The sequence below is a fragment of the Mucilaginibacter sp. OK098 genome (assembly GCF_900142915.1).
Classification (GTDB): domain Bacteria; phylum Bacteroidota; class Bacteroidia; order Sphingobacteriales; family Sphingobacteriaceae; genus Mucilaginibacter.
Genome location: NZ_FRCM01000002.1, coordinates 1 through 115343 on the forward strand (window position 1 = coordinate 1; position 115343 = coordinate 115343).

Consider the following 115343-nt stretch of genomic DNA (forward strand, 5'->3'; position numbering starts at 1 on the left):
TGAACTATGAACCATCAACCATGAACTCCCCCTATTGCTTCTCCCACATGCCACTTTCCGGCTATGAACTATGAACCATCAACCATGAACTCCCCTACTGCTGTTGCTGGATCTCCATATACCGCTGGTAGCTATTCTTTTGCGCTGAAGTAACATGGGTTACCGCGGGGTTTTCGCTGACATGCCTGTCGGCATTGTTTAAAACATTTTCATCATCAACAGATACGGCAACTTCAAGCGTATGGTTTGACGAGCCTTTGTAAACGCCCTTAACCGGCGAACAATCCGTAAAGTTACGGCCAACAGCCAGGCGCACATGCGTTTCATTAGCAATGCAGTTATTGGTAGGGTCAATCCCCAGCCAGCCAAAATCGGGAATATAGGCTTCGGCCCAGGCGTGGGTTGCACCTTCTCCGCGCATATTGTTACGGCTGGTGCAAATGTAACCGCTAACATACCGGGCGGGGATGTTTACCATGCGCAGCATCTCCATCAGGATGTGGGCAAAATCCTGGCAAACACCGGCTTTTAGCTTCCAGATCTCATCCAGGCGGGTCTCAACAGTGGTAACCCCTTTTATGTAAGTAAAATTATCATACACATACTGGCAAAAGCGCTGGGCAACATGGTAGGGGGTATCGTCCTTTAAGCGTTCTTCGTCAACAATTACTTTAAGCTCACCTATGCCTTCAAAATATTCCTGCTTCAAAAAATCAATATAAGGCACCACAAATTGTAATCGTTTTAGATCTTGCCACTGCTGTGCGGGAAAAATATCGCTCACCGGCAAAGCGCGGTGTTTGGTACTTACCCATATTTTTGAGTTGATGGTAAGCACGGTATGCGGTTCGGAGTAGGTAAAGCTGCCCACTTCGTTACCGTAATAATCAGTATGCGTATCAACCTGCGGATTCCCGGTTATGGTAAGCTCCTGCTTTATCACATCCTGGAACTCATCTTTTATAGGGAACAGGATGATCTGGTTGGCGCTATCCCGCGCCGGCCCCTCGTATATGTACCGGGTTATATGTTGAATTTCAAATTCTGGCATGAGGTTTTAATTAGTGAATTACTGAATGAGTGATTTAGTGAGTTGTGAATTTTGATCTGCCAATTCACTCATCTTTAATCTAAATATTTTAACTTTCTTCTTCCGGACTTTCGGACTTTCCCGACTTTCGGACTCCAACTCTACGAGTTGGCAAAATAATGTTCATTCAAAGCGTTCCCTATTCCGTAAAGGTCCTTCCTTATCTGGGTTAGGTACTGGTGCAGGCCATCCTGCTCAATACTTTTAACCGAGCTGTATTTTATCTTGCTTTGCAACCGGCCGATCTGGAAGGAAAGCTCCCTGAAATCGTCCATATTGCTATTGTTCTTCAGCCTGTCGAAATACCGCTGGATGTTATTTACCGAGTAGATAACCGAGCGGGGGAAATCGTTATTAAGCACCACCTGCTCCAGGATATTGCCCGCTTCAAAACCCTCGCGGTAGGTTTTTAAATAAAGCTCGTATCCGCCTATTGATTGCAGCAGGTGTTTCCAATAGCTGGTATCGGTAAGCAGGTCGGGGTTATCGCTAACTGAGCCAAACTTAATATCCAAAATATCCACGCTCTGGATCGCTCTTTCCAGGTACTTGCCAATGTTCATAAAACTGCGGCCCTCGCCGCGTTCCATGGTAATCTCGGCTGTGCCATAATAAAGCATTACCTGTTTTATCAGCACATCAAGCACTCCAATAGGGTCTTCGCGCTGCAATGACTTCTCTATTTTCGGATCTTTTACCGTATGATAATACTCGTTAAGGCATTGCCACAGATCTTTCGGGATATGTTCCTGCACCCCCCTTGCGTTCTCGCGCGAAATGGTGATGATATTAATAATAGAGTTCGGGTTTTCCTTCCCCGTAACCATATATTTTAATACGGCGCGACTGTTATTATCCAGCCGCTCGGTCTCCTCCTCGCCTGATCCGGCGAAGATCCTGATCACCGGCGCCCACGTAAACTCCTGGATGGTATCCTGGCTCGATGCATAATTGATCTTGAGCATCCGCAGCATCCCATCGCTGCGCTCAATATACCTGCTTAACCAATAAAAACTTGCTGCTACCCTGCTTAACATATTTTGTGTATTTCGGAATTCGGATGTTCGATTTCGGATTTATTTTTGATTTTGGATTTGGCTTGATTTCGAAATTCGGATATCTGATTTTTGTTTTTGGTTAATTTTGGTTCCTTTATTATCATTCGATGTTCAATCATTTTTTCTACACTATCTAATTCTAAAATTCCGAAATCGAAATTCCGAAATCCGAAATTCCTCACGCCAGCACCCACGTATCCTTGCTCCCGCCGCCCTGCGAGCTGTTCACCACCAGCGAGCCTTCTTTTAGGGCCACCCGCGTCAATCCGCCCGGCACTATCTCAATGCCATCCGGGCCATACAGCGCATATGGCCTCAGGTCTATCCGCCGGGGTTGTAATTCACCCTGCATATAACATGGTGCTGACGACAGGCTGATTGTTGGCTGCCCAATAAAGTTCCTTGGATCTTTCATTACCTCCAGCTTATACTCCTCAATTTCCTGTTCGCTTGCCGCATGGCCCATCAGCATGCCATAACCGCCGCTGCCATTCGTTTTTTTAATCACCATTTTATTGATGTTCTCAAATACATGGGCGCGTTCATCAGGGTTACCTAATTGGTGCGTTGGTACGTTTTTAAGGATCGGCTCCTCATTTAAATAATATCGGATCATATCCGGCACATAAACATACACCGCTTTATCATCAGCCACACCGGTGCCTATTGCATTCACTATGGCAACATTTCCCTTACGGTAAGCCCCCATGATCCCGGCAACACCCAGCATGCTTGAGGGATTAAACACCAGCGGATCGAGGTATTCATCATCCACCCGGCGATAGATCACATCCACCTGTTGCAGGCCCGTAGTAGTTTTCATAAACACCTTATGGTTGTTCACCACCAGATCGCGCCCTTCTACCAGCTCAACCCCCATCAGGCGGGCCAGTGTAGTGTGCTCAAAATAAGCCGAGTTATAGATCCCCGGACTCAACAATACGATAGTAGGATTCGGGATCTGCCTTGGCGAAAGCGCCAGCAGGTTTTTGTACAATATGGTTGGATACTCCGTAACGCTCCGCACCCCGCATTGCGGCAGCAGATCAGGGAATAACCGTTTGGTGATCTCACGATTCTCCAGCATATAGCTCACGCCGCTTGGCGTACGCAGGTTATCTTCCAGCACATAAAAAGTGCCGTCATAATCTCTTATAATATCAATCCCGCTGATGTGTACATAAATATCATACGGCACCTGCAGCTGGTACATCTCCCGTAAAAAATGCGGACAGGAGTAAATAATATCAATCGGCACAATGCCGTCTTTAATAATGAACTGGTTGTGATAAACATCTTTCAGGAACAGGTTAAGCGCGGTAAGCCGCTGCTTAATGCCCCGCTCAACCAGCGCCCATTCATCCGCAGTAATAATGCGGGGGATAATATCAAACGGGAAGATCTTCTCAATCCCCTCACCGCTGTTGTACACCGTAAAGGTAATGCCCTGGCTCATGAACAGCCTTTTGGCCAGCTCTTCCTTTTTGTTCAGGTCATCCGCAGACTCGCCCGAAATATATTCGATCACCTTGCGGTAATGATCGCGCACATTGGCGTCGGCGCCATACATTTCGTCCCAAACTCCGCTAATCGGACTGTATTTATCAAAATAACCAGATTCCTGCATATCTAAAAACACTAAAAACTATAATATAACAACAAGTTATTTTAAAAACCGTAATTTATGAAGTGTTTTTGTATAAAAACGAATTATTTAGCAATTATTTTAAGATATTTTTAATATAAATTGATTTTTTATCTAAAAATGGCAATTTATTAAAGAGGTAAAAGGCGAAAAATTAAGGGTAAAAGGTATAATGTATCATTTTAACCAGTCCAAATATCCCCCAACCGTCATGCCGAATTTATTTCGGCACCCCACAGGACATTTCCGCATGAATGGTGTACACTTAGCATGTGAGGTGCTGATCCGATCAGTTGGCGGACAGCATGACGTACTTTTTCATCACTAGTCCCGCAAAATTTTAAATCCCCATGCAACCATTCCCCTCACCCCATCGTCTTGCTCATATAAAAACCATAAAAACATGATCTACACACTTTCACAATTAAAACGCATAACAATTTTTGCAGCGCTCATAATCACAGCAGCATTCAGCGCACAGGCGCAAAAAGACACAAAAGTTATCGGCAACAAACCCCGGTCGGGTTCGGCAAACAGCAGCTACGATTTAGCTAAGGGGAACCAGGTAGGTATTAAAATGAATGCCGGCAGCAAGCCCGTTCAATTGTTAAAGTTCAACTTTGATGTGGAAAACGTAAGTAACGACACCCTGCAATTCAAGGTAAACGTTTACGAGTTTAACAATGTGGCGCCGGGTAAAAACCTGGCAACTAAAGAGATTTATGGCGCAGTCCCCAAAGGCAAAAACCGTGTAACCGTAGACCTTGAACCCTACAACATCATTGCAAAAAAAGACATCCTCGTAGCCATAGAATGGCTAAAATCCTACCACGGCGACAATCACTTCGCCATAGGCCTTTTCAACGGCGGCACCTACCACTACGACAACGGCGAATGGAAAAAAACATCCGTTGCCGGCGTTGATTTTAACGTACTGGTAAGGAAGCTGAAATCATAAGCATTTAGGTTTCCAACTACCATAAGGATTTTCTCAGTGATCAGCTTATAGATAGTCAACTTTACAATAAACCCATCTATTAATGGCTAATATCTAAATATTAGCCATTTTTTATTTGAGATTCATAATTGCGACCGAGCTATTATTCTAATAATATTATTATATTAGCTATAATTAATTATCACCTAAACCCCACTAAACATGGAAAATAAAGACTTTATGCTCCGCTGGTATAACGAACTGTGGAATCAGGGCGATGAAAGCATTATGGACCAAATGCTGCACCCACAAGTAAAAGTATATGGCCTTAGTCCTGAACCAACGGTTGGCATTGATGCATTTAAGCAATTTTATAAAAATTTCAGAAATGAGCTTACAGACATTCATATTACTATTGATAAAAATATTGCCGAGAGCGACTATGTAGTTTCACTATGCACAGCTACAGCCAAACACAAGCAAAGTGGCAAGCGGGTAAGCTTCACAGGAACATCCATTGCTCAATTAGAAAATGGCAAGATCATATGTGGCTGGAATCATTTCGACTTTTTAACACTTAACCTGCAAATAGGTAAAATAACACCGGAGCAATTAAATTAGCCGCCGTTGTTGGTGTTGTCACCAACAACCCGCGATGTTTGTGATATGAACATAGTCCGCCAATGCATACACGCCACAGCCTCATCCTCTTGTTGGTGACAACACCAACAAGGGCACGAATGAAATCGCGTTTAGGGCAGTTCCTTTTACTCACCAAAAATTGTAGCTTAGTATCTTAAAATAAGTTTACGCTTATAAACAAGTGTAAATATCCGGAGGGTTTAAAAGAGCATGATCCGGGATTAATTATTGCAGATAAATAGAAATGCACAAGTTTAAAATTTTCTTAAAATCAGGTCTCCTGGCAATAACGCTGTTGATTTCTATCGAAACCTATGCGCAACAGCCAAAATTAAGAGTATTAGTACTTACCGATATTGAAGCTGACCCTGATGATTCGCAATCGATGATCCGGTTTCTTACTTACTGTAATCAGTGGGATGTTGAGGGCCTGGTGGCGGTTACCTCTATCCATCAAAAAACAAGAGTTGCGCCCGAAACCATCCATGATATATTAAATGCTTATAAAAAGGTTCAGCCTAATTTGCTGAAACACGAAAAAGGCTACCCAGCCTATGAATATTTAAACTCAAAGGTAAAAAAGGGCCTTCCTGTTTACGGCATGGAGGGCGTTGGTAAAGGATTTGACTCGGAAGGCTCTGAATGGATAATTAAAGTATTAGAAAGACCCGACCCGAGGCCGCTATGGATCTGTGACTGGGGCGGAGCAAATTGTTTAGCACAGGCCCTTTGGAAAATCAGGCAGACTAAAACGGCTACCCAAACACAAGCCCTGGTTAAAAAGATCAGGGTTTATACTATTTCTGACCAGGATGATTCAGGCCCATGGATCCGGAAAAGCTTTCCCGACCTGTTTTTTGTTTGTAGTCCGGGTTATACTTACGGACAAGCTACCTGGCTGGGTATGTCATTCGGAATGCCGGGGTCGAACAAAGAAGTAGTAAGCAACGAATGGCTGGGAAAAAATATACAGCAAGGCCATGGCCCGCTGGGGGCGGCCTACCCGGATGTGGCTTACGGCATGGAGGGTGATTCGCCATCATTTTTATTCTTGATAACTAATGGATTAAATGATCCGGAACATCCAAACTATGGCGGCTGGGGAGGACGATATGAATTTTACACACCTGAATTGTCGCATGTGCCTGATCCTTTTGCGCGGCCAAACTGGCCGGTTACCCAACAGGAAACCCGCCCGCTTTGGACAAATGCCGAAGATTCTGTTTACGTTGCAGCAGATAAAAAAGGCTATAAAAATATCCAGGCCACGATCTGGCGCTGGCGGGAGGAATTTCAGAATGATTTTGCAGCACGGATTACATGGACAACCAAAAGTTACAAAGCCTGCAATCACCCACCTGTACCCGTTCTGGCTATTCCCGATCATTTTACGGTAAAATCTGGTCAGCAATTTCATTTAAGCGCAAAAGGTACTTACGACCCTGATGGCGACTCCATGAGTTACCGCTGGCTGCAATATCCTGAAGCAGGAACATATAAAGGCCTGGTAAGCTTTTCACCATATTCCAGTAACCTGTACGACCTGCCGGTTACAGCGCCTGTTGTTACTTCAGCGCAAACCATCCATTTTATTTTGAAAGTTACAGACAAAGGCACTCCTGCCTTAACCAGGTATAAACGGGTTATAGTAACAGTTGAGCCTTGATCCGGGTATTTTAATAAAGCCAACAAGGGACGAACTGTTGTTGTGTGTTTGTTATTTTGCCCGCCGTTGTTGGTGTTGTCACCACCAACAAGGGTGCGAATGATTAACATTAAATTAACATACAAATAACCATGTGTTAATATCATAGTGTTACTTTTACATACTTCTCTAATATCGTTTAACCAGTTCATTAATTGTAACTCTTTAAAACTATTAACCATGGAAACTAACGTAAAAATTGAAACCAAAAACAGGGAAATCTCCCAGATCAAAGCAAATTCAGAAGATGAGTATTGGTCAAAGAAATACGATGTTTCTACCGAGCAGCTTAAAGAAACAGGAGGCATTATCGGCATCTCTGAAAAAATCTTAAAGCTTACCACAAAAAACAAAAGCTTTAGCTTTTAAGGCATTTCGAAGCTTTTACCAGGTAACTACTATTGCAAATTTCGACCTGCACGTTTATATTTAAACGGGTAAGCTTTTGCTTTGCTTTTTTTACTGTCTTGTCATTGCGAGCGATAGCGTGGCAACCGCGAACTTTACAGGGCGAATAGTAAGGTGTAGAACTTGTATTGCGGTTGTGTACAGCATGCGGTTGCCACGCTTCGCTCGCAATGACATAGTTTATATTAATTTTCTTAAAGCTTTGTTAGCAGAAAAGATTTCTCAAATCATACTTACTAAGCCAACAACAAAACCATAAAAGCTGCTTTGTAAGCGAACAAGTTCCCGCGTTCATCCTTCGAGGATGACACCTTTCTCATCCGCACATCCGCACATCCTCCCCCCTCATCTCAAAAAAATATTTGCATTTTCCAAAACTATTGGTAAGTTTGTACTAACGGTAAGCTAATACTTACCAAATAGTATATATCAAAACAAGAAAAGAATGGGTCACGCAATCAGCAATTCCGAAAAAGCATTTAACGCACTGGGCGACCCAACCCGCAGGGCCATCTTCGAAAAACTGCGGACAAGTCCGCTGGCTGTGGTTGACATAGCCGAGGGCCTCCCCGTAAGCCGCCCTGCAGTTTCACAACACTTAAAAGTTTTACGCGATGCCAAACTGATCAGCATCAACCAGCAGGGCACAAAAAATATTTACCAGGTGGATAGGGACGGCATTTTAGCCATGCGCAATTACCTGGATAAGTTTTGGGATGAGGCATTGGGCGCATTCAAATTATTAGCAGAACAAGAAGAAAAAAATCATGAATAGCTTAAAAATCGACACCATCAAAAAGGAGCTCCTGGTAGAAGCTTCCCAGGCGACCGCCTTTAAAGTATTTAGCGAACAAATGGACCTGTGGTGGCCGCGTACCCACCACATTGGCAAATCACCCATGACCGAACAGGTGCTGGAGCCTGGCCCCAACGGCCGCTGGTTCTCGCGCCATGAGGACGGCAGCGAAGCCAACATCGGCCATGTTTTGCAATGGGATCCAAACGGCCTGCTGGTTTTAGCCTGGAAGATCAACGGCGATTTCCAGTATGATCCGGAGCTGTTAACCGAAGTAGAGGTACAGTTTATCCCGCAGGGCCCAAAAACAACAACCGTAAAATTTGAGCACAAAAACCTGAACCGACTTACCGGCCCTAAAGTTGTTGAAAGTATGGACAAAGGCTGGAGCGATATTTTGGAACTGTACAAAAACATTACTATCCGGGAAGAACTTGTAATTAATTGAAAAATGAAACCAAAACTATTATTGCGCATTGCGGCGGTGCTGATGTTCCTGCATACTATCGGCCATAGCTTTGGCGCGTTCAGCTCAAAAAAAGCACCCAATGCAGCTGTGGCCGCTGTAATTAAGGGAATGGAAACAACTCATTTCGATTTTATGGGCAGGTCAGTAACCCTGGCTTCCTTTGACGATGGCTTCGCCTTTATCATGATCCTGACGCTGCTGTTTATCAGTATCCTGCTATGGCTGCTCTCCGCCGAAACCGGGAATAGCCTGTCGAGCAGATTGGTGCCGCTAGTGGCCGTACTCCTGCTCTCAATGGGTATTCTTGAATATATTTACTTTTTCCCATTTGCGGCAGCGTTTTCTTTAATAGCAGGTTTATGCACCCTCATAAGCTTGTTTACCAAAGATGCTAACGGCAAGCCTGTATTAAACACTTAAAAACCAATCAGCAAAATGGATCAGCAAAATTACCACAGCACTATCACGGTTAATACCAGCATAGCTGCAGCTTTTGAAAGTGTACAAAAACGTGTTAATGAATGGTGGACACCCGATTTAGAAGGCGATTCAGAAAGACCAGGCGATGAATTTACCGTACGCTTTGGCGATACAGCCGTATTGTTCAAAATACTAGAATTAGACGTTAATAAAAAAATAGTTTGGCAGGTAATAAAAAGTTACCTGCCATGGCTGCAACACAAAGACGAATGGACAGGCACTTCGTTGGTATGGGAGTTTAAGCCCGATGGCAATTCAGCCCGGATTAGTTTAACGCATATTGGTTTGGTGCCCGAAATTGAATGTTATGACAACTGTGTAAAAGGGTGGAATTTCTTTTTTACACAAAGCCTATACAAATTGCTTACCGAAAATAAAGGAATGCCGAATCTCGTCAAAAGCGAACGGTAAGCCAGTGGGCAGTTTTGCGTTGACAATGGGTAGTAAAAAAGTTCTTTTTCTTTCCCAGTCAGCAGATAAGCTTCGGCAAAAATCCGAAAAAACTGATGGCCCAAAGCGTCGGCAAGGGGCATAGGAAATTTTTGCATATAAGGTCTGCACGAGACGGGGTAGCCAGGCAAAAAGATTCTAGCCCGTGGTTTTTTGGGATTTGTGCGTGAAAGGCCCAGTGCGCAAAGGAGCATTTCTGCTGACTTGATTTTTGGTTACTTTGTATCAAGACAAAGTAACTAGGCCTCCGCGGCCATGAGCGGGAAGATGCTCAAGTTCTAAAACAAAAGCCCATACGAAGCAACCCGAGTTAGCTGTTACCTCCGCAGAAGAAAAACCTACCTCACCGTAAACACCAACCCATCCTTAAACCCTGAAAAATCCGCATTCAGCTCCCGCGATACCAGCTGTAGCGAATCATGAACGCGCCGCACCTCCAGATAATGAAACATAGGCTTATAACCGGCCGAAAGATCGGGAGTTACGGCGTTTGCATACAAAGGCTGATGCAACCCGCCCCCGCCGCCAATAACCAAAAAATCCTTTCCCTGCATATTGAAACGTTCGAAATTATGTGAGTGTCCCGAAACAAAAAGCACACATTTTTTTGAGTTGATAAAAGCCGGCAAAAAGTTTTGCCGTACCTCCATTGAAGGTTTTACAATTTTGCTGTTTGTATAAGGCGAATGATGACAGCCAACGATGATGAACTTAATAGCCGCATCGGCATCCAGCTTTTTTATGGCGCTGCTATACCAATTATCCTGCGCCAGGATCTCGGCGGTCGTCATTTTACTAAAATTCGAGTTCAGCAAAACCACCGCAACGGAATCAATTATTTCGGTATAACCTGCCGGGTTATACATAGGGAACCGTGTTTTAAAATTCCTGGTTCCCTTACGGGCATTAAACATCACCTCATGGTTACCCAGCGTAGCATACACGGGAATGGAATCATGCGTGCATTGTTTGATATAAGCGTCAATATGGGTCCACTTTTTAGCTTTATAACCTAATGAAACCACATCACCCAAGATAAACAAACCCGAAGGGCGGACAGCATCCACATCCTTAAAGATCATTTCGGTAGCCTTTAGGTTGTGGTTTGATTTAAGGAGCAATTTCTCCACCCACATAGGTTCCTGCGTATCACTGGCAAAAGCAATAACAGGCTTCCTCACCTGCGCAAATGCAGAAGCCATAAAAAAGCTAAATACCAAAACACCTATAAACCTGTGCATGATTTAAAGAACGTAAATTTAAGGAAAGTTGTATAATTGGCTATTAGTCAGTGGTCATTAGGCATTGGTGGATTGCATTTAAGCTTCTTAATTTTTTCTTTCCCCGTCAGCAGATAAGCTTCGGCAAAAATTCGAAAAACTGATGGCCTAAAGCGGTGGCAAGGGGCATAGGAAATTTTTGCATACAAGGTCTGCATCATACAGGGTTATCCGGCAAAAAGATTCCAGCCTGTGGTTTTTTCGGATTTGTGCGTGAAAGGCCTCGTGCGCAAAGAAGCATTTCTGCTGACTTGATTTTTTGGTTACTCTTTTATCAAGAAAAAAGTAACAGCCCCCGCGGCAATTGAGCGGGAGGGTCATTAAGTTCTAAAATAAAACATCATTCGAAGCAACCGCGTTAATAAAATATCGCAGTTCTCCCTGCTCACTCACAACTACCGACTTTCCTTCCCCCCAACAATTTATCAAAAAGTACAAAAAAAACATCAGCTTGTACTCATAAACAGGGGACTATTTATAATAGTTTTACATCTACAAGCTCAGCTTGTCCAAATTATAAGCAGTATACCATGATCCAAAAAATCCAGTCAGTCTTTTTTGTTCTTTTACTTTTTCAGCAATTGAGCTTTTCCCAACCAAAAAGAAACGACGGCATAAAACATGATCCCGCTGCCAAAACCATTACCATCACAGTTCCCGGTAAAAAGCTCTCTATAATGATTGACTATTCATCCGGCTGCGTAATAAAACAATTAAACATAAAAGGCAATAACACGCTATCTCCCTCAGGCGTTTATACCGGGATTGAAACCCCAAACGGAACGTTTACTTCAAATGGTCATCATAACAAAATAAAAATAACAGAAACACCCAACGGCATAACATTAACCGGCATAAGTTATGGTGATGCCGCGCTCACTGCAACAGAAACATGGGATTTTAAACTGATCGCCAATAAAATCCTTTGGGACATCACCCGACAATACAGTAATACGGCCCAATTGGAAGACCAAGCCTTCCCAAAATGGAACTTTGCCGATCTTTCTGTTTGGAAAGGCGGCATTATTGATAACGGCGGGATGGTTTGGTGTAAATACCTGAAACAGGTAAATGATACTTACGGCGTACACACCGGCGGGGTAACCTTCTGGAACGCAAAATCAGGAGATGCATTACAGATAACTGCAAAACCCGGCACCGGAAATGTGATTGCCGCCAAATATTCGCACAGCGCTAAAAACGAGTTTACCTGTACCCAGCTGGTAACCAATACCCCTTTGCAGCAACGTTACAATTTAAGCCGCTTTGTGTCGCAAAAAGCGGATGTATTTGCTCCCTTTGAAGTCAAAAAAGGAAAGGTAAGTGCACATTTTGAATTGCAGTATGAAGACTATTTCACAAAATATTCAAGAGGCACACTTACCGGAATTGATGCGGATGCCGTGCGTGAGCTGATGAACACCACCGGGAGATATGGCGTGGTAGATAATAATATTATAGGCGCAAACGGCTGGCTCACCAACTGGAAATGCATGCACGAACCCTTTTTTGCACAAATAGGCATGGCGGTAGATGATAAAAACTATACTCGCAACCTCTCCGCCACCCTAAACCAGGAGCGCGACCAGGCGATGCTTCCCGACGGGCGGGTTTTATCCCGCTGGCACAACGAGCCCGGCGATGAGATCCCCGGCACCTATAATGCCAAAACAGGATATTATGAGGCCCAGTGGGGTTATACAGTTGATTCGCAAACGGGTTATCTGATCAACACCAGCGAACAATTTGATCTTAACGGAGATGTGACATGGCTGAAATCGCACCAGCAAAGTTGCGAAAAAGCGCTCGAATGGCTGCTCAAACGCGACTCCAACAACAACGGCATATTTGAAATGATAAACAACAATGTTGCAGAAAAAAAAGCCAGCGACTGGCTGGATATTGTTTACGCCGGTTATGAAAATGCATTTGTAAATGCGCAACTATACGAGGCACTAAACCTGTGGGCAAACTGCGAAAAGGTGTTGGGCAATCAACAAAAATCGGACTATTATACAGCGGTGTCTCTGCGACTCAAAATAGCCATGAATAAGCCGGTTGAAGAAGGTGGTTTCTGGTCGGCAGCCAAAAAGCAGTATGTATATTGGCGGGATAAAGACGGTTCTGTTCATGGTGACAACCTGGTTACCCCGGTAAATTTCGCCGTTATTGCCTTCGGCATCTGTGACGATCCGCAGCGCATCGCCCTTATCCTCGACCAGGTAGAACAGCGAACAACCGCCGAAAAACTATTTCACTGGCCGCTGTGTTTTGATTCTTTTAAAAGAGAAGAGGTACAGGGCGGAAACTGGCCATTCCCCAAATATGAAAATGGCGATATCTTCCCTACCTGGGGCTATCTTGGCATCAGGGCTTATGCTAAATATAATAAGGGCATTGCCCTCAAATATGTCAACAACATTTTGGAACAGTACAAAAAAGATGGTCTGTCCTCCCAGCGGTACAGCAGGATTACCCAATTAGGTATGGGCGATGATATCTTAGCCGGCATCTGCACCACAATTACGGGTCTATACAGGGACATTTACGGCATCCGCCCGATATGGAACCGGATGGGCCTTGAACCAAACATGAGCAAAACGCTTAACGGCACACAATTTTCATACACCCTCCGCGATACCGCGTATCAATTAAAACTAAGTGTAAACAATTATGCAATGCGCACCAATACTTTTTCAGTTAAAAGCAATGAAAGTTTTGGGGCATCCCGTTCAGGAAATAAACTAACCTACTACCACCATAACCGCGATAGCGCCCTGCTGCAGGTAGCTGCCTCGTCTAATCATCCAATTGACCTGCAAATTAATTCATGGCATACAAAAGAGATCTCCTTTACCATCATTCAACCAAATAACTACGAATTTACCATCACCGGGCTGCAACCGGATATAGGCTACCAGGTACAGGTAAATAATATCGTTCAGCACTTAAAGACAAAAGCCAATGGCATCCTCACCCTAAAGAAAGTTTGCAAGGCATCCACCAAATTCGTTATTAAAGAAGGTATGTAACAGAAATCTTTTTCTTTCCCCGTCAGCAGATAAGCTTCGGCAAAAATCCAGCAAAACTGATGGCCTAAAGCGCCGGCAAGGGGCATAGGAAATTTTTGCATACAGGGTCAGCATCAGAAAGGGTAGCCCGGCAAAAATATTCCAGCCCGTGGTTTTGCTGGATTTGTGCGTGAAAGGCCCCGTGCGCAAAGAAGCATTTCTGCTGACTTGATTTTTGGTTACTTTGTATCAAGACAAAGTAACAGCCTCCGCGGCAATTGAGCGGGAGGATGTTTAAGTTCTAAAACTAAAGATCATTCGAAGCAACCCGCGTTAGATCTCCGCCCCCCATCCGCACATCTGCATATTCGCACATCCGCACATCATCTCCACCTCCACAAAATCGCCAATAAAAATATTGACAAACAATAAATTTAATATATTTATAATAACAAACCATTAGCAAAAAACCACCATGGAAGTAAACGAAATAATGGCTGAGCTTAAAGCCAACGGCAGCGATAGCATTAAAAAGATCTTGCTGAAACATGGCGTTAAAGAGCCGTTTTTCGGGGTGAAGGTAGAGTATTTAAAAACGATCCAAAAAAAGGTAAAGACAAATTACCAGCTGGCTAAAGACCTGTATGCAACCGGCAATGCCGATGCCATGTACCTGGCAGGCTTGATAGCTGATGATGAAAAAATGACGAAGGATGAACTGCAAACCTGGGTAAAGCAAGCAGTCTCAAATAACATAGCCGAGTATACAGTCCCCTGGGTTACCACTGGTAGCCATTACGGATTTGAGCTGGCAAACGAATGGATAAATAACAAGGATGAACGTATTGCCGCGTCCGGCTGGTCTACGCTTTCCAACCTGGTCTCGTTAAAGCCTGATGATGAGCTGGACCTAAAAGCTTTAAAGGGTTTACTTACCAGGGTTGAACAAACCATCCATTCGTCACAAAATCGCGTACGTTCCGCCATGAATATTTTTGTGATCTCGCTGGGCACATACGTAGCTGCATTAACTGACGATGCCATTGCAGCCGCAAATAAAATAGGAGATGTTACGGTAGATAAAAATGGTACAGCCTGCAAAGTACCAAAGGCTGTTGAGTATATCCAAAAAGCACTGGGCAAGGGAAAGCCTGTTGCCAAAAAGAAAACTGTGAAGTGTTAAGATAATTACCTCTTTCTTGCCTTGCTCATCATTTGAAGATGAGTAAATTGTTAGTACGTTCACGCCAATACAATAAATTCCCGGCGCATTTTCCTCATCCGCACATCCGCAAATCATCCGCACATCCAAAATTCGCACATCCGCACATCTGCAAAAATTATTATCTTGCCAAATTACAAACAACAACATGCTTGATCTTTGCTGCATAGGCCACATTACATCCGACAAAGTAGTAACTACCAAAACCACCATGCATATGGCCGGTGGTACGGCTTTTTATTTTTCGTACGCGGTTAGTAAGCTCGATGTTAATTACCTGCTGGTTACCGCCCTTGCCCCAGCCGAAATGCAGTATGTGGCCGACCTGCGCGATAAAGGCGTTGAAGTAAAAGTACAGCCCAGCGCCCATACTGTTTACTTCGAAAACATCTACGCGGAAGACCAGGACCAGCGCACCCAAAACGTTTTGGAAAAAGCCGATCCGTTCGAAATAGAACCGCTGCAAACCGTAGACGCAAAAATATTCCACCTGGGCCCGTTGCTGGCCGATGATATCAGCACTCCGCTTATAAAAAACCTGGCTACCAAAGGCCGGGTAAGTCTTGATGTGCAGGGCTATTTACGCAAGGTAGTGAACAAAAAAGTACACGCTGTCGACTGGCCCGGCAAAAAAGAGGCCCTTCAATATGTGCACACTGTAAAAGCCGATGTTGCAGAACTGCAGGCTCTTACCGGCCTTAAAGATACCGCACAGGGCGCCAAACTACTGGCCGACTGGGGTGTGAAAGAAGTAGTGATCACCAATGGCAGCGGCGGATCTGTAATTTACAGCGAGGGTAAATCTTATACCATCCCGGCCTGGCGCCCGCGCACGGTAGTTGATGCAACCGGCTGCGGTGATACCTATATGGCGGGCTATTTATACCGCCGGGTAAAGGGTGATTCCATTCAGCACTCCGGTGAATTTGCGGCCGCTATGGCCAGTCTTAAAATGGAGCGTCCCGGGCCATTCACCGGTACAGAGGAAGATGTGATACAATTTTTGAAAACCCATCAATAATATGGAAACCGCGGGGCAAACAATATTTAACACCTACCTCAACCGGCAGGATGACCTGTTTAAACCCGGTCTTATTGCGTTGCGCCAGCTTATCCTCTCCATAATCCCCAATGCCGAAGAAACCTTCAGCTACCAGGTGCACTGCTTTAAACATATCTATATGCTTGTTGGAATAGGCGTAACCAAAGATTTTTGCAGCCTGTATACCATGAGTCCGCCCCTTGTAAAAATCATGAAGGATGAATTAAAAGGTTACAAAGCATCAGGCGCCACCGTCCATTTTAAACCCGGAGAGCCTTTACCTGTCGCTTTAATTACCAAAATAGTTTTGGCACGCATCCAGGAAAATGAGCTTTTAACCTTAAGCCTCGGAAAGAAGAAAGAAGAAATAAGCACTATACAATAGGCAATCAAGGTCATTAAATTAAAGAGAATTGCAGCTCCCCTCTTTATGCGAAGCAAAGAGAGGGGCGGCGAGCGAAGCAATGCCGGGTGAGTCCACGCCGCCATGCATTCACGTCAATGCATTTGCGTTAATATCGCGAGCAGAATTTACCCACCCGGTCGACTGCGCTAGCCAGCGGATGGACCGCCCTCCCTTCACTGCGCGGAAGGAGGGCAAAAAAGCTTAGCCAATCAAATTGTTATTAAACAAGCCACCGAAAATATCTTTTGTTTATATCTGCCAATAAACCTTACCTTGTAATAACCTGTTATAGTAATACCCGATTATTATGAAAAGAAAAACTTTTATCCAGTTAAGCGCTACTTTAATGGCAACACCTCTTATATCCCCACTTAATTCATTGGCATACCAGCAAAGGCTAAAAAACTGGGCTGGTAACTTAACCTTCAGTACCGATAATGTTTTTTACCCAAAAACTGTTGAGGAAGTACAAACCCTTGTAAAACAGCATGGCAGGATAAAAACCCTGGGTACCCGCCATTGCTTTAACCGCATAGCCGATAGCAAAGACAACTTAATTTCTACAAAAGAAATGAACAAAGTAGTAGCTATTAGCGCCGATAAAAAAACAGTTACCGTTGAAGGAGGAATAAAATACGGCGAGCTTGCACCTTACCTGCACCAAAAGGGCTACGCACTGCATAACCTGGCCTCGTTGCCGCACATTTCAGTAGCAGGATCTATAACAACCGCTACTCATGGCTCCGGTGTTAAAAACGGAAACCTTGCCAGCGCGGTTACCGGTTTAGAAATTGTAATTGCAGATGGCAACGTTGTTCACTTATCTAAAGATTCCGATCCCGAAAAATTGAATGCCGCCGTGGTTGGCTTGGGTGCATTAGGCGTAATAACCAAAGTAACTCTTCAAATCCAGCCCACTTATATGGTAAGGCAAAATGTTTTTATTGGCCTGCCGATCGACCAATTGAAGCATAATTTTGAAAAAATAGTTTCAGCAGGTTACAGCGTAAGCTTATTTACCGACTGGCAAACCGACCATATTAACGAAGTTTGGATAAAAAGCCGCATAGGTATTGATAGTGATAAAGTACTGCCTGAATTTTACGGTGCTAAAGCTGCAACCAAAAATCTGCACCCCATAATTGCCCTTTCTGCCGAAAACTGTACCGAACAAATGGGCGTGCCCGGGCCATGGTATGAAAGGTTGCCGCATTTTAAAATGGGGTTCACGCCTAGCAGTGGTAAAGAGCTGCAATCGGAATATTTTGTACCTATGCACAATGCTGTTGAAGCAATCCAGGCTATCTCAAAACTAGGTAAAGCTATAGGCCCTCATCTATTTATAACCGAAATAAGGACCATAGCTGCCGATAATTTATGGATGAGCCCATGCCATAACCAAACATCAGTCACCATTCACTTTACCTGGAAGCAGGAAACTGAAGCAGTATTAAAACTATTACCTCAAATTGAAAAGGTACTAGCGCCATTCACCCCCAGGCCGCATTGGGGTAAAGTGTTCACCCTTGATCCCAAAGTATTAGGATCGCGCTACGAAAAGCTGCACGATTTTAAAAACCTGGTAACCGAATATGATCCCCATGGAAAATTCAGGAATGATTTTTTGGGAAGAAACATCTATCAAAAGGCGTAAGTAATCGCAATCGCTAATTGCAGGGGATGCTAATAATAAACCTGCTAAAAAGGCCGGGTTCCGATTTTACTTCAATATGTCCGTTCATTTGCGTTACGGCATCTTTAACCAGGTAAAGCCCCAAGCCCGAACTATGTTTATTATTACCTACCATATAAAACTTGTCGAAAATGCGTTCCTGGTCTCTTTGCCTGATCCCTAAACCATTGTCCTCCACCTCAATTACTGCGGTTACTTCCTGCTGGTATGTTTTTACTTTCACCCATTGCTCCTCTTTTTTTGAATCACTGTACTTTATAGCGTTTGATACCAGGTTATTTAATATTACCTGGAGTTTCAATGCATCGCTATTAATCTCATCAAGTTCAATTTCCTTATAAAAGTCTACTTCTTTTCCACTATTTCTGTAATGATTCTGCGCTATTACATCATCAATAATAGAAGTTAAATGACATTCTTTTTTAATAAGGCCCGCGTGTTTGCTCTGAATAAATAACATCATTTCATTAATAAAGTGATCTTGTTTTTCAAGGCTCTCCTTCATTATTAATATATATGCTTTAATTTGCACAGGGTCAGTTTCTTCATCTATCAGTTCTATCAATCCAATAAGCGCAACCAATGGCGATCGCAGGTCATGCGTAACATTAAACACAAATTTGTCCAGCCCGGCATTAATTACCTGCAGATTATCATTCTGATCAATTACTTTCTTTTGGGTATTGGCCAGTTTACCTATCATGATCCCTGCATATGATAGTGAACTGATTAAAATAACCAGGGTGATTAAAACATTGGCTATAAAAATATATAACTTAATTTTACGGCAAATTACGCCAAGCGTATCTGAAAATGCCTCTTCCTTAATGGTAAGTTCGGCCGAAATATCATTAATTGACTGGATAAGTAATTTCCTCCCAGCCGTTGACATTTTACCTTTAATTATTTCAGCGTGCGATTGCAAACCAATTTGATGCAGTTTATTTACCATTACATCACCTTCAGCCCATATCCCAATCACATTTTTAAACATGGGTAAACGCTGAAAGTTACTAAAAAGCCATATGATGTCATCAATATCGTCAGGGTGATTTTTCCCTTGCAAAAAGCCTTTTTTTGCCAACTGGTAATCACTATTTGATGACAATGCGATCCTGGCTATATGATCACCAACAGGGATACTGATATCCCGCTCAAAAGCAGCGAAATCACTTTCATTTTCCTGGGAAATATAATTGATCAAATGAGCCGATGCATCTTTTTGGCCTTTTGAATATTGCGACTCGCCATTGATGTAAGCTCTTGCAGCAGACAATATCCTGATAGAATAAAAATTCATTACAATCATCACTGCTGATGCCATTACCACTATCAACAATAAAACAAAAGAAGTTTTTTTGAATAACAGTTTGAGTAAGGATGCAGGTGATCTGGGTTTATCTTTCAAAACAATAAAAATTAACTATTATCAATAGCTTAATATGTATTAAAGATATATTTCTTTATAAAATACTGCTCCCCAAATCATTAAATCCAGTTATAAATCAGCGACTTTCAGTGGTAAAAAAGCTAATTAAAGTAAATGATTTATAATACCTGTTTAACAAAAGGTTAGTTATCCTTTTTATAATGATACGTAGAAAGCGACGCATTGGTTTCATTTTAAGCAAATAATTTGAAATTATTAGTTAATTATTTGTCAAAACAACAATAATAAAATTTTATGCGTACCACGGCCATTTCCTTATCGCCGGAATGTCGTTAAAGCGCATTGCTTTGAGGCAGGTCATCTGGTATGCAAACGGGCGATCTTATTTTATAGATTACAAAATAAATATGGCATAGCATCCCCGAAGAGGGTATTCTTTCAAAAATACACGGCTATAACACCAATAAAGGCTAACTGATAATTTTACTTAGCCAATACCGCAACAACTTCCGGTCCAGGTTTCTGTGTGTAAACAACCGTACCGTTAAAAGTTACCGAACTAAGATAGGTAGTTGAGCAGCAGCCACCTGTTGTTGTACGTTTAAACAGCAAAATATCCTGCGGCTTATCAGCAATGTTCATCGTCACCGTATCAACCTGGTGTACCGCGTTAATACGAGCATTAAAATCCTTATTTGAAGTATCAATATATAAATAGGCGGTATCAATATGGCCGTTTAAAATATGGTGAACTTTTAGCTGACTGGTTGCATACTGTGCTGCGCTGCCAAAAAACAGGTCTTTGCCAGTCGCTTTATCCACTACCATGAAAGTTATATTTGGCGGCATCTGCAAAGCTAAAGGGCAGGGAGTGCACTTGCTGGTACTGTGTGAGTTGCAGCTTGCTATAAATATTAAGCAGGTTCCTACAAATATTAAAACTGTGATGATGCAGGCAAGTATATGGTTTATCGATTTCAAGATCTTATAAATTTAGGGTTGCTTAATAGATTACGGATTAAATAGCAGTAATGTAACAGGGAATATAAAATACCGAAAAAGGCACCCACACTAACAATGCCCGTCACCTGTCTTAATTCGTGAAATTCGTTTTAATTCGTAAAAATTTGTGTCTTTTCAATTCGTGAAATTCGCCTCAACTCCTGAAAATTCGTGCCATTCAATAAAAAAGGCCTTGAAATTTCTCTCAAAGCCTTTACAGATTAAACATTGTTATATTTTATTCGCCTGATGCATGCTCGTGCGTAGCTTCCTCGCGGAACAGCTTGGCGCTGAAGTAATCGTTATTCATGCGACTGATGTTGGTCATCTTTATTTCCTTAGGGCATTCAGCTTCGCATGCGCCGGTATTGGTACAGTTACCAAAGCCTTCTTCGTCCATTTGGGCAACCATAGCCTGTACGCGGCTGTAACGCTCTGTTTGCCCCTGCGGCAGCAGCCCAAGCTGGGTTACCTTAGCCGATACAAACAACATGGCTGATGCATTTTTACATGCAGCAACGCAAGCGCCACACCCAATGCAGGTGGCTGAGTTAAATGCCTCGTCGGCAATTACTTTAGGGATCGGAATGGCATTGGCGTCAATAGTAACCCCTGTATTTACCGAAACAAAACCACCGGCCTGCTGGATCCTGTCGAATGCCGAGCGGTCAACCGCCAAATCTTTAACAACCGGGAAAGCAGCAGCGCGCCATGGCTCAATCACAATGATCTCGCCATCATGAAAGGTACGCATATGCAGCTGGCAGGTAGTGATCGCATTTTTAGGCCCATGTGGATGGCCGTTGATATATAGCGAGCACATTCCGCAGATCCCTTCGCGGCAATCATGGTCAAAATGGATCGGCTCGTCACCTTTAAGGATCAGACTTTCATTAACCACATCCAGCATTTCAAGGAATGACATATCAGGCGAAATTCCTTCCGCTTTATAGGTCACAAAAGCGCCTTTTGTATCAGCATTTTTTTGTCGCCAAACCTTGAGTGTAAGGTTCATATTATTATGTTCCATTTTGAAATATTTGAATTCCTAAAATTTATTGTATTGTTATAATTATTTGATTTTTTAAGAGATAACCTCTTACTTTTCTCCATAATGCTCACAATACGTATTTGTATTTTCTACACTAAACCCCTCTTCTAAATCTATATCGTTTTTGCTTTTATTTCCCCAGGCAAATACTTTTTCAAAAAAGGGTAGCCATTTACTACTTTTTATTTGTTGGTAAAAATACACTTCGTGTTCTTTTTCCTTTAAACTCATTTCGAACAAAACTTCGTCATGCGCTGCTATGTTCAATGCGTTAAAAAGTCTTTTCATCCTAATGTATTCGCAAACATTGCCGCTTTCTAAGTTTCCTGCAAAATAGAATGGCATAAACCAACCAATTACATAACAGCTTGCGCTAATTGCTTTGCCGATAAAATAATTTTTTATCTCGTACCATTTTGAAACAGGCACTTGATACTGGTTCATTAATTTTAATACCTCGCTCCGATGATTCCATTCATCTATCTCAATTTGTTTGATAGCTTTCTTTTCCTCCACATTTTTTACCGACCCTGCGTGACCTTGGTAAGCGAAAGCAGCAGCTTTTTCGGCTGAATATGCTTGCTTTAATAAGTTTGTCAGCACAGTATCGTTAAGCAACATGTTTGTTTTTATAAAAAAGCATCTTACTTATAGCTTCTCTGCGTTAGGTGAACAAACTCGAAATCAAGCGTTTCTTTATTCATTACTTCCGGCTGATTATCCCCTTTATATTCCCATGCAGCAACATAAGCAAAATGCTCATCATCACGCAAAGCTTCACCTTCCGGAGTTTGTGATTCCAAACGGAAGTGACCACCACATGATTCTCTGCGTGCAAGAGCATCATCAACCATCAGTTCGCCAAGTTCAAGAAAATCAGCAACGCGGCCTGCTTTTTCCAATGCCGGGTTAACTTCTTCGTTCTCACCTACAACTTTAGCATTTTTCCAAAAATCCGCTCTTAAAGCCTGGATCAATCCTTTTGCTTTGGTTAAACCCTCTTCAGTACGCGCCATGCCACAATATTCCCACATAATGTGGCCAAGATCGCGGTGATATTCATTAACCGTTTTTGTACCTTTTAAAGCAAGCAGTTTATTAATGCGGGCAATAACATCCTGTTTGGTTTGTTCAAAAGCCGGGTGTTTGGTATCAACTGGTTTCGGGCCGATAGTAGCAAGGTAATCACCAAGTGTGTAAGGGATCACAAAATAACCATCAGCAAGTCCCTGCATTAATGCAGATGCCCCCAGGCGGTTTGCACCGTGATCGCTAAAGTTACACTCGCCCAAAGCATATAATCCCGGTACGTTGGTGCTTAAGTTATAATCAACCCAAAGGCCGCCCATGGTATAGTGCACAGCAGGGTATATGCGCATGGGTTGTTTGTAAGGGTCCTCGTCGGTAATTTGATAATACATATCAAACAGGTTACCATATTTGGCAGCCACCGCATCCTTACCCAGGCGATGGATCGCATCGGCAAAGTCAAGGAACACGGCAAAGCCTGAGCCACCTACCCCACGGCCGTCATCTACCATTTCCTTAGCGTTACGTGATGCCACGTCGCGCGGAACAAGGTTCCCGAATGACGGATATTTTCTTTCGAGGAAGTAATCGCGGTCGTCCTCTTTTACCTGGTCGGCGGTTAATTCTTTTTTCCTTAGTTTTTCAGCTACTTCAACAGTTTTGGGCGCCCAAACCCGTCCGTCATTACGTAATGATTCCGACATCAGCGTTAACTTACTCTGATGATCGCCTGAAACAGGGATACATGTAGGGTGAATTTGAGTATAGCATGGGTTTGCGAAGAAAGCACCACGCTTATGTGCACGCCATGCAGCAGTAACGTTTGAGCCTATGGCATTGGTTGAAAGATAAAACACGTTACCATAACCGCCTGTAGCCAGCAATACAGCGTGGCCGCTGTGGGTTTCAACAGCGCCGGTTATCAGGTTCCGGGTAACAATGCCTTTGGCATGCCCGTCAATAGTAACCACATCCAGCATTTCGGTGCGGGTATACATTTTCACCTTACCCAAATGGATCTGGCGGTTAAGGGCCGAGTAAGCTCCTAATAAAAGCTGCTGTCCGGTTTGTCCCCTCGCATAAAATGTACGCGATACCTGCGAACCACCGAATGAGCGGTTATCCAGCAAGCCTCCGTATTCGCGGGCAAAAGGAACACCCTGTGCCACGCATTGGTCAATAATATTTACTGATACTTCGGCAAGGCGGTAAACGTTTCCCTCGCGGGCACGGTAATCTCCTCCTTTAATGGTATCATAAAACAGGCGGTAAACACTATCGCCATCGTTCTGATAATTCTTTGCAGCATTTATCCCACCTTGCGCAGCAATAGAGTGCGCACGGCGCGGACTATCCTGGAAACAAAATGCTTTCACATTATAGCCAAGCTCCGCCAATGATGCCGCTGCTGCGCCACCTGCCAAACCCGTACCTACAACTATTACATCGTATTTACGCTTATTGGCCGGGTTAACCAGCTTTAAGTTAAATTTATGCTTGCTCCATTTTTCGGCTAATGGACCCTCAGGAATTTTAGCATCTAAACCCATGTTTCTTTGTATTTATTTTGAGTGATTGAGTCAACTTAATCAACTCATTCTAACTTAATCTAACCTAATCAACTACTTCCCCAAACTCTGTATATAATATACCACCGGCATTGCCGCAAAGCCTATCGGGATAATTACAGCAAACAGCCATGTACCTATAAAGTAAACTACCGGTGTATACTTGCGATGCACCCATCCCAGTGTACGGAATGCGCTTTGAAAGCCGTGAACCAGGTGAAACGATACCGCAAACATGGCTATCACATAAAATATTACGTAAAGTAAATTGCTGAAGCTATTGGCTACACGCGCATGCAGGTCTTTCACCCTTACTATCTCTATATTATTTTCTGTTGATACTGATTTTTCAAAATTGGGAGATACAGGCACATAATCAACCGATGTTGTTTTATCTGTCGCCAGGTCTGTACGGTATTCTTTATAAGCTACTTTATGGCTGTATTTATAGGCAAACCAAAAATCGCTCATGTGGATCACAATAAACAACAGCAAAATTGAGCCTAGTAACCCCATGTTTTTTGACGACCATGTAGCAGGCGCTTTATTTGTTGACGCGTATGATACCGGCCTTGCCTTACGGTTTTTTATAGTTAAAACCAATGCATAAACCGCATGTACCACAATAGATAGATACAGCAGGTAAGCAATTACCTCGATAGGCGGAAAATGCGTAAGGAAATTGGCGTACATGTTAAAGCCGTAACCATCATCGTCTCTGAACAATAACAGGTTACCGCCCAGGTGTACAATTAAAAAGGTACACAGAAACAAGCCCGTTAAAGCCATTATCAGCTTCTTTCCCAACGATGAGTTAAAGGTTTGTTTAAATTCGCTCATTATATTATCAGATTTATTTGGCAAAAGTATTTATTAAATGCCAAAAGATATAAATGGAAACAGCTTATTAAGTATGAATTAACTATTTAGAAACAATCTAAAATACAATGCTGCTGTTTTATTTTTGCATATAATTTTCCTTCTCATATATTAGCACCCTGAAGCAAGAGTCAGGATTATAAGAGTCAGGAATCAGGATAAAAAATGAACCTGGCAAATAATTTTCTCTACTATTTAATTTTCTTGACTCTTGATTTCTTGACTCTTGATTCTAACTTTATACTTATCTCATGAAATTCCCATATATTATTATACTTGGTTTATTAATAACCGGTTGTACTAAGCAAGCGCACATTGAGTTTACCGGAACCGCAACTGGCATTAAGCATGGTGTTTTTATTGTTAAAACCCTTGGTGACAACGCCATTTTCGGCGAGAATATAAAGGATGGAAAATTCTCAATAGCAAAAAAGATCCTGAACCATCCCGGTTATTATAAAATGAACATAACGGATGCCGACAATCCCGATGAGCATAACCCCTATGAAGTTTACCTGGAGGACGGAACATATGCGATTGAAGCTGAGGCCGGAAAATTATATAAATACCCAAAAATCACTTCGCCATCAAAAATACAGGAGCAGCTCTCGGCATTTTACAGCCTTGCCGATAATATGAGCGTTGAAGCGATGAAACAGGTTAAACAGATAAGTAAGGAGCTTAAAGATAAATATGCTGGTTTATCGCCTGATGCGTATAATAATTTATTGGGTAAACTGCAGCAAAACGAGGCCAAGATCCGCGATGTTGATGCCATTGCGTTTAAACAGTTCCTGAAGCAATACCCGCAAAGCGAGATCAGCATACATATCCTTTCAAAATTAAACTATGAAGGCGATCCGGTTAATTATTACATAATTTTTAAAACGCTTCCCCTTGCAGCACAAAACAGTGAAGAGGGACAGGAGATCGGTAACAAATTAAGCCGCCTTATAAATTTGGTTACCGGCAAAAAAGCTCCGGCCATAGCTGGCAATACTCCCGATGGCAAACCATTTGATGCAAAAAGCATCAATAAAAAGCTGATTGTAATTGATTTTTGGCGGGCAGGCAATGAATTAAGCAGAAAAAACCACGACCAGGTAAAGTCGCTTTTGGCGCAGAGTGAAGTATTGAAAAATGTAGCATTTATAAGTGTTTCGCTTGATTCAAAAGCTGATTGGTGGACCACCGCATTAAAAGATGATCAATTAACCTGGACACAGGTATCTGACCTTAAAGGCGATGACTCGCCAAATGCTGCCAATTGGAACATAACAGAAATACCCACCTATTATTTGTTGGATGGGCAATGGAATATTGTTGTACCAAATATTGGGATCAAGAATATTGATTTTGAGGTATCAGAATATTTGAAAAAGCATTAATCAATAGCCAGTACTTTATCTTTTGCTATCGCGAAGATCCTATCACTTTTATTACTGCGGATGGCTACCCTGCCTGTAAATTGACCGAACGAGGGCAATACAACCTGTCTTGAACCGAAAGCAAAACAAGGCAATGTTATGGTTTGCCGGCCCCTGCCTGTTAACCTTACTCCCGGATGGATATGTCCGCAAAAAACATAGCTATCAGCCTGCTTTAAATCGTTTTCTGTTAAGGGACAATGCAGCATTAAAAACGGACCGATCAGCAACTCATCATGCAGCCGGATGTTTAGCCGGGTGTAGTAACTATCGTCAATAATATCATGATTCCCTCTCACCAGTATGATCTCCAGCTTAGGGAACTGGCTGCGCCAAAGGATAAACCAATCCCAGTCGGCATTTATATCACTATGAAAAAAATCACCCAGGAAAATTATCTTTTCGGGTTGATGTTCAAATACCAGGTCTGACAATACGGCGAGTTCATTCTGTTCCATATCGCGAGGCACGGCAATCCCCGCCTTGCGGAAATGCCCCACCTTACCCAAATGCACATCGGCCGCAATCAAAGCCTTTTCCTGCTGCCAGTAAATAGCTTTTTGCGGTAATAATAAAAGATCCTGGTTTAATAAATTGAAAGCGATTGCGCCATTAGTAAGCATGGGTAAAAGTAATAAAGCTATCTAAGACTTACGAAGTTTTGAAAACTTCGTAAGTCTGTTGGATTATTTGCACATCTTCACATATCTTATTAAAGGCTACCTTATTTCCAACTCTTAACAAGTTCTCTATAATCCAAAATAGTTCTAGTATCCTTACTTTATATACAACAACCTGGTACAGGGTCCCTCATAAAAGCTCATGCGTGAGGCTGGTGGAAACAGGTGTTCCTATAAATGGACTATTATGCCCGGGAAAATCGTTCAAACTCTTATAGCTTATCGCGGGATTTGTATTGCCCTCTTCAATTGCCCAAACCGCCATTGCGTATAAAACAGGTTTCATAGCCAAACCTGATGCGCTTAAACTGTAGGTAACATGCGGGGGGATTACCGGCCTGGCGTTTCTTATCACCAGGTCATCTGCTTCCAGTTGCTTTAGCTGTTGGGTTAATACTTTTTCGGTAATGGTTGGGATTGCTCTTCTTAACTCATTATACCTTTTGCTGCCCGACAATAAATGAAACAAAATAATGGGTTTCCAATACCCACCTATCTTTTCCATAACGTAGGTTACAGGGCACTCCTTAAAAGCGGTTTGCTTATTTTCCTGGATGGTTGAACTTTCTTTCACTTTCGTCATGGCCACATACTACAGGGTAAGTACTTGTACAAAAGTAGGCACAAAAATACCTTTGTGATCAATAAATTTTGAAAATAAACTATGAAAATTACACTCACAGGATCATTAGGCAACATCAGCAAGCCTTTGGCCAAAAAATTAATTAATAACGGGCACCTGGTAACTATTATCAGCAGTAATTCCGATAAAGCTCCGCAAATTGAAGCATTGGGCGCCAAAGCAGCGATAGGCTCAATTACCGACCGCTCATTTTTAACGGAAGCATTCGCCGGGGCCGACCTTGTTTACACTATGGTGCCTCCAAATTTTGGTGCAAACAACCTTTATCAATATATTACAGGCACCGGCCAAAATTATGCAGAAGCAATAAAGCTCTCCGGCGTAACCCGTGTAGTCAACTTAAGCAGCATGGGTGCACACCTTGAATCTGCTCCAACACCCATTGCCGCCGCGGCAGAAGTTGAAAGAACGCTTAACAAGCTGGATAACGTAGCCATAAAACACCTGCGCTGCCCGTTCTTTTTTGTAAACTATTACGGCCTGATAAGCATGATTAAAAACATGGGCATTTTGGGCTCCAATTACCCCGGCGATACCCGGATGCTATTGGTACATCCACAGGATATTGCCGCAGCTGCTGCAGAAGAAATAAGCAATGGTTTTACCGGGAAAAGCATCCGCTATGTAGTAAGCGATCAAAGCACTCCCCAACAGGTTGCCACTGTTTTAGGAACGGCAATTGGCCAGCCAGGTTTAAAATGGGTAGAATTTACGGATGAGCAGGCTTTACAGGGGATCATACAATCTGGTGTGCCCGCAGAAATTGCCAAAAGCTTTGTAGAAACTGGAACTTTTCTGCGCAGCGGACAATTATGGGAAGATTTTGACGCCCAAAGAACGCCGGTAACAGGCATCACAAAACTGGAATACTTTGCAAAAGAGTTTGCTGATAAGTATAAAAATGGTTGATCTTTCTTTGTTCTCGCAGGGCCCTTTCATAATGGGCTCTGCATTATACTTATGATTAGGATAACAGAAGTTTATTTTTCAGCACTCCTTGTCAGAATAACATTTCGAATTCACATCCCACAAACAAACCATCCCCCCAATGACTAATGACACAATGACCAATGACTAATTAACAACCTGTTTTTTATATTGATTAGGGCTAATCCCTACTTCCTTTTTAAACAACCTTGAAAAATAAGGCAGGTTATCAAACCCCAAAGCATAAGCCGTTTCGGCAATATTATTATCTGAGCCTTTAAGCAGGTTCTTTGCTTCCGACATCAGAAATATATGGATCAGCTCAATAGCCGTTTTACCGGTTTCCTGTTTTAACAGATCACTCAAATACCGGGTTGATAAATTAAGCTGGTCGGCCATCATTTTTACTGATGGCAAGCCTTTTTGCGCCAGCAGGCCATTTCCAAAGTACAAATTTAGCGCATCGTTAAACTTTGAAACCAGTTTTCCTGATAGATCTGTACGGTTAATGAACTGCCTTTTATAAAAACGTTGTGAATATTTAAGGATAGAATCAATATGGCCTAACATTATCTCGCGACTGTATTCGTCCTGGTTATTGTTGTATTCTGTTTCAATTTTGCGATATAATTCCCATACTATCTCCTCTTCCCTCGGCGACAAATGCAACGCTTCGCTCGACTCATATTCAAAAAAACCGTATTTTTTGATATCATTGTGCAGCACATGCCCGTTTAAAAAATCCTCGTGAATGAAGATCAAAAAGCCATTTTCTTCAAACTCCAGGTTCTTCAGCTGGATAACCTGCCTCGGCTTCACAAATGACATCGACCCTGAATCATGATCGTATTTAGTTCGCCCATACAAAAACATACCCGACTTTAATTTCTTAAAGCCAATTGCATAAAAGTCACCCGTAAATTCTGTTTCGCCTATCGAGCAGGTTTTATTACATAAAAACAGGCTAAGCATTGGGTTTTCGGGTGGCGGAAATCCGTTTGCACGGTGTAGCTCGGTTAAGCTTTTAAAATGCTTCATGTTAATTTTTTATGATAGAAATACGTATCAAAAATACGTTAAGGATAATTATGCGGAGTAATCTCTCTGTAATACTTTAGGGCCTCCATTGTTAGAGGTGAAGGCCCGGCACTTTTCCTTTTTTTACCTCTTTACGCGCAGCGAAGAGAGGTCGACGGGCGTAGCCTCGTCGGGTGAGTAACCTCTGCGCAATGCGTTTACGCTAATGCATTTGCGTGAATATCGCACACAGATTTACCCGCCCGGTCGACGCTGAACCTATCCCCCCTTCCGTTAAACTGGAAGGAGGGCTAAAAATATGTTAACAAAGACACCTGGAGAATGTGCCAGGCGGCTAAAATACACACAAGCATTATTTACTTCCCATGTGCAGCAGTAGCCACATCGCTCCATTCAGCCCATTCAGATAAACGGCCGGCATAAACTTGCTGTACCCATGGCAAAGCCACTTTACCAAGAAACAATCGCAACGGCGGGTTTTCACTATCAACCAGTTTCAAAACAGCATCAGATGTTGCCTCCGGAACGCCAAAACTATCCTCGGTTAGCCCAGCCTGGAAAGCTGCCCTGATCGGATCATAGATCTCCATTGGTTTTGAATTGATTGCCGAAGCGCCTGCCCAATCTGTCGAAAATCCGTTTGGCTCAATCAATGAAACATTAATGCCAAAGCCTTTAACCTCACTTGCCAAAGTTTCACTTAAGCCTTCAACCGCAAATTTGCTGGCGTTATATAGCCCTAAAATTGGCAATGTTACCAGTCCCAAAACACTTGATACCTGGATAATGTGTCCGCGTCCTTGTTCTCTCATTATTGGCAATACAGCCTGGGTTACCCATAATAAGCCAAACACATTGGTTTCTATCTGGTCACGGGCTTCCTGTTCGCTGGTTTCTTCAATAGTACCGAACAAGCCATAACCTGCATTATTTATCAGCACATCAATAACACCAAAATGCTGGTTTGCTTTATTAACCGCAGTAAAAACCTGCTCGCGGTTGTTTACATCCAGTTGTAATGGAAGGATTGCATCTCCGTAAGTTGCAACCAAATCATTAAGAGTGTCGGTGTTGCGGGCAGTAGCTACTACCTTGTCACCACGTTTTAAAAATGCTTCAGCCCAGATCTTTCCAAATCCGCGGGAAGCGCCTGTTATAAAAATTGTCTTTGCCATTGTTTTAATTGTTAAAATTTATAAAGCAAAGCTATGTGCGCTGACGCAGACGGATTTATACAAAAGTAGGGAAGAATGATACATTTGGGTGGAAGGATATATAATGTTGGGCGTATTGCATACGCCCTTACGGAGATCTGGATAAACTACAAAATGCCGGTTATTACCGTCAAATACCATTTCGGTAGGGGCGTATCGCATACGCCCTTTTGCGCATGCCCTTTTGCACATATACTATTAGGTATACACCCTGGCAAATTCGCAATAAATGGTGTTATAGGGCGTATGCGATACGCCCCTACAATACAACAACCGGGGCAGCACCAAACAAAAAACCCGGCACAAGGCCGGGCTTAAAATTTAATCTTTTTATGGGTTTACTTATCGTACTTCAAAAGGCAATACCAATCTCGATCCGTCAGGATAATACCCGGAGAATACGAGGGTGCTGGTGTTTACGTTTGAAAGCACCCTGTCAATATCTGCAACACTGTTTACAGGTTGTTTATTTACAGATGTTATTACCGACCCTACAGGAATCTCGGCGCTATCAAATACGCCGCCGTCTCTAACCTGGGTTACCACAATACCTGAATGGGTACGAAATTTAGCCTTTTCGGCAGCAGTAAGCGACTTAAAGCTTGCTCCTAGCTTATTGTACAGCTCCTCGGTCGATTTTGATACCGCTACCTTTGGTGCTGGCGCGTCTGCCTTAAGTGTAACGGTAAAGTTTTTCTCATCGTTACCACGCAACGCGGTTACATTGATCTTATTGCCGGGACGTAACCTGCCTACGCGTTCCTGCAGATCAGACGATTCATAAACAGTGTTACCTTCAACTTTGGTAATAATATCGCCTTCTTTTAAACCGGCCTGCTCTGCGCCGCCACCCGGCACCACACCGCTAACATATAAGCCGTAGGTTCTGTCAATCTTTAATTCTTTAGCAGCGTCCTGATCAAGCTCTTTGAAGCTAATCCCTACGTATCCGCGTTTAACTGCGCCAAATTTCTCAATATCGTCCAGCACCTTTTTTGCAAGGTTAATAGGAATAGCAAAACCATATCCTTCATACGATCCGGTGTGTGAAGCGATAGCCGAGTTGATCCCGATCAGCTCGCCATTGGTATTTACCAAAGCACCACCGCTGTTACCCGGGTTTATAGCGGCATCAGTTTGAATAAATGATTCAATTGCCTTGTTTAATTTTGGCTGACGGCTTTGATACTGTGTACGGCCAAATGGATTCTCATCCTGGTTATCCTCACTGCCTATAATGCCTATGCCACGGCCTTTTGCGCTAACAATCCCTGCGGTAACTGTAGAGGTTAACTTAAACGGATTACCAACTGCCAATACCCACTCGCCTACTTTAACGGCGTCTGAGTTACCTAATTTCACAATTGGCAAATCGTGCCCATCAATTTTTATTAGCGCAAGATCTGTGCTGGGGTCAGTACCAACAACCTTGGCGCTGAAGTTGCGGTGATCATTAGTGACAATTTCTATTTTCTCAGCCTTCTCAACTACGTGGTTATTGGTAACTATATACCCGTCAGGCGAGATAATAACTCCAGATCCCGATGCCATTTGCGGCCCCGATGGACGTGAACGCTGACCAAACATATCGCCAAACATTTTCTGCATCTGGCTTTGCTGGTCGTCTGCCTGGCTGGCATAAGTGGTACGGATATAAACAACCGCAGGTGTTACCGCTGCCGCCGCCTGTGTAAAATCAACCTGCCCGGCTGATGACACTGCCGCCGTTGGCGCAGGCGTTAAATGATTGCTTGTTGCATAATATACTTTTTGCTTATCCTCAAAGCTCATGTTATCAGCATACTTATTCTCAATTAATTTGTATGCCCCTAACGCCATGGCCCCGCCAACAAAGGCCGTTAATAGTGTTAAACCAAACTTTTTCATATTGTCTCTCACTTTTCTTTTTATGTTATTTTTTTGTAAAACAAATTTAATACCATATAGACGTTATAACCTACAGTAAGTTATCCGTATTTTTGTTAAAATTTGTTAAATTCAGCATTACAGCTAAAATGTATGAATGTGCAAGTATCCTGATGTGCAGCTGATTCCAAAAAAATCCGCACATTCGTAATCCGCACATCTGCACATCAATTAACAGTAAAGATGCTAAATATTATTCAGCTATTGTGATGATCCATTTTTATAAATACCAGGGAGCCGGGAACGATTTTATTTTGGTTGATAACCGTAACAACAGCATAAATCATCACGATCCGAAGCTGATAGCCCGCTTATGCGACCGCCGTTTCGGTATTGGCGGCGACGGGATGATGTTTTTGCAGAACCTTGAAGGCTATGATTTTGAGATGGTTTATTACAATGCCGACGGGCAGCCAAGCAGCATGTGCGGCAATGGCGGTCGCTGTATTGTTGCCTTTGCCAAACACATCGGAATAATTGACACCGAAACAAACTTTTTGGCAGTTGACGGCCCCCATTATGCCAAAATTTCAGAAAGCGGCGACTGGGTAAGCCTGCAAATGATTGATGTGGAAACCATAAACAGGGATGCTGATGCCTATGTATTAAATACCGGTTCGCCGCATTACATCACCCTTGCCGAAGATCTTAAAGATAAAGATGTTTATACCGAGGGCCATGCCATCCGCAACAATGATACCTACCGCAAAGAAGGCATCAACATCAACTTTGTTGAGCCCACCGCTGATGGCTACTTTGTACGCACCTTTGAACGCGGCGTTGAAGACGAAACCTATGCCTGCGGAACCGGTGTTACAGCCGTTGCCCTCGCCATGGCCAAACACAACCACCAAACCGGCCACATTAATACCCCAATAAAAGTCTTAGGCGGCAACCTCAATATCCGCTTTGATTATAACGGGCAAAAATTTAGCAGCATTTTTTTAGAAGGTCCCGCGGTGAAGGTGTTTGAAGGGGAAGTAAATTTAACTACTACTTAGGTTAATCCTAATTTCCATCTTTACCAATTTCTAATTCGTTTTCTATTTCTTCAATTGTAGGTAAGCTTCCTTTAAGATTTTCAGGAATTGATTGAGTCAATTCATACGCAGCTATCCCCATGGGTTTGTTTATATCCCTTAATGAATACTCTGCTATTACCTTATTGCGCTCTTTGCATATTAAAATGCCAAGTGTTGGATTATCTGTTGTGTGTTTAAGCAAATCATCAACCGCGCTAAGATAAAAATTCAATTTGCTCGCATATTCAGGTATAAACTTTCCGGTTTTTAATTCTATAACTACATAGCTTCTTAGCTTTAAATGGTAAAAAAGCAAGTCTATGTAAAAATCCTCACCACCAATTTCCAAGTGATATTGCCTGCCTACATAACTAAACCCTGCTCCTAATTCTAAAAGAAATTTGGTTATATGATTTACGAGCGCATCTTCAAGGTCCTTCTCAAAATATTCTTCAGATAAATTTAAGAAATCAAATTTATAGGGATCTTTCAACATTTCTTTAGCCAAATCGCTTTGTAGCGTTGGTAAGGCTTGAGTGAAATTACTTATTGCTTTACCCTGGCGCTGATATAATTTGCTTTCAATTTGATGTATTAATACATTCTTACTCCAATTGTTTTCTAAGGTCTTTTTAACATAAAACAATCTTTCTTCGCTAATTTTTGTCCTATCTAATATTGTTATGTTATGCGCCCATGGAATTTGTGCAACCGGTGGTTGCACAATTGAAATATTAGCGTCATCATTTTGTGCAACCACTGGTTGCACAAGTTCAGGATAAGCCTCCGCAAAAGCCCGCATGTATTTCAGATTTCGCGATGAGGTACCCTTCATATCAGGAAACTCTTTGCGCAAATCGTTTGATAATCTTTCAATAACTTTTGTTCCCCAACCTTCTGTGCTTTGTTGCTGTAAAATAATACTCCCGATTTTCCAATACAACATAAGTAAATGTTGATTAACAGAAATAGCTGCCTTTAACCTAACTGTTTCAATTTCGGTTTTTATTTGGGCTATTGTAGCAGCATAGGTATTTTCTAAAGACATGTATTCAACAAATAAATGATAGTAAAATTAGCAAAAACGATGGGGCAACCCAATATTGAGATATTTATTTATAATTCAACATTGCAAAACCAAATATCTCTCCACCCACAAAACCAATGATTTAATGACCAATGACTAATGACTACTCCCATATGTTAACAATTATTTAACAGAAAACATTTCCACTTACTACAAATTCTGATTAGGTTTGAATTTTTTGTTGATGTAGCTTCTATTAATTTTTTATTATAGAAACTATGTTACGTGTCGACAGCAGCAAACCTTGCCAGATAATTTATGCCATTGCAAAGCATGAATACTTGTCGTACGTTATTGAGCCACACATAGTTCAGTTAAATCCAAACGGCGAATTTTCCCTAACCCATCAGCGTTTATTTTCAAATACGGCAAAAGAATTTGCCCATTGCATTGATGAGGTTGATGTTAAGCTGATCAAGATCCTGGAAGAAATGGAACAGGGAAACCTGATCAAAAAATTCTATAAAAAACCGATCCGTCCTTTCGAGTTTTTCACAAAGATCTTTAACGAGCAGCTTTTTGATACCCTTCGCCCCAAAATAGAAAAGCGGATGGCCGAAGCCCTGGCATTGCTAAAGGATAAGCAGCTTTACCAGATGAGCAAAGAAGGCTACCCTGCAGAACGCAAGCTACAGATAGCCCCCGAAGTTGCATCGGTACTATTTCATTTCAGGCGAAACGAGGAGGAGATCAGGTATTTTCCTACCATTAAATACCAGGGACTGCGCATTGAGTTTATGTTTAAAAATGCTGAGATCATTTGCAACCACCCGGCATGGATGCTGCTTGATGATACCTTGTACTTTTTTGAAAAAGAGATTGAAGGCAAAAAGCTGTTCCCGTTTTTAAACAAACGGTACATTGCTATTCCAAAATCGTCAGAACAATCATACTTCGAAAAGTTTGTCGCTCCGCTTATTGAAAAGCATCACGTTTATGCCGAAGGCTTTACCATCAATACCGAAAAATACGACGCCCGCCCGGTTATAAAACCTATATATGTAGAAGGCGGCACATCGCAGCTACAACTTTATTTTAAATATGCCGGCTATATTTTCCCCTACGGGGATGAAAGGCTGATCTCCGTACGCATGGAGCGCAATGGTGACGATTACACTTTCCATCGCATAAAAAGATCTGTTACCTGGGAAAAAAATAAATTCAATCACCTGGAATCGCTCGGTTTAAAAACAGCGTCATCTCTGTTCAAAAACCTGGAGGTTGCTGTAAGTGATGAGGACGCAGACCATTCCTTCTCCGTATTTGAGTGGATCAACCAGCATTACGATGAGCTTATTGAGCAGGGCTTTGAAATTGAGCAGCCGGATTCGGGCAGCCAAAAACGTTATGTATTTGGCACCAGTAAAATTGACCTTGCCGTAAAAGAGAATAACGATTGGTTTGATATCCACGCAATTGTATATTTCGGTACCTACAGCATTCCTTTTATCCAGCTAAAAAACCATATCCTCAACCGCAAAAAAGAATTCTTGTTGCCATCCGGAGAAATTGCCATTATTCCCGAAAAATGGTTCTCGCAATATGGAAACCTGCTTCATTTTACCGAAGGTGGAACCGATTTAAAACTGCGCCGCCACCACATCGGCCTTGTTAACGACCTTGCCGAGGGCGAAATGGCCAGTGTAACCATGACCCGCAAGCTGCAAAAGTTGCTTGATTTTGAAGAGCTGGAAGACATTACCCTGCCGCAAAATTTCGAGGGCAATTTAAGGCCATACCAAAAGGCCGGTTACAACTGGTTCCATTTTTTAAAGAACTACCATTTTGGCGGTTGCCTGGCGGATGATATGGGTTTGGGTAAAACCATCCAAACGCTGGCCCTGTTGCAAAAGCACAAGGAAGATACCGAAGCAGCAGGAGGCAAAGCAACTTCGCTGGTTATTATGCCAACCTCGCTGATCTATAACTGGCTTAACGAGGCTAAAAAATTCACACCTCAGTTAAGGCTGATGGTGCATACCGGCACTTTCCGCTATAAATCGCCGGAGGTGTTTGCCAATTACGATGTGGTGATAACCACCTATGGCATCAGCCGAATTGATATTGAATTAATGAAGGCTTACTTTTTTGATTATGTGATATTGGATGAAAGTCAGAACATTAAAAACCCGTCGTCAAAATCGTTCCAGGCGGTAAAGCAGTTAAAATCGCGCTTTAAGCTGATCCTGAGCGGCACCCCGGTTGAAAACTCAGTTAATGACCTATGGACACAAATGTCGTTCATTAACCCTGGTCTGCTGGGTACCCAGCAGTTCTTCCTGAATGAGTTTGTAACCCCCATCGAAAAGAAAAAAGATGAGGATAAAGCCCGTAAGCTGCAGGCATTAATAAAACCCTTTGTTTTACGGCGTACAAAAGAGCAGGTAGCAACCGAACTGCCGCCAAAAATCGAAAACTTGTTCTATTGCCAGATGAGCGAGGAACAATCGGCAGTTTACGAAAAAGTAAAATCAGAATACCGCAACGAGCTGTTAAAGAGTTTGGAGGACGGCACCTTTGCCAAAACCCAGATCCACGTTTTGCAGGGCTTAATAAAGCTTAGGCAAATTGCTAACCACCCCCTTATGATCGACCAGGATTATGAAGGCGACTCGGGCAAGTTCGAGAACGTGGTGCATACCCTTGCCAACGTGCTCGAAGGCAATCATAAGGTGCTGATATTCTCGCAGTTTGTAAAACAGCTGAACATTTACAGGGAGTATTTTGATACCGAAAAAATCCCCTATGCCTACCTTGACGGCAGCACCCAAAACCGGGGTGATGTGGTAAAACAGTTCCAGGAAGATGAAAAGACCCGTGTATTTTTAATCTCGATAAAGGCGGGAGGTGTGGGCCTTAACCTTACCGAAGCCGATTACGTCTTCATCCTCGACCCATGGTGGAACCCGGCAGTTGAGCAGCAGGCAATAGACCGTACACACCGTATCGGCCAAACCAAGAACGTATTTATCTACAAATTCATCACCAAAGATACCGTTGAAGAAAAGATCCTGGCCCTGCAACAGCGCAAGCTCAGCCTGTCGCGCGCATTGATCACTACCGAAGAAAGCTTTATCAAATCACTTTCTGTTGATGATATTAAGGAGATCCTTGGTTGATTTCGAATTTCGGATGTTCGATTTCGGATTTATTTTTTAATTACCGCCTGTTTTAATCAATGGGTAAAAGAAATAAGTAAATCGGCTTTAGCCGAAGCCAACCTCTTATTTAATTAATCTCCCGGGTCACCTGGTATATCACACTAAGGATCAAAGCTACAACTGAAATATAAAATATAACTGTGCCATGCCACCTGTCCCGCTCTGAATATTCATAAACCCGTTCGCCATTAGGCAAAGTTTTTTTTGATGATTTTAAATACCAGCCAATAAACACCCCTAAAAGGCCGCCCAGCAATGCAAATATATAGCCTATAACTATCCACCCTGTTTGCGATGGTTCAGCAATTTTCAGCTCCTCCATCCTTTTTTCCTCCAGGCTTTCTAATTCTTCATCACTTATCGCTTTCCCCTTTTCAGCAAGCAATTTACGGGCAAGCTGCACATCAAAAGCGCTCCATTCATCTGCTTTTGCAACAACATCTTTTAATTCATCGTCGCTAAAATCAAAAAGGTAGTAATCCTTTTCAACATCGCCAATCTGTTCACTGGCATCCTGTTTCAACAGCTCATTTACCTGTTCAAAATCACCGGCGCTAATCTTCACCGCATACTCCTTTGAAAGTTCATCGTTTAAGTTGAACGACGGATTAAAAGTCAGGGAGTCTTCCTCAACCCGGTAAATAATGCCATGCTCTTCCAACAATTCAGCAAGTTCATTAGCCAGCGCAATGTCATTAAATTTTTGATAGGTTATAAATTCAGGTTCCATGGGATAGATTGCATTTTTAAATCCGTGCAAATTACTGAAAATCAAGTCAGACTTACGAAGTTTTGAAAACTTCGTAAGTCTTTCTCTCAGCTAAAACAAAATTATCCCGATATTGGTTGTCCAAACATTCAACCGAGAAAATCAAAAAAAACATAAAATGAAAAAATTATTACTTCTAACCGCGTTATTATTCTGCGGAGCATTGGCATTCAGCCAAACCAAAAGCAAAGTTGTTTGCTGTAGCAACCCATCGGCCACACAGCAATTTGCTATGCTGGCGTCAAGCAAAAAGTTTGTGGTATTTCACAAAAGCCCCCTGCCTTTGCATTTTCAAAGCAGCATTGGCAAAGCCATTACCTACAAAACAGCAGATGGTAAAACGGCCAGCGCTTATGAGCTGATGGCAAAAAGCCCAACCAGCAATTACCTTTTAGTTGTACATGAATGGTGGGGCCTTAACGACTGGGTTAAAAAAGAATCGGAAAAAATTTATAACGACCTCGGGAATGTAAACGTTATCGATCTTGATCTTTACGATGGAAAAGTAGCTACTACTTCGGCTGACGCAGGCAAATATATGCAAAGCGTAACCGACGACAGGGCAAGAGCTATCATAAACGGCGCCATAGCTTATGTTGGCCCAAAAGCTCATATTACTACAATAGGCTGGTGCTTCGGTGGCGGCTGGAGCTTACAAACCGCTTTGCTTGCCGGCAAACAGACAAAAGGATGCGTAATGTATTACGGTATGCCAGAGCAAGACGTTAAAAAACTAAAAAATTTACATGGCGATGTGCTGGGCAATTTTGCCAATAAAGACGAATGGATAAACAAAAAAGTGGTAGCCAAATTTGAAGCCGACATGAAAACCGCAGGCAAAAAGCTAACCGTTAATGCGTATGATGCTAACCACGGTTTTGCCAACCCCAGCAACCCCGGTTATGACAGCGATGCCACAAAAGCGGCTTACGAAAAAACAATCGCCTTTCTGAAATCGAGAGTGAAGTAAGGGGAAATATCGGATTTCGGATGTTCGATTTCGGATTTAGAAGGATTTTTAGATTGAAAATCGAACATTCAAATTATTGTTTCCCAAATCAAAACAATTCTCAAATCAAAACAAATCCGAAATCGAACATCCGAAACTGCGTAGCACTCTTGAACGCCGTTAAAGATTAACAAAACGTGAAAAATCCGAAATCCTTTTTCTAACATTGCACAAAATATTCTGCTTTTGACTGCCCGCGCTAAAAAATTATTTTCATACCTGCTTAAATTTGGCATATTAATACTCGCTTTCTGGTTCATTTATCATCGGATCTTAAAAAACAATGATAATCTGCACAAATTCGAGAGCCTGGTAGCACATGTCACTTACAATAAAGTGGTTATTACCATGGTGTGCGTGGTGCTGCTGATGGTGCTTAACTGGGTGCTGGAGTCATTAAAGTGGTGGCACTTAACCCGGAAACTATCGCCAATGTCTGTATGGAAAGCTATAGAGGCTGTGTTTTGCGGTTTAACCTGGGCCGTATTTACCCCTAACCGCATAGGCGAATATGGCGGCCGCGTAATGTTTTTACCAAACCGCAAACGGATCCACGGCGTTTTTGCAATGGCGGTTGGTTCATTTGGGCAAAACGTTATTACCAATGTTTTAGGGGCTGCCGCTTCGGTTTGGTTCCTGTTTGTTTTTATTCACCCGAAAGACTGGATAATGCTGTGCGTAGTAGTTGTTGCAGCAGTATTTATGGCAATAATGCTTACCTTTTATTTTAACATTAAATGGATGGTATACTTACTTAACCGGGTAAAGTTCCTTCATAAGTATCACCGCTTTTTTGATATTATGGGCAACTATAAAACCAGCCAGCTTTTAAATATCATGTGGTTTTGCCTGGGCCGGTTTTTTGTTTTTACCTTTCAGTATTATCTTATAATCCATTTACTGATCCCGCAGATCCCGCTTTATCAAATGTCATTGCTCATGTTTGTTTTCTTCTTTATCCAGTCGGCCATACCATCGCTGGATGTGCTTGATATTGGTGTACGAAGCATTACTGCGGATAAACTGTTTAGTTATGTAACAGACCAGCATATCGCCATTGTGGTGGCGGTTTCGCTTATCTATATTATTAATCTTATTATTCCTGCTATTTTCGGGTCTATATTTGTTTTTAAATTAAAATTCTTTGATCGTAATTCTTAGTACCGCTTCCTTTTTACTTACAGGTTTGTTTCTGTGCGTAGTGGCCTTCATCGTAATAGGATGGAACGCTATAAAACGTCCCCAGGTAAAGCTTGAAGGCTTTACAACAAAAGTAACGGTAATGATAGCTGCACGTAATGAGGCCGAAAGCATCCATTTAACTATCAATGACATTTTAGCACAGGACTATCCCAAACACCTTACCGAAATTATTATTGTTGATGATCACTCAACCGATAACACTTCGCAGATCATTAGCAGCTATGCCGATAAGGGCGTAAGGCTTTTACAGTTAAATGAAGATAAGCCATTAAACTCGTACAAAAAGAAAGCAATTGCCGAAGCCATCAAATTATCAAACGGCGAGCTGATGGTGGCAACCGATGCAGATTGCCGCATGGGCAGTAAATGGCTCTCGTCTGTTGCAGGCTATTACGAAATGGAACAGCCTTTCATGATCTCCTCTCCGGTAAGCTATTTTGAAGAACGGTCATTATTTGAACGGATGCAGGCATTGGAGTTTTATTCGCTTATTGCCACCGGCGGAGCGTTTATTGGTAATGGCCATGCATCAACCTGCAACGGCGCCAACCTGGCTTACCGCAAGGATATATTTTACGAAGTTGGCGGTTTTAAAGGCATAGATGACCTTGCATCAGGCGATGATGAGTTGCTGCTGCAAAAAGTAGCTGCGCGTTATCCCGGTAAAATCGGCTTTTTAAAATGGTACGATGCCATTGTTTTTACACATGCAAAACACAATTTATCGAGCTTTATGCAGCAACGCCGCCGCTGGGCATCAAAGTCGGTAAAATATAAAGACAAAAAAGTAGTGGCGCTGGTAGTTGGCTTATGGTTATTTAATCTTTCGGTACTGGCCAACTTGTGTTACGGGCTTTATGATGCCAACTATTTAATAGTATCCGGCATCCAATACCTTACCGTATTTTTAGCCGAGCTCGCCCTGCTATGGCCGGTAACCGCCTTTTTTAAACGGCGCAAATTAATGCTGGTGCTGCCAATATCCATCCCCTTATATTTTGTATACTTTGTTTATATAGGCCTGCTGGGCAACAAAGGGAAGTATAATTGGAAGGGAAGGATGGTGCGTTAAGTATGGTTTATTAGGTTGATTAAGTTGGATTGAGTTGATTTAGTTAAGTATTGAGTATGCTTATTAATTTAATTATCATTTCTAAGTCAGATCTCATCGTAAACCGCCCAATACCTGCTATAAATCAACTTAATCAACCACTCACTTAATCAACTTAGTCAACTACTTACTATCTTTAGCCTGAAGCAATATTAACTGCAATTGACTGATCTTAGCCCCTCACAACGTACCTGGAAAATATTCAAGCGCAATAAAATTGCTATGGCCGGGCTTGCGGTAATTATTTTCACACTGATAGTAGCCATTCTGGGTTACCTCATTATGCCCGACCCCACTCCCCTGGCCAATAATATGACCATTCAGCTCAGCATAAAAAAACCGGGATCGGAGTTTATGATCCTGAGGCTCCGCAAAGCCGAACCTGTTGATACCGTAAATATTTTTACCAAAATGCTGTTTGGCCAACCCTCATTTTACCGCGAGATCCCAATAACTGGTTATCGCTATTCAAAAGGCTGGATCTATGTAAATGAATATATAGGTGCCGAAGACAAACCGGAACCAAAAGCATACAAATTGCCATCCGCGCCCCTAAAGGGGGAGCTGAAATATTCAAAAACTCCCCCTTTAGGTGGCTGGGGGGCCAACGTTATTCACAGAACCTATTTGCTCGGCACCGATATTTATGGCCGCGACCTTCTTAGCAGGTTAATTTTAGGTACCCGCGTTTCACTAGCCGTAGGTTTAATGTCGGTGATCATCAGCATGCTTTTAGGGGTAACCATTGGCGCTGTGGCAGGTTATTTTGGCGGATGGATTGATGCTGTCTTAAGTTGGCTGATGAATATATTATGGGCTCTGCCGGCATTGCTGCTGGTTATAGCCATATCATTTGCATTGGGTAAAGGCTTATGGCAGATCTTTATTGCGGTAGGTTTATCAATGTGGGTTGAAGTTGCCCGCCTGGTGCGCGGCCAGGTATTAAGCTTAAAACAGGTTGAATACATTGAGGCCGCCCGCTCATTGGGATTTAACAATACCCGCATCATCAGCAGGCATATTTTACCAAACATAATTGGCCCCATATTGGTGCTGGCGTCATCAAACTTTGCATCAGCCATATTATTAGAAGCCGGGCTTAGCTTTTTAGGATTTGGAGCGCAGCCGCCAATGCCAACCTGGGGCAGCATGATAAAGGAGCATTATGGCTATATTGTAATGGATTCGGCCTACCTGGCTGTAATACCGGGTTTGGCAATTATGTTTTTGGTTTACGCATTTAACCTGGTAACAGTAGGTTTAAGAGATGCTTTCGATATAAAATCACAAAGTACCCGGTTTTAAAAAAAATATCTTTATTTTAGTCAGCCTTTCTAATATTACTAATGCAGAATATCGACGACATCTCAGCCGAAGACGAATTAATACGGTTGTTGCTTAAAAGGCAAACGGAATTAAACGCTTTGCTTGAAATAACCCAGGCTATTAATAAAGATACAGGCACCCCGGTGCTCATCCAAATGTTGCAGGTTATTTTAAAAAGCTACCTGCAGGTAGGCAAGCTCAGGTTTTTAATTGAGAAGGAGGGTAAGTATGTATTACTTTCCAAATATGGCGGCGATATTGAGCATACAAGTGTTTTGCATAAGGCCTGTCTTAAATTACAGAAATTTAAGTGGCCAACCCCACTGGCCAACCATGAAGATGCCGTGCTTGGCAAATACGATTATTTTATTCCTATCTATCATAAAAAGAAAGCGCTTGCCTATGCATTGATCGGTGACTTTAACCCGTCAAGCGAGTTGCTAAATAACGATCTTAACTTTATTCAAACAGTAGTAAACGTTATTGTTGTTGCGCTCGAAAACAAAAAGCTATTTAAAGAACGACTGCAATCTGAACGTTTTCAGCGCGAAATGGAGCTGGCTGTTGAGGTTCAAAATATGCTCATCCCTTTAAAAGCTTATAAAGACGAGAGCGTTGAGGTTAGCGCACGCTATATTCCCCATCAAAACATTGGGGGCGATTACTTTGATTTTATCCGGCTTAGTGACCATGAGTTTTTATGGTGCATTGCAGATGTATCAGGCAAGGGAATTTCTGCCGCGCTGTTAATGGCAAATTTCCAGGCAAGCTTACATGCATGGTCGGCTGTTGAAGATGATCTTGCCAATATTGTTGAACGCTTAAACAAAATTGTTATCACTAATACCAAAGGCGAAAGGTTCATCACCCTTTTCCTGGCCAAATACAACGAAAGAACCCGCAAGCTTTGTTACATTAATGCAGGCCATAATGCTACAGTTGTGTTCTCGCAAAATGAAGCCATAACGCTTAAGCTGGGGACTACCATGATTGGTGTTTTTGATGAGCTGCCTTTCCTTAACCAGGGAGAAGTTGATATTGAACCCGGCAGTTTAATAGTAAATTATACCGACGGCTTAATGGACCATGAGCACAGTAATAAGGACTGGAACGAAGAAAACCTGATAGAATTCATAAAAATCCACGGTCACCTTCCCCCAAATGATTTTAACGAATTATTGATGAACCACATTAATTTGGTGATAAAAGGCAAGCCTATTGATGATGTGACGTTGCTGACGTTGAAGATTTTTTGATTAAGGTTTCGCCCTTGTTGGAGTTGTCCCCAACAAGATGGATGAGGCTTTAAACAAATATGAAGCCGTAGAGAATCCATGTCTGAGAGTTCACATCACAAACATATTGGTTTTGTTGGAGACAACTCTTCCGCCCTTGTTGGTGTTGTCACCAACAAGATGGATGAGGCTTTAAATATATTACGAAGCCGGAGAAAATCAATGTCCGAGAGTTCACGTCACAAACATATTGGTTTTGTTGGAGACAACTCCAACAAAGGCACCAATATAAAGCCGTAGAAAATCAATGTCTGAGAGTTCACATCACAAACATATTGGTTTTGTTGGAGACAACTCCAACAAAGGCGACAAAGGCATCAAGGCAAAAACTTTTCAACAAAACAACAATATTTACAACAACTACAACTATTACAACGTTTTCAACTCAAATGCTGCTATCCCGATACCAATATGAATACTTAGAAGCCGGCTGTGATGAAGCAGGTCGGGGATGTTTGGCAGGCCCGGTATTTGCCGCCGCAGTTATACTGCCCGATAATTTTGACCATAAATTACTAAACGATTCCAAACAACTAAGCGAAGATGTAAGGTATGAGCTCCGCATTGAAATTGAGCAAAAGGCCATTGCACATGCGGTAGGGGTTGTAGATAATATAGAAATTGATGCTATAAATATCCTCAATGCTTCTTTTTTGGCAATGCACCGGGCAATTGAGAAACTGCATTTAAGTCCTCAATTTTTGATTATCGACGGCAACCGATTTAACAAATATCAAAACATACCTCATAAGTGCATAGTTGAAGGCGATGCCAAATATTTCAGCATAGCAGCGGCATCCATACTGGCAAAAACCTACCGCGACGATTACATGAAGCAAATAGCCGCCGAACACCCGGAATACGACTGGCACAAAAACAAAGGCTATCCCACCATAAAACACCGCAAAACCGTTTTGGAAATTGGCTATACCCCTTATCATCGCCGCACATTTAAGGTAACGAATCCGCAATTGGAGATGTTCTGAACCGGAACCGGGATTAAAGGATTTGGGGATTTTTCTGATGAATTAAATTATGCGCCTTACGTAGGGGCGTATTGCATACGCCCTCGTCAACAAGATGAGCTATATCGCGTACCTAAACTTCATTTCATAATTTAAAATCAGAAGATCGCTTCGTCCTTCTTCATCACATTAGCAATTGCATTTTTTGTAATATTTAGGCAATAAAACAACACAATAATTATCCCAGTCCTTCTTAATCGCCTATTTTTTATACTTTTGTTAAAAACCGGCAAACCATTGAGAATCCTTATTTTAACCCATCGTGTTCCGTTTCCGCAAAATGGCGGATACTCAATTGTGGTAAGCAATACCATACGTGAGCTGGTAAACCTTGGGCACGAAGTTTCATTGGTAGCGCTCAACGCCAAAAAAAATCACCACGAAAATAACGATGATGATAATGACCTGCTTTCAAAAATAAATTACCGGGCTTATGATATTGATATTAATGTATCCGTATTTGATGTTGCCGCAAACCTGTTCAGCAAAACGTCATTTAACATTGATAAATATTACGACCCTGAATTTGAAAGATTGCTGATCCGCGAGCTAAGGATAAAGGATTATGACATCATCCAGTTCGAAGGACTTTTAGTTTCCCTGTATTTAGCGGCAGTACGCAAGGTTTCAAAAGCAAAGCTCATCTACCGCTCACATAATATTGAGAACCAGATCTGGCAGCGGCTCTCGGAACAAAAAAGTGATCCGTTTAAAAAGTCGTACCTGAAAATGCATGCCAAACGGATAAAAAACTACGAGCTGCTGCAATTAAATAATTTCGACGCGATTGCCGTTTTCACGCAGCAGGATAAAAGCACCCTGCTTGAATATGGCACAAAAATACCTATTGAGATCTTGCCGGTAGGTATAAATCTTGATCATTATAAACCCGATTTCAGCAAAACCGAATTCCCCAGCCTGTTTTTTTTGGGCTCGTTAGATTGGCTGCCAAATCGCGAGGGCATTGAATGGTTCATCGAAAATTTCAACAAGGATTTAACAGAAGGGGATCTGCGCGTAAAATTCTATGTGGCCGGCAATGATATCCCCGAGCGTTTTGACGATTATGATGTAATGGGTAAAATATTTATCCAGGGCGAGGTTGATGATGCGCTTGAATTTGTAAACAGCAAATCGATAATGATCGTCCCCCTTATGTCTGGCGGAGGGATGCGGGTGAAAATTGTTGAGGGCATGGCTATGCAAAAATGTATTATCTCCACCTCATTGGGTGCAGAAGGCATAAATTATGAAAATGGCGTTAACATCCTTATCGCCAATGATTATGATGAATTTTACGACGCCATAAAGCATTGCATCACCGATGAGGATTATTGCAAAAATATTGGCCTTAATGCCCGAAAGCTAATGGAAGAACAAAACGATGCAAACCGGGTTACCAAAAGGCTGGTTGATTTTTATGAAGCTGTGATCGGTGTTTATTCTGCCTCACTTCTCTAATTCAGCAATAATATTCTTTGCATTTTGGTTTGTAGGGTCTAACTGTAACGAACGTTTATAATTAGCAAGCGCCTTTTGCTTATCTCCCTGTTTATAATAAGCTTCGCCTAAACTATCATACCCATTGCCCGAAGATGGGAAAAGCACGGTATTGTACTCAAACACAGTTATAGCATCATTTATCCGGTTCTTGCCCATTAAAAAATAGCCTATTTCGTTTAATGTCGATTCATTATCAAAGCCAAATTCCTTTTCATGCTTAACTTTTAAATTATCATAAAAAGAAATCACCTGTTTGCCGTTCAATGTATCCAATGTTGATTGATATTGTTTTAAAATTGATTTTTTAGGCTGATGGTATGGTTTCCCATCCAAAATAGCTTGTATGGCACTGTTTATATCATATAAATTGCCTTGCTTGTTATTGCTCATTAATATAACCACCCTGCCTTTTGGCGCATCATCAACAAGTAAAGCCTGGTAATTAAGGCTTGAACCATCATGTATATGGCTTATAAGCTTATCGCCATCCATGCTGCCACCGCCAAGCCCCGCCTGTTTGTTTGGCCCTACCGGGTAAATAATTTGCCTGGTTGATGCAGCATTGATGAGTTTAAAAGTTGCTATGCAATTAGCCCATTTGTAAAAATCAGCAATAGTAAGACAAGTCCAGCCCGATATCGGAACGATTAATGAATCCTGCTGATAATTGTCATTATAAGCTTTAGCTATTAAAACATCAGCTTCCGCAGGGTCAATTATAGCTGCGCTCATGCCGCATGGTTTTAAAATTTTTTGCTGTACAAACTCTTTAAAGCTTAGGCCGCTTACTTTTTCAATTATCCGTCGTTGCAAAAAAACATTGTTGTTGTTATAATTATAGCTGGTACCCGGTTCAAAATTAAGTTTATCCAGTTTTTTAAGATCAGCCATATTATCCCCATCATTTTTAACACTAGCCCATTTAACATCAGGCAGTCCGCTGGTATATTGCAAAAGGTTTTTAATACTGATCTTTCCGGCCCATGAGGGCAGATCAGGCAGATATTTCGATACTTTGTCATCCAGGCTCAGTTTTCCTTGTTCCTGTAGCATCATAATTCCAACCGCATTAAACTCTTTAGCTATTGAACCAATATGAAAACGGTAATTTTCTGCCAGCTTTATTTTTCTGGAAGCATCAGTAAAACCAACAGCTGTTTTATAAATAACATGGTTGTTATCAGCTACCAAAACATTCCCGTTAAAAAGCCCAAGTCTGTTTGCGCCATGTATCAGCGAGTCTATTTCTGCAGCTTTATTTTCCTGGGCTTTTAAATTATTTATGGCGGCAATAAGTATAATACTTAATAAAAAGAATGTTTTAACAGCATGTTTCATATGTGTTATGACGCAGTATAACCTCCTTGGTTACGTATTCTGTAAATATATTACAACTGGCATCAGAATGTTACCATAGTAAAAGGAATAAAAATCTTTAAAATCCCTAAATCGTATTACTTTTGCCCCATAATAATTAATAATGAAACCATCATAAGCTATCACTCAAAAAACGAAATAAATACAGCTCATGATAGCTTCATTGCCTTTAAAAAAACAATTGTTCTAATGAAAAATACCGCTTTAACCGATATTCATATAAAAGAAGGTGCCAAAATGGTACCGTTTGCTGGTTACAATATGCCTGTTCAATATGCAGGTATCAATGCCGAACACGAGACCGTACGCAACGGCGTTGGTGTATTTGATGTTAGCCATATGGGCGAGTTTATTGTAAAAGGCGATCATGCGCTTGAGCTGATCCAGCAGGTTACCAGTAACGACGTAGCTAAATTGTATGACGGTAAAGTGCAATACTCTTGTCTGCCAAACCTTGATGGCGGGATAGTTGACGATTTGCTGGTTTATCGGATTGACGATAAAACCTATATGCTGGTAGTTAACGCATCAAACATTGATAAAGATTGGGACTGGATCTCGAAATTCAATACCATGGGTGCCGATATGAAAAACATTTCAGACCGCACCTCCCTGCTTGCTATCCAGGGACCAAAAGCTGCCGCAGCATTGCAAAGCTTAACCGATATCGACCTGGCTTCGATGGAGTATTATACTTTTAAAAAAGGAGTATTTGCAGGCATTGATAACGTAGTGGTATCGGCAACAGGCTATACCGGTGCAGGTGGTTTCGAGATCTACTTTGATAATGCAAATGCCGAACAGATCTGGAACGCCATTTTTGAAGCCGGCAAACCATTCGGTATAAAACCAATTGGCTTAGGCGCACGTGATACTTTACGCCTGGAGATGGGTTTCTGCCTTTACGGCAACGACATTGACGATACAACATCGCCATTGGAAGCCGGCTTAGGATGGGTAACCAAGTTTAGCAAAGAGTTTAACAATTCGGCAGTATTACAACAGCAAAAACAGGAAGGCCTTAAACAAAAACTGGTAGGCTTTGAAATGATCGACCGCGGCATTCCCCGCCATGATTATGAAATTGTTGATGCAGATGGCAATAAAATAGGCCGGGTAACATCAGGCACCCAATCACCATCATTGCAAAAAGCAATCGGCATGGGCTATGTAAAAACCGAGTTCGCCAAAGAAGGCACCGAGATCTTCATCAGCATCCGCGATAATAAAATAAAAGCAAAGGTTGTAAAACCGCCGTTTGCTAAATAGTCATTGGGCATTTGTCATTAGTCATTTGTGGCTAATGGCAAACAATCCCATTATCCAACCATCCAATGACTAATGACACAATGACTAATGACCTCAATGTTTGCCTCACCCCTCTTCTGATCCCCCTTTACAATGTGGAGGATTACATTGTTGTGATCATTGATATTTTCAGGGCTACATCATCCATTTGCTATGGCATTGAGAACGGTGCGGAGGCGATAATCCCGGTATCTGAAATTGAAGCATGCGAAGCTTACCGCAATCACGGCCATTTGCTGGCTGCTGAACGCAATGGCGAGGTGGTTACCGGTTTTGATTTTGGCAATTCCCCATTCTCATACACAAAAGAAAAAGTAGCCGGCAAAACCATCGTATTAACCACTACCAATGGTACGCAGGCGCTGCACCTGTCGCGCAGTGCAAAAAGAATAGTGATCGGTTCATTTTTGAACCTTACCGCTTTATGCAACTGGCTTAAAACCCAAAACGAAAGTATTTTGCTGGTATGCGCAGGCTGGAAAAATAACTTCAACCTGGAAGATACCCTTTTTGCCGGCGCCGTAGTTGAGCAGCTTAAAGCAACCGGCCTAAAGCTTGATGATGCCGCCATTGCCGCAAATGACCTGTACCAGGCCGGCAAAAACGACATAAACGCATATCTCAAAAAAACATCCCACAGCGAACGCTTGAAAAAACTGGGTATTGAAAAGGATATAGAGTTTTGCCTGCAGGTAGATATAACAACGGCTATCCCGGTATTGGATGGGGAACGATTGATAAAATTAACATAACAAATTTGTCATTGCGAGCGAAGCGCGGCAACCTCGTAACTATACAGAGCGAATAGAATGGTGTAGAACTTGCATAGCCGCTAAGCATTCAATGAGATTGCTACGCTATCGCTCGCAATGACAAAGTGGTTATAATTATTTCAGCTTCTCGTTATTCTTATGCCTGTCCGCATCTCTTATACTTTTCTTTTCCATATTTTTTTCCAGCGCATCAGTAAGATCAATCCCGGTTTGGTTTGCCAGGCAGATCAGCACAAAAAGCACATCGGCCATTTCATCAGCCAGGTTAACTTGCGTATCCGATTTTTTGAACGATTGCTCGCCATATTGTCTTGCCATGATGCGGGCGACTTCACCAACTTCTTCCATTAAAATGGCGGTATTGGTGAGCTCGTTAAAGTATCTGATCCCGGTTGTTTTTATCCAGTTATCTACCAGATGCTGTGCTTCCTTAATTTCCATATGGGCACTAATGTCACGAATTATTGCGAATTACACGAATTGAATAAAGGCGAATTGAGTAAATGATAAACAGTAAAATTTCACAATTTACCTTTACCACCGTTTTAATTCGTGAAATTCGATAAAATTCGAGCTAATACGTGCCTATTCTTTATTCTTCGTATCCATTATAATAGTTACCGGTCCATCATTCACCAAGCTTATCTTCATATCGGCCCCAAAAATCCCAGCTTCAACTTTTTTATTTATTAGGCTTTCAAGCGTGCTTTTCATTTTTTCATAAAGCGGGATAGCTTTATCCGGCCTTGCTGCCCGTATAAACGATGGCCGGTTTCCCTTTTTGGTTTGGGCAAACAGCGTAAACTGCGAAATCAGCAAAATACCCCCGTCTATATCTGCCAATGCTTTGTTCATCAGTCCGTTTTCATCGCCAAAAACACGCAGGTTTGTTATTTTTTGAGCCAGCCATTGCAGGTCTTCATCCGTATCGGCATCTTCAATCCCCAGTAAAACTAAAAAGCCATGGCCTATGGCCCCGGTAATTTTATCATCCACCCTGCAGCTTGCTTCAGAAACACGTTGTATTACAGCTCTCACGGATAATTAGTTTATTAAGTTAGATTAAGTGAATTGTTGACTAAGTTGAATTCAAACATAATCAACTTAATGTAAATCTATCAAGCATTTAAACTGTTAATTTGAGATTTAATTAAAACTCCCTTTCAATTTTGTTAGTTTCGCAATCTGTTTGTTAATACTATTTTCTATATAACATGGCTTCCAGAGGATTCACAACCACTATTTTACATTCCGACCGTTTAGGCAAACCAGAACACGGCGCTTTACACAAACCCATCCACACCGCGGTTACTTACGGTTACGATGATGTGCAGGACCTTGTTGATATTTTTCAGAACAAGAAAAAAGGCTACGCTTACTCACGCCAGGGCAATCCAACTGTTTCGGCGCTTGAGCAAAAGGTAACGCAAATGGAAAATGGCTTGTCGACTATTGCTTTTTCTACCGGTATGGCTGCCATTTCAGCTACTATCCTGGCATTGATAAAACATGGCGACCATGTGCTGGCAAGCTCTTTTTTGTTTGGCAACACCCGCAGCGTGTTCCAGTCGTTTATGGATATGGGGCTTGATATTACATTTACTGATGCTACTTCAATAGATAATATAAAGGCCGAAATAAAGGACAATACCCGAATGGTTTTTGTTGAAACCATTGCCAACCCCGCAACACAAATAGCCGATCTTAAGGAAATAGGGAAACTGTGCGAGCAAAAAGGAATTATCTATGTGGTTGATAACACCATGACCTCGCCCTATATCTTCAAACCTGTTGATGTAAAGGCAAGTTTGGTCATCAACTCATTAACCAAATATATTGGCGGCCACGGCAACGCGCTTGGCGGCAGTGTTACCGATACCGGACTGTTTAACTGGTCTAACTTCCCCAATATCTTCGAAACCTTTAAAACCCAGGTTAAACCCGAAGTTTTAGGCATGACCCAGATCCGCAAAAAAGGCCTGCGTGATGCAGGTGGCACCCTTGCACCTGAAGCAGCACATTCTATTTCTGTAGGTTCTGAAACATTGGCCCTGCGCCTTGAAAGGGCCTGCAGCAATGCAATGGCTTTGGCCACCTTTTTTGAAGCGCACCCGTTGATCAAAAAAGTTTATTACCCCGGCCTTGAATCGCACCCGCAACACAAGCTTGCCGGCGAGCTGTTTTATAAATTCGGCGGACTGATGAGTTTCGAGCTTGATGAAAGCATTGATTGCTTTGCCTTTTTAAACAAGCTAAAACTGGTTATTAAATCAAGTAACCTGGGCGATACCCGCACTTTAGCCATACCGGTTGCACATACCATATTTAACGAATTAGGCGCTGCAAAGAGAGCTGAAATGGGAATTTCTGATTCGATGATCAGGCTATCTGTTGGTATTGAGGATTTGGATGATTTGCTGGATGATTTTAAAAACGCTTTGGTATAGATTCAAGAAAGCAAGAGTCAGGAATCAAGATGAAAAAATCAACCTATTCTTCTTTCCTGATTCTTGCTATCTTGCTTCTTACCTCTCTCTTCCCCTCCTGTCATAAATCCAAAAAAGTAAACACGTCTTTTTACTACTGGAAAACCGTTTACAAAACAAATCCAACTGAAACCGCCTACCTCAAACAATTCCAGTCGCATAAACTATACGTGCGCATAATGGATGTTAATATGGATGAGGATGGTATCTCCCCGGTCCCCATATCGCCCATTACATTTAAGGATAAGCTGCCGGATAGCGTACAAATAGTGCCGATAGTGTTTATTGTTAATGATGTTTTAAAAACCATAACAAAAGCCCGGCTGGATGATTTGGCAGCTAAGCTGATAACATTCGTAACCGCCAAAGTGCAACAGGCTGGCAACACTTCTTTTAACGAATTACAAATAGATTGCGACTGGACAACCAGCACCCGCGATAACTATTTTTACCTGCTAAACCGGTTAAAATTAAACCCTGCGCTAAAGCACAAAACGTTATCGGCAACACTACGGCTGCATCAGCTAAAAAATCAAAAAGGCAGCGGCATTCCACCCGTTAGCAGGGTCATGTTGATGTGTTATAATATGGGCAACCTGCGCAAGTATGGCAGCCAGAACAGCATATTGGAAATTAGCGAGTTAAAGAAATATTTAGGTGATAATATCTCCAAATACCCCATGCCGGTTGATGTGGGATTACCCCTGTTTAGCTGGGCCGTAGCGTTTAGAAACAGGGAATATATCGGTATTTCAAAAAGAATAAAAATTGTTGATTTAAATAACAAAAATCAATTTATATTTATAGGAAATAACATTTACAAAGCAGCCGCAGATCTTCCCGAATATGGATTACTGAAAGCCGATGAAGTGCGTTGGGAAGCTATCCCTGTGCCTGTTTTGGAGGCTGTAGCAAGCTATATATCGCCGCTGATAAAAACGGATACTATTAACGTAATTTATTTCCATCTTGATGAAACGGTTATTAAACCTTATACCTTCCCCAACCTCCAAAAGGTTAATAATTTACTGCGTTAGCTTTATTGCGGTCTTTTTTGTGGGCATTGCCGTTGATTTAGCCTGCTCGGGCGAAGATGACCCTTACGATTACTACGTTTCGTTTTTCCATAACAACGTGCAGGGCGAGCATAATTACGGCTCATTTTATTTATCGTACAATTATGTATTTAATGATGAAGAGCCGGAAAGCGAACAGGACATTAACGCAAAAGAATGGGCGGCTTACCTGGGCAGAGATATAAAAACAGAAGATGTTAAAGCGGCTTTGTACGGTGATGCAAAGGGAGATTCTGCCATGTTGCATGATAAGCTTATTGGTAAAAATAAGCTGCCCGACGGTTTAAAATCCAATTCCTTTTTTTACGCAATTGCATTTGGAAATAACGACAGCGCTTTGCAATACTATCTTTTTGCTAAAGGTGTTGAACGTGTGGCAAATTTTGGTTACGACCAATGGAACCCCCAGCCTGTTGATACCAATAAGTTATATAATAGCGGTCTGGAAGCCCTGAAAAGAGCAAAAACCGAAAAAGATAAATTCATCAAGCTGCGTTACCTCTACCAGGCCGAACGCTTGCTGCATTACAGTACTGATTTTAAACAGGCCATGGCCGTATATGATGAATATATAGCGGACTATAAGTCTGATAGCCATGTAAAAGGTTGGGCTCTGGCGCTTAAAGCCGGCGAAGAACGAAGGCTTGGTGATACCGGTAAGGCGGCTTACCTGTTTTCAAAAGTGTTTGCCTTATATCCTGAAAGACGCGTTCAGGCTTATAAAAACTTCCACTATTGCTCGGCTAACGCCGATAAAGTTGCAGCCCTGGCCGCAAACAATACCGAAAGGGCTTTTATATATGCCATTGATGGTTTTGGCAATATGGAATACAATATCCCCTATTTACAAAAGGTGTACCAGTATGACCCGCATGCCGAAGCTGTAGGAGTATTACTGGTTCGCGAGTTAAACAAGCTGGAGCTAAAATATCTTTCGCCCAGGCTTGGCAACCAGCTTACATACAATAATAGTTACAAAGATCCGGAAGCCGGCAAAACTAACCAGGAGGCAATAAATGAAATTAACGAATTGCAAAAGGTTTGTAATAAGCTCTCCGCAGATGGTAAATATGCGGAGCCGGCTCTTGGTTACATTGCATCGGCCTATCTTTCCTGGATGGAAGGCGGCCATACAGCTGATGGTTTAAACTATTTAAGCAAGGTGAATAATGAAAAGTTAAGCCCAAAGCTAAACGACCAAAAACAATTGGTAAACCTGTTGCTTACCGCACAAAAGTTTGAAAAATTAAACGATGTTAATGAAGCACAGCTATTACCCTCGTTAAAATGGCTTGACAATAAAGTTGCTGAGCAATTAAAAAAAATAAAATCCGGCGATGATAACGGGTATGCCAGGGGGTATAACAGCAGCCGGTTTGCTTCTTCTGCCAGGGACTTTTACAACCTGGTTTTATCAACAGCTTATTTAAAACAAAAAGACACTATAAAAGCAGCGCTATGTATCCTTAAAAGTGAAAAAATATTCAATCCGGTTGATTCATCAGCAAATAATAATTTAAACACAATAAATACCTCTCCCCAGTTTTGGACGCATTACCTGCATTCGCCGCAGGTAAACCAGCTGATAGCATGGAAGCTGAACCCAACCGGATCATCGTATTTAAAATTCCTTGCCGGATCACTCTCAAAAATAAAAACCAACGAGCTTTACGACCTGTTAGGCACAGATTATCTGCGTGAGCATAACTATAGTATGGCCACAGCTGCATTTAAAAAGATCAGCATCAAAGGTTACAACAAAGGGATTAACATGTATATCGACTCATTAGAAATGGCCGATCCGTTTATTAACCAGTTGCATGATTATCCGAAAGTGTTTTTAAACGCTAATTCAAAACCGTTTAACAGGCTTATGTTTGCGCAAAAGATGTTATCGCTTCAGGGTAAACTTAAGTCTGATCCTAAAAACGCAGCATCCTATTATTTTCAAATAGCAACAGGTTTGTACAATGCTACTCACTACGGCAATGCCTATTATTTAATTTCGTACGAATGGTCTTCGTACGATTATGGCCGTCAAAACCTGTATAGTTATGATAATGATTATATAAAAACCAAAACCGCCGAACAATATTATTTAAAGGCATACCAGTTAAGTACCGATCAGGAATTTAAAGCAAAATGCACCTATATGGCTGCAAAATGCCGGCAAAAACAAATTACAGCGCCTGATGGCATAGGCTGGTCTGGCGAGTCAAATGGTCAGTACGATAAGGCAGTAAGGAACAACCCTTATTTTGCCGGATTAAAAAGCGGTTATTCAAAAACCGCCTTTTATAAGCTTGCTGTAAATGAGTGCAGTTATTTAAGGGATTACCTGGCATCAGCGAAAAATAAAAAATAAGTGGTTTGGCTTAAGACTTACAAAGTTTTATAAACTTCGTAAGTCTGGCTTTTCGATATATTATCAGGTAACTTGTTCCTGCACTCCGCCTGCTACGGTTTTATACAGCCAACCAGTCGCACGATAACCTTTATGATGAGATGCCGAAAATAAATTCTGCATGACGGATTGGTTTTACTTTCGGACTTTCGGACTTTACAGACTAACTCCTCGTATCATTCCCATTGTAAATGCTTAAATAACTTTCGTATCGCGATAGCTCAATTTCACCTTCTTCCACCGCTTCAAGCACTGCACAGCCCGGCTCATTAATATGGCGACAATTGTTAAAGCGGCATTGGTTCATGCGCTGGCGCATTTCGGGGAAGAAATGGCTTAGCTCCTGCTTTTCTATGTCGATAACCCCCAGTTCGCGGATGCCGGGGGTATCAATAATGAATCCCCCCTGAGGTAGCTCAAACATTTCGGCAAAAGTGGTGGTGTGCATCCCTTTATCGCTCCAGTCAGATACCTGGTGGGTACGCAGGTCAAGATCAGGCAGTAAAGCGTTTATCAGGCTTGATTTCCCTACCCCCGAATGCCCTGAAAATAAGGTTACTTTACCCTTCAGTAACTCCTGTACTTTTTCAATATTGGTTCCTTCCAATGCTGAAACCTCGTAACAGGGATACCCTATTTTTTCATAAACGGCTTTATAATCAGCCAATATCTCCAGCCCTTCATCACTAAAAAGATCCACTTTATTATAGATCAGCATTGCCGGGATGCTGTAAGCTTCGGCGGTTACCAAAAAACGATCAATAAACCCTAATGAGGTGCGCGGGGATGCCAAAGTAACCACCAGCATCGCCTGGTCGAGATTAGCGGCAATTATTTGCCCCTGTTTCGATAGATTGATGGATTTGCGGATGATATAATTTTTACGCTGCTGTAAATTGGTGATCACCCCGGTTTCCTGGTCGGGTTCCATTTCAAAATCAACTATATCCCCTACTGCTAATGGATTAGTTGTGGTGATCCCTTTCGTTCTGAACTTCCCTTTTATCCGGCAATCGATTCGCTTCCCTGCGGGTGTTTGCACCTGGTACCAACTTCCGGTTGATTTTGTAATTAATCCCTGCATTAAAGTGAAAGAATTGCCTGAACGCTAGCGTTTAAGCGGTTTATATCAATTTGTTCGAGCATACCTATTCTGCTTTTTAACCTTGAAACATCAATTGCTCTTATCTGATCACATAAAATATAGGATTTTTTTGATAGTCCGTTATATCCTGACGAATCGATTGATATACGAATAAATGACACGCCAGCAGTCGACAATGAAGATATAGCACAGGCGATAGTGGTTCTATGACCTGCCTTATTAAGTACATCCGATTGTATTATTACAATTGGGCGAATTTTACCTGGTTCGCTTCCTATAGATGGGTCTAAATCTGCAAACCATATTTCGTATTGTTTAGGATAAACTCTACTCATCTAAATGTTTTTTCATATCATTTAATGAGGCCAGCTCAAATTCTTCAATAAGTTCCCTGTTAGAATCAAACTGTTTTAACAATTGCACTTCACGTTCCATTTGTTCTTCCAAGGTTTTCTTAGCTTGCCATTTATTGTAGTGTTCGATGGCAATTTTTATATAATTCGACCTGCTGGTTTTTTCGGCTTTAACATGCCTGTCTGTTTCCTCAAACAGTTTGTCATCTAATTTTAAAAGGACACTTTTCATACTCATTAATTATATATCAAATATAGATATACTTTTGTATATACAGAATACAATTACAACAGCTTCTATATTTCTTATTAATTTGCCATCGCCTTATTTAGTGATACAATACAATTAATTATCGCCGTATTTATGCAAGACAGGTAGTATCTTATCGTACTGCCATCAAAGTTGTGCATCAAACCGTAGTCTTTCTTCTTATAAGTATCTATTAACCAATCAGCGTTGGTTGGATGAGCAACTATTTTATTAAAAAAATTGCTTTTAGGCCTAAAGTACGCGTCAGAAATTTTATAGGTATAATAACCATCCTCACAATTAATTTTAATAGTTACCCGCATGTAATAATCATAGTATACCACTCTCATTGAATTTGGAGGAGCGCGAAATTCAAGAATAGCCCAGCTCAAAACACTACTCCTGACATCCTTATCTTTCGATAAGGTATCAGCCCAATGATATTTAAAATAACTGTTGATCCATTTTTTTGCGACGTTATCCAACACGGCTTTATTATGTCCTTGTACCTTTACGCTATCGGTGTATGTTAATTTCCCATTAACCACAGGTAATTTATATACAATGGTATCTTTTCCTTTTTGTGCAAGTCCGGTTTTTGCTATAATTAAAAACAAGATTAATATTACTGTTCTGCTCATATAATGAGTAATTATATTAAAAATCGTTGTATTTATCCCTGTTTTTATTAAAAGTAAAATAACTCTTGTTTATTAAAAAAATATCTACTTACTTTACAGACATAATATATATGATAATTAACAACACCACATCAACAACAATTACTACCACCGGCGTAAAATCCGGAGGAAGATAATCGTATGGTGTAAAAACATAAAAAACCAAATGAGCGCCTTCCTCCGAAAAGAGGAAGGCGTTTTTGTTAATATTAAACGCAGTAATGAAAATTTTAAAATTTGGCGGTACTTCCGTAGGATCAGTTCAAAGCATCCAAACCTTATTGAACATTGTAAAAGGCGAAGTTGAAAATAAAGAAAAACCAATAGTGGTACTCTCAGCCATGAGCGGGGTAACCAACCTTCTGCTCTCAATGGCCGAAGGCGCCGCAAACGGTGTGGAATTTACCGAACAATTGGCCGAACTGGAAAAACGCCACTTTGATGTGGTAAAAAGCCTGCTTACCGTTCAAAATCAAAACCCTGCGTTTACCCGCCTGAAGATTTTCTTTAACCACCTGGAAGACTTGCTACAGGGCATATTGACTCTAAGAGAGCTTACCCCTAAAACCCGCGACCAGGTATTGAGCTTTGGCGAACGCTGCTCAACCCTGATGATCTGCAAAATTGCAGCACAGCATTTTCCGGAATCATATTGTGTTGATGCATCGGAGCTGATAAAAACTGACAGCTCATTTGGCCAGGCTAAGGTGAATATGGAACTTACTGAGCTGCTGATCCGCAGCTTTCAGCAGGAACATAGCGATAAAGTGCTTTTTGTTACCGGGTTTATAGCTGCTAACGAAGCCGGGCAGATTACAACTTTGGGCCGTGGTGGCAGCGATTATACTGCGGCCATATTCGGCTCGGCATTAAATGCGCAGGAGATCCAGATCTGGACTGATGTTAACGGCATGATGACCGCCGATCCGCGCATGGTGAAGAAAGCGTTTTCATTGCCGGAGCTTACTTATACCGAAGCAATGGAACTATCCTATTTCGGCGCTAAGGTGATCTACCCGCCAACTATGATCCCGGCCTTTTTAAAGAAGATCCCCATCGTAATAAAAAACACTTTCGAGCCGGAGTTTGAAGGTACCGTGATCCGTCATGATTGCAAGCCATCAAACTTGCCTATAAAAGGCATTTCTTCCATCAATAATATCAGCATCCTTAATTTGGAAGGCAGCGGCATGGTGGGTAAATCAGGCTTTAGCGGCAGGTTGTTTTCTTTGCTGGCGAGAGAACAGATCAATATAATCCTCATCACCCAATCCTCATCCGAACACAGCATCACCTTCGCTGTTCAGCCGGATGATACCGAGAAAGCGAAAAAATTAATAGAACAGGAATTTGAGTTGGAACTCCTCGCTAAAAAACTGGAGGATGTAGTAATTGAACAAAACCTGGCTATAATAGCCATAGTTGGCGAAAACATGAAACAAACACCCGGTGTATCGGGCAAGTTGTTTCATGCGTTGGGTCGTAACGGGGTTAATGTAAGGGCCATTGCACAGGGATCATCTGAATATAACATCTCGGTTATTATCTCTGCCCGCGACCTTGCAAAAGCATTGAATGCGGTGCACGATGGCTTTTTTACCCAGCTTACCAAAACACTGCATGCCTTTTGTTTGGGTACCGGCAACATCGGCCAAACCCTGTTTAAACAACTGAATGCACACAGCGCATATTTGCAGGAGCATAATGGCATCCAGGTAAAAATTGCAGGCATCAGCAATACCCGCAAAATGATCTTTAATACTGATGGCGTCTCCTTAGATAACTGGCAGGAAGAGCTAAATGCTTCAAATGAACCGGCTGATCTGCAGGAGTTTGTTGCCCGCATGAAAAGTATGAACCTGCCCAACTGTGTATTTATTGATAACACTGCCAGCCCAAAGCCTGTAGAGGTTTATGAACAGGTTTTCAAATCGAACATCTCTGTGATTACCTGTAATAAAATAGGCAACTCAGCATCGTACAAGCAATATAAAACCTTTCATGATACGGCATTGCAGCATGGCGTTGACTTCTTTTATGAAACCAATGTAGGGGCAGGTTTGCCCATCATCCGTACTTTAAAAGACCTGATGAACAGCGGCGACCGTATAGCAAAAATTGAGGCTATTTTATCGGGTACTATCTCGTTTATCTTTAATAATTTTAAGGGCGACGCCAAATTCTACGATGTGGTAAAAGAGGCGCAGGAAAAAGGTTATACCGAACCTGATCCGCGCGATGATCTGAGCGGAAAAGATTTTATGCGTAAAATGCTGATCTTAGCCCGCGATGCAGGTTACGCCATGGAAGAAGCTGACGTACAAATTGAAAGCGTTTTACCGGCAGCTTGCTTAGCAGCTAAAACTGTTGAAGACTTTTACGCAGCTTTAAAAAGTGAAGACGCTCATTTCACCAACTTGAAACAGCAAGCCGAAAAAGACAATAAGGTGTTGCGTTATATAGGCAAACTGGAAAATGGCAAAGCGGAAATTACCCTGCAAATGGTTGATGAAAGCCACCCATTCGCTACGCTATCGGGCAGTGATAACATCATTTCCTTCACAACCGACAGGTATAAAGAGCGCCCGCTGGTTGTAAAAGGCCCCGGCGCAGGTGCCGAAGTAACCGCCGCAGGCGTATTTGCTGATTTAATTAATGTGGGAGCGTAATCCCCCGGCCCCCTAAAGGGGGAGTTTTTGAAGAACAAAATGGAAAATAATATACAAGAAGTAAAAAGCCCCGACGCTATTAAAGCCTCCCCTTTAGGGGGTGGGGGGGGAATTCACGTCTTCGCCCCGGCAACCGTAGCCAATGTTGTTTGCGGCTTTGATGTGCTGGGCTTTGCCGTTAATGAGCCTGGTGATGAGGTAATAATGCGAATGACCGGCAAACCAGGAATCACCATTAGTAAAATTACAGGTGATGACGGCAGGTTACCGCTTGACCCGGCTAAAAACACCGTAAGCGTAAGCGTTCAGCACTATCTAAACAGTATCGGCCGTACCGATATTGGGTTGGATATTGAGCTGCACAAAAAGATGCCTATCGGCAGCGGACTTGGTTCAAGTTCAGCAAGTACGGTAGCGGGTTTGTTTGCTATCAAGACTTTATTAGGCGATGATGCCGACCCGGCTAAGCTATTGCCCTTTGCCATGAAAGGTGAGGAAATGGCTTGCGGTCATGGTCATGCGGATAATGTTGCCCCTGCCCTTTTTGGTGGTTTTGTATTGGTACGGAGCTATGAGCCATTGGATATCATCAGGCTGCCACACCCGGAAGGATTGTATTGCGCCATAGTATTCCCTGATGTGGATGTACCTACCCGCGAGGCCAGGCAGATCATCCGTAAAAATATCCGGATGCAGGATGCTGTAACCCAGTGGGGCAATATAGCAGGCCTGGTAAGTGGCTTGTTTATGAATGATATTGACCTGATAGGCCGCAGCATGAAAGATATTTTGGTTGAACCCGTACGCTCCATGCTGATCCCTGATTTTTATAAAATGCGCGAAATGGCCATGGAACTGGGTGCGGTAAGTTTTGGCATCAGCGGTTCAGGACCTTCAGTTTTCGCCTTTACCCGAGACGAAGATACTGCCAACCGTATCACCCAAAAACTGCAGCAGCATTTAACAGGGATAAACATTGGCAGCAACACTTATGTATCAACAATTAATGACAAAGGGCCGAGAGTTTTATGATGTGCGGATGTGCAAATATGTAGATGTGCGAATACCCCCAAGCGTCATTGCGAGGAACGAAGCAACCTCTGCGTAGGACAATCAACGAACCGCAATCTCGCAGGGACCTTACAGCCGCTGCCAGGTCTCCACACAACTAGTGGTTCATGATCTGCATAGTTCAGAGTTTGCTTCGTTCCTCGCAATGACGGTAGAAATAATAAATAACTAATAAACAAAATCCGAAATCGAACATCCGAAATCCGAAATGAAATTATACAGTACCAAAAACCCATCTACCCGCGTATCATTTAAAGACGCGGTTTTTAACAGCATGCCGCAGGATAAAGGCCTTTATATGCCGGTTAATATCCCGCGCCTGGACGACAAATTTTTAAATAACCTTGATGGGTATACCCTGCCCGAAATTGCTTTCCACATTGCGCAACATTTAATTGGCGATGATATTCCTGCTTATGATCTGAAGGCGATTATTAAAGATGCCATCAACTTTTTAGCTCCTGTAGTTAAACTGGAAGAAAACATATTTGTGCTGGAGCTGTGGCATGGCCCATCTTTAGCGTTTAAAGACTTTGGCGCCCGTTTTATGAGCCGGGTAATGAGCTACTTTTTAGAGAAAGGCGAAAAGAAGCTGGACGTGCTGGTAGCAACATCCGGCGATACAGGCGGAGCAGTTGCACTTGGCTTTTTAGGCGTGCCAAACACCCGTGTTACTATTTTATATCCAAAAGACAAGGTAAGCGAGATCCAGGAATTACAGTTAACTACCAACGGTCAAAATATCCGCGCTGTTGAAGTCGACGGTACTTTTGATGATTGCCAGGCACTGGTTAAACAAGCTTTTACTGATGCAGAGCTGAATGAAAAATTCCGCCTTACGTCTGCTAATTCTATAAATATAGCAAGGCTCATCCCCCAAACATTTTATTACTTTAATGCCTACGCACAGCTGTTAAAGCAAGGCATCAGCAAAGTGATCTTCTCGGTACCAAGTGGCAATTTTGGCAATATCGGTGCAGGTCTATTAGCCTGGAAGATGGGTTTACCGGTTGAGCATTTTATAGCGGCAACCAATGCTAATGATACCGTGCCTGAATATTTAAAATCAGGCGTTTATCAACCCAAACCATCGGTGGCCACCCTCAGCAACGCCATGGATGTTGGCGACCCAAGCAACTGGGTTCGGATTGCCGATTTATTTAAGGACGATATGGATGAGCTTAAAAACCTGGTTACAGGCTATCGTTATGATGATGACGAAACCCTTGCTGCAATAAAGTTCATTAATGATGATTATAACTATGTGGCTTGTCCGCATACTGCAATAGCATGGCAGGCTCTGCGCGACTGGCAGCAGGATAATTATAAACCTGATACTGCAGGCGTATTTTTATCAACCGCCCATCCCTGCAAATTCCCGGATGTGTTCCCGGAAAGCATCGCGGCCAAAATTGATATACCTGAGCAGGTTGCAGATCTGCATAAAAAGGAAAAACAAGCCACTGTTTTAGGCAAGGATTTTGAAGGATTTAAAAGATATTTGTTGGAGAATGAATAAATAGCAGTGAAAATAACTATCCAAACGTCTCTTAATCCCGAACAAAAGGCTGCTGCTTTAAAAATGTGGAATACGGAGTATCCGGTTAAAATGCAAATTCCAGGCATGGAGGAATTTGACAAATTTTTAAATACACTAATCGACCCTAAATATTACCTGTTTATAGATGAGATGGACGGCATAGCGGGCTGGGCAGCGACATTGTCAGGGCCCGTACGAAGCTTCTTTATTATGCTAAGCGACGCATACCACAGAAAAGGGTATGGTACAATTTTACTAAATGAATTAAAAAAAGAAGGCCCACAACTTTTCGCCTGGGTCATCGACCATAATAATGACCTGAAATCTGATGGCCGGCCTTATCCATCGCCAATAGATTTCTATCTCAAAAACGAATTTACTGTTAATAACGAATTGCGGATGGAAAATGAGCAAATATCGGCAGTGAATATTTTGTGGAATGCAGAAACCGGCCAATAGCATTTTTATTATTTTTACCCCCATGATCAACACCATCATCTTCGACCTTGGCGCAGTTTTAATTGACTGGAACCCGCACTACATGTACCGCACTATCTTCAACGATGAGGAAGAAATGAAAAACTTCCTTGCCACCGTTACCACCTCCGATTGGAACGAGGAGCAGGACGCAGGCCGGTCATTAGCTGAAGGCACCGAGATCCTGGTTAAACAATTCCCTGAACATGAGGAGAACATCCGCGCATTTTACACTCGTTGGGACGAAATGCTGGGCGAAGCTTTTCATGATACAGTTGAGATTTTTAAAGAGCTTAAAGAAAGCGGCAGATACAAAATTTATGCGTTAACCAACTGGTCGGCAGAGACCTTTCCAGTTGCTTTGGAGCGGTTTGAGTTTTTGCACTGGTTTGATGGAATAGTAGTATCAGGCGCCGAAAAAATGCGTAAGCCTGCGCCGGAGTTTTACCAGGTTCTGTTAGATCGTCATGAAGTTAAGGCTGAAGAAGCTTTGTTTATTGATGATAATTACCGCAATATTTTAGCTGCGGAGAAGATGGGGATAAAATCGATACATTTTACATCGGCATCAGAGTTAAAGGAAAAGCTAACTGAACTGGAAGTTTTTTAATTCAAATCCACAAAACGCATATTCTTAAAACGACATCTGGGTTTCTGCAAAATCGCACAAAGTGCCTAGCAGAGCGCTTAACTCTTCGCCTTTTTTAGTAAGCGAATATTCCGTACGCGGTGGGTTACCGGGCAAATACAATTTATTGATCAGGTCTTGCTGCTCCAAAAGCTTTAAGCGGTCAGCCAAAATATGGTCGCTGATATGTTCCAGGTCTTCCTTTAAAGCAGTAAACCGGTTATTGCCTTCTTCAATACTGAATAACACTTCAGTCATCCATCTTTTACTTAATAAATTTATTAGCTCATTAAGCGCGCACTTTTCTTCCAGGAACGATTGATTATAATAATTAGTGGAACTGAGTTTTCTTTCTGACATAGCTAATTTTTTAATGAGTTACTAACAAAGCAGTGAGTTATTGATCTCACCCGCCATTAGTTGTTTCTTTGTTGCCGTTATAACCAGATTATTATTGTGCTGGCATAAAACAATAGGGTTATTGTAAATAAACGAAAAATTCATTAAAAAAATACAATTATGAAATACCGCAAAATTGCAAATACCGACCTGTCACTTTCAGAAGTAACTTTTGGCGCCTGGGCAGCCGGGGGCTGGATGTGGGGCGGTACTCAAGGCAGTGAAGCAATTGAAGCCATAAGGGCATCTTACTCTCTTGGTGTAACCTCTATTGATACCGCTCCAATATATGGGCAAGGCACAAGCGAAGAAATTGTTGGGGAGGCTATTAAAGGGATTCCAAGAGACCGCTTTCAAATCCTTACCAAATATGGCATGCGCTGGGATCTAAAAAAAGGCGACTTTGGCTTCAGCAGTAAAAACAATAGTGGCGATGACATTGACATTTACAAGTACGCAGGGAAAGAAAGCATCATAAAAGAATGTGAAGACAGCCTGAAAAGGCTGGGAACAGATTATATTGATCTGTACCAGATCCACTGGCCCGATTCAACAACGCCTATAGAAGAAAGCATGGAAGCTGTTGCCCGGCTTATTAAGCAGGGAAAAGTCAGGTATGCAGGGGTAAGCAATTATAATGCAAAACAATTGGCCGAAGCTGAGAAGTATGTTGATGTAGTTTCTAACCAGGTTCCCTACAGCATGGTGAAACGTTCAATTGAAGAGGAATTAATTCCGTATTGCCTGCAAAACAACAAATCCATTTTAGCATACAGCCCTTTGGAACGCGGGCTTTTAACAGGCAAAATGAAACCGGGATATAAATTTTCAAATGGCGATCATCGCAGCGAAATCTCGTTTTTTAAGGATGAAAATTTAAAACGGACTAATGATTTCCTGTACCTTATTAAGCCCATTGCTGATGAAAAAAATCTTACAATCGGACAGTTGGTATTATTATGGACGCTTGCACAACCCGGAATAACCATTGCCCTTGTTGGTGCCAGGAATAGCGAGCAAGCCATTGTAAATGCGAAAGCTATTGAAAGCAGCTTAAGCAGCGAAGAAGTAAGCCTGATTTCAGGGCACCTGGCCAACCTGCAATTGGTCTCATAAATTCTTTTCTAAGTTTTTTCTTTTTTTGATTGTTTTATAAAAGCAGGGCACTGACAATTCAGTACAGGTGCCCGCTTTTATTAATTTCATCGCCCTTTTTACCAGGTTAATTTATTATAACCTTTTGTTACCCATCATTTAATTTATGAAACAACCACCTGCCGAAACAGATGATTTGCACCCGGTAATCTCAGAACTGCTGAAGACAAAATTTAATACCGAATACAGGATTCCGGCAGAGATCCACGCTTTTAGGCACATGATGGATGAATTTACACGTATCGCCTCATTTTCGGAAGTCGAGTCAATGTCGATCCATGAAATGAAATTTGCACCTGATGATTTACCGGAGTTTAAGATATTGATCTACAATGCAGACCGCGATAACCTAAAACCGGTTCTAATCTATTTTCACGGGGGCAACTGGATAGCGGGGAGTCTAAATACGAGCGATTCTGTTTGCCGTACACTTGCAGAGGGCAGCAACTATGTTGTTATATCAGTTGACTATGCGCTTGCCCCTGAACACAGCTTTCCGATACCTCTATACCAGGGACTTGAGGTTATTGACTGGATTAAAAAACAGGGATTTTATTATGGTATTAATCGTCAAAAAATAGTTATTGGCGGCGATAATGCCGGGGGCAATATTGCCGCAGGTTTAATTCACCTGGTAAGCCAAAGGAGAATACTTACCCTGCAGGGCCAGCTGTTGATCTGTCCTGCCTTGCATTATCGTTTTGATACACCATCTTATTGTGAATACGAAAAAGGGTATCTGACCTCCCTGGAGATAATCCAAAATAGCTATAAAGCCTATTTGGGGCCATATGCTAATGCGCATAGCGAATTTGCATCGCCGCTATTAACCCGCAATGTAAGCCACGTACCACCAACCCTTATTTTCACAGCAGAATATGATCCATTACGCGATGAAGCCGAACTTTATGCAGACCGGTTAAAAAGGCAGGGCATTGCCGTAGTATTTAACCGGTATAAAAGCGTAACGCATAATTTCTGGCTGATGGATAGCATTTTGAACACAGCAAGGCAGGCGCAAAAAGAAGCGATAGTATTTCTAAAAAAAATAAATGAAATGACCTATGCTGATTAAGTATTTTAAATATTACCTATCGGCGGCTTATAAAGCTGTAACTAACAGCACCTTCCACGCCTCTTCAACTTTACCATCCTCAAGTAAACGCTTTGCTTTTAAATGTACTTGTGTCTGGCTATCCTCCCCATCAAACAATTCTTTTACGCCTGGTAACTGCGCATAAGCCTCAATATCCATAGTTGTAGGTAAAGCTTCCACATTACCCAATTGACCTAAATTGTTTCCCGTAAGTATTTTAGAATTGCGAATGGCAAAAGGAATAGCATCTACGCCTATTCCTATATTTTTATTAGGCTTGGCAACGTTAAACAGGCTCTCAGTTGTAACCCGGCAATACCAGTCGCCACCCAGCCTGGCTACCAGGTCTATCTTTGCCTGGTCTATTTTTCCAGCGCTATCTAAAATAGCTTCATCAATATGGATCAGCTTTATTTCGGCTATCACCAAATTACCGGCGCCGGCATGGTCACCTAAAGAAATAACATCCTTAACAATACATTCCAGCTGCACCCTGGCTTCTGTTACCCTTGGTGGTTTCACCAATTCAGACGGCAACATAGTTAAGCCCGATTTTACAAATTCGTTTACACCCTTACCATACTCCACACTTGATAACGATACCTGCTGAACTATATCATAATTCACGATATTGATCACACACTCAGGAACTTCCAATATATTCTCCAGTGTATGCTTGGTAGTATTATCCCTTACCCTGCGCGACGGAGAAAAAACACAAACCGGCGGGTTTACACTAAAAATATTAAAATAGCTGAACGGGCTAAGGTTGATATTACCCGCCAGGTCAATAGTAGAGGCCAGGCAAATTGGTCGCGGGGCAACAGCATAGTTCAGATATCCCTGGATTTCAACCGGCGACAGGTCGGATATTTTTATGGTCAGCATAGTATAAACAGCCCCTGTTATTTTTTCTTAAGCTTAAGTATTGAAAAATCGCTGCCTGCCTCTTCAATAACGTTGCCAAGCATCCCCAGGCCGGTTATCTCCATCTCAACCAAATCACCCGGCTGAAGCCACTGTGGTTCATAGTTAGGATCATTCAGTAAACCTGTTCCGTTCAATTCCAAAAAGCATCCGGTTCCTACTGTTCCTGAGCCAATAACATCACCCGGCAGCACATCGCAGCCGTAGGCACAGCGTTCAATAATTTCGGCAAAGGTCCATTCCATATCCTTCATGTTGCCTGCCGATACTTGCTTGCCATTTACCACACATTTCATCTCCAGATTATAAGCATTGCCTGTATGCCCGGGTTTAGGTGCAACCTTGTATTGCTCCAGCTCATCAGGCGTTACCAGCCATGGGCCTATAACAGTGGAAAAATCCTTGCCTTTTGCCGGACCAAGGTTCAGCAGCATTTCTTCCATTTGCAGCGTACGGGCGCTCATATCATTCATAATCATATAACCTGCAATCAGGCTATCCGCATTGGCAGCTTTAATATTACGGGCTTTTTTGTAGAGCACCACTGCCACCTCCAGCTCAAAGTCGAGCTTTTCAAAATGGTCGGGCATACATTCTATCTCGCCAATTCCCTGTATGGCATTGTGGTTGGTAAAATAAAATATAGGATACTGGTCAAACTCGGGGATCATAGCCGCCCCCCTGTTTCTTCTTGCGGTTTCCACGTGTTGTCTGAAAGCGTAGCCGTCTCTGCACGATGTTGGGTGCGGAACAGGCGCCAGCATTTCAAAAAATAGTTCTTCCTTAGCCTCCAGCTTTCCCGAAACAATACTTTTATTGATGCGTTGCGCGCGGTCCATCAGTTCATCGCCTCCCCATAAAAACTCGTTCATATTGTCGGGGATCAGCTTATCGCAGGAGTTAAGGTTATAAATATGTCCTTTTATAAAAACGCCCAGGTGTTCACGGTCATCGGTTTTGTAGGATACTAATTTCATAGGTTATATCTATTGGTCGATCAAAGCTAAGGAATTTTAGTTGATTGGGTTGGATTAGGTTGATTAAGTTGGATTAGGTTTTTATTTGCAGAAGGTTGGAATATTAGCATACCTGTGAGTTTAAAACCCGGGGTGTTTGAAAATTATTCCTCTAATGATTATTCGCATTTCATCTCTTGCAGGCCTTCGACCTGCGCTAAGATATTAGGCCCCTTCAGGGCCAGCAAAATGAAAATTCCAAGCCCTGAAAGGGCGACATCCATCAGCGCAGGTCGAAGCGCTAACATATTAAGCCTCTTCAGAATCAGCAAAACTACAATATTCCAAGCCCTGAAAGGGCGACATCCATCAGCGCAGGTCGAAGGCCTGCGAGAAATAAGGTAATGGATATCTTTCGAATAGCAAGTCAACTTCTTTACCTTCCGGATTTCACTAACTTTTGGACTTCCTATTGCATAAATCAATTTAATTGAACTAACTTTGTACATTCAAATATGAGCATACAAAAGCATTTTCTTTTTTCCCTCGGCCTCACTTCAATGAGTGATGCCTCTTCTTTCAGGGATGCTGTGCTCGCTAAGATCGTGTTGGCGCAATACTAAGTTGTTGGAAGGTTGAAAAGTTGGAAGGTTGTAATGCTTTCATTATTACTTCAGCTTTAAAACCATTCTGCCTTTTCAAACGTTTTTATTTAAACCGATTATGTGTTGCGGGTTGATAACATTTCAACTTTACAACATTCAAACATTTCAACATAAATAAATCATGCCTGTTTATCATACATTAGGAGCTATCCCGCCAAAGCGGCATACGCAGTTCCGTAAGCCCGATGGTACGCTTTATGCCGAAGAGCTGGTATCAACCGAAGGCTTTAGCAGCCTGTATTCGCTGGTATACCATGTGTATCCCCCTACTCTTGTAAAAGAGTTGGGCGAGCCGTATTCCGTTGAGCCGAAGATAGCCCGCGAAAAGCATTTAAAACATACCAGCCTGATCGGTTTTAAAATTGAACCGGAAGATGACTATCTAAAAAGCCGGAAGCCGGTACTGGTTAACAGCGACCTGCACATCTCGCTGGCCGCACCGCGCAAATCAATGACCGACTATTTCTACAAAAACAGCCAGGCTGATGAGGTAGTGTTTATTCATGAAGGAACCGGAACGCTTAAAACCGGTTATGGCAATATCAAATTTGTTTATGGCGATTACCTGGTGATCCCGCGTGGCACCATCTACCAGATGGATTTTGATACGCCTGATAACCGTTTGTTTATTGTGGAGAGCTTTAGTCCTATCCGCATCCCAAAACGCTATACCAATGCGTACGGCCAGCTTACAGAGCAGTCGCCATACTGTGAACGCGATATAAAAAGGCCGACCGATTTAAAAACCATTGATGAAAAAGGCAACTTTAAGATCCTGATAAAAAAACAAGGGCTGATCTATCCATACATTTACGGAACGCATCCTTTTGATTTTATTGGCTGGGATGGCTTTCATTATCCATGGGCTTTCTCAATCCATGATTTTGAGCCGATAACAGGCCGCCTGCATCAACCGCCACCGGTACACCAAACATTTGAGGGGCATAACTTTGTGATCTGCTCATTTGTGCCGCGCAAGTTTGATTATCACCCGCTGTCGATCCCGGCCCCATACAACCACAGCAATGTGGATAGCGACGAACTGCTGTATTATGTTGATGGCGACTTTATGAGCCGCAAAAGCGTGGTTAAAGGCCAGATAACCCTGCATCCCGGCGGTATCCCGCACGGCCCGCATCCGGGTTCGGTAGAAAAATCTATCGGCAAAGAAGCAACCGATGAACTGGCCGTAATGATAGATCCTTTCCGTCCGCTAATGCTGACCGAAGATGCTATAAAAATTGAAGACGAAAATTATTATAAAAGCTGGGTGAGCTGAGGTGAAAGCTGAAAGGCGAAAGCTAAAAGCTGACTTCCAATCGCTAATTCACTCAATCACTAATTCACTAATTAAACAATGGAAACACTAACCATAGATAAAAAACCAAAAACAGCTGACTTTTTACCGCTTAACGGTACTGATCATGTTGAATTTTACGTAGGCAACGCCAAACAGGCTGCCTTTTATTATAAAACCGCCTTTGGCTTCCAGGACCTGGCTTACGCAGGCCCTGAAACCGGTATCCGCGACAGGGTATCATACGTTTTACAGCAGGGCAAGATCCGCCTGGTTTTAACAACCCCGCTGCATTCAGACCACCCAATAGCCGAACATATTAAAAAACATGGCGACGGTGTAAAGATCCTTGCACTGTCTGTTGATGATGCTTATGATGCATTTTTACAAACCACCAAACGTGGCGCCGAGCCTTACCAGGAGCCCAAAACTATGACCGATGAGCATGGAGAAGTGCGTACCAGCGGTATAAAATTATATGGTGAAACCGTTCACCTTTTTGTGGAGCGTAAAAACTATACCGGGGCGTTTTTACCAAATTACCAAAAGATGGGATCTAACTATAATCCAACCTCAACAGGATTATTGCATATTGACCATTGTGTAGGTAACGTAGGCTGGCACAAGATGAATGAGTGGGTAAATTTTTATGAAGAGATCATGGGGTTCAAAAACATTTTAACCTTTGATGATAAAATGATCTCAACCGAATATTCAGCCCTGATGAGCAAGGTAATGAGCAACGGGAACGGGTTTGTTAAATTTCCGATAAACGAGCCTGCGGAAGGGAAAAAGAAATCGCAAATTGAAGAATATCTTGAGTTTTACGAGGGCGAAGGCGTACAACACCTGGCCCTTGCTACTGATGACATTGTTAAAACAGTTACCACCCTGCAAGGCCGGGGCATTGAGTTTTTAACCGTTCCCACCACTTATTATGACGAATTGGTAGATCGGGTTGGCCATATTGATGAGGACCTTGGGCCATTGAAAAAACTGGGCATCCTGGTTGATAGGGATGATGAAGGCTACCTGCTGCAGATCTTCACCAAACCGGTTGAAGACAGGCCCACTTTGTTCTTCGAGATAATCCAGCGCAAAGGTGCAAAATCATTTGGCGCCGGCAATTTCAAAGCGCTTTTTGAAGCCATTGAAAGAGAACAGGAACTGAGAGGAAATTTGTAAGGATTTCGGAATTCGGATTTTCTTTAATGCGGATTGCGGAATGTCCAATGCGGAATTTGAATAAAAGAGCGAAGCTAAATTACTTTCGGTCTTTACTGACTTTCCGGTCTTCCGGACTTTTACTATTTTTAAGCCGGGCTATCGTCCGGCTTATTTGTTTTACCATGACTACCGAAGAAGTTATCGATCTCCTTAAACAAAAATCAAACGCCAAATACCTGGCGGGGATGAAACGTTTTGGTATTAACGATAAAGATGCATTGGGTATCCCCCTCCCCGAATTGAGGAAGATAGCGAAGGGTATAAAAACCGATCATGCCCTTGCACTGGCCCTGTGGAAAATTAAAATTCACGAGGCCCGGATGCTCGCTTCATTGATAGCAGACCCAAAGCTATTTACCGAAAAGCAGGCCGATAGCTGGGTAAAAGATTTCGATTCATGGGATGTTTGCGACCAGGTATGCGGTAACCTGCTGGATAGGACAGCATTTGCTATCAGCAAAGCATTTGAATATTCTGCCGCCGAAGAAGAATTTGTAAAGCGGGCCGGATTTGTGCTGATGGCCGAATTTGCCGTTCACAACAAAACCGCCCCTGATGATGTATTTATAGCTTTTTTCCCTGTAATAGAGCGTGAAGCCTGGGATAGCCGCAACTTTGTAAAAAAAGCGGTAAACTGGGCGTTAAGGCAAATCGGCAAAAGAAACAACAATTTAAGAGGCCACGCAATACATGCTGCTCAGCGGATTTTATTGCAAAACAGCAAGCCGGCTAAATGGATCGCCTCAAATGCGCTGAATGAACTGTCAAGCAAACCTTCTATAAGTAATAATTAACTTTTGGGTGTTTAGCCTCCTAAATTATCTATCCTCATAACATTTTACATATTATTGCCAACCATTTTAGGATGGTTTCCGTAATAGACTGGCTTACAGTTTTGCCGCACATCTATTTTTGGCATAGAATTTTCTATTACGAACTATGTAGCTACTGATTAAAACAAAATGAGTCGGATATTAATATGAGTATTGTGGACGGGAACAATTTTTATTCTGATGATGCATCCCATCTTGCTCAAATAATTGATCAATTAAATGCGGGGATCTGGGAGTATAACGTTAACACGAAAGAGGTTAAGTGGTCTGCCGGATTTTATACTATCCTGGGTTATAAACCCGGTGAAATAGAGTGTTCCTATAATTCTTTTCTTGAAGACCTGCTTTACCATCACGATAAGCCCGTTTTTTTAAAAGCGCTCCACACCCGCAGTCACGATCAAACCAATACCGTTCAAATAAGACTTTTAACCAAAGCCTCAGGTTACCAGTGGTTTGAAAGTATCACCAAAAAGTGGGAAGAAAATGGCGTTGCCCGGTTTACCGGTTCATTGGTAAATATTAACAAAGCCAGGATCCTGGGTTTACGCTCGGCCCAAAACGATTTTCATTTTAACGAAACAGGCACAATAGCCAAAATAAGCGGCTTTGAAATTAATGTGCCTACCATGAGCTTATGGCTTTCAAAAGAGGCCTTTGATATTTACGAGTTAAATGATCAGCTTAAGTTAAGCATTGAAGAAGCCGTTAGCTTTTTTGAGCCTCAATACCGCCCGCTTATAAGCGAGGCCATTGATAATGCTGTAAAATTCTGCAAACCTTATGACCTGGAATTACTTTTCAGATCAGCCAAAAATAATGTGATCTGGGTGCGGGCCAAAGGCCTCCCGATTATTGACGATTATGGCAAATGCATTACCATTAGGGGTATACTGCAGGATATTGATAGCATTAAAAAGAAAGGCCTGGCCCTGCAGGCATCTATCCACTCACTTAACGATCAAAACAAACGACTTCAAAATTTTGCCTATATCGTATCGCATAACCTGCGTTCACACTCCGGCAATTTGCAGTTTATGGTTAATTTACATGAGGAGAGCGAATCAGCCGAAGACAGGGCCGAAGTTTTTGCACACATCAAATCAATAAGCGCCAGCCTTAGCACTACCGTTGAGCATCTTAACGAGATAGTTATGATCCATACTGATATTGATAAGGAACGGAAAACGCTCGAATTTGAAGCTGTATTTAAAAATGTGATTTCCGCACTCCAAAGCAATGTAGAGGCAACCGATGCTAAAATTGAATATGATTTCACTCAATGCCCGGTAATTGAATACATTCCGGCTTATCTCGAAAGCATCTTCCAAAACCTGCTTACCAACTCGCTGAAATACCGCCATATGGACAGGCAGCCAATTATTACCTGCCGTACCATAAAAGATCATAGTCACATATACATGGTGTTTGAAGATAACGGCATCGGCATTGACATGGAACGCTATGGCGATAAAGTATTCGGCATGTACAAAACCTTCCACCAAAACACCGATGCAAAAGGCATTGGCCTGTTCATCACCCGCAACCAAATAGAATCAATGGGCGGCACCATAAAGGTTGACAGTACCGTTAATGTGGGTACGAAATTTACGATTAGGTTGGTATAGTTTAGCGATCAGAGGCCGCAACACCCTTTCAAAAACTTGTCATTGCTGAGGAACGAAGCAACCGCGAACTATGCTTTTACGCTTTGCAAATTACACACTATTCTATCCGTTCTGTAAAGTTCGCGATTGCCACGCTGCGCTCGCAATAACAAAATAAATCAACTATTCTATGTAGCTTTCCAGAATTTTAAATCCGGCTGTTGTAGTTAATTCAACATGATCTACACTCTTCGGCAACAAAATACAATCCCCCATCTTAACCGGGTATTCCTCACCGTCAGCCTTAACCGTAAACTCACCTTCAACACAAACATAAATCACAAACGAATCAAGGTTGCTGTAATCTTTGGTGGTTCCGGTTGTAAAATCAAGCAGGTTGGTGGTAAAGTAAGGACAGCTTACCAAATGAATCGTTTCATCTTTTTTAGGCTGATATTGGGTTTTATATTCCGGATAATGTTTGTAGTCGATAGCTGCAAGGGCTTCTTCTGTATGCAGCTCGCGTTTGTTGCCTTTATCATCAACGCGGTCAAAATCATAAATGCGGTAGGTAATGTCTGATGTTTGCTGAATTTCGGCAATCAGCAAACCTTTACCAATGGTATGTACACGGCCTGCCGGTAAAAAGAAAACATCACCTGCCTTTACATCTTCCTTATTCAAAACATCGGTTAAATGGCCGCTGTTAAATTTATCAAGGTATTTTTGTTCGGTAAGCTCCTGGTTAAATCCGGCAATTAATGTCGATCCCGGGTCAGCCTCGATCACATACCACATCTCTGTTTTACCGAATGAGTTATGGCGTTTTTTGGCCAGCTCATCATTTGGGTGCACCTGGATAGAAAGGTCTTCGTTCGCATCAATAAATTTTATCAGCAAAGGAAAAATATTTCCAAAATGAGCATATACCTTTTCGCCAACCAGCTCGCCTTTAAACTTCTCAAGCAACTCAGCCAGCGATTCACCGGCCAATTCACCATTCGCAACCACCGAAACATCCGACTTTACACCCGAGATCTCCCAGGTTTCGCCGCAATTTGGCAGCGAGCCAAAATCTTTATGCAAATAGGTTTTTATTTTATTACCACCCCAAATTTTGTCTTTAAAAATGGTTTTGAATTTTAACGGATACAATGCTGACATAAGTAGATGTTTAAGGGTGCTAAGTTATTAGTTAAATATTTAATGGGGAAAAAGATGTTGAATTTATCAGGAATTGCCAGACGTCTGGCAATTCGGTGGCATTCAAATTATAAAACATCTTTATATGACTGTTCAACCAAATTCATAACATAATCGATATCGTGTTCATTATTAATGTAGATCCTTTGGTTTAATGACCAATTGTACGTGTCAGGAATTTGGTCTATCCTATTTTCCGGATCGTTATAATTTTTTACCGGCCTTAAATAAATAAGAAGTTTGATCTTTTGTATATGAACTTCCGCGAAAATTTTAGATACTTTAAAGGCAATGTAATTATTGTTAATCTTCCTATCGATACTTTCGTCCAGCTCAAATATTCGATTTTGCACTGTTAGAAAAAGGTCCTTTACAAATGCTTGGCCTTTATTTAAATGAGATTCTAAATCAGGCTGGATAACCTGTTTAACAGACTCATCTATTTGATCATCCGCTATCACCTGTTCAACATATTGAGCTTTTTCATCATCTCCTTTTATATTTTCCAACATAAAAATATTGCCTTCATAATAATGATATTTGAGCAATTCCAACTTAGCAGAAATTTCATTTAGCGCAAAAATATCGTATGGATTATAGCTTTCAGCAATGCAAATCACCCTTGGATTTTTCCAATCTATCGGTGATTCAGCTCCTAATTTTTTTATAACCAGCATTTGAAAAAATTCCGGTTTTTGTGATTTAAGCCAATTTAAATAAAACAATGCCTGGGTTATGACATTATCGTGTTTATTTCGTTTATACTCAATAATTACTGGCGCTCCCTTCGAATCAATGGCGAGTGTATCAATCCTGCCTCCGTGGGTTGTCTGATATTCTGAAGCTATGAAAAACATATCAAGAAGTACTGGCAAATTTTCTTCAACTAACTTTTGTAGATTTTTTTCTTTACTAAGTGGTACTATACCAAGTTTCTTAATTTTTCCGTCGATGGCTGAATATACAGGCATTGCTTAAAGTTTAGACCTGTAATCTAACAAAAAAAGTCCGCATATCTCTATGCAGACTTTTCTATTTTATAAGACGCAAAACATTGCGTCTCTACATCAGGTTAATTTTACTTACCCAATTTCACTTTCAAATTCTCATCAATAGCAGCTAAAAACTCTTCGGTGTACAAGTAATCTTTACCATGCTCCACTTTTGGTTTTATGGTGATGGCCAAATCTTTTGTCATTTTACCGCTTTCAACAGTTTCAATACAAACTTCTTCAAGCGCCTTGCAGAATTTTATCAGCTCCTGGTTGTTATCCAATAAACCACGGAATTCTAAGCCACGGGTCCATGCAAAAATTGATGCAATAGGGTTGGTTGAAGTTGGCTTTCCTGCCTGGTGTTCGCGGTAGTGGCGGGTAACTGTACCGTGTGCTGCTTCAGCTTCCATAACGGTGCCGTCAGGTGTAACAAGGGTTGAGGTCATTAAACCTAACGAACCAAAGCCCTGTGCAACAGTATCAGATTGTACGTCGCCATCGTAATTTTTACAAGCCCATACAAAGTTACCATGCCATTTTAAAGCAGATGCAACCATGTCATCAATTAAACGGTGCTCATAAGTTAATTGGTTAGCTTCAAACTCAGCCTTAAATTCCTGCTCGTAGATCTCCTGGAAGATATCTTTAAAACGTCCATCATATTTTTTAAGGATGGTGTTTTTAGTTGATAGGTATAAAGGCCATTTTTTAAGCAAAGCCTGGTTAAAGCAAGCGCGTGCAAAACCTTTTATTGATTCATCGGTGTTGTACATGGCCAAAGCAACGCCATCACCTTTAAAATTAAATACTTCAAATGATTGTTCGGCGCTGCCATCCTCAGGTGTAAACTTAATAGTTAACTTACCTTTTCCTTTGGTTACAAAGTCGGTAGCGCGGTACTGATCGCCAAAAGCATGACGGCCAATACATATCGGGGCTGTCCAGTTTGGTACCAAACGCGGAACATTAGCCATAACAATAGGCTCGCGAAAAACCGTACCATCCAGTATATTACGGATAGTGCCATTTGGCGATTTCCACATTTGTTTTAAATTAAATTCTTTCACACGCTCTTCATCAGGCGTAATGGTGGCGCATTTAATCCCAACACCATATTGTTTTATGGCATTTGCGGCGTCAATGGTAACCTGGTCATTGGTCTCATCGCGATACTCAATACCAAGGTCATAGTATTTAATATCCAGATCCAGGTAAGGGATTATCAGCTTATCCTTAATAAATTTCCATATTATACGGGTCATTTCATCGCCGTCCAGTTCAACAACAGGATTTTCTACTTTAATTTTCGACATCTTTGATACTATTATTTTTTTTAATGGCTCCAAATATATAAAAATGGTTCATTAGTTTATTGGTATCATTAGTTCATTAGTATATAGTTTATTATCTTACTTCAAACTGACAAACCTGTTCCCTTATAACAACTTATTCAACTTAATCCACCAATCCAACTTAATCAACTCAATAAACTTTTATTCACCGGAATGCTGTTTTTATAAACTTTGATGCTATTTTTATAAAATATATAATCAACCATTGGTTAATCTTAAAGAGTGATGCTTTTTAACTTATGATAAAACTGATACCGAGAACAACACTGCTAACATTACTTGTTTGTTGTACCACATTTATAGCAAAAGCGCAAATAGGTTATAACTATGCACAATACGATATAGGCACTTCTGTTGGGTTTAATAAGGTTTATGGCGATGCCGAAACAGTGACCACCATGCCGTCAATTAATTTTAATTTTACCTATAATGCAACACCCTTTACCAATTTTGTTTTTGAGGTGCAGTTAGGAAAGCTGCGGGGCGGCGATTCGGTGCTTACCAAATCAGGCAGGTATTTTAATAATGATTTCAGTGCCTTTATATTCCGTGGCCAGCTTCAATTTGGCGAGTTTTTAGATTATTCAAACAGCCGGTTTAATAATGCGCTTAAAAATTTATATGTATCGGCAGGTATTGGCTTTGTACGCAACAACATAACCCAGATAAGCCGGAATTCGGAAAAAGTACCGGGTTATTATACGGGTGGGGATGATAAAAGCAGGGAACCTTTTATTCCTTTACGCATTGGTTATGAATTTAAACTTTATAACAGGTACTCGCAGCCAGGCATTAAGATAGATCTTGGCTATGGATACAATTATGTATTGGGCGACGGACTTGATGGTTTTACAGCCGGAAGCAAAAATGATGTGTATTCGCAATTCACTTTGGGTGTAAAATTTTCTATCGGCGCTGCAGCTATATCATACCGAAAACAAATTACGTATTAGTTAGTTGATTAAGTTATATTGGGTTGATTGGGTTAGATTAAGTTATAAATGTTTAGCTGTTGAATCATCGGATTTAAAGCATTTACAACCTTTGCAACACTTACAACCACTACAACATTTACAATAAACAACAAACCCATGGATATAGAAACATTTGATCCTGTTTTTGATAGCGAAGGCGAAGACAGGGACCGCACATTGAAAGATGAACTGGGCGAAACCATTGATAAAGAAGATCTAAATTACAACGCCGAAGAAGACAGCTTTGAATATGATGTAAAAAGCGATGACCCGGATTATCAGCACGCCGATCCGTACAACACCTCGGTAAAGAACGGCGAGGATATGAATTCAACTTATGATGAGGCAAACCCTTATGATGCGGGTGATGAGTACATTCCCAATGAATCGCTGGAAACAGATGTGGACAAGTTAGCCATGCATATTGATAATGGCCATATTGTTGAACTTGACGCAGCCGATAAAGCCCTGGCCCATACTCCCGAAGATGATAGAACAGACCTGGATGAAGAAGGGTATCCGAAGAATGACAGGCATAGATAAATAAGCTACCGCCATGCCGAATTTATTTCGGCACCCCACAGGACAAGTGCGCTGCTTGGCGTACACTTAGCTTTTGGAGTGCTGAAACAAGTTCAGCATGACGTATTTAATTTTCATAACATTTCGCAATCTTCATCCGCACACCCGCACATCCATAATCCGCACATCATCATCCCAATGCAATCTGCATGTCCGCACATCAAAAATCTCCGCATCAATTCTTATATTTGCCGTGTAGTAACTGACAACATATGCTTAAAGGATTTTTTAACGTTCCGCCACCGCAGAACGAACCAGTATTAAATTACGGTCCGCGCAGTGTGGAACGGGCAGCGCTTAAAGCTGCATTAGACGAGGCAAGAGCCACGCAAATTGATATACCTATGTATATTAACGGCAAGGAAGTACGCACCGGCAAAAAGCTGGAGATCCGTCCGCCGCATGATCACAAACACGTATTGGCTACTTTTTCTGAAGGTAATGCAAGCCATGTAACCGCTGCTATTGATGCAGCCCTGGCTGCAAAAGCCGATTGGGAAAACCTGCCATGGGAACAGCGCGCAGCCATATTTTTAAAAGCTGCTGAGCTGCTTGCAGGCCCTTACCGCGCAAAGGTAAATGCAGCTACCATGCTTGGCCAGTCAAAAAACGCTTACCAGGCAGAAATTGATGCAGCATGTGAATTGATCGATTTTCTGCGTTTTAACGTAGAGTACATGACAGAGATCTACAAACAACAACCGCCAATATCAGGCAAAGGTGTTTGGAACCGCGTTGAACAACGCCCGCTCGAAGGATTTGTGTTTGCGTTAACGCCATTTAACTTTACCGCTATTGCAGGTAACCTGCCAACATCAGCAGCTATGATGGGTAACGTGGTGGTTTGGAAACCGGCATATACCCAAATTTATGCTGCAAACGTTTTGATGCAGGTATTTATAGAAGCAGGCATGCCAGCCGGCGTTATCAACCTTGTGTATGTTAACGGCCCGGTTGCAGGCGATGTTATATTTAACCATCCTGATTTTGCAGGCATCCATTTTACAGGTTCAACCAAAGTGTTCCAGAGTATCTGGCAAACTATTGGCAACAATATCCATAAATACAAAACCTACCCGCGCATTGTGGGCGAAACCGGTGGGAAAGATTTTGTTTTGGCACACCCAAGCGCTAATGCAGATGTGGTGAGCACAGCTCTTGTTCGTGGTGCATTTGAATACCAGGGGCAAAAATGTTCTGCTGCCTCAAGGGCTTATGTACCGGCTTCATTATGGCCAGCTGTAAAAGCAAACATGCAGCGTGATATTACCTCATTTAAAATAGGCCCGGTTGAAGACTTTGAAAACTTCATCAACGCCGTTATTACCGAAGCATCGTTTGACAAGCTTGCAAGCTATATTGATGCAGCTAAGAATGATAAAAGCGTTGAAATAGTAGCAGGTGGCGGTTATGATAAAACCAAAGGCTGGTTTGTTGAGCCTACCGTACTAAGGGTTGATGATCCTTACTATGTTACCATGTGCGAGGAGCTTTTTGGCCCGGTACTTACCATTTATGTGTATGAAGATGATAAGTTTGATGAGATCCTGGATGTAGTTGATAAAACATCAATCTATGCCTTAACCGGATCTATCATCTCACAGGATCGTTATGCTATTGCCAAAGCAACACATCACTTACGCAACGCAGCCGGTAACTTTTATATAAATGATAAACCAACAGGTGCCGTTGTTGGTCAGCAGCCATTTGGCGGCGCCAGGGGCTCAGGTACCGATGATAAAGCCGGTTCAATGATCAACTTATTGCGCTGGGTATCTCCGCGTACCATAAAAGAAACCTTCGATCCCCCAAAGGATTACAGGTACCCGTTTTTATCGAAAGAGGTCTGAGGAGAGAGTCAAGACAGTAAGAGTCAAGAATCAAGATAGAAAAAGCCGGTATTATTAAATAATGCCGGCTTTCGTATTTTAACAATGCTATTTAAAGGACTCAATTGCCAATCCTTCCTTTCTTGACTCTTGTTATCTTGATTCCTGTCTCTCTTTCTTGACTCTTGTTATCTTGATTCCTGTCTCTCTTCTTGACTCTTATTATCTTGATTCCTGACTCTTTCCTCTATTTGAACTTAAACACATTCTGCATATTGGCATTGTCATAGGCAGTCACCTTCATATCGGTGATGAGACCTGTTTTAAGGCTGTATACCCAGCCATGCACACCAATCTGCTGCCCATTTTTCCAGGCATTTTGTACTATTGATGTTTTGCAAAGGTTGTAAACATTTTCAATCACATTATATTCAACCAGTTTGTCGCAGCGCTCGTTCAAATCGGTAATTGTTTCAAGCTTACTCGCATGCAGGCGGTAAACGTCTTTTATATGTCTTAACCAGTTATCAATCAAACCATATTGCTGGTTGGTTATAGCAGCCATTACACCACCGCAACCGTAGTGACCGGTTACTATAACATGCTTTACTTTTAATACATTAACGGCATAATCCAGCACCGAAAGCATGTTCATGTCCGAATGCACAACCATATTGGCAATATTACGGTGTACAAAAATTTCTCCCGGAGGCATATTGGTGATCTGGTTTGCCGGAACCCGGCTATCTGCACAGCCTATCCATAAAACCGGCGGCGACTGCCCTGCAGCCAGTTTTTCAAAATATTCCGGATCGGATGCTAAAGTGTTTTTTACAAACTGTTTGTTACCTTCAAGCAGGCTGCTATACAACTCCTCGGTAGTAGCAGGCGTATTATCGTCAATAGTTTTAGCGCACATGTTGTTCAGGGGATGTTAATTGTTAAGGCAAAAATATAAAGATATATATTAATTGCTTTATAGTAGCATACCGGTAATGTTAAGGTTTTGTAAAAACACTAACAAATCTGATTCTGCAGTAGTATTAGCTTTTTGAAAATGCTTTTGTCAATTTATGCAGGGCCAGCGGCGAAACATCATAATAAAGGATGGTCAGTAAGATGAATGGCACAAAATAAAAGATAGCGAAATCAAAAACATTGAATAAAAGGCCACCTAATACAGCTCCTATTAAGTAAAAACCAAGAATAGTAAGCCTCACGTAGATCTTATTTCTAACAGTTTTAGTTTGCTTAGCTTTTGGATGAATCCATTCTGCAACATCCCCGCCCAGATCAGTAAACAGCCCGGTTAAATGGGATGATTTGATCAGTCCCCCGGATATAGTTGATACCAGGCTGTTTTGCAGTCCCATTGAAAATATAATAGCGCCAATTACCACTTCGCGTTCAAGCTGGGTCTCTTTGTAAAAGTTATGGCCATATATAGCCACGAACAACAAAACGATGATCTCGATAATTACAGGCAAAGAATGGGCCTTATAATAGCTGATATGACTATACGAACGCACAATAAAGCTTGAAATAAAAGCACCAGCAAAAAACAACAACAGCCAGATCACAAACACAATTATCTCCCTAAAATTCTGATCAACAATATGCTTGGCCAGGTTGGCCACATGGCCCGTAATGTTCGAAGTAAAGGCAAGGAAAGCGATCATCCCCGCCACGTTGGTGATGCCCGATACCGAAGCAGTAGAGGATGCCAGCATCAGGTTTTCTCTAAGTGTTCTATCTTCTTTTGATTGCCTTAACATGCGGGTAAGATAGGATAAATTTTATATTGGATGAATCCTAAAACTTACGAAGTTTTGAAAACTTCGTAAGTTTGTTGTGGATCTACTCCAGCTTCTTCCCATAAACGCCTAAAGGCGTTAACCTGTTTTGCAAAATCAAATGCCGGTCCCCACTAAATTTCTTAAAATCATTGGCGCTGAGCTGGCCGGGGTAAGGTGCGAAATATTGTTCCATTCCCGCATTGCGCCACATCAATACGTACGATGTTTTATATTTTGATAAAACAGGCAGCAGAACCGTTGTCCACCAGTCGGCAGATGGAATGTTAAGGTACCCGGTTTCAGCCAGGCACGATAGCTTATGATGTTTGGCGGCTATAACATCCAGCAGCGCCAACCGTTTATCCAGGTTCTTTTTAAACAAGGCGATATCCTGCCGGCAATAATTATCAAAGCCGATCATATCAACATAATTATCCCCGGGATACCGTTCCAGAAATTCAGCTTCACTATCAAAGTCGGCCACAGAGTAAACTACCAGTAAGTTATGCAGCTTCTTTTTATTGCACAGGTAATCAATGGTAAATTGCCACAATGTTTTAAATTCATTAGGCGTACTGGTGTTTTTACACCACCAAAACCAGGTGCCCGTAAGCTCATGAAAGGGTCTGAAAAGAATCGGGATCGCCTCTCCATCTTTGCCTTTTAGATCACCAAGATATTTTGCTGCGCGATCAAGATATCCCACATAAACATCATGAGATTTGCCTCCGGGAATAATATCAGCCACCGTTCGCATGGTAGTATCCCAGGCGGTTTTGCCATTGGCCGGGTTATCCATATGCCAGCAAAAAGTATTGATGCCGCCCCGCTGATAGGCTTCTTTCACCCGTTTTTTCTGCAGGGTAAATGGTATTTTATTAATATCCTTTGTACTGTCATGCTCAATTTTTGCCAAATCCCACCCATACAATGCCGGGTATGATCCGGCAACTGCTTTCACATCCGAGCTGTCATTAGCAAATTTCCAGTTAACGCCATACCCGGTATCGTCATGGTGACCAAAAATAGCACCCGCCCCTACCAGCCGCTGCATACTATAAAAAAGCGCTTTAGTTTCCCTGGTAGCCTTTGCGTCACAGGGATTGTAAAGCTGCGCATGGGCATAAGAGCAGCATAATATTATAAGAAATAGTGTGTATGTTTTTTTCATTTCCAAATTATCATCACATTTTTTGAACCATGATTTATAGGATTAAAGGATTGCCTGATTCTCCGTAAGATCAGATCATTGTCATCCTCAAATCCTATAAATCCCGGTTCAGACAAATAATCCCAAAAACTGCGTAGCAATCTTGAACGCCATTAAAAATAATTTATTTGTGAAAAATCCCGCCTCATTTTTTCTCTGCCACTAAAAACACGGCGCCATATTTTGGAACGGTAACTGTTATCCCTCCGGATATATTAGCCGAATTTGCTGCAATGGTTGCATAAGTATCCGGTCCGCCCGATTTACCATTTGCCGGACCAACCCCATTCACAAACACCTGGTGCGAAAACGGTGCGTTATCCTCGCCGCCCTTCAGCGTGTAATAGTAGTATTTGACGCCTGCTGCAAAGTTTTTGAAAGTAACGGTAACTGCATGGTCACCAGCGGCTTTGTTTACCAATATTACCCCTGCCTCGCCCGATGAAAAGGTAGAGCCATAGCTTGCAACATCACTGTTATTGGTAACCAGCGAGCTAACCATCCGGTCGCCAAAATACTTTTGGAAAAAATACATATAATAAAATGCCGGCCTCGGGTTCCATTTGGCTATGCCGATTTCATCACCGATGTTAAACATCCCCTGGTCGTTGCCAGTGTCCCAGCCATTTGCCAAATCCCACCTGCAGGCCATACTGAACTGACTTTTCAGCACCTCTCCTAACGTCATCACCGCGTGTAAACCTGCAATGTTAGATACGTTTTGCGCTGAGCCTACCGCCTGGATATTCCACTCATCAAGCGCAAGCGGCTTTTGAGTTACCCCCGCATTACTTACTGATGTTTTTATCCAGCTCAACATCTGGCTGGTTACCGGGGCAGGTGTGTTTAATATAACATCAGCCGTTGAGTTATCATTGTAAGGGGTGTAGTAATTGTGAACTATAAAATAATCAGGCGAGTTGCCCGCCGCAGCCAATACATCAGCATTCCAGTTGCTTACCCCTGCATAGTTAGTTACATCGTTAGATGAAGTTAACACCGCGCCTATTTTAATATTAGCGTTGCCTACCTCGGCAGCCGCTTTGCGCATCGAGTCGGCAAATACTTTAAAGTGCGTGCCATACACTTTCCCGGTCAAAATCTCCGGTTGACCGTCCTGATTTTTAGATTTGTCTATCCTGTAACCAGCTTCCCAGCTCCCATAATTTTCATTGCCGATATCCCAAAACTGTGTGCGGCCTTTATCATACCTAACCCAGTCGGCAGCCAAATGGGCAGCAGCCTGGTCGGGGTGAGCGCTGGTTCCGTAACGGGCATAGCCATAGTTAACTACTATTAAACCCGTGCTGTTGGTTTGCTGTAATACTTTGTAATAGTTGTCCAGTGTTATCGTCCAGTTTGCCGGGTTATTCCCAAACCAATAACCCGCAGCAGATGAACTGCCGGTATTATCAACCAGGTTTGCTGGCGCATCGGCGGGAGCCTTTATAGTTGTGCCATCGGCATTCCAAAAATAAACGTCAGACAGGCTGCCACCAGGCGCCCTCAATATATTGGGGGCCAAAGCGGTTATGTTATTCATCAGCACCGGTTCGGTAACATATTGCCCCATGTAAGGATTGGTATTATTGCCAAAAAGGTATTTGGAAACCTTGGTGGTTACCTGGCTCAGGTCAACAGTTACATTAACGGCGCCGCTTGCCGAAGGCTTTACAACATCCTGTGTGGCTGGTGCGGTAAATGTTTTAGCCACCCAGTTATCCAGGAAAAAACCCTGCGTACCGGCAACAGCAGGATCAGTGCCGGCAACTATAGTCCCCGAATTATCAGTATTTCCAGTGTCGCCACTGCCTGATGAGTTTGATGTACTATCTTTTTTACACGATTGTAATACCACAAACGCAGCTAAAACTATTGTAACTATTTTAATATTTCTTAACACGATTTTAAAGATTTAATTGAAGATCAGGATTACAAGGTGATTAGATTAATGGCCGAGGTTCAAACGAATAATAAATCATGAAAATCCCTCCAATCTTATAATTGTGTCCAGGCAAGCCCTGCTGTTATGATAGGGGCATTTCCAAAGGCCTGCTTTATCCTCGTTTTGCATTGCATGGCCGTTTTCATCTATTCCCCAAAACCATTCGCCGTTTTGTTTATCCAATATTTTGTCTTTTATAAACTCCCAATTTTTCAGGGCGATGTCTAAATATTTTTCATCATTGCTGATCTGCCAGGCATTAAAAAAACCCACCATCGCTTCTGCCTGTACCCACCAGTGTTTTTCTTTTACTAAGTAATTTTCTCCCGGTTCATATTCATACCAAAGCCCACCATCTGTATCAATGCCAGCTATGGTGGCATCCGCCATGGCAATGGTTATTTCCTTTATCTTTTTAATGCTTTCCTCATCCCTAATTACTTCTGCCGCTTCCAGCAAAAGCCAAGTAGCTTCAATGTCATGTCCGTACGATACCAGGTCGCCTTTCCGGTTCCAGTCCTCGTCAAAAAACAAAACCAGGTGGCCGGTTTCCTTATCAATAAAATGATCGAAAAAATTATTCAACAAACTGCTGATATGTTCACCTAATGCTTTATCCGGCCAAATGCGGAACAGGTTAGTGTATCCTTCCAGCACATGCAGGTGCGTGTTCATGGTTTTCTTTTCATTGGCATCCTTAGTGCTCAAGCGCAGGTCGTCAATGGGTTTCCAGTCTTTTGTAAAAGCTTCAAAGTAGCCAGTTTTAACAGGGTCATAAGCTTTCTCAACCAGCAGGTAGAACAGGTCGATAGCCTTTTGCTTTGCCGCTTCTGTTTTGCTGGCGCGATAATATTCGCTTAAGGCATATATGGTAAATGAAATGGCGTATACCTGTTTTTTAGGATCCAGCGGCTTACCTTTATAATCAACCGACCAGTAAACCCCGCCCTGCTCCTCATCAATAAAATAAGCTAAAATATATTGATAAGCCCTTTCAGCCATCTCCAAATATCCAACTTCCGGCTGACGATTATAAGCAGCTGAAAACGACCACAGGATCCGCGCATTTAATACCGAGCCCTTAGGCGCTTCGGCAGTTATTTGATTATCATTATCAATCTTCCCATAAAAGCCGCCGTTCTCATTATCAGGAGTAAACGCAGCCCACCAGGTTAGGATGTTTTTTAGTTCATCCTGCAATTCTTTTTTGTAGATAGTAAGTTGGCTGTAGATATTCGTTTCCTTGATCATCCAAATTGGTATTATTCTTTCTTTATAATGTCAATTCAAAATTTTATAGCTTCCAAAAACACCACGCATACGATACCGTTTAAGTATTTTTCTTACCTCTTTCCGCCGCAGGCGAAGAGAGGTCGCCCAGCGTAGCGTCGGCGGGTGAGTCAACTATACGCCATGCATCGGCGCTAATGCATCGGCGTGAATGTCGCTCGCATAGTCGACTCACCCGGTCATTGCTTCGCTCGACCACCCTCTCTGCTGCGCAAAGAGGGTAACTCAAACCAACAGTCACACACCCAACAACGCATTATTCCCATCAATTATCCCATAAATTGTATTTACCGATGATGCCGAGCGCAACCCATCCGCCGGAGTATTCATCACATAATCAAGCAACTTATCAACTGTGCTGATGGCAACATGCATGCGGGTGTCTGACGATGCGTAGTAGATAAATACCTTACCGTCATCATCCTTTATCCACCCGTTACAAAACACCACGTTTGATACATCACCGATCCGCTCCTCACCCTCAGGTGCTAAAAAATATCCGGCAGGTTTATATAAAACTTTGGTTAAATCGTGCAGATCCGTCATAAACATATACAGTACATAGCGCAAACCGGCGGCAGTATTACGCACGCCATGCGCAAGGTGCAGCCAGCCCTTTGCCGTTTTTATAGGCGCTGGACCCTGCCCGTTCTTGGCTTCATAAACGGTATGGTAATTTTTATTGTCGATAATGGTTTCTTCATCCACCCTGGCATTTTCCATGGTATCACTAAACCCAAAGCCAATCCCTCCACCCTTACCGGCACTTATAAAACCATCCTGCGGGCGGGTGTATAAAGCATATTTACCGTCTACAAACTCCGGGTGTAAAACCACGTTACGCTGCTGTGGCGAGTTAGTTACCAGGTCAGGCATGCGTTCCCACTTAACCAGGTCTTTGGTGCGGGCAATGCCACAGGCAGCAACCGCCATACTTTGGTCGTGGGCCGGGGCGTTAGTGTCGCGGCGCTCGGTGCAAAACAGTCCATAGATCCATCCATCCTCATGTGCGGTTAAACGCATGTCGTACACGTTGATATCCGGCTCAGCCGTTTCGGGCAGTTCAACCGGGTATTCCCAAAAAGTAAAATTACTGATCCCATCCTCACTTTCGGCAACTGCGAAAAACGATTTCCGGTCGGCCCCTTCAACCCTTGCTACCACCAGGTATTTACCATTTAGCTTAATAGCGCCCGCGTTAAACGCTGCATTTATGCCGAAACGTTCCATCAGGTGCGGGTTTGTTTCCGGGTTCAAATCATAACGCCAAAATAGCGGCGTATGCGCAGCGGTTAGTACCGGGTTTTTATACCTGTCAAAAACGCCGTTACCAATGCCTGCTACCTCATTCGGTTTAGTAATTAGCTGCCGATGCACTATCTCCAGCAGGTTCAAACGTTTTTCAAACTCTTTATTCATGTGTATTTTATAATTCTGTTATTAAAAATCCGTAGTGCTGAACTTGTTTTTGTAAGTCATATCTAACATGCAATGGGTGTCCCCCTTAGCAATGTCATTAACTTAACGTGTGTTCGACATAAGCAAATGGTCACATCACCCCAAACCCTTCTCCAACCGTGTTCGGGCAAAGCTCAAGTTTGTGTATCCATGCCGGCAAAGCGTTCCATTTTTGCACATGGAACACCCGGAACAAAGTGAAACATGCTGATTATCAGCAACTTTACCGTTTACCAAGAATCAAATAGATGTAAGTATCTTATAATCAGAATGTTTCACCAATATTTATATCGAACTCACGTTAACTTAAGTATATCACAAATGTGATTCTCCCCATAAGCCTTTTAGCCCCCTCTAAATCTCCCCCGGTTGGGGAGACTTTAGCTTCGCCCGCGTTTATTTTTTCAAGTCCTCCCTACCGGGGAGGATTTAGGTGGGGCTATTGGACGTTGCTATGTGGTTAGTTTATAGCCAGCATTCTCTTAACTTAACGACATTGTTATGCTTAATTTATTCTTTCCTAACTTAATCAACCCAATCAACTTCTTTCCCCAACCCAATCAACCACTCACTCAATCAACCCAATCAAACCAAAACCTCAATACTCCTTCAACCTATCCCACCAGGTCTTCTTCAATATCACCACAATCACCGCCAGGATGCCTACCGTAACCAGCAGCGGCATTTTTTGCCTCAACACCAGGTACATAGGCAAAATGGTTAAACAGCATTGCGCCATAGTGCCAATCACCACGTTAAACATATTGATCTTAAAGTTTTTGTTTGATTGAAATGACGGATCATCCACCAAAACCGCCTGCTTAACCGGCTCCCAAAAACCCCATGGGCGGATGGTTGAGTAAAATGATTTTAAGACAGCCATGTCGGCTGGTGGAACAGCATAGGATCCAATAATAGACCCAGCCAACGATAACCCAAACAATACCGGGAACCAGTACAGTAATTCTCCATCCGGAATTACTACCGAGAACACCATTGAGGTTACTATGCCTGTAAGCATCCCCCAGAAAAATCCATTAGCATTAAAGCGCCACCAATGCCATTTCAATACATTAGCCGCAATATATCCGCCATAAAGCGCCGATACTATCCACTGTAACACGCTGTTAACATCCTTTACAAAAAAGCCGAGGAAAACTCCCACAGCTACAACCACTACCCCCACCATATAATTCATGGTGATGATCTTTTTGGTTGATGCCTGCGGATCTACATATTTTAAATAGATGTCGTTCACTATATAAGCCTGCGCAGCGTTCATGGTGCCGCTAAATGTGCTCATAAATGCGCCCAGTAAACCTGCCAGCAGCAAGCCAACCAAACCAACCGGTAAAAAGTTATTGATTACGGCCGGCAGGATCCGTTCAAAGTCAATTGCCCCGGTTCCGTCCTTTAAGTTCATCTGGTGATAAAATAAAAGGCCCAAAATGGTAAGACTGATGATCAGCGTATAACGGATTGGCAGCAAAATGATATTTACAAAACCGCTCATCTTGCTGGCTTCCTCGGGAGAACGGGTTGACAGGATCTTTTGCATATCATAATTTGGAGCGGGACCAGCCAGTGCTGCAAAAAAGCCCTTGAAAGTCATCATCATAAAAAACAATCCAAACAGCGAATAGCCATCGCTCTTTATTTTAGCATTCACTTCGGTAATGATCCCCGTCCAGCTAAGACCAAGGTGTTTGCCAAAAAACGGACTATACCAGCCTTTCGGCACATTAAGCGGGTTACCCTGCATGTGGGTGGTTGCAATAACGCCTATCCAGATGCAGGCCACCGTCATAATGCCGTATTTTACCATATCGCCCACCACAATGCTGTGCATGCCGCCCAAAATGGAATAAAACATAGCGAACAGCGTAAATATGATGCCATAAATATGCGGCACATATTGCGGTGCAACATCAAACGGAATGTATCCCTTTATCAAATCCCAGGGTACAAAAATTTCAATGAATTTTCCAAGGCCTATAAAGCCGTAGGCCAGGAAACCCAGGCAGCTCAACAGCGCAAAAGCTATAACCACCAAATTCGAGCTGATTACACCCGCGCCTGTCTTTCCAAACCTCGTAGCCAGCCATTCGGCCCCGGTTGCGGCATTTGAGCGGCGCAGCCAGCGCGACAAATACATCATTAAAAACACCTGGTTAAATACCGGCCACAACCACGGGATCCAGATGCTCTTCATCCCGTAAACAAAGCACAGGCTCACCATCCACATAGTGCCGCTGATGTCGAACATATCAGATGCATCACTCAGGCCCAGCTTATACCATGGCAACGATTTACCGCCCAGCATATAGCTCTCTTTGTTTTCCTTTGCTTTTTTGCGGTACCACAACCCTATAAATATGGTGCTTAACAGGTAAAGCGCTATAATGGCAACATCTATAAGGTGAAGTTTCATGTGGGTTAGTTGATGTGCGGATAAATGAAAAATGTGCAGATATGCGAATGAAAGGAAAATGTGCAGATATGCGAATGAATAGAAAATGTGCAGATGTGCGGAGGTGCAGATGTGCGGATGAATGATTGATTGATGTTTAGATTCAGCTTTGAGTGGTTCATAATGGTACTTACTAAAGTAAATTTATTGGCAACAGTTATATAATACTTTTTTACCCTTAATGCTATGCTTTTTAACCACTGAATATTTTCATCCGCACATCTGCACATCCAAAATCCGCACATCATCCCCCACATCTGCACATCAAATAAAAACCCTGTTCCCCGTATACGTTTCCCTGAATTCCTTCGGGATGCAAAGTTTTTTCCGTTTAAAGATCCGGTTGAAATTAGAGATGTTGTTAAAACCGCATTTGTAGGCTATTTCTGCAACCGTGGTGGTCGAATCTATCAGCATCCGCGAGGCATGGCCAAGCCTTATTTCGTTCAAACTATCAATAAAAGTTTTACCGGTACGCTTTTTTATAAAACGGCTAAATGATGCTTCGGGCATGTTGGCAATACGGGCAACTTCGGCAAGGGTTACTTGCTTGTTGTAATTAGTATTCATATGCTCAAACACTTTTTCAATGCGCCGGCTGTTGTAATAAAATTTTTCATTGGTAAAGCTCGAATCCGATAATGTCTTCATATTCCGCGAGATAGAAAGATCGTGCAGGATAGACAACAGCTCCAGCACCGAATCAAAACCACTCTTTTTATCTAATGAGAGTAAACGGTCCTTAAGCGCTGCTATAGTTTCAGGCGCAAATAGTATCCCCCTTTGCGAGCGCTCCAGCATGCTTTTTAAAAAACTCAGCTGGTTTCTTTTTAAAAGCTTTTCATCAAAAAGATCCTTATGAAACTGAATAGTGATTTCGGTGATCTCCTCGCTCTGGCATTGATTGGTAAACCAGGCATGATAAAGGTTCGGGCCAATAAGCGCCAGCTCCAGGTCATCAATTACCTCAATATGCCCTCCAACCACGCGCTTTGCCCCTTTTGCATTCAAAATCAGGTTCAATTCATACTCATCATGGTAATGAAGCGGAAAATCAAACTTCTTTTTAACCCTCGAAAAAATAGTAAAGCAATCGCTGGGTGTCAGCGGGGTAATCTCACGCATCACATTACTCGTCATCTCATATAAAATTTAGTGTACAAATCGGTTAAGTTGATAATACGAATTTAACACTTTTTTGGTTGATTGAGTTAATGTTAAGTTGGATTAAGTTGAATAAGTTCATTTAGTTAGAGTAAGTTGAATGTGTTTTGCAAACCATTGAAAGGTTGTATTATTTATATTATTGAATTACTTACACTATTAAACTAAATCTAACTAAATGAACTTATTCAACCTACTCCAACCTAATCAACTTTACTTTTTCAGATTATAGCGACGGGTTTTAAAACCCGTCGCTATAGTAAACAGGCTATTATTTTATAAATGCTACTTCATCAAAGTACATTGTTTCATTAACATCGCCGCTTTGGCCCTGCAAAAAGAAACCTAACTGCTTGGCAGGTGTTCCGTTTTTCCAGAAGTTTAACAAATTAGGATTGGTTGATGATGGTGCGCCCAGCGGGATCTTAAAATAAGTCCACACTTTTGCAGGCACGGTAACCAGCTGTGCAGCGTAAGCGTATTGGTTCTGAACCTGGCCATATCCGCCGGCCATTTGGTCGCCCACCAATACAAGGGTGTGGGTTACCGTTCCGCCCTTAACCCAGAAGGTTAAATATTTATAATCTGCACTATAATCAATACTTGGGTACCAGTTTGACCATCCTTCAATTTGCCAGCCGCCCGCAGGATACGTTGCTACAATTGAAGCAGTCCCTGAATGCGAAGTTGTTGTTGATACGCCTGATGGATGTGCCCATGAATTATCAGCCCATGAATTTTTAAAATCGTTATTTACAAAAATCTGGTAAGCGTTATCAAGGTCAACAAATTCCTGTGAGCTTGCAGCCTGGCCCGACGCATATGTAAATAACAGGTTTGCACGATTAATTGCAGACGCAGGCATCTTAATAACCATTTGGGTATCAACCTTGCTTACAATAGTGGCAGCATCGGTAGTACCTTTAATAGTTACAGCGGTTATTGTGGCGAAGCTTACCCCTGTTAAGGTAATTTGCGATCCGGCCACAAAGTTATAATCAGATACTTTTGAAACTGTCGGCGGCGGTGTTAATACGGTAAAAGCATAACTAACAGAACCATGTAAGGTTGTAACCACCAATTTATTAGGCTGATCGGGCCCGGTTGGGATATCCTGCGGAATGCTTACTATTATGGTATTATCAGAAACCAGCGCTGCGTTAAAATAAGCAGATACACCGTTAAACTTTACCGAAGTTACACTCCCCAGGTTTTGACCAATTATGGCATAAAGATTTTGCTTTTTACCATCGGTTGTAGTTGAATCGAACTTTATAACCTGCGGTGTATAGTTAGGGCTCGTTACCGTAGTTGCTACTCCCTGCGAGTCGTAAGTTATAGTAGTAGTGGTTAACATCGAGTCAACCTGGTTTTTTGTTACGGTACGCACCCGGGTAATTACCGGCGCCCCCTTTCCTCCAACTATAGTAGCGCTTTCCTTTTTACAGGATGCGAAACCAAATACCATCAATGCCGATAGGATCCAGTATAAATTTTTTGATCTTAGATTTAATGTTTTCATATCTGGTGATTATTTAAATACGTATGGAACAGGTGCCTTTATTAAGTTAGGATCTGCTGCTACCTCTGTTGCCGGAACAGGGAACAGAAAATCAAGATTGGTTGGGGTATAGGTAGCGTCATGATACCTAACAGGTGGGGTATCAGTACTCGAGTCGCCCCTGTCCTGCTTGCTGATAATTGATATAGCTACCGGGTGTGTGGCCGAGTTAAAGCCATCCATGCGGCACAGGTCATACCAGTAATCGCCTTCAATTGCAAATTCCAAACGTCTTTCCTTTATAATATCCCGGTAAGTAATGCTTGTTTTTTGCTGAACACCAGCACGCTGGCGGATCTTATTAAAATACTTAAGCGCAGTTGCATCATTGGTGCTTGCGGCAGTATCAATTCCATGGCCCACACCCGGATTGGCCGATTGCCCTAAAATTGCCTCGGCGGCTATAAGATAAACATCAGATAAACGCATAATATAAGTATTCATAGCTGTAGACTGGAACGCGCTCGCCCCATTATTATCAGCCGGAGAACCTACTACATATTTTTTAATCTGGGCATGTGTACCCTGTGAGCTGGCATTAGCAGGCAATGTATAACCGCCCTGTGCCTGGTCAAGGTAAGAGTAAAAATCGCCGGGAAGCATAATGGTTGCCTTTCTGCGCAAGTCGCCGGGGTTGGCTGCATAGGCATCCTGTAAATCAAAGCTTGGTGCCAGCACACCATAACCGTCACCTGTTTGTGTAATTGCACTGCTGTAAGCAAATGATGCCTGCACCGCGTTACCAAAACCGTAACCTGCGTTGGCAAGCCATTGCAAGGCAATTATTGATTCCTTATTATTATTATTGGCAATTTTAAACAGGTCTTCATAAGTATTACCTGCAATATCAATCCCAAACAATTGGAATTCGCCGCTATTGATAACTTTTTCAGCTTCAAGGCGTGCATTGGCATAATCCTGCGTGTACAGGTAAACTTTTGAAAGCAATGCCGATGCCGAACCGCTTGAAACGTGCCCGGTGGCCGCCACATTCGGCGTACAATTAGTTTCAGCAAATTTAAGGTCGTTGATTATAAATTTGTAAACATCAGTAACCGGGTTAGTGTTAACGTTTTGAAAGTTACTAACCTCAAGCAATGGGTTTTCTACAATCGGCACGTTACCAAAAATGCGGGTAAGATAAAAGTAAGCCAGGCCGCGCATTAAACGTGCTTCGCCCATGGCATTATTTACCACGCTTGCAGGCACCGATGCAGGCACATTGGCAGGCAGGTTGGCAATCAATGCGTTTGCTTGTGCAACAACTGTGAACAGCGAGTTCCATGCGGCGCTCAGCTCAAAGTTTCCGTTTGATACGGAGAAGTTACCAAAAGCAACCACATCTGATGATCCTGTACGACCGTTACCACTGGCCAGCTCACTTATAGACCAACCAACTTTTGTATTAAACCCAAACCATGGGGCCGCATAAAGGGCATTGGTACTTGCCTTTACCTGGTCAGCAGTTTGATAGTAACTGCCAACAGTGGTCTGGCTTTCAGGCGGGCGGTTAAAAAAATCTTTTTTACAACCGGAAGCTATAACTCCTGTTAATGCCGCCATGCTTAAAATGTATTTTATATATCTTTTCATATTAATTTCCTTTTAACAAATTAAAACTCAGCATTCAATCCAAAAATAACTGTACGCGGTATCGGGTACCTTCCATTGTCTATGTTCTGTAATATCGGGCTCTGGTTTAATGAGCCAATTTCAGGATCAAGACCGGTGTACTTGGTAAACACATACAGGTTTTGGCCGCTTACATAAACTTTTAAATGGTTAAGCTTTGCATATTTGGCCCATCTGGTTGGCAAATTATAACCCAACCGTACGTTCTGGATCCTCAGGAATGAGGCGCTTTCCAAAAAGCGATCGCTCATAACCAGGTTGTTGTTTGCTATACCCGCTCTTGGCGCCGGGATGTTTGAATTAGGATTGCTCGGTGTCCAAAAGTTTGCTGATGCAGCAGTTTGGTTTTGATATAAGCCTGATAAACCTTCTGTTTGGTAACGCAGTGCATTTAGTATTTTACCACCGTATGATCCGTTCAGGAATATCGACAGCTCAAAATCTTTGTAGTTAAAAGTATTGGAGATGCTATAGGTAAAATCAGGATTAGGGTTACCCAAAGCTGTTTGATCCTTTGAATCAACCTTACCATCGTGGTTAATATCCTGGTATTGGATATCACCCAGCCAGATGGAGTTGGCTACACTCCGGTCATTGGTTACTACAGCCGGTGATGTACCGCCGGTTACATTTTGAGGGTGTGTTGCAAGGTATTGCAGCTGGTCGGTAGTTTTAATAATGCCCTGTACTTTGTAACCATAAAACTCACCTATCGGGCCGCCAACAGTGGTATTGGTTACCGGTAAGCTTATGTAGCTTGTGTTTTCGCTGCCAATTAATGATGGATAACCATTTAATGATACCACCTTATTGCTGTACTTTGAAAATATTAAAGTAGTGCTCCATTTAAAGTTCTGGCTTTGAATGTTGCGGCTGTTAATGCTGAATTCAAAACCTTTGTTTTCAATTTCACCGGCATTTTTATACGGTGGTTGCAAAACGGCGGCTCCTGAATATTCGGCAGTACCACCCACTAAGAAAGCCGGCAGCGGCTGCTGGAAAAGGAAGTTTTTTGATGTTTTTTGATACACATCAAATGAGCCGTCAATCCGGTTGTTGAATAAGCTGAAATCAAAACCGGCATTTTTTTGGATAGCCGTTTCCCAGGTAAGGTTAGGGTTGGCAATGTTACCAACAATAAAGCCTGTTCCAAAACCTGTGCTAACAGGGGTAATTGCTGAACCATACCTGTAACCCGGGATATTTGAGTTACCGGTTGTTCCGTAGCCTAAACGTATTTTAATATTATCGGCAACACTTTTTATGCTTGCCATAAATGGCTCTTCAGATAATCTCCATGATACAGCAACACCCGGAAAATATCCTGTTTGATGCCCAGGTGCAAAGTTTGAGGACCTATCGCTCCGGATAGATGCGGTTATACTGTACTTATTATCGAAAGTATAAATAGCGCGGCTTAGCCATGATTCCATAACAGTAGTACCTTTATTTTCACCTATCAGGTCGGATGATTGTGTACCCAAACCCAATGTTTGTAAGGTATTACCTGCTGTAAAGCCTGATATAGCGGCAGAAACAGCATCATAGTTTGATTCCCATACTTCGTGGCCTGCCAATACGGTAAGCGCATGCTTTTTATTAAAGGTATGCGAGTAGTTTAAATTTTCGTTCCAGTCCCAATACTGGTCATCAGTATTGTATTCATTTAACCTGGCAGTTGCATTGGTAAATGCCGCTCCAGAGCCGGTAGAACCGTATGAGTAAGTTGGCTGAAACGTTTTTGCTTTGGTAAAGTTGAAATTGCCGCTTATTTCAGAGTGCAGGGTCAGATCCTTAAAAAATTGGATGTCGCTATAAATATTGCCCTGTACGTTGTTCCTGATTAAATTATTGGTAAGGCTAAGCGCCTGCTGAACCGGGTTTGGCTGCCCCTGGATAGTTCCGTTTGATGTTACAGACGGACCTGCAAATGTGCCATCGGCATTATATACAGGGCTATCGGGCGCGCTTAACAAGGCGTAATAAACCAAGCCTGTATTTTCGCCCAGGCCGGTATTTTGTTTGCTGCGGCTGGCAGACATGGTGCCACCTAATTTAAACCAGCTTTTTACCTGCGAATTAATTGTTGTGCGGAAAGAGTAACGATCAAAATCGCTGCCGATAATGGTACCTTCCTGTTTTAAATACCCGCCCGAGATATAATAATCCAAACCATCTTTTCCGCCTGATACTGACAGGGTATGGCTTTGTTCAGGCGCATTTTTAAATATCGCCCTTTGCCAGTTTGTTCCCGGGCCTAATATGGAAAGATCTGCAAACTCACCTCTTCTTTGTGTTCCAAATGCATCTGCAAGTACATTTTGTAGATTGGCATATTGCTGCAGGTCCATCATTTTTATAAACTTGCCTTGTGTTTGCACACCGTAATAACCATCATAGTTTATTTTTGCACTGCCGTTCTTTCCTCTTTTGGTGGTAATAATAACCACGCCGTTGGCGCCGCGGCTACCGTATATGGCTGTTGCCGATGCATCTTTTAATACGTCAATTGATTCAATATCATTAGGGTTGATAAGAGATAAAGGGCTAACGCCTGTTTCTTCCTGTCCGCCACCTGTACGGGTTAATTGAGGAGAACTTGTAGCATCCCCCTGGATAGGCACACCATCAATTACATATAACGGCTCACTTTGCCCAAACGAAGTGATCCCCCTTATGTGTACTGATGTTGCACTGCCCGGTCCGCCTGAGTTTTGGGTAATGGTTACACCAGCGGCCTTACCTTGCAGCATCTGGTCAACGCTGGGTTGGGGGATATTGGCAATATCCTTTGCCGTTACCGATGATATTGAACCATTAACATCCTGCCTTTTTTGCGTGCCATAGCCTATCACCACAACATCAGCCAGGTTATTTGAGGCTAACTGCAGCTTTATATTAATAGTCGTTTTACCGCCTATTAAAACTTCCTGTTTTTCCATCCCTATGAATGAAAAAACAAGTGTCCGTCCGGCAGCGGGCACCTGGATACTATAATTGCCATTTATATCGGTAATGGCATTTATCCTGGCATCTTTAACAGTAACGGTAGCGCCTGGAAGTGTTACGCCTTTTTCGTCGGTTACTGTTCCTTTGATTACTGTTCCCTGGCTTTGCGCCTTCAACCCGGCACAAACAAACAAGGACATGAACAGCAATGCTATTCGTAGAGTTTTTCGCATAATAATTAGTTAATTGATAATTGATTTATTTTGGATTTTTTGGTTGTACTAATTGGTTATGTACCCTTTAATTTGAAAGGCAAATAATTGCAAAAGCTATAGCAGAAATCTCCTCCTGTATTGCCATCCAGGCAGGCAATTAAATTGCGCCCGTTTGTTTTCACTAAAATTTGTAAACTAATTATCAGGTTTATTCTCAGCAGGTGAATTGTGGCACCTGTTGATTTTTCATTATAACGGAGGTAAAATTATATGGGAATTAAAGCCCGGTTGTGGATAAATAGGGGCACAAATGTCAACCCTGTTTATTTATTTGACTATCAGCTATATAAATAAAAAAAAGCCCTCATCAAGGACTAAAAAGGCAATAAATATTGACAAATGTGTACCCTTATGAGGAATGAAATAGTTTTTAAAGTGAGATTATAGTATCATGTGGTTTATTGTCTGAACCTTGATTTGCCCGATGAGAAGATTAACCAGTGAATGTAAAACTCCGCACGTATCAAGAAATCATTTAATCAAGTAAACGGCGAAGCCCTCTTGAGCACCTTTAAAAACAAACAACCTGTGAAAAATCATGGTTCAAAAAGGGAATCAACGTAATCCTTTAATCATTCAAATCAGCGGTCACGTTTTCGGAGTATTTGGATGGGATGGTATTATACTCCAGCTTAAAAGTTTTAACAAAATATTTCTGGCTCTTAAAGCCTACTTTATGGCAGATCTGTGATATGGTTAGATGCCCGGTTTCGAGCAACTGCGCCGCACGTTTTAACCGCATGGAACGAACCAGTTCGTTGGGAGTTTTGCCGGTCATGGCCAATATTTTTTTGTACAGCGTATAACGGCTTACAAAAACCTCGCTGCTCAGTTCTTCAACCGAGAAGTTAGGATTTGAGATGTTATTATCTATCAGCAGCAGCACCTTTTTAATAAACAGCTCATCCGGCGATTCTATGTATTCCTCAGTCGGACTTGCCTCCACCTGCTTGGTATAGGTTTTACGCATATACTCCTGCTGACTCAATATATTTTTGATCTTTGATTGCAGGATCTCGAAGTTAAAAGGCTTGGTCATATAATCAGATGCACCCGTTTCAAGCCCTTTTAATTGCTGCTCCTCACCTATTAACGCAGTTAATAGTATTACAGGGATATGTGAGGTACGGGTATCGTTCTTTATCTTCATACAAAGGTCAATACCGTTCATCTCCGGCATACTTATATCGCTCACAATTAAATTAGGATGTTGCGCCAGCGCCTTTTGCCATCCCTTCTTCCCGTTTTCGGCTTCAATAATATTAAAGGCAGCCTTTAAATTATCCTTAATATAAAATCTAAAGTCATCATTATCTTCCACCAGTAAAACTGTCGGCTTTTTACCGTCCCTGTTTTCTTTAGCCCCGTTTTTAGGTTGAATAGCCCCAGGTAAAAAATCAGGATTATGATCCAGCAATATATGCGTGTCAGTAAAAATGGCAGTATCTAATTGTCTTAGCGGCAATAAAACCGTAAAACAACTGCCCTGGTTAAACTCACTTTCAACAAAAATTTCACCACGATGCAGTTTAACAAATTCCTTTGTAATTGATAAACCTATGCCGCTGCCCTGGTTAAGCATTGAGCCAGGGATATCATTCTGAAAAAACGGATCAAAGATCCTGTCGCGCTTGTTTTCAGCAATACCTATGCCCGTGTCAATCACCCTTATCTCCAGTTGCTGCTCAGTTTCATCCTTTTCACCTAACAGGTTTAGCAATACACTCACCTGCCCGCCTTCGTGGGTAAATTTATAGGCGTTTGAGAGCAGATTGAACAAGATCCGCTCAATTTTATCGTGATCAAAGCTGGTATGAAACGATTCCAGCTCAGTATCAAAAATAAACCGGATATTTTTTTGATCAGCCACATCAGTAAATGCGTACGACAGCTCTTTTATAAAGCTGATGATATCGCCATTTCTTTCATGCAGCTTTAGCTCCTGGTATTCCATCTTTCTGAAATCAAGCAATTGGTTCACCAAATTTAACAGGCGTTTGGCATTACGGTTCACCAATAAAAGCTGCCGCTGTATTTCGGGTTCGGCTATTTGCTTTAATATTTTATCAACCGGCGCCATAATAAGTGATAGCGGCGTGCGGAACTCATGACTCACGTTGGTAAAGAATTTTATCTTCATCAAATCAAGCTCATGCATCCGGTGCGCTTCTTCCCGTTCTTTTTCAATTGAAAACTGCTGGCGGATCTTATTGATCCCCTGTTTACGCAGGTAAAGCAGCGCGCTTATAACAACCACAGCATATAATACATAAGCCCAGGTTGTTTTCCAGAAGGGCGGCAAAATATTTATCTGCAAGGTAAGCTCCTTATTATTCCAGCTTTCATTATCAGTTGCCCTAACTTTAAACGTATAGTTCCCTGCGTCAAGGTTGGTGTAAGTAGCTTTCCTGATACTATTATCGGCAGTTATCCAATCCTTATCAAAGCCCTCCATCATGTATTGGTACTTTATTTTACCGGGATTAAAATAGTTAAGCGCGGCAAACTCTATCGAAAATACGTTATCGTTATACTTCAGGTTCAGTGATTTTAACCCGTTGATTGATTGCGGCAATATCACTTTGCCATTCACTTTTTCGCCAACAGCCAGGCTTTGGTTAAACACCTGCAGATCTGTGAAAATTAAATTAGGCCTGTTCCTGTTAACATGAATACTCGACGGCTTAAACATATTAAAACCATTCCCTCCGCCAAATAACAGCTCGCCATCGCGGGTTTTCAGCGATGAGTTTTCAGTAAACTCGCGCCCCTGTAAACCTTCTGTTTCATTATAATTCACAAAACGGAACTTAAGCCCTTTAAGGTCCCGGTCAATAATAATGTTTGATAAACCGTTCGGCGTGCTTACCCAAATGTTATTTTTATCGTACTCCTGCATATCAATCACCGCATTATCCGGCAGGCCATCCTGTTTACTTATATTAGTGAATTTGCCGGTTTTATAATTGTATATGCTTATACCTTCGCGTGTGCTTATCCAGATCAGGCCCTCCTTATCTTCCAGGATATTGTTTGTACTGTTATTGATAAGGCTGTTGGGATTATTCTCATCATGTACAAAATGTATAAACCGGTTTGTTTTCTTCATTAAAACATCCAGCCCATATGAGGTTACCACCCACAGGTTTCCGCGCTTGTCTTCCAAAAGCTTGCTCACGTAATTTGAGTGAATAGCATTTTCTTTGGGGTGAGACATATAATTAGTGAAAGTTTGTGTCTTGCTGTCAAACACATTAAAGCCTGCCGACAGAGTGCCTACAAGCAATTGGTGACCGGCATTTTCTGTTATAGAACAGATCCTGTCTTCCGAAATGCTTCCGGGCAGAGCATCATTATGCTTGTAATGCCTAAATGTTGTTCCATCAAAGCAATCCAAACCGCCAAAATAAGTACCAATCCATAATTTTTGAGCATGATCAATAAACATGCATACTATTACATTATTGGTAAGGCTGTTTATATTGCCGGCATCGTGCAGGTATGTTTTAAAAGTGCCTTTCTTACGGTCGAAACAGATTAGGCCACCTCCGTTGGTGCCTATCCATATATTGCCGGTTTTATCTTCTGCAAAGCTGTTAATATCACTAAAACTCAGGCTCCGCGGGTCAGACAGGGGCTCTGACGAATGGTGTGTGTAAAGCGGAAACTTAATAATGCTTTCATGATAATAGCCTACCCCTTTTTTATAAGTGCCAACCCAAACAATCCCGCTATTATCCTTATACATCTGCGTAATGCTGTTTTGCCCGATGGTTTTATTATCATCCTCGCGATTTAACAGGTATTGAATTTTAAAATCCTGTTTATTTAACAGGTTAACTCCACCATGATCAGTAGCTATCCAGATCCTGTCTTTATCATCCTGGATCACGCTGGATACAACATTGGTATTCAGGTGTGCCTGGTCGTTCCCTTTATCAATATGCTTATAAACACCCTTTTTTACGTTTACAAAATACACTCCTGCCGAGTAGGTCGGAACAAATGCCCAGATATCGTCCTGCTTGTCGATAAAAATTTTATAGGATGAATTTAAACCGTCCGGGAGCTTATTAAAGATCCGCGAACGATAGGTAATTTTCAGGCTTTTGGAATCCATACGTTCCATCATACCACTGCGATAAATTAGCCAAATGTTCCCTTCCAAATCCTGTCCAAGGTCAGAAACAACATTCTCGCTTATTGTTGCAGCATTAGCAGACTGATGGAGCAAATGAATTGTTTTTTTCGATACCGGGTTGTATTTATAAATACCCCATGATTTATGAAGAAACCAAAAATCGCCTTCCCTGTCCTTTTTTATAACGGCAATATATCTGTCTATTGAAATAGAATGCAGGAAGCCGGCTATGTTATGAGTGAACTTTTCAGTAGCAGGGTCGTAAATATTAAGTCCGCTGCGGGTTTCTATCCAAAGCTTATTTTCCGGCCCCTGGTTAATATTTACTATATAATCATCATCTAAAGAAGCAGAATCTGTTACCGAATGTTTAAAGATCTTAAATTTATACCCGTCATACCTGTTTAAGCCAGATAAGGTACCGAACCACATAAAGCCCTTATCATCTTTTAGTATGCTGGTTATATTATTATGCGATAAGCCATTGCTGATATCCAGGTGCGAAAATTGAAACTGGTTGTTTTGAGCACCCGCAAAATCTGCCGTAAAAAGCATTAAAACGCCAAACAGCAAAATTTTACAATTCATGGATGTAATTTTCAGGCTCATCTATTTTTTTTGGATCAATAAAACTTAGGTTTGCACCTGCAAAACTTTTAGGTGCATTTATTTATTAAAACAGTAATTTGCGTAGCTGTTAGCTATGCCGCTCCTCCACTTAAAATGGTGACGGAAAAATACAAAGCCGCAGCTGTTTAATTGTTTATAATAAGGAAATTAATTTATAATTGATCGTACATCAAAAGTAATTGCAATTAAGAAGTATGGTATAATATTATTTTTACATTTCTTAATTTAAAATTAACCCATATATATTATTAAATGGCGTAATTTACACATATTTAAATACATTACTTTTTAGTAGGTGTAATACTTTTATTACAATTTGCCAGCTAAGTTTTAAGGAATATAAGATGGTTTAAAAAGTTTTATTCTTTATTAATTTAAACACCTGGCTTTAAGCACCAAACATCTGGTAGGGTTGTTTGTAGTTTAGCAATATAATTTGCATTTATTTTTATCACAGTTAATGGATCCAGTAAGCAGCACATCGCCCACTAAACAAAAAAAACGTTCGAAGTTTAGCCAGAAAGTGTCTGATTTTTTTTTCAGCGTTTATAATATCCACCTGTTTATAATCCGTTTTTTCCGCGAAGCTTTTGTACCCCCGTTTGAATTTAAAGAAATAATAAGGCAGTGTTTTGAAGTAGGCGTACGCTCATTTACCCTGATAACAGTAACCGGCTTTATTGTCGGGCTTATATTTACCAAGCAATCCCGTCCGTCGCTTTTGGAGTTTGGTGCTACTTCATGGCTGCCATCGTTGGTGTCTATCGCTATTATGCGCGCACTTGCCCCACTGGTTACAGCGCTCATAGCATCGGGCAAGGTTGGCTCAAGCATTGGCGCCGAGCTGGGCTCCATGCGGGTAACCGAGCAAATTGACGCCATGGAAGTATCAGGCACCAAGCCTTTTAAATTTTTGGTTTGTACGCGGGTAATAGCAACTACCATAACCATCCCCATTTTGGCTACCTATACGGGCTTTATTGCCTTATTAGGTGGTTATTTAAATGTGGCCCAAAACGAAGGTACCAGCTATACCAGTTTTATGCAGCAGGTTTTTCAGCCGCTGCAGTTTCTTGATTTTACAGCATCATTAATTAAATCAATTGTATTTGGTTTTACCATAGGCATTGTTGGCTGCTACCAGGGCTATTATTCAAACAAAGGCACCGAGGGTGTGGGCAAGGCCGCCAACGGCGCCGTTGTAACCGCCATGTTTTTGGTGTTTATTGAAGAGATTATTATTGTGCAGATAACCAGTAACTTCCGTTAAAATTATGGAAAAGCAAAAAGCACATATTGATTATAAAAACCCGGTTATAAGCATCAGGAATGTTGCGAAAGCTTTTGAAGATTATGCAGTACTCCGTGGTATTGATCTTGATCTTTACCAGGGCGAAAACCTGGTGGTGCTTGGCCGTTCGGGTACGGGTAAATCTGTTTTGATAAAACTGATCTCCGGCCTCCTTACTCCTGACACTGGTACTATTGAAGTATTGGGGCAGGAAGTAACAACCATAAGCGATAAAGAGCTGCAGGAACTGCGGATAAGAATTGGTTTTTCTTTTCAAAACAGCGCCTTGTACGATAGTATGACCGTGCGTAAAAACCTGGAGTTTCCGCTGGTACGCAACCGTAAGGGTATAACCCGTGCCGAAATAAATAAGGCCGTTGAGGAGGTGCTTGACTCGGTTGGCTTATCGCAAACTATAAACCAGATGCCTGCCGAACTTTCGGGCGGACAGCGTAAACGGATAGGCATTGCCCGCACACTGATCCTGAACCCTGAGATTATGCTGTATGATGAACCTACAGCAGGCCTTGACCCTATTACCTGCATTGAGATTAACCAGCTTATAAACCAGGTTCAGCAACAATACAATACATCATCCATTATTATAACACACGATCTTACCTGTGCCAAAGAAACCGGCGACCGGATTGCTATGCTGCTTGACGGGCAGTTTCAACGGGTTGGCACCTTTAATGAGGTTTTTAATACAACTGATAAAAGGGTAAAGCCTTTTTTTGACTACAACTTTATACAATAGATATTTATAGCATATATTATGGCTGCAATAGAAAATAGAAAAGCAATAACGGTGGGGATATTTTTATCGCTCGGCCTTATCATCTTTATACTTGGCGTATTTACACTTGGCGGCCAGCAAAAAAGCTTTGCCAAAAGCATCCAGATAAGCGCTGTATTTGATGATGTTGCAGGCTTAAAAAAGGGGAATGATGTTTGGTTCTCGGGTGTAAAAGTTGGGAACATCCTCAGCATCCGCTTTGTAGGCACATCGCAGGTTGATGTGAAGATGAAGGTTGACCAAAGCATTCAGCAATTTATTCACCGCAATGCCGGGGTACGCATTAGCTCCGACGGACTTATAGGTAACAAGATCATTGTGATTGATGGCGGAAGTCCGCAAGCCCCCGAAGTGCAGGCCGGTGATGTTTTACAGGCTGAAAAGCTGACATCAACAGATGATATGATTAAAACCCTGCAGCAAAACAACCAAAACCTGCTTTCCATAACTACAGATTTTAAAGTTTTAAGCCATAAAATATTACAGGGTAAGGGCACTATTGGCACTTTACTGGCCGATAGCCTGATGGGCGAACAACTGCGCAAATCAATGGCGAACTTGCAGGCTGCAACCACGAGCGCTGCTCACCTAGCTACTCAGCTCGACCGCTTCAGCGCAAAGATGAACACCAAAGGCGGCTTTGCCGATAAAGTACTTACTGATACTGTAGCGTTTAGCCGGATAAAAGCTGCTGTTACACAATTACAACAAGCCGCTGCCAATGCATCAATTTTAACTGATAATTTGAATAAGGCAAGTAATAAATTAAATAGCACCGACAATGCTATGGGCGTTTTACTGAACGACCCAAAAGCTGCCGCGCAGGTTCAAAGCACCTTTAATAATTTGCAGCAAAGCTCTATCAAACTCAATGATGATCTTGAAGCGCTCCAGCACAACTTTTTATTGAAGGGATTCTTTAAGGACAGGGCGAAAGCAAAAGCGGATAGCTTGAAAAAGAAGTGATTAGAGGTTAGAGACCAGAGATTAGTTTTTTGCTTGAAAGTAAGAAAAGCCTGAAAGGCTTTTAACGTATTCCAAAATCAAAGATTAGTTCGCAACTAAAACTAATTTCCAACCTATATTTTTCAACTAATCTCTAACCTCCAGCCTCTAATCTCTATTTACCAAATATATCACTTGCCTTACGCTGCTCAGGTGTTAGCGTTTGCCAATTTTGGTAACAGGCATTCAGGTAAGGTATTAGTTCAAATCGCTTATCAGTGTACTCTTTTACATCAGGGGTGTACAGCATCAAAAAGTTATCCATATCCAATCCTTTTAAAGGCACATAGTTACTTATGTTCAACGGGGTGAACACGTTGCTGATATGTTCACTTATTTCACGTTCTTTTGCCGATTGAGCTGCTTTTCGCTTCCTGTGCTCATCTTTTGTCCAGTAATGTAAACGGATGGCTACTCCCCCAATAGGCTTAAGGTATGTTGCATCTCGCTGGTAAACAACTGCTTGCCCATGATACAGAGGGTCGTAGTGCTGTACTGCATTGGCATTTGCTTTTGCACGGCCGCTGGTGTCAGTAATGGTTACCTGTTTTAGCTGCGTAGTTTTAAGCTCCATGAAAATTTCACGCGCATGCATGTCTGTTATTAGCAATGTGTCTGGCTTGTAAGCAAAGCCATTAAAAACCAGCAGGTCGCCGGGCTTTGCGGCTATGGCAAATTGTCCGTCATCGCCGGTAATAGTTTTTAGCTTATTATTTAAATTCTCTACGCGGATAGCATGCAATACCACCCGGGTTTTACTTTCCAATACCCGCCCGCTAAATACAGACTGGCCACGAACAGTTAACACTCCAAAAAAGCAAATGCAAATGATAAGTATATTTCTAACCATGCGTAAATATAACTTAAACGATATTTATTTTTATAGTGATAACAATATTTAACATTTGGGGTGATTGGGATTGGGAAAGGTTGTAGTTGTTTTAAGGGTTAAAAAGTAAAAATATAAAGCAGAAAACTTACGAAGTTTTAAAAACTTCGTAAGTTTGATTGGGTGCTGGTAACCGATTTAGACAAATGGCTTTATGTATTAAAAAACATGAGCCAAATGGATAAGATTCCTGTATACCTGCGGAAACCCATCTTTGAAAAACTATTCAGTATTGCTGAATATACAAATTTAACAAAGGAGGAAAAGACCATGTACGATAGCAGCATGAAATATAAATGGGACAATAAAAACGTATTGGACTATGCAATAAAAGAAGGTTTACAACAGGGAATTGAACAGGGAATTGAACAGGGAATTGAACAGGGGATTAAACAGGGAAAATTACAAGGGAAATTAGAAGAAGCCAGGGAGATCGCCAGGGAAATGAAAAAGGATGGTTTACCACTTGCCCAAATTTCAAAATTCACTAAGTTATCTATCCAAGAAATAGAAAAACTTTAATATTTCCAGGCCAATTTATTAAGGCATTAACAAAAAGCCTTCCGAAGTATTGAAACTCCGGAAGGCTGATAAAGCTCTTCAGATAATAAGATTATTTACTCTCTTCTCCTTTAGCTGATTTTGAATCACCAGCTTTCTCACCAATCACCTCATTAGCCACCTGCAGTTTTTTCAACATTTCAGAGCCAATTAAAGCATCGATCATTCCGTTGCCACCACCATCTTTACCACTCACTAATATATCAGGCACCAATTTGATACCATGACTTGCTAAAGCTTCGGCTACACGTACAATTGCGTATTGCTCTGTACCCATGGCCTCTGTTTTTTGTTTGGTTACTTCGGCTTCTGATAAACCTATCGCCTTAATTTTTGCGGCTTCGGCAATACCATTTACTTCAGTAGCATTTGCATCGGCCTTTGCATTTACAGTTTTAGCTTCGGCATCGGCCTTTGCTATCGTGATCCTTACCTCAGCATCAGCTTTTGCGTTAATGGTTTTGGCTTCGGCCTCACCACGCGATGCGGCAACTTTTGAAGCGGCCATCTGGGTATTTATTTCTACCTGGCGGGTTGATTTTACAACCTCCGGCTGCATATCCGCACCAGCTTTGGCGCTTTCAAACTCCTTACGCTCAATTTGCGCATGGCGCTGGATCTCATAAGTCACTTTTTCCTGTTCGGCCAGTTTACGGTCGGTTAAGGTTTTCATCAATGCTGGTGGAGGCACAATGTCACCAATCAGCGTATCAACCCCAACCACGTTATAATCATTCAAAACCTTACTGATGTGCATTTTTGCATCATCCTGCCTCTGGATCCTGTTTGCTAAAAACTCAATCACGTCGCTCTTTTGTGCCGAGTTACGGAAGTAGTTGGCAATGGTAGGTTCCAGCACCTGCGAAACCAGGTTCTTCATATTACCGAAACGGGCAATCACTTTTGGCGCTTCGTTTCTTGGAATGTGGATGATCTGTGAAACATCCAAATTAAATGTAAAACCATCGGATGAACGTACGGTAATTGTACACAGGTTTTTATCCAGCTCATGCGCTTCTGTGCGGCTATCGGCCCAGTTTAGTACAATATTGGTTGTAGGCACTACTTCAACCGCATGGGTATAAATATTCACCGGGTGCTTCCCGGGGTCAAGCGGCTGGTCCCATACACCTTTTTCATTCCGCTTAACAATGTTTCCATGCTTAAACGCGTCTCCGCTGGTATCTTTCCCTTCCGGCCCAACAAAGGAGTTTACCACACCAACGTAACCAATCGGAATGTAGATCATATCCACTTGCTCCACAATAACAAACCATGGGTTCAGGTAATAAGTACCGGCAAGAATCACGTCCTCCTGCAAACCTTTCATACCGCCGGCATTAATAAATGCCATTGGGTCCTGGTAGTTTTTATGGCCAACTACTGATACACCGGCAATTTCGCCTTTGTCAAGCGGCTCGCCATCAAGCGTGGTAACAATGCCCACCTTGTTCTCGTGGATCTGGGTAATAGGAACCATCACTATCTCAAACAAAAAGGTATTGATCCTATAACTACCCGGCGTTAAAAACGCAGCCTGCGGACCTTTTTGACCCTTGTTATCCAAAAACGCTATTGCATCCTGGAACTTGTCGCAGTCAACGGGCTTGCCCAATACACGGCCCATGTCCATAGGTGCACCATCCTTCGCTTTAACCAGGCCCAGCTTACCTTGTTCAATAATGGTAAACGATTCCATAGTAATGGTGTATTGCCATGGCCACATACCCCAATACAAACCCGGCGCCAGCGCTTTGGCCTGCATACCGGCTTCGCCGTTTATAGCGATAATACGGCCGTCGGGCAAACGCTTACTGCCCGAAAGGGCATATTTTTTCACCACTAAGCCAATACGGTCATCAGGCACGATGATCATACCGAAGAAAACGCGCAGTACAAATTTGTACATCACAAAAACTACTATGACGGGCAGTACCCACCACAGTGAAACAAGAAATTGTTGGTTCATTTTTTTTAGATTGAAAATTTTTTAGAAATATTCCGGAGCCCTTGAGGTGCGGGCCTTTACAAACACTTACAGCATTAATCCGTAGTACCTTGGCTGTATAGTAATATTTAGATGACAAGGATTAACGGTTGTTACAAAAAGTGTGATAAATTTTACCAAATATGCCTTATGCTTTTATCATACACAAGCATTATAAAAAATAATATATCAACAATTGTAAACAATTGTTTCACTGTAAAGGTTAAACCTATAAATCTATATCTTATCGTAAACACATAACGCTTACTCACCATGAAAAAAGCAGCAAATGAACAAATCTTGAAGAGCGGTTCAAGAGACACTCGTCCCGTTAAAGCCCAAGAGCTTAAGACTGATTTCCCTTTAAGCGAAAAAGACGAAGTAAAGCAGGCTGAAGAAAAGATGCGACAACGAAGAAAATATATTTTGTAGCTGTAGACGCAATACTTTGCGTTTCCTGACATTAAACGCCTTTATTCATCAACTCCTGGAAACAATCAATGTACTGCCCGATGTGCAAGCCATCAACCAAAGCATGGTGAACATGTACAGACATTGGCATTGATCGTTTACCATTACTCACCGTCATTTTACCAAACGAAATGCTGGGGCAGCTATCTTTGCCTGAAAACATCCGGGCATGCGAAATGGATGTAAAGTCTATCCAGGGCAGGGATGAAAAACGGATCAGGTCTATTCGTGTTTCTCTGAGCAGGTTGGTTGAATTTTGCACTTGCTGAACTTCTTCATTTGCAGCGGCAATATATTCGTCAAATGATGGGTTGTAGGCTATATAACCAAAGCCAAAAGTACCATTGCTGCGGCCAATGGTCGAGCCGGCATTTATCTGGTCGTAAATAAATACCTCATCCCCATCAATCCGAAGTTTAAATGGCTCAGTAACCTGCGCGGCAGCTAATGCCTTATAGAGTGTATATAGAAAAAACGACACACCTTTTTCTTTGGCAAATTTATACGCGGCAGTGCAATCAATATTTACACAAACACCATAAAAAGGCTCTTCAAACTTGCTGAAAAAATTAAAATGTTCTTTACGCACCCAGTTTTCAAGATCAAGCTTCTGTCTCATGGGGCAAAAATAGGATATTTTTTGTGGGCTTAAATTCCAAAAAAAAATCATTCTGAGTAATCCATATTTACGCGCAAATATGGATTACTCAGAATGACACAAAATCCGAAATCGAAATTCCGAATTCCGAAATTAAAATAGCTCCAGCGTCACTGCCGATTTAGCAGGCATCACCACCACTAAATTATCACCATCTTTCTTAGCGCCTTTAAAACTTTCAAGCTGCAGCTTGTTGGGTTTATCAAATGTATTGATATCAGTAATGTTAGCTGATGTAAGGATCTGCCCGGTTACTGATTTCCATTTAATATCTTTAAGGCTGGTGCTTATGGTAATGTTATTATGCGGATCAAGATTTGTCAGGGATATATGCACCTTACCCTGCGCATCCTGCGATGCTGAAACATTTATTGCAGGGATCTTTTTATCACCCATTACATAATCAGGCGAGGTTAGCTGCATCGGTAAATATTTAGCGTCCTGGTGCACTTTGTACATATCAAATATGTAATAAGTTGGGGTCAGCAGCATTTTCTCCTTATCAGTAAGGATAAGCGACTGTAAAACATTGATGGTTTGTGCCAAAGCCGCTCCCCTAACCCTATCGCAATGATTATTAAAAATATTCAGGTTTGTTGATGCGATCAGTGCGTCGCGCAGGCTGTTCTGCTGGTATAAAAATCCAGGATTGGTGCCGGGTTCAACATCAGTCCAAACTCCCCATTCATCAACCACTAAAGCCACATGTTTCTTCGGGTCATATTTATCCATAATGGCGGCATGTTTGGTAACAAGCTCATCCATTTTAAGGCATTTAACCATGGTTTCAAAATACTCGCTTTCGTTAAAGCTGGTTGCCGATCCTTTGTGGCCCCAATCGCCGGTTGGCACGGTATAATAATGTAATGAAATCCCCCACATATCCCAGTCAGAAATATTCTTCATTATTACCTCGGTCCAGTTGTAATCGTCAGAATTCGGACCGCTGGCAATCTTTTTAAGCGGAGCGCCCGGGTAATTTTTAGCGAATGCTGCATACCTTTTATATTCATTGGCATAAAATTCAGGTGTCATATTACCACCACAACCCCAGCTTTCGTTCCCTATCCCCCAAAAAGTAACTTTATATGGGTCAGGGTGGCCATTTTGCTTGCGCATTTCTGCAACGGTGCTGGTGCTGTTTGAGTTTGTATATTCAATCCATTTTGACATTTCCTCAACCGTACCGCTGCCCACATTTGCAGCAATATATGGCTCAGTGCCAAGCAGGCTGCAAAGCTCAAGAAACTCGTGTGTGCCAAAGCTGTTATCTTCGGTCGTGCCGCCCCAGTTGGTATTTACCATCCGTGGCCTTTGTGCCGATGGGCCAATACCATCTCGCCAATGGTATTCATCGGCAAAACAACCGCCCGGCCAGCGCAGGCTCGGGATCTTTATTTTTTTTAGTGCATTAACCACATCAAGCCTGATGCGGTCCTGTTTTTCAACCGGTAATGATTTATCAACCCAAAAGCCGCCATAAATACCATGCCCCAAATGTTCGGCAAACTGGCCATAAATATATTTGCTGATGGTTAGCTTTGAGTCATTGCTGATTGCAAGGCTTGCAGTTTCCTGCTGACTGTACGCACACATTGCCATACAGATGAAGCATAAGGTAAGAATTTTCTTCACGATGATTTAGTTGGTTTAATAATTGTAAAAATAACACTTAAAACAAATAAATGAAATTTTATTTAAATTAGATGCCATATGATGAAAATAAAATTTGTTATCGCCCTATTATGTTATTGCTGCATAATCAGCTGTAATCCATCGATAAATGCAGAAGGGCTTTATGGCAAATGGGATTATATTAAGATTGAGCACCCAAAAGGAGATTCACCGGATCTACAAACTAATGAGCTAAAACGACAAGGCGCATCTATTGAATTTTCAAAAGATAGTACTTATGTGATCATGTGGGCCGGGAAACCATTATCACACGGCAAATTTGTGGCTGATGGCGATAAGATCATGATCAATGAAGATTTGCCGGATGGCACAACACGCAGCTTTCCTTTTTATATTACTAAAGCGAGTGATAAGGAACTTGTGTTTGAAACAAAAACGAGTACAAATGCAAAAGTGACGGCGGTAAGAGAGTAGCATCGGATCAGCAATGTATGTAGTACTGACCTAACCAGTTATTTACCCTTTAAAAGCGCATTTAGTTTTGTCTGACTGTCCTTAAAACCAGGGTTTAAAATAAGTGACTGCTTATAATTTTTAATAGCCTTTTCCTTATCTC

General features: G+C 42.0%; 97 protein-coding genes (1 of these 97 running past the window's edge). 50 read left to right on the forward strand and 47 right to left on the reverse strand.

Features of this window, described 5'->3' with window-relative positions; translation table 11 throughout:
• Positions 1-94: 94 nt before the first annotated feature.
• From BUE31_RS07065 to BUE31_RS07075, 3 genes are all read right to left on the reverse strand, one after another.
• Positions 95-1051, reverse strand: coding sequence for a transglutaminase family protein (locus BUE31_RS07065; RefSeq protein ID WP_073401782.1), 957 nt, complete (start codon positions 1049-1051; stop codon positions 95-97).
• Positions 1052-1191: 140 nt separating this feature from the next.
• Entirely contained in the window at positions 1192-2127 is a 936-nt protein-coding gene (locus tag BUE31_RS07070; protein ID WP_073401784.1) for an alpha-E domain-containing protein, read from the reverse strand.
• Between the two features lie 199 nt (positions 2128-2326).
• Positions 2327-3775 carry a circularly permuted type 2 ATP-grasp protein gene (locus tag BUE31_RS07075; protein ID WP_073401786.1) on the reverse strand — a complete coding sequence of 483 codons (1449 nt, stop codon included), beginning with the start codon at positions 3773-3775 and terminating at the stop codon, positions 2327-2329.
• A 421-nt stretch (positions 3776-4196) separates the two neighbouring features.
• Here BUE31_RS07075 and BUE31_RS07080 point away from each other — a divergent pair, with 421 nt between their 5' ends.
• The 8 genes from BUE31_RS07080 to BUE31_RS07115 all read left to right on the forward strand — a co-directional run bounded on the left by BUE31_RS07080 (position 4197) and on the right by BUE31_RS07115 (position 9641).
• Positions 4197-4751, forward strand: coding sequence for a hypothetical protein (locus BUE31_RS07080; protein WP_073401788.1), 555 nt, complete (start codon positions 4197-4199; stop codon positions 4749-4751).
• Between the two features lie 201 nt (positions 4752-4952).
• On the forward strand, positions 4953-5351 hold the full coding sequence (locus BUE31_RS07085; protein ID WP_073401790.1) for an ester cyclase: 399 nt from the start codon (positions 4953-4955) through the stop codon (positions 5349-5351).
• 265 nt (positions 5352-5616) lie between these two features.
• Positions 5617-7038, forward strand: coding sequence for a DUF1593 domain-containing protein (locus BUE31_RS07090; RefSeq protein WP_073401792.1), 1422 nt, complete (start codon positions 5617-5619; stop codon positions 7036-7038).
• Positions 7039-7257: 219 nt separating this feature from the next.
• Complete coding sequence (locus BUE31_RS07095; RefSeq protein WP_073401794.1) at positions 7258-7446, forward strand: hypothetical protein; 189 nt, start codon at positions 7258-7260, stop codon at positions 7444-7446.
• Between the two features lie 484 nt (positions 7447-7930).
• The gene (locus BUE31_RS07100; RefSeq protein WP_073401796.1) at positions 7931-8260 is read left to right on the forward strand and encodes an ArsR/SmtB family transcription factor; all 330 of its coding nucleotides are present in this window, start codon (positions 7931-7933) and stop codon (positions 8258-8260) included.
• The gene (locus tag BUE31_RS07105) at positions 8253-8729 is read left to right on the forward strand and encodes an SRPBCC family protein (RefSeq protein WP_073401798.1); all 477 of its coding nucleotides are present in this window, start codon (positions 8253-8255) and stop codon (positions 8727-8729) included. The genes BUE31_RS07100 and BUE31_RS07105 overlap by 8 nt, the downstream gene beginning before the upstream one ends.
• Before the next feature lie 3 nt (positions 8730-8732).
• Positions 8733-9170 (forward strand): LIC_13387 family protein, encoded by a 438-nt coding sequence (locus BUE31_RS07110; RefSeq protein WP_073401799.1) that lies wholly within the window; start codon positions 8733-8735, stop codon positions 9168-9170.
• Positions 9171-9185: 15 nt separating this feature from the next.
• Positions 9186-9641: an SRPBCC family protein gene (locus BUE31_RS07115; RefSeq protein WP_073401801.1), complete on the forward strand. Its 456-nt coding sequence runs from the start codon at positions 9186-9188 to the stop codon at positions 9639-9641.
• A 377-nt stretch (positions 9642-10018) separates the two neighbouring features.
• Here the strand turns inward: BUE31_RS07115 and BUE31_RS07120 are convergent, their stop codons facing one another.
• Positions 10019-10921, reverse strand: a complete 903-nt coding sequence (locus tag BUE31_RS07120) for a metallophosphoesterase family protein (RefSeq protein WP_200801887.1) — start codon at positions 10919-10921, stop codon at positions 10019-10021.
• A 569-nt stretch (positions 10922-11490) separates the two neighbouring features.
• Between BUE31_RS07120 and BUE31_RS07130 the strand changes: the two genes are divergently transcribed.
• The 5 genes from BUE31_RS07130 (at position 11491) to BUE31_RS07150 (ending at position 18295) form a co-directional block, all read left to right on the forward strand.
• Positions 11491-13992 carry a glucosidase family protein gene (locus BUE31_RS07130; protein ID WP_073401805.1) on the forward strand — a complete coding sequence of 834 codons (2502 nt, stop codon included), beginning with the start codon at positions 11491-11493 and terminating at the stop codon, positions 13990-13992.
• A 454-nt stretch (positions 13993-14446) separates the two neighbouring features.
• The gene (locus BUE31_RS07135; RefSeq protein ID WP_073401807.1) at positions 14447-15154 is read left to right on the forward strand and encodes a DNA alkylation repair protein; all 708 of its coding nucleotides are present in this window, start codon (positions 14447-14449) and stop codon (positions 15152-15154) included.
• A 187-nt stretch (positions 15155-15341) separates the two neighbouring features.
• Entirely contained in the window at positions 15342-16214 is an 873-nt protein-coding gene (locus tag BUE31_RS07140) for a PfkB family carbohydrate kinase (RefSeq protein WP_073401809.1), read from the forward strand.
• A gap of 1 nt (position 16215) precedes the next feature.
• A complete protein-coding gene (locus tag BUE31_RS07145) occupies positions 16216-16620 on the forward strand; it encodes an iron chaperone (RefSeq protein WP_073401811.1) in 405 nt (134 codons plus the stop codon).
• 328 nt (positions 16621-16948) lie between these two features.
• Complete coding sequence (locus tag BUE31_RS07150) at positions 16949-18295, forward strand: FAD-binding protein (protein ID WP_073401813.1); 1347 nt, start codon at positions 16949-16951, stop codon at positions 18293-18295.
• A gap of 13 nt (positions 18296-18308) precedes the next feature.
• Here BUE31_RS07150 and BUE31_RS07155 read toward each other — a convergent pair whose 3' ends face one another.
• A complete protein-coding gene (locus tag BUE31_RS07155; protein WP_143167048.1) occupies positions 18309-19742 on the reverse strand; it encodes a sensor histidine kinase in 1434 nt (477 codons plus the stop codon).
• A gap of 465 nt (positions 19743-20207) precedes the next feature.
• Positions 20208-20552, reverse strand: a complete 345-nt coding sequence (locus BUE31_RS07160) for a hypothetical protein (protein WP_073401814.1) — start codon at positions 20550-20552, stop codon at positions 20208-20210.
• On the opposite strand from BUE31_RS07160, the gene BUE31_RS30960 reads away from it, so the two are divergent.
• Positions 20551-20715, forward strand: coding sequence for a hypothetical protein (locus tag BUE31_RS30960; protein WP_159440642.1), 165 nt, complete (start codon positions 20551-20553; stop codon positions 20713-20715). The genes BUE31_RS07160 and BUE31_RS30960 overlap by 2 nt on opposite strands.
• A gap of 249 nt (positions 20716-20964) precedes the next feature.
• Here the strand turns inward: BUE31_RS30960 and BUE31_RS07165 are convergent, their stop codons facing one another.
• From BUE31_RS07165 to BUE31_RS07180, 4 genes are all read right to left on the reverse strand, one after another.
• Positions 20965-21741 carry a succinate dehydrogenase/fumarate reductase iron-sulfur subunit gene (locus BUE31_RS07165; protein WP_200801888.1) on the reverse strand — a complete coding sequence of 259 codons (777 nt, stop codon included), beginning with the start codon at positions 21739-21741 and terminating at the stop codon, positions 20965-20967.
• An 84-nt stretch (positions 21742-21825) separates the two neighbouring features.
• The gene (locus tag BUE31_RS07170) at positions 21826-22398 is read right to left on the reverse strand and encodes a hypothetical protein (protein ID WP_073401817.1); all 573 of its coding nucleotides are present in this window, start codon (positions 22396-22398) and stop codon (positions 21826-21828) included.
• A gap of 23 nt (positions 22399-22421) precedes the next feature.
• Complete coding sequence (locus BUE31_RS07175) at positions 22422-24356, reverse strand: fumarate reductase/succinate dehydrogenase flavoprotein subunit (protein ID WP_073401818.1); 1935 nt, start codon at positions 24354-24356, stop codon at positions 22422-22424.
• A 72-nt stretch (positions 24357-24428) separates the two neighbouring features.
• Positions 24429-25214, reverse strand: coding sequence for a succinate dehydrogenase cytochrome b subunit (locus BUE31_RS07180; protein ID WP_073401819.1), 786 nt, complete (start codon positions 25212-25214; stop codon positions 24429-24431).
• Between the two features lie 290 nt (positions 25215-25504).
• On the opposite strand from BUE31_RS07180, the gene BUE31_RS07185 reads away from it, so the two are divergent.
• The gene (locus BUE31_RS07185) at positions 25505-26641 is read left to right on the forward strand and encodes a TlpA family protein disulfide reductase (protein WP_073401820.1); all 1137 of its coding nucleotides are present in this window, start codon (positions 25505-25507) and stop codon (positions 26639-26641) included.
• Here BUE31_RS07185 and pdeM read toward each other — a convergent pair.
• Positions 26638-27303, reverse strand: coding sequence for a ligase-associated DNA damage response endonuclease PdeM (gene pdeM / locus BUE31_RS07190; RefSeq protein ID WP_073401821.1), 666 nt, complete (start codon positions 27301-27303; stop codon positions 26638-26640). The genes BUE31_RS07185 and pdeM overlap by 4 nt on opposite strands.
• Positions 27304-27490: 187 nt before the next feature.
• Positions 27491-27943, reverse strand: a complete 453-nt coding sequence (locus BUE31_RS07195) for a winged helix-turn-helix transcriptional regulator (RefSeq protein WP_083619453.1) — start codon at positions 27941-27943, stop codon at positions 27491-27493.
• Positions 27944-28024: 81 nt separating this feature from the next.
• Here BUE31_RS07195 and BUE31_RS07200 point away from each other — a divergent pair, with 81 nt between their 5' ends.
• Positions 28025-28912: an NAD(P)H-binding protein gene (locus BUE31_RS07200; protein WP_073401822.1), complete on the forward strand. Its 888-nt coding sequence runs from the start codon at positions 28025-28027 to the stop codon at positions 28910-28912.
• Between the two features lie 165 nt (positions 28913-29077).
• Here BUE31_RS07200 and BUE31_RS07205 read toward each other — a convergent pair whose 3' ends face one another.
• The 3 genes from BUE31_RS07205 to BUE31_RS07220 form a co-directional block, all read right to left on the reverse strand.
• Complete coding sequence (locus BUE31_RS07205; RefSeq protein WP_073401823.1) at positions 29078-29968, reverse strand: helix-turn-helix domain-containing protein; 891 nt, start codon at positions 29966-29968, stop codon at positions 29078-29080.
• 356 nt (positions 29969-30324) lie between these two features.
• On the reverse strand, positions 30325-31143 hold the full coding sequence (locus BUE31_RS07210) for an SDR family oxidoreductase (RefSeq protein WP_073401825.1): 819 nt from the start codon (positions 31141-31143) through the stop codon (positions 30325-30327).
• A 381-nt stretch (positions 31144-31524) separates the two neighbouring features.
• Entirely contained in the window at positions 31525-33069 is a 1545-nt protein-coding gene (locus tag BUE31_RS07220) for a Do family serine endopeptidase (RefSeq protein WP_143167049.1), read from the reverse strand.
• Between the two features lie 245 nt (positions 33070-33314).
• On the opposite strand from BUE31_RS07220, the gene dapF reads away from it, so the two are divergent.
• Positions 33315-34109, forward strand: a complete 795-nt coding sequence (dapF, locus tag BUE31_RS07225) for a diaminopimelate epimerase (protein WP_234997768.1) — start codon at positions 33315-33317, stop codon at positions 34107-34109.
• A gap of 7 nt (positions 34110-34116) precedes the next feature.
• Here dapF and BUE31_RS07230 read toward each other — a convergent pair whose 3' ends face one another.
• Complete coding sequence (locus BUE31_RS07230) at positions 34117-35178, reverse strand: PDDEXK nuclease domain-containing protein (protein ID WP_073401833.1); 1062 nt, start codon at positions 35176-35178, stop codon at positions 34117-34119.
• Positions 35179-35435: 257 nt separating this feature from the next.
• Here BUE31_RS07230 and BUE31_RS07235 point away from each other — a divergent pair, with 257 nt between their 5' ends.
• Positions 35436-38336 (forward strand): DEAD/DEAH box helicase, encoded by a 2901-nt coding sequence (locus tag BUE31_RS07235; RefSeq protein ID WP_073401835.1) that lies wholly within the window; start codon positions 35436-35438, stop codon positions 38334-38336.
• Positions 38337-38445: 109 nt separating this feature from the next.
• Here BUE31_RS07235 and BUE31_RS07240 read toward each other — a convergent pair whose 3' ends face one another.
• On the reverse strand, positions 38446-39108 hold the full coding sequence (locus tag BUE31_RS07240; protein ID WP_073401837.1) for a hypothetical protein: 663 nt from the start codon (positions 39106-39108) through the stop codon (positions 38446-38448).
• 157 nt (positions 39109-39265) lie between these two features.
• Here BUE31_RS07240 and BUE31_RS07245 point away from each other — a divergent pair, with 157 nt between their 5' ends.
• The 7 genes from BUE31_RS07245 (at position 39266) to BUE31_RS07280 (ending at position 47577) form a co-directional block, all read left to right on the forward strand.
• On the forward strand, positions 39266-40117 hold the full coding sequence (locus BUE31_RS07245) for a dienelactone hydrolase family protein (RefSeq protein ID WP_073401839.1): 852 nt from the start codon (positions 39266-39268) through the stop codon (positions 40115-40117).
• A 225-nt stretch (positions 40118-40342) separates the two neighbouring features.
• Positions 40343-41317 (forward strand): hypothetical protein, encoded by a 975-nt coding sequence (locus BUE31_RS07250; protein WP_073401841.1) that lies wholly within the window; start codon positions 40343-40345, stop codon positions 41315-41317.
• Positions 41301-42431: a glycosyltransferase gene (locus BUE31_RS07255; RefSeq protein ID WP_073401843.1), complete on the forward strand. Its 1131-nt coding sequence runs from the start codon at positions 41301-41303 to the stop codon at positions 42429-42431. Before BUE31_RS07250 ends, BUE31_RS07255 begins: the two co-directional genes overlap by 17 nt.
• Positions 42432-42632: 201 nt before the next feature.
• The gene (locus tag BUE31_RS07260; protein WP_073401845.1) at positions 42633-43775 is read left to right on the forward strand and encodes an ABC transporter permease; all 1143 of its coding nucleotides are present in this window, start codon (positions 42633-42635) and stop codon (positions 43773-43775) included.
• Positions 43776-43816: 41 nt separating this feature from the next.
• Entirely contained in the window at positions 43817-45052 is a 1236-nt protein-coding gene (locus BUE31_RS07265) for a PP2C family protein-serine/threonine phosphatase (protein WP_073401847.1), read from the forward strand.
• A 428-nt stretch (positions 45053-45480) separates the two neighbouring features.
• Entirely contained in the window at positions 45481-46077 is a 597-nt protein-coding gene (locus BUE31_RS07275) for a ribonuclease HII (RefSeq protein WP_073401851.1), read from the forward strand.
• Between the two features lie 276 nt (positions 46078-46353).
• Entirely contained in the window at positions 46354-47577 is a 1224-nt protein-coding gene (locus tag BUE31_RS07280; RefSeq protein ID WP_073403032.1) for a glycosyltransferase family 4 protein, read from the forward strand.
• Here the strand turns inward: BUE31_RS07280 and BUE31_RS07285 are convergent.
• Positions 47566-48957 (reverse strand): serine hydrolase, encoded by a 1392-nt coding sequence (locus tag BUE31_RS07285; RefSeq protein WP_083619459.1) that lies wholly within the window; start codon positions 48955-48957, stop codon positions 47566-47568. The genes BUE31_RS07280 and BUE31_RS07285 overlap by 12 nt on opposite strands.
• 228 nt (positions 48958-49185) lie before the next feature.
• Between BUE31_RS07285 and gcvT the strand changes: the two genes are divergently transcribed.
• Positions 49186-50265 (forward strand): glycine cleavage system aminomethyltransferase GcvT, encoded by a 1080-nt coding sequence (gene gcvT, locus BUE31_RS07290; RefSeq protein ID WP_073401853.1) that lies wholly within the window; start codon positions 49186-49188, stop codon positions 50263-50265.
• Between the two features lie 65 nt (positions 50266-50330).
• Complete coding sequence (locus tag BUE31_RS07295; protein WP_234997769.1) at positions 50331-51056, forward strand: 2-phosphosulfolactate phosphatase; 726 nt, start codon at positions 50331-50333, stop codon at positions 51054-51056.
• A 135-nt stretch (positions 51057-51191) separates the two neighbouring features.
• Here the strand turns inward: BUE31_RS07295 and BUE31_RS07300 are convergent, their stop codons facing one another.
• Both BUE31_RS07300 and dtd read right to left on the reverse strand, forming a co-directional pair.
• On the reverse strand, positions 51192-51518 hold the full coding sequence (locus BUE31_RS07300) for a nucleotide pyrophosphohydrolase (RefSeq protein WP_073401857.1): 327 nt from the start codon (positions 51516-51518) through the stop codon (positions 51192-51194).
• A 144-nt stretch (positions 51519-51662) separates the two neighbouring features.
• Positions 51663-52115: a D-aminoacyl-tRNA deacylase gene (gene dtd / locus BUE31_RS07305; protein WP_073401858.1), complete on the reverse strand. Its 453-nt coding sequence runs from the start codon at positions 52113-52115 to the stop codon at positions 51663-51665.
• A gap of 176 nt (positions 52116-52291) precedes the next feature.
• Between dtd and BUE31_RS07310 the strand changes: the two genes are divergently transcribed.
• The 3 genes from BUE31_RS07310 to BUE31_RS07320 are packed head-to-tail and all read left to right on the forward strand — an operon-like array spanning position 52292 to position 57004.
• On the forward strand, positions 52292-53524 hold the full coding sequence (locus BUE31_RS07310) for a cystathionine gamma-synthase family protein (protein WP_073401860.1): 1233 nt from the start codon (positions 52292-52294) through the stop codon (positions 53522-53524).
• A gap of 29 nt (positions 53525-53553) precedes the next feature.
• Positions 53554-54600, forward strand: coding sequence for a hypothetical protein (locus BUE31_RS07315; RefSeq protein ID WP_073401862.1), 1047 nt, complete (start codon positions 53554-53556; stop codon positions 54598-54600).
• Positions 54536-57004 carry a hypothetical protein gene (locus BUE31_RS07320; protein WP_073401864.1) on the forward strand — a complete coding sequence of 823 codons (2469 nt, stop codon included), beginning with the start codon at positions 54536-54538 and terminating at the stop codon, positions 57002-57004. The genes BUE31_RS07315 and BUE31_RS07320 overlap by 65 nt, the downstream gene beginning before the upstream one ends.
• Before the next feature lie 202 nt (positions 57005-57206).
• Here BUE31_RS07320 and rsgA read toward each other — a convergent pair whose 3' ends face one another.
• From rsgA to BUE31_RS07340, 4 genes are all read right to left on the reverse strand, one after another.
• A complete protein-coding gene (gene rsgA, locus BUE31_RS07325; protein ID WP_073401866.1) occupies positions 57207-58127 on the reverse strand; it encodes a ribosome small subunit-dependent GTPase A in 921 nt (306 codons plus the stop codon).
• Positions 58127-58483 (reverse strand): type II toxin-antitoxin system PemK/MazF family toxin, encoded by a 357-nt coding sequence (locus BUE31_RS07330; RefSeq protein WP_073401868.1) that lies wholly within the window; start codon positions 58481-58483, stop codon positions 58127-58129. The genes rsgA and BUE31_RS07330 overlap by 1 nt, the downstream gene beginning before the upstream one ends.
• Positions 58476-58733: a hypothetical protein gene (locus BUE31_RS07335; protein WP_073401870.1), complete on the reverse strand. Its 258-nt coding sequence runs from the start codon at positions 58731-58733 to the stop codon at positions 58476-58478. The genes BUE31_RS07330 and BUE31_RS07335 overlap by 8 nt, the downstream gene beginning before the upstream one ends.
• 77 nt (positions 58734-58810) lie before the next feature.
• A complete protein-coding gene (locus tag BUE31_RS07340; protein ID WP_073401872.1) occupies positions 58811-59392 on the reverse strand; it encodes a hypothetical protein in 582 nt (193 codons plus the stop codon).
• Between the two features lie 260 nt (positions 59393-59652).
• On the opposite strand from BUE31_RS07340, the gene thrA reads away from it, so the two are divergent.
• From thrA to BUE31_RS07365, 5 genes are all read left to right on the forward strand, one after another.
• Positions 59653-62100, forward strand: a complete 2448-nt coding sequence (gene thrA, locus BUE31_RS07345) for a bifunctional aspartate kinase/homoserine dehydrogenase I (protein ID WP_073401874.1) — start codon at positions 59653-59655, stop codon at positions 62098-62100.
• A 39-nt stretch (positions 62101-62139) separates the two neighbouring features.
• Positions 62140-63132 (forward strand): homoserine kinase, encoded by a 993-nt coding sequence (locus tag BUE31_RS07350; protein ID WP_083619462.1) that lies wholly within the window; start codon positions 62140-62142, stop codon positions 63130-63132.
• A 247-nt stretch (positions 63133-63379) separates the two neighbouring features.
• A complete protein-coding gene (gene thrC, locus BUE31_RS07355; protein WP_073401876.1) occupies positions 63380-64690 on the forward strand; it encodes a threonine synthase in 1311 nt (436 codons plus the stop codon).
• A gap of 6 nt (positions 64691-64696) precedes the next feature.
• Complete coding sequence (locus BUE31_RS07360) at positions 64697-65170, forward strand: GNAT family N-acetyltransferase (RefSeq protein WP_073401878.1); 474 nt, start codon at positions 64697-64699, stop codon at positions 65168-65170.
• 22 nt (positions 65171-65192) lie between these two features.
• Positions 65193-65798 carry an HAD family hydrolase gene (locus BUE31_RS07365; protein ID WP_073403038.1) on the forward strand — a complete coding sequence of 202 codons (606 nt, stop codon included), beginning with the start codon at positions 65193-65195 and terminating at the stop codon, positions 65796-65798.
• Positions 65799-65822: 24 nt separating this feature from the next.
• On the opposite strand, the gene BUE31_RS07370 is transcribed toward BUE31_RS07365, so the two are convergent.
• Positions 65823-66176, reverse strand: a complete 354-nt coding sequence (locus tag BUE31_RS07370; protein WP_073401880.1) for a winged helix-turn-helix transcriptional regulator — start codon at positions 66174-66176, stop codon at positions 65823-65825.
• 159 nt (positions 66177-66335) lie between these two features.
• Here BUE31_RS07370 and BUE31_RS07375 point away from each other — a divergent pair, with 159 nt between their 5' ends.
• Positions 66336-67331, forward strand: a complete 996-nt coding sequence (locus tag BUE31_RS07375) for an aldo/keto reductase (protein ID WP_073401882.1) — start codon at positions 66336-66338, stop codon at positions 67329-67331.
• A gap of 145 nt (positions 67332-67476) precedes the next feature.
• The gene (locus tag BUE31_RS07380; RefSeq protein ID WP_073401884.1) at positions 67477-68445 is read left to right on the forward strand and encodes an alpha/beta hydrolase; all 969 of its coding nucleotides are present in this window, start codon (positions 67477-67479) and stop codon (positions 68443-68445) included.
• A gap of 27 nt (positions 68446-68472) precedes the next feature.
• On the opposite strand, the gene BUE31_RS07385 is transcribed toward BUE31_RS07380, so the two are convergent.
• Together BUE31_RS07385 and BUE31_RS07390 are read right to left on the reverse strand one after the other, a co-directional pair.
• Positions 68473-69354, reverse strand: a complete 882-nt coding sequence (locus BUE31_RS07385) for a flavin reductase family protein (RefSeq protein ID WP_073401886.1) — start codon at positions 69352-69354, stop codon at positions 68473-68475.
• 17 nt (positions 69355-69371) lie between these two features.
• The gene (locus BUE31_RS07390) at positions 69372-70370 is read right to left on the reverse strand and encodes a fumarylacetoacetate hydrolase family protein (protein ID WP_073401888.1); all 999 of its coding nucleotides are present in this window, start codon (positions 70368-70370) and stop codon (positions 69372-69374) included.
• A gap of 765 nt (positions 70371-71135) precedes the next feature.
• Here BUE31_RS07390 and BUE31_RS07400 point away from each other — a divergent pair.
• The 4 genes from BUE31_RS07400 (at position 71136) to BUE31_RS31590 (ending at position 75999) form a co-directional block, all read left to right on the forward strand.
• Entirely contained in the window at positions 71136-72293 is a 1158-nt protein-coding gene (locus tag BUE31_RS07400; RefSeq protein ID WP_073401891.1) for a homogentisate 1,2-dioxygenase, read from the forward strand.
• 78 nt (positions 72294-72371) lie between these two features.
• Entirely contained in the window at positions 72372-73496 is a 1125-nt protein-coding gene (gene hppD / locus BUE31_RS07405) for a 4-hydroxyphenylpyruvate dioxygenase (protein WP_073401893.1), read from the forward strand.
• A 164-nt stretch (positions 73497-73660) separates the two neighbouring features.
• On the forward strand, positions 73661-74332 hold the full coding sequence (locus BUE31_RS07410) for a DNA alkylation repair protein (RefSeq protein ID WP_073401895.1): 672 nt from the start codon (positions 73661-73663) through the stop codon (positions 74330-74332).
• Positions 74333-74526: 194 nt separating this feature from the next.
• The gene (locus tag BUE31_RS31590) at positions 74527-75999 is read left to right on the forward strand and encodes a PAS domain-containing sensor histidine kinase (protein WP_317042437.1); all 1473 of its coding nucleotides are present in this window, start codon (positions 74527-74529) and stop codon (positions 75997-75999) included.
• A 162-nt stretch (positions 76000-76161) separates the two neighbouring features.
• Here BUE31_RS31590 and BUE31_RS07420 read toward each other — a convergent pair whose 3' ends face one another.
• From BUE31_RS07420 to BUE31_RS07430, 3 genes are all read right to left on the reverse strand, one after another.
• Positions 76162-77142, reverse strand: a complete 981-nt coding sequence (locus tag BUE31_RS07420) for a type I phosphomannose isomerase catalytic subunit (protein ID WP_073401899.1) — start codon at positions 77140-77142, stop codon at positions 76162-76164.
• 107 nt (positions 77143-77249) lie between these two features.
• Positions 77250-78152: a DUF5655 domain-containing protein gene (locus BUE31_RS07425; protein WP_073401901.1), complete on the reverse strand. Its 903-nt coding sequence runs from the start codon at positions 78150-78152 to the stop codon at positions 77250-77252.
• 107 nt (positions 78153-78259) lie between these two features.
• Positions 78260-79489 (reverse strand): NADP-dependent isocitrate dehydrogenase, encoded by a 1230-nt coding sequence (locus BUE31_RS07430; RefSeq protein WP_073401903.1) that lies wholly within the window; start codon positions 79487-79489, stop codon positions 78260-78262.
• A gap of 278 nt (positions 79490-79767) precedes the next feature.
• Here BUE31_RS07430 and BUE31_RS07435 point away from each other — a divergent pair, with 278 nt between their 5' ends.
• The 3 genes from BUE31_RS07435 to pruA all read left to right on the forward strand — a co-directional run bounded on the left by BUE31_RS07435 (position 79768) and on the right by pruA (position 82934).
• On the forward strand, positions 79768-80481 hold the full coding sequence (locus BUE31_RS07435; RefSeq protein WP_073401905.1) for a hypothetical protein: 714 nt from the start codon (positions 79768-79770) through the stop codon (positions 80479-80481).
• 138 nt (positions 80482-80619) lie between these two features.
• On the forward strand, positions 80620-81045 hold the full coding sequence (locus tag BUE31_RS07440) for a hypothetical protein (RefSeq protein ID WP_073401907.1): 426 nt from the start codon (positions 80620-80622) through the stop codon (positions 81043-81045).
• A gap of 251 nt (positions 81046-81296) precedes the next feature.
• On the forward strand, positions 81297-82934 hold the full coding sequence (pruA, locus tag BUE31_RS07445; protein ID WP_073401909.1) for an L-glutamate gamma-semialdehyde dehydrogenase: 1638 nt from the start codon (positions 81297-81299) through the stop codon (positions 82932-82934).
• Positions 82935-83160: 226 nt separating this feature from the next.
• Here pruA and can read toward each other — a convergent pair whose 3' ends face one another.
• The 12 genes from can to BUE31_RS07510 form a co-directional block, all read right to left on the reverse strand.
• Positions 83161-83832 carry a carbonate dehydratase gene (can, locus tag BUE31_RS07450; RefSeq protein ID WP_073401911.1) on the reverse strand — a complete coding sequence of 224 codons (672 nt, stop codon included), beginning with the start codon at positions 83830-83832 and terminating at the stop codon, positions 83161-83163.
• A gap of 124 nt (positions 83833-83956) precedes the next feature.
• On the reverse strand, positions 83957-84688 hold the full coding sequence (locus tag BUE31_RS07455; protein WP_073401913.1) for a YoaK family protein: 732 nt from the start codon (positions 84686-84688) through the stop codon (positions 83957-83959).
• An 82-nt stretch (positions 84689-84770) separates the two neighbouring features.
• The gene (locus tag BUE31_RS07460) at positions 84771-85880 is read right to left on the reverse strand and encodes a glycoside hydrolase family 26 protein (RefSeq protein ID WP_073401914.1); all 1110 of its coding nucleotides are present in this window, start codon (positions 85878-85880) and stop codon (positions 84771-84773) included.
• A 184-nt stretch (positions 85881-86064) separates the two neighbouring features.
• Entirely contained in the window at positions 86065-87822 is a 1758-nt protein-coding gene (locus BUE31_RS07465) for an alpha-L-arabinofuranosidase (protein ID WP_073401916.1), read from the reverse strand.
• Between the two features lie 75 nt (positions 87823-87897).
• The gene (locus tag BUE31_RS07470; protein WP_073401918.1) at positions 87898-89115 is read right to left on the reverse strand and encodes an AGE family epimerase/isomerase; all 1218 of its coding nucleotides are present in this window, start codon (positions 89113-89115) and stop codon (positions 87898-87900) included.
• A 276-nt stretch (positions 89116-89391) separates the two neighbouring features.
• Entirely contained in the window at positions 89392-90573 is a 1182-nt protein-coding gene (locus BUE31_RS07475) for a glycoside hydrolase family 130 protein (protein ID WP_073401920.1), read from the reverse strand.
• 637 nt (positions 90574-91210) lie between these two features.
• Positions 91211-93043, reverse strand: coding sequence for a sodium:solute symporter family protein (locus tag BUE31_RS07480; RefSeq protein ID WP_073401922.1), 1833 nt, complete (start codon positions 93041-93043; stop codon positions 91211-91213).
• Positions 93044-93346: 303 nt separating this feature from the next.
• Positions 93347-94222, reverse strand: a complete 876-nt coding sequence (locus BUE31_RS07490) for an AraC family transcriptional regulator (protein WP_073401926.1) — start codon at positions 94220-94222, stop codon at positions 93347-93349.
• 295 nt (positions 94223-94517) lie between these two features.
• Positions 94518-95768 (reverse strand): IPT/TIG domain-containing protein, encoded by a 1251-nt coding sequence (locus BUE31_RS07495; protein ID WP_073401927.1) that lies wholly within the window; start codon positions 95766-95768, stop codon positions 94518-94520.
• Between the two features lie 9 nt (positions 95769-95777).
• Positions 95778-97400 (reverse strand): RagB/SusD family nutrient uptake outer membrane protein, encoded by a 1623-nt coding sequence (locus BUE31_RS07500; protein ID WP_073401929.1) that lies wholly within the window; start codon positions 97398-97400, stop codon positions 95778-95780.
• A gap of 20 nt (positions 97401-97420) precedes the next feature.
• On the reverse strand, positions 97421-100621 hold the full coding sequence (locus tag BUE31_RS07505) for a SusC/RagA family TonB-linked outer membrane protein (RefSeq protein WP_073401932.1): 3201 nt from the start codon (positions 100619-100621) through the stop codon (positions 97421-97423).
• A gap of 610 nt (positions 100622-101231) precedes the next feature.
• Positions 101232-105392 carry a hybrid sensor histidine kinase/response regulator transcription factor gene (locus tag BUE31_RS07510; RefSeq protein WP_073403040.1) on the reverse strand — a complete coding sequence of 1387 codons (4161 nt, stop codon included), beginning with the start codon at positions 105390-105392 and terminating at the stop codon, positions 101232-101234.
• 502 nt (positions 105393-105894) lie between these two features.
• Between BUE31_RS07510 and BUE31_RS07515 the strand changes: the two genes are divergently transcribed.
• Genes BUE31_RS07515 through BUE31_RS07525 form a run of 3 tightly spaced genes read left to right on the forward strand, consistent with a single transcriptional unit; the run spans position 105895 to position 108487 of the window.
• Positions 105895-106704, forward strand: coding sequence for an MlaE family ABC transporter permease (locus BUE31_RS07515; protein ID WP_073401934.1), 810 nt, complete (start codon positions 105895-105897; stop codon positions 106702-106704).
• A 4-nt stretch (positions 106705-106708) separates the two neighbouring features.
• Positions 106709-107482 carry an ABC transporter ATP-binding protein gene (locus BUE31_RS07520; RefSeq protein WP_073401936.1) on the forward strand — a complete coding sequence of 258 codons (774 nt, stop codon included), beginning with the start codon at positions 106709-106711 and terminating at the stop codon, positions 107480-107482.
• Between the two features lie 18 nt (positions 107483-107500).
• Positions 107501-108487 carry an MlaD family protein gene (locus BUE31_RS07525; RefSeq protein ID WP_073401938.1) on the forward strand — a complete coding sequence of 329 codons (987 nt, stop codon included), beginning with the start codon at positions 107501-107503 and terminating at the stop codon, positions 108485-108487.
• A 154-nt stretch (positions 108488-108641) separates the two neighbouring features.
• On the opposite strand, the gene BUE31_RS07530 is transcribed toward BUE31_RS07525, so the two are convergent.
• Entirely contained in the window at positions 108642-109376 is a 735-nt protein-coding gene (locus BUE31_RS07530; protein WP_143167050.1) for a hypothetical protein, read from the reverse strand.
• A gap of 216 nt (positions 109377-109592) precedes the next feature.
• On the opposite strand from BUE31_RS07530, the gene BUE31_RS07535 reads away from it, so the two are divergent.
• The gene (locus BUE31_RS07535) at positions 109593-109937 is read left to right on the forward strand and encodes a PD-(D/E)XK nuclease family transposase (RefSeq protein ID WP_234997771.1); all 345 of its coding nucleotides are present in this window, start codon (positions 109593-109595) and stop codon (positions 109935-109937) included.
• A 91-nt stretch (positions 109938-110028) separates the two neighbouring features.
• Here the strand turns inward: BUE31_RS07535 and BUE31_RS07540 are convergent, their stop codons facing one another.
• Complete coding sequence (locus BUE31_RS07540) at positions 110029-111945, reverse strand: SPFH domain-containing protein (RefSeq protein ID WP_073401943.1); 1917 nt, start codon at positions 111943-111945, stop codon at positions 110029-110031.
• Between the two features lie 291 nt (positions 111946-112236).
• On the opposite strand from BUE31_RS07540, the gene BUE31_RS30970 reads away from it, so the two are divergent.
• On the forward strand, positions 112237-112395 hold the full coding sequence (locus BUE31_RS30970; protein ID WP_159440644.1) for a hypothetical protein: 159 nt from the start codon (positions 112237-112239) through the stop codon (positions 112393-112395).
• Between the two features lie 31 nt (positions 112396-112426).
• Here BUE31_RS30970 and BUE31_RS07545 read toward each other — a convergent pair whose 3' ends face one another.
• Together BUE31_RS07545 and BUE31_RS07550 are read right to left on the reverse strand one after the other, a co-directional pair.
• Positions 112427-113053, reverse strand: coding sequence for a chloramphenicol acetyltransferase (locus BUE31_RS07545; RefSeq protein ID WP_073403042.1), 627 nt, complete (start codon positions 113051-113053; stop codon positions 112427-112429).
• 132 nt (positions 113054-113185) lie between these two features.
• On the reverse strand, positions 113186-114727 hold the full coding sequence (locus tag BUE31_RS07550; RefSeq protein ID WP_200801889.1) for an alpha-N-arabinofuranosidase: 1542 nt from the start codon (positions 114725-114727) through the stop codon (positions 113186-113188).
• A gap of 78 nt (positions 114728-114805) precedes the next feature.
• On the opposite strand from BUE31_RS07550, the gene BUE31_RS07555 reads away from it, so the two are divergent.
• Positions 114806-115201: a hypothetical protein gene (locus BUE31_RS07555; protein WP_143167051.1), complete on the forward strand. Its 396-nt coding sequence runs from the start codon at positions 114806-114808 to the stop codon at positions 115199-115201.
• A gap of 38 nt (positions 115202-115239) precedes the next feature.
• On the opposite strand, the gene BUE31_RS07560 is transcribed toward BUE31_RS07555, so the two are convergent.
• A protein-coding gene (locus BUE31_RS07560; protein ID WP_073401949.1) for an alpha/beta hydrolase-fold protein crosses the window boundary here: on the reverse strand, positions 115240-115343 show its 3' end. Its footprint extends 1099 nt past the window's final position; only the last 104 of its 1203 coding nucleotides appear in the window; its start codon lies beyond the right edge, outside the window; its stop codon occupies positions 115240-115242.

Bases quoted from the DNA above. Each gene is read 5' to 3' on its own strand.
- BUE31_RS07140 (WP_073401809.1), top strand. From the start codon at position 15,342: ATGCTTGATCTTTGCTGCATAGGCCACATTACATCCGACAAAGTAGTA.
- BUE31_RS07475 (WP_073401920.1), bottom strand. From the start codon at position 90,573: ATGAATAAAGAGTTTGAAAAACGTTTGAACCTGCTGGAGATAGTGCAT.
- BUE31_RS07490 (WP_073401926.1), bottom strand. From the start codon at position 94,222: ATGACGAGTAATGTGATGCGTGAGATTACCCCGCTGACACCCAGCGAT.
- BUE31_RS07505 (WP_073401932.1), bottom strand. From the start codon at position 100,621: ATGCGAAAAACTCTACGAATAGCATTGCTGTTCATGTCCTTGTTTGTT.
- BUE31_RS07185 (WP_073401820.1), top strand. From the start codon at position 25,505: ATGAAATTCCCATATATTATTATACTTGGTTTATTAATAACCGGTTGT.
- BUE31_RS07535 (WP_234997771.1), top strand. From the start codon at position 109,593: ATGGATAAGATTCCTGTATACCTGCGGAAACCCATCTTTGAAAAACTA.
- BUE31_RS07365 (WP_073403038.1), top strand. From the start codon at position 65,193: ATGATCAACACCATCATCTTCGACCTTGGCGCAGTTTTAATTGACTGG.
- BUE31_RS07115 (WP_073401801.1), top strand. From the start codon at position 9,186: ATGGATCAGCAAAATTACCACAGCACTATCACGGTTAATACCAGCATA.
- BUE31_RS07180 (WP_073401819.1), bottom strand. From the start codon at position 25,214: ATGAGCGAATTTAAACAAACCTTTAACTCATCGTTGGGAAAGAAGCTG.
- BUE31_RS07105 (WP_073401798.1), top strand. From the start codon at position 8,253: ATGAATAGCTTAAAAATCGACACCATCAAAAAGGAGCTCCTGGTAGAA.
- BUE31_RS07170 (WP_073401817.1), bottom strand. From the start codon at position 22,398: ATGTTGCTTAACGATACTGTGCTGACAAACTTATTAAAGCAAGCATAT.
- hppD (WP_073401893.1), top strand. From the start codon at position 72,372: ATGGAAACACTAACCATAGATAAAAAACCAAAAACAGCTGACTTTTTA.
- BUE31_RS07480 (WP_073401922.1), bottom strand. From the start codon at position 93,043: ATGAAACTTCACCTTATAGATGTTGCCATTATAGCGCTTTACCTGTTA.
- BUE31_RS07240 (WP_073401837.1), bottom strand. From the start codon at position 39,108: ATGGAACCTGAATTTATAACCTATCAAAAATTTAATGACATTGCGCTG.
- BUE31_RS07385 (WP_073401886.1), bottom strand. From the start codon at position 69,354: ATGCTGACCATAAAAATATCCGACCTGTCGCCGGTTGAAATCCAGGGA.
- BUE31_RS07075 (WP_073401786.1), bottom strand. From the start codon at position 3,775: ATGCAGGAATCTGGTTATTTTGATAAATACAGTCCGATTAGCGGAGTT.
- BUE31_RS07390 (WP_073401888.1), bottom strand. From the start codon at position 70,370: ATGAAATTAGTATCCTACAAAACCGATGACCGTGAACACCTGGGCGTT.
- BUE31_RS07460 (WP_073401914.1), bottom strand. From the start codon at position 85,880: ATGAAAAAAACATACACACTATTTCTTATAATATTATGCTGCTCTTAT.
- pdeM (WP_073401821.1), bottom strand. From the start codon at position 27,303: ATGCTTACTAATGGCGCAATCGCTTTCAATTTATTAAACCAGGATCTT.
- BUE31_RS07400 (WP_073401891.1), top strand. From the start codon at position 71,136: ATGCCTGTTTATCATACATTAGGAGCTATCCCGCCAAAGCGGCATACG.
- BUE31_RS07340 (WP_073401872.1), bottom strand. From the start codon at position 59,392: ATGAGCAGAACAGTAATATTAATCTTGTTTTTAATTATAGCAAAAACC.
- BUE31_RS07065 (WP_073401782.1), bottom strand. From the start codon at position 1,051: ATGCCAGAATTTGAAATTCAACATATAACCCGGTACATATACGAGGGG.
- BUE31_RS30970 (WP_159440644.1), top strand. From the start codon at position 112,237: ATGAAAAAAGCAGCAAATGAACAAATCTTGAAGAGCGGTTCAAGAGAC.
- BUE31_RS07370 (WP_073401880.1), bottom strand. From the start codon at position 66,176: ATGTCAGAAAGAAAACTCAGTTCCACTAATTATTATAATCAATCGTTC.
- BUE31_RS07275 (WP_073401851.1), top strand. From the start codon at position 45,481: ATGCTGCTATCCCGATACCAATATGAATACTTAGAAGCCGGCTGTGAT.
- BUE31_RS07130 (WP_073401805.1), top strand. From the start codon at position 11,491: ATGATCCAAAAAATCCAGTCAGTCTTTTTTGTTCTTTTACTTTTTCAG.
- BUE31_RS07300 (WP_073401857.1), bottom strand. From the start codon at position 51,518: ATGGAAATTAAGGAAGCACAGCATCTGGTAGATAACTGGATAAAAACA.
- BUE31_RS07430 (WP_073401903.1), bottom strand. From the start codon at position 79,489: ATGTCGAAAATTAAAGTAGAAAATCCTGTTGTTGAACTGGACGGCGAT.
- BUE31_RS07145 (WP_073401811.1), top strand. From the start codon at position 16,216: ATGGAAACCGCGGGGCAAACAATATTTAACACCTACCTCAACCGGCAG.
- BUE31_RS07295 (WP_234997769.1), top strand. From the start codon at position 50,331: ATGACTAATGACACAATGACTAATGACCTCAATGTTTGCCTCACCCCT.
- BUE31_RS07210 (WP_073401825.1), bottom strand. From the start codon at position 31,143: ATGGCAAAGACAATTTTTATAACAGGCGCTTCCCGCGGATTTGGAAAG.
- BUE31_RS07500 (WP_073401929.1), bottom strand. From the start codon at position 97,400: ATGAAAAGATATATAAAATACATTTTAAGCATGGCGGCATTAACAGGA.
- BUE31_RS07530 (WP_143167050.1), bottom strand. From the start codon at position 109,376: ATGGTTAGAAATATACTTATCATTTGCATTTGCTTTTTTGGAGTGTTA.
- BUE31_RS07510 (WP_073403040.1), bottom strand. From the start codon at position 105,392: ATGAATTGTAAAATTTTGCTGTTTGGCGTTTTAATGCTTTTTACGGCA.
- BUE31_RS07160 (WP_073401814.1), bottom strand. From the start codon at position 20,552: ATGGTAGTGGATAAAGCGACTGGCAAAGACCTGTTTTTTGGCAGCGCA.
- BUE31_RS07150 (WP_073401813.1), top strand. From the start codon at position 16,949: ATGAAAAGAAAAACTTTTATCCAGTTAAGCGCTACTTTAATGGCAACA.
- BUE31_RS07175 (WP_073401818.1), bottom strand. From the start codon at position 24,356: ATGGGTTTAGATGCTAAAATTCCTGAGGGTCCATTAGCCGAAAAATGG.
- BUE31_RS07220 (WP_143167049.1), bottom strand. From the start codon at position 33,069: ATGAAAAAGTTTGGTTTAACACTATTAACGGCCTTTGTTGGCGGGGCC.
- BUE31_RS07090 (WP_073401792.1), top strand. From the start codon at position 5,617: ATGCACAAGTTTAAAATTTTCTTAAAATCAGGTCTCCTGGCAATAACG.
- BUE31_RS07410 (WP_073401895.1), top strand. From the start codon at position 73,661: ATGACTACCGAAGAAGTTATCGATCTCCTTAAACAAAAATCAAACGCC.
- BUE31_RS07330 (WP_073401868.1), bottom strand. From the start codon at position 58,483: ATGAGTAGAGTTTATCCTAAACAATACGAAATATGGTTTGCAGATTTA.
- BUE31_RS30960 (WP_159440642.1), top strand. From the start codon at position 20,551: ATGAAAGTTATATTTGGCGGCATCTGCAAAGCTAAAGGGCAGGGAGTG.
- BUE31_RS07165 (WP_200801888.1), bottom strand. From the start codon at position 21,741: ATGAACCTTACACTCAAGGTTTGGCGACAAAAAAATGCTGATACAAAA.
- rsgA (WP_073401866.1), bottom strand. From the start codon at position 58,127: ATGCAGGGATTAATTACAAAATCAACCGGAAGTTGGTACCAGGTGCAA.
- BUE31_RS07135 (WP_073401807.1), top strand. From the start codon at position 14,447: ATGGAAGTAAACGAAATAATGGCTGAGCTTAAAGCCAACGGCAGCGAT.
- thrA (WP_073401874.1), top strand. From the start codon at position 59,653: ATGAAAATTTTAAAATTTGGCGGTACTTCCGTAGGATCAGTTCAAAGC.
- BUE31_RS07320 (WP_073401864.1), top strand. From the start codon at position 54,536: ATGAAACGGTTATTAAACCTTATACCTTCCCCAACCTCCAAAAGGTTA.
- BUE31_RS07085 (WP_073401790.1), top strand. From the start codon at position 4,953: ATGGAAAATAAAGACTTTATGCTCCGCTGGTATAACGAACTGTGGAAT.
- BUE31_RS07520 (WP_073401936.1), top strand. From the start codon at position 106,709: ATGGAAAAGCAAAAAGCACATATTGATTATAAAAACCCGGTTATAAGC.
- pruA (WP_073401909.1), top strand. From the start codon at position 81,297: ATGCTTAAAGGATTTTTTAACGTTCCGCCACCGCAGAACGAACCAGTA.
- BUE31_RS07495 (WP_073401927.1), bottom strand. From the start codon at position 95,768: ATGAAAACATTAAATCTAAGATCAAAAAATTTATACTGGATCCTATCG.
- BUE31_RS07335 (WP_073401870.1), bottom strand. From the start codon at position 58,733: ATGAAAAGTGTCCTTTTAAAATTAGATGACAAACTGTTTGAGGAAACA.
- BUE31_RS07080 (WP_073401788.1), top strand. From the start codon at position 4,197: ATGATCTACACACTTTCACAATTAAAACGCATAACAATTTTTGCAGCG.
- BUE31_RS07200 (WP_073401822.1), top strand. From the start codon at position 28,025: ATGAAAATTACACTCACAGGATCATTAGGCAACATCAGCAAGCCTTTG.
- BUE31_RS07435 (WP_073401905.1), top strand. From the start codon at position 79,768: ATGATAAAACTGATACCGAGAACAACACTGCTAACATTACTTGTTTGT.
- BUE31_RS07205 (WP_073401823.1), bottom strand. From the start codon at position 29,968: ATGAAGCATTTTAAAAGCTTAACCGAGCTACACCGTGCAAACGGATTT.
- BUE31_RS07470 (WP_073401918.1), bottom strand. From the start codon at position 89,115: ATGATCAAGGAAACGAATATCTACAGCCAACTTACTATCTACAAAAAA.
- thrC (WP_073401876.1), top strand. From the start codon at position 63,380: ATGAAATTATACAGTACCAAAAACCCATCTACCCGCGTATCATTTAAA.
- BUE31_RS07455 (WP_073401913.1), bottom strand. From the start codon at position 84,688: ATGTTAAGGCAATCAAAAGAAGATAGAACACTTAGAGAAAACCTGATG.
- BUE31_RS07110 (WP_073401799.1), top strand. From the start codon at position 8,733: ATGAAACCAAAACTATTATTGCGCATTGCGGCGGTGCTGATGTTCCTG.
- BUE31_RS07245 (WP_073401839.1), top strand. From the start codon at position 39,266: ATGAAAAAATTATTACTTCTAACCGCGTTATTATTCTGCGGAGCATTG.
- BUE31_RS07540 (WP_073401943.1), bottom strand. From the start codon at position 111,945: ATGAACCAACAATTTCTTGTTTCACTGTGGTGGGTACTGCCCGTCATA.
- BUE31_RS07440 (WP_073401907.1), top strand. From the start codon at position 80,620: ATGGATATAGAAACATTTGATCCTGTTTTTGATAGCGAAGGCGAAGAC.
- BUE31_RS07070 (WP_073401784.1), bottom strand. From the start codon at position 2,127: ATGTTAAGCAGGGTAGCAGCAAGTTTTTATTGGTTAAGCAGGTATATT.
- BUE31_RS07230 (WP_073401833.1), bottom strand. From the start codon at position 35,178: ATGTCTTTAGAAAATACCTATGCTGCTACAATAGCCCAAATAAAAACC.
- BUE31_RS07195 (WP_083619453.1), bottom strand. From the start codon at position 27,943: ATGACGAAAGTGAAAGAAAGTTCAACCATCCAGGAAAATAAGCAAACC.
- BUE31_RS07420 (WP_073401899.1), bottom strand. From the start codon at position 77,142: ATGTCAGCATTGTATCCGTTAAAATTCAAAACCATTTTTAAAGACAAA.
- BUE31_RS07545 (WP_073403042.1), bottom strand. From the start codon at position 113,053: ATGAGACAGAAGCTTGATCTTGAAAACTGGGTGCGTAAAGAACATTTT.
- BUE31_RS07375 (WP_073401882.1), top strand. From the start codon at position 66,336: ATGAAATACCGCAAAATTGCAAATACCGACCTGTCACTTTCAGAAGTA.
- BUE31_RS07310 (WP_073401860.1), top strand. From the start codon at position 52,292: ATGGCTTCCAGAGGATTCACAACCACTATTTTACATTCCGACCGTTTA.
- BUE31_RS07555 (WP_143167051.1), top strand. From the start codon at position 114,806: ATGATGAAAATAAAATTTGTTATCGCCCTATTATGTTATTGCTGCATA.
- BUE31_RS07285 (WP_083619459.1), bottom strand. From the start codon at position 48,957: ATGAAACATGCTGTTAAAACATTCTTTTTATTAAGTATTATACTTATT.
- BUE31_RS07100 (WP_073401796.1), top strand. From the start codon at position 7,931: ATGGGTCACGCAATCAGCAATTCCGAAAAAGCATTTAACGCACTGGGC.
- can (WP_073401911.1), bottom strand. From the start codon at position 83,832: ATGTGCGCTAAAACTATTGACGATAATACGCCTGCTACTACCGAGGAG.
- gcvT (WP_073401853.1), top strand. From the start codon at position 49,186: ATGAAAAATACCGCTTTAACCGATATTCATATAAAAGAAGGTGCCAAA.
- BUE31_RS07515 (WP_073401934.1), top strand. From the start codon at position 105,895: ATGGATCCAGTAAGCAGCACATCGCCCACTAAACAAAAAAAACGTTCG.
- BUE31_RS07120 (WP_200801887.1), bottom strand. From the start codon at position 10,921: ATGCACAGGTTTATAGGTGTTTTGGTATTTAGCTTTTTTATGGCTTCT.
- BUE31_RS07265 (WP_073401847.1), top strand. From the start codon at position 43,817: ATGCAGAATATCGACGACATCTCAGCCGAAGACGAATTAATACGGTTG.
- BUE31_RS07315 (WP_073401862.1), top strand. From the start codon at position 53,554: ATGAAAAAATCAACCTATTCTTCTTTCCTGATTCTTGCTATCTTGCTT.
- BUE31_RS07235 (WP_073401835.1), top strand. From the start codon at position 35,436: ATGTTACGTGTCGACAGCAGCAAACCTTGCCAGATAATTTATGCCATT.
- BUE31_RS07095 (WP_073401794.1), top strand. From the start codon at position 7,258: ATGGAAACTAACGTAAAAATTGAAACCAAAAACAGGGAAATCTCCCAG.
- BUE31_RS07525 (WP_073401938.1), top strand. From the start codon at position 107,501: ATGGCTGCAATAGAAAATAGAAAAGCAATAACGGTGGGGATATTTTTA.
- BUE31_RS07425 (WP_073401901.1), bottom strand. From the start codon at position 78,152: ATGCCTGTATATTCAGCCATCGACGGAAAAATTAAGAAACTTGGTATA.
- BUE31_RS07380 (WP_073401884.1), top strand. From the start codon at position 67,477: ATGAAACAACCACCTGCCGAAACAGATGATTTGCACCCGGTAATCTCA.
- BUE31_RS07350 (WP_083619462.1), top strand. From the start codon at position 62,140: ATGGAAAATAATATACAAGAAGTAAAAAGCCCCGACGCTATTAAAGCC.